This is a genomic window from Streptomyces sp. NPDC020807 (assembly GCF_040641575.1).
Classification (GTDB): Bacteria; Actinomycetota; Actinomycetes; order Streptomycetales; family Streptomycetaceae; genus Streptomyces.
The window spans coordinates 1-113,498 of the sequence record NZ_JBFADU010000017.1 but is presented as its reverse complement, the minus strand read 5'-3'; the positions used below and the strand labels follow the sequence as shown (position 1 = coordinate 113,498).

Here is a 113,498-nt window from a genome sequence, read left to right as displayed (position 1 = left end):
GACGAGCACGATCGCCGCGTCGGACCTGCCGAGGACGGCCATGAGGGCCGCGGCGGGCTCGCCGGAGCCGACCTGCGGCAGCGGGGCGCTCATGTGCTGCTCCAGCGGGTCCTCCAGAGAGGCCTGCTTCGTGAAGAGGTGGTCGAGGAGCTCCTTCTCGACGACCGAGCCGACGACCTCGGCTGCCATGACGTCGGGGTGGCCGGCGCCGGGCTTCACGATGGGCATCTGGGAGACGCCGTACTCGCGCAGGACCTCGATGGCCTGGCCGACGGTCTCGTCCGGGTGCATGTGGACGAGCGAGGGCATGACGCCCTCCTTGTGCCGCAGGACGTCGGCGACGGTGGCGGTGGAGGTGTCCTCCAGGAAGCCGTGGCCTGCCATCCATTCATCACTGAAGATCTTGGACATGTACCCGCGACCCGAGTCCGGCAGCAGGACCACCACGACGTCGTCGGGGCCGAGTTCGCGGGCGACCTCCAGGGCCGCGACGACGGCCATGCCGCAGGAGCCGCCGACGAGGAGGCCCTCCTCCTTGGCGAGGCGGCGGGTCATCTGGAACGAGTCCTTGTCGGAGACGGCCACGATCCGGTCGGTGACGTTCCGGTCGTAGGCGGTCGGCCAGAAGTCCTCGCCGACGCCCTCGACGAGGTACGGGCGGCCGGAGCCGCCGGAGTAGACGGAGCCCTCCGGGTCGGCGCCGATGACCTTGACCTTCCCGCCGCTGGCCTCCTTGAGGTAGTTGCCGGTGCCGGAGATGGTGCCGCCGGTGCCGACGCCCGCCACGAAGTGGGTGATGCGGCCGTCCGTCTGCTCCCAGAGCTCGGGACCGGTGGTCTCGTAGTGGGAGCGCGGGTTGTTCGGGTTGGAGTACTGGTCGGGCTTCCAGGCGCCGGGCGTCTCACGGACCAGGCGGTCCGAGACGTTGTAGTACGAGTCCGGGTGCTCGGGGTCGACCGCCGTCGGGCAGACCACGACCTCGGCGCCGTACGCGCGCAGCACGTTGATCTTGTCGAGCGACACCTTGTCGGGGCAGACGAAGATGCACTTGTAGCCCTTCTGCTGGGCCACGATCGCCAGGCCGACGCCGGTGTTGCCGGACGTGGGCTCGACGATGGTGCCGCCCGGCTTGAGCTCGCCGCTCGCCTCGGCGGCCTCGATCATGCGCACGGCGATGCGGTCCTTGACCGAACCGCCGGGGTTGAAGTACTCGACCTTGGCCAGAACGGTCGCCTGAATGCCCGCTGTGACGTTGTTGAGCTTCACCAGCGGGGTGTTGCCGACGAGGCTGATCATCGAGTCGTGGAATTGCACCGTAATCTCCGGGGTCTCCGTAATGGTGTGGCCAGCGTATGCGTAGTCGGAGCTCCTTACGGGGCAGTTAGACCCTGAACGGCTTGAACGACGCGAAGGAGGTGACGGCCCCATGTCGAGGGCGCGGGTGGCGCGGAGGATCGCCGCGGGTGCGGCGTACGGCGGTGGGAGCATCGGTCTCCTCGGGGTGGCGGCGGTCGGTCTCCTGCTGACCGAGATGCACCTGGCGAAGAGGTCGGTGGGGAACGGGACGGCGCCGCTGCCGCCCGTGGCGGACGGTCTGTACGGCCGTTCCTTCGGTACGGAGAACCCGCTGCGGCTGGCCCTTCTGGGTGATTCCACGGCGGCGGGCCAGGGAGTCCGGCGGACGGGGCAGACGCCGGGGGCGCTGCTCGCCTCGGGGCTGTCCGCCGTGGCGGAGCGGCCGGTGGTGCTGCGGAACGTGGCGCTGTCGGGGGCGCGCTCGGACGACCTGGAGCGGCAGGTGTCGCTGCTGCTCGCGCAGCCCTCGGGTCCCCCGGACGTGTGCGTGATCATGATCGGGGCGAACGACGTGACGCACCGGATGTCGCCGACGGAGTCGGTCCGGCTCCTGGCGGCGGCGGTCCGGCGGCTGCGGACGGCGGGCGCGGAGGTCGTGGTCGGGACCTGCCCGGACCTGGGGACGATCGAGCCGGTCTACCAGCCGCTGCGCTGGCTGGCCCGGCGGGTGTCCCGGCAGCTGGCGGCGGCGCAGACGATCGTGGTGGTGGAGCAGGGCGGGCGGACGGTGTCGCTGGGCGACCTGCTGGGTCCCGAGTTCGCGGAGAACCCGCGCGAGATGTTCGGCGTGGACAACTACCACCCCTCGGCGGAGGGGTACGCGACGGCGGCGATGGCGGTGCTGCCGACGCTGTGCGCGGCGCTCGGCGTCTGGCCGGAGACGGACCGGGTGGAGCCGGCCCGGCGGGAGGGCGTGCTGCCGGTGGCGAAGGCGGCCGCGGCGGCGGCGAAGCGGGCGGGCACGGAGGTCACGGCGGTCCGGGCGCCGTGGGCGCTGCTCAAGCACCGGCGTCGTCGGCACCTGACGGCGGCGGAGGCCCCGGAGTCGGCGGCCCCGGAGTCGGCGGCCCCGGAGTCGGCTGCCGCGGAGTCGCCGGCCGCGGAGTCGGCGGCCCCGGAGCCGCCGGCCGCGGCGCCGGAGGGTCTGCAGACCCGGCCCCAGCCCCGTGGGTAGGTGTCCGCCCGGGCGTCCCCGCGCCCGCCCGGGCGGGCGGGCGGCTGAGCGCCCGACTCAGCGCCCGGCTGAGCGCCCGCTTAGAAAAGAGGCCCGTGTCACACCTTCGCGCCGGTGACCCGTGCGGTACGTACGGGTAACTTCCCTTTCTGTCCGCTCACTCCGCACCCTCATGGAGCCGTGATGCCCGAAGCCGTGATCGTCTCGACCGCCCGTTCGCCCATCGGCCGGGCCTTCAAGGGCTCCCTCAAGGACCTGCGGCCGGACGACCTCACCGCGACCATCGTCCAGGCCGCCCTGGCGAAGGTGCCCGAGCTGGACCCGCGGGACATCGACGACCTGATGCTGGGCTGCGGCCTGCCGGGCGGCGAGCAGGGCAACAACCTGGGCAGGATCGTTTCCGTGCGGATGGGCATGGACCACCTGCCGGGCTGCACGATCACCCGTTACTGCTCCTCCTCGCTCCAGACCTCCCGCATGGCGCTGCACGCCATCAAGGCCGGCGAGGGCGACGTGTTCATCTCGGCCGGTGTCGAGATGGTCTCCCGCTTCACCAAGGGCAACTCGGACTCCCTGCCGGACACGCACAACCCGTTCTTCGCCGAGGCCGAGGCCCGCACCAAGGCCGTCGCCGAGTCCGAGGGCTCGACCTGGCACGACCCGCGCGAGGACGGCGTCGTCCCGGACGCCTACATCGCGATGGGCCAGACCGCGGAGAACCTGGCCCGCCTCAAGGGCATCAGCCGCCGGGAGATGGACGAGTTCGGCGTACGGTCGCAGAACCTCGCCGAGCAGGCCATCAAGAACGGCTTCTGGGAGCGCGAGATCACCCCGGTGACGCTGCCGGACGGCACGGTCGTCTCGACGGACGACGGCCCGCGCGCGGGCGTCACCCTGGAGGGCGTGGAGGGCCTCAAGCCGGTCTTCCGCCCCGACGGCCTGGTCACCGCCGGCAACTGCTGCCCGCTGAACGACGGCGCCGCCGCGCTCGTGATCATGTCGGACACGAAGGCCCGCGAACTCGGCCTGACCCCGCTGGCCCGGATCGTCTCCACCGGCGTCTCCGGCCTCTCCCCCGAGATCATGGGCCTCGGCCCGGTCGAGGCGTCGAAGCAGGCCCTGAAGCGCGCCGGCCTGACGATCGGCGACATCGACCTGGCGGAGCTGAACGAGGCCTTCGCGGCCCAGGTCATCCCCTCGTACCAGGAGCTCGGCCTCGACCTGGACAAGGTGAACGTCAACGGTGGCGCCATCGCCGTCGGCCACCCCTTCGGCATGACGGGCGCCCGCATCACGACCACGCTGATCAACAGCCTCCAGTTCCACGACAAGCAGTTCGGCCTGGAGACGATGTGCGTGGGCGGCGGCCAGGGCATGGCCATGGTGATCGAGCGCCTGTCCTGACCCCGCACCCTCTAACCGTCCCGTGTTAGAGCCGTGACCTAATCTCCCCCAGGATGTGACCTACGTCCCGGGGGAGGTTTGTTTTCGCAGGTCAGAGCCGTTTCGGGACTAAACGCCAGGCAGAAATACCTGTCCAATTCGTGACGTAATGCACTGACAGCTCGTACCGCCTCACGACAAGCTGATGTAGGAAGTCGGGGGATCGACTCGGAATCGGGAGTACGTCAGTGAGCGCCATGTCTCTTGCCCTGCTGCTGACCACGGCCGCTGCCACGGCCGTGGGCGCTGCTGCCCTGCACGCCGTCCACGGTCTCCGCAAGGAGGTCACCGCCCTGCGCGGCGAGCTCGCGACGGGCCACGGCGCCGCGGTCCCCGCGGCCCGCGCCACTCCGGCCGCGGAGATACGGGCCGCGGTCACGGAGGCGCTGGCGGAGGAGCGCGAGCGCGAGCTCGCGGAGGCGCGGGCCTTCTGGGCCGCGCAGGAGGCCCGGGACGCGGCCGACGCCCCGTCCCTCCTCGGCGGGCTCGGCGGCCCGGTCGAGGACGGCCCCTTCTTCGTCCCGCGCCAGGCCGACTTCGCCGGCCTGGAGGCGATGGCCCTGGAGGCGATGGAGGCCGAGGCCGCCGCGCTCGACGGCGCCGACAGCCTGAACGACTTCGCGGACGCCCTGGACGAGTTCCCCGAGGACTCGGCCGAGCTGGCCGCGGCCCGCCGCCGCCACCCCTCGCACCCGGACTTCGTGCCGGTGCAGACCCCGGTCGTCACCGACCACGAGCGGACCGTCGCCCGCCTGGAGGAGCTCGCGGACACGCGGACGGCCCTGACGGACGTGCGCCCCGGCCCGCTCGGCACCCTGGACGTGTACGTCTTCGCCGACGGCACCACGCTCTGCATGACCCCCGGCCACCGCGAGACCGCGGAGCGCCTCGCCGAGGCCCTGCGCTCCGGCCGGACCCCGGTCCTGCTCGGCGGTTCGGGCGTCTCGGGCGCCTTCGCGCTGACCTTCTCGTACGGCGACACGGACGAGGAGAACGTCTACATCCTCGCGGACCGGGTGATCGCCTCCCTCTGAGCCCGGACGGGCTCCGAGGGGCCTCAGAGCCCCGAGCGCCCCTGCGCCTCCCGTACGAGCCGAACGGCCTCGTCCAGCTCCCCCCCGTGGGAGCCGGCCGGGGCCGTTCGCAGGATCTCGGCCAGGTCGTTCCCGGCGACGACGAGCTGGTCGGCGACGGTGAAGACGCCCGCGTCCGGCATCGTCAGGGGCTCGCGGTCCGGGTCCTCGGCGCGCTGGGCGCGCGCCGCGAGCTCCCGGGCGAGGGCGAGCCCCTCGGCCGCCGCCCCGCGCTGGAGCCGGCTCTGCGGGGCGGCCCGCAGCCGGTCGGCGAAGCGCTCGACGGCGACGGTCAGTTCACTCGTATCACTCACGCCGTGACCCTACGGCACGAGGCGCGGTCCTCACTTCGCGTGCCGGCCGAGGAAGTCCCTGACCAGCTCCGCGATCTCCTCGCCGTGGGTCTCCAGGGCGAAGTGGCCCGCGTCGAGGAGGTGGATCTCCGCGTCCGGGAGGTCCCGGGCGAAGGCCTCCGCGCCGGCCGGTCCGAAGATCTCGTCGCCGCGCCCCCAGGCCGCGAGGAGCGGCGGGCGGTGGGTGCGGAAGTACTCCTGGAAGGCCGGGTAGCCGTCCAGGTTGAACTGGTAGTCCCAGAACAGCTGGAGCTGGATCTCCTTGTTGCCGGGCCGGTCGAGGCCGGCCTGGTCGAGGGTCCAGGCCTCGGGCGCGAGCCGGTCGAGCCGGTCGGCGGGGACGCCGTGGGTGTACTGCCAGTGGGTCGCCTCGGCCGTGAGCAGCTCGCGCACGCCCGCCTCGTTGGCCTCGCGGTCCTTGGCGTGGGCGAAGAGGACGTCCCAGAAGGGCGTGAAGCCCTCCAGGTAGGCGTTGCCGCTCTGGGTGACGATCGCGGTGACGCGCTCGGGGTTCCGGGAGGCGATCTTCAGGCCGATCGGGGCCCCGTAGTCCTGGATGTAGAGCGCGAAGCGGTCGACGCCGAGGTGGTCGAGGAGCTTCAGGGTGATCTCGGTCAGCTTCTCGAAGCTGTACGCGAAGTCCGCGACGGCCGGTGCGGCGGAGGCGCCGAAGCCGATGTGGTCGGGGGCGATCAGGTGGTACGAGTCCGCCAGCTCGGCGATCAGGTTCCGGTACATGTGCGAGCTGGACGGGAAGCCGTGCAGCAGGACGAGGGTGGGGTTGGCCGGGTCGCCGGCCTCCCGGTAGAAGACGTCGAGCCCGTCGATGGCGACGGTGTGGGTGCGCTGGGCGAAGGCGGACATGACTGACTCCCCATTTCGGTTTCCCGGTCGAGAGAACGACCGTTCTCCCGATGCCCTGTAGACTACGAGAACGATGGTTCTCCACGCAAGGGGTGGTCGGGAATGGATGCGGAAACCGCCGAGCTGAAGCTGCTCGACACGGCGGAGCGACTCTTCGACGAGCGGGGGGTGCAGTCGGTCGGCATGGACGCGATCCGCACGGCGTCCGGCGTCTCGCTCAAACGGCTCTACCAGGTCTTCCCGTCCAAGGAGCTGCTCGTGGAAGCGGTCCTGAGGCGCCGCGACGAGGCCGTACGGGCCGCCGTGGCCTCCCATGGCTCCCAGGCCGCCGACGGGCCGTACGAGCGCGCCCTGGCCGTCTTCGACTGGCTCGCCGAGTGGTTCGCGGAGCCCGACTTCCGCGGGTGCGCGTTCATCAACACCTTCGGGGAGCTCGGCGGGGTCGCCCCGGCGGTCGCCACGATCGCCCGCGACCACAAGGAGGCCCTGCGGTCCTACTTCGCGGCCCAGACCGACGCCCTCGGCGCCCCGCCCGCCCTCGCCGACCAGCTGGCCCTGCTCGCCAACGGCGCCATGGCCGTCGCCGGGATCACCGGTTCCCCCGAACCGGCCGGCCAGGCCAAGGCCGCGGCCCGGGTCCTCCTCGACGCCGCCACGGCGTAGCGGGTACGCGAAAGGGCCCGCCCGGCACGAAGCCGGACGGGCCCTTCCCCCGAGTCGGGGGCCCCGTTACGGGGTGGGTCAGTCGTCGCCCTGGAGGATCGACAGGAGACGCAGCATCTCCAGGTAGATCCAGACCAGCGTCATGGTCAGACCGAAGGCGGCCAGCCAGGCCTCCTCGCGCGGCGCGCCGTAGGTCACGCCGTCCTCGACCTGCTTGAAGTCGAGGGCGAGGAAGCAGGCGCCCAGGATGACGCCGATGACACCGAAGAGGATGCCGAGGCCACCGCTGCGGAAGCCGAGGCCGTCACCGCCGGCGAAGACCTGGAACAGCAGGTTCACCAGCATGAGCAGCATGAAGCCCATGGCGGCGGCCATCACGAAGCCGTAGAAGCGGCGGTTGACCCGGATCCAGCCCATCTTGTAGGCGATCAGGACGCCGGCGAAGACCGCCATCGTGCCCAGGACCGCCTGGATGACCACGCCGTCGGCGATGTACGTCGAGACGGCGGCCGAGATGACGCCGAGGAAGACGCCCTCGAAGGCCGCGTAGCCCAGGATCAGGGCCGGGGACGGCTTGCGCTTGAAGGACTGCACCATCGCCAGGACGAAGGCGACCAGGGCGGCGCCGATGGCGATGCCGTAGGACTTGCCCAGGTTGGCCTCGTCGACCGGCAGGAGGAACCAGGACAGGACGGCGGTGAGCACGACCGTGCCGAGCGTCATGGCCGTACGGCTCACGACGTCGTCGATCGTCATCACGTTGCCGCGGGCCTGCTGGGGGGCGCCGAGCGCGGCGTCCTGCGGGGCGTACGGGTTGGTCGCGTACGGGTTGGTGGTCGCGCCCTCGGCGTACGGGTTGCCCGTCGCGTACGGGTTGGCTCCGACGGCGGGGCCCCCGGCCTGCGGCTGCTGCGCGGTCACGCCCACGTGGCCGTTGTCGCGGCTGAACCCCCGTCGCGAGAAGACCGGGTTGCTGCTCCTCATCTCACTCCTCCATGGCAGACCGCACGGCGCGGCCTTGCGTCAAGAGTAATGCGTAGGCAAAGGAAACTCCCTAGTGCTCGGGGAGGATCTTTTTCCCGAGCGGGAGCGGAGAGGACGAGGGACGTGCCCGGGCCCCAGGCACTCGCCTGCGGCCCGGTGGTGCCCGGAACCGGATTCGAACCGGTACGACCCGAGGGTCAGCGAGGTTTAAGCTCGCGGTGTCTGCCAAATTCCACCATCCGGGCCCGCCGCGAGACCTCCGCGTTGGCACAGGAGCCTATCGGGGCCCTTCCCCCGTTCAGCGGAACATCGGCCCGATGTTGTCTTATTTTATTGACGTCTGAGGGTGCGTCAGTGCAGGTGGAGGCGTTTTCCCCGAACTGTGACGGGGCTCGCAGGCGCAAAGCCACACCCCTGGGAATGACGAAAACTCGTCGCAGGTCTGTCACCTCCACGGGGAGCCCCGCGACACGGTCGCGTCAGGGGCGGCGTCATACCTCAGGAGGACGGCGAGACCCCCTGGTCCGACTCCAGACTGTCCCGGGAACGGGCACGTGGAGGGACGTCTCGCGGCGGAACGGCCGAGACGATGGAGGAGTTCCCAGCAGCCCGCAGCGACAGGAGTCCTCCTCGTGACCACCACCCCCACCGTGCCCCGCGCCACCGCGGTGGCCGCCCGCGCCACCGACCTCTCCAAGGTCTACGGACAGGGCGAGACGCAGGTGGTCGCGCTCGACCACGTCACCGTCGACTTCCGGCAGGGCGAGTTCACCGCGATCATGGGCCCCTCGGGCTCCGGCAAGTCCACGCTCATGCACTGCGTCGCCGGCCTGGACTCCTTCTCCTCCGGCTCCGTGCGGATCGGCGAGACCGAGCTCTCCACCCTCAAGGACAAGCAGCTCACCCAGCTCCGCCGGGACAAGATCGGCTTCATCTTCCAGGCGTTCAACCTGCTGCCGACCCTGACGGCGCTGGAGAACATCACGCTGCCGATGGACATCGCGGGCCGCAAGCCGGACAAGCAGTGGGTCCAGCAGGTCATCGACATGCTCGGCCTCTCCGGCCGCCTCTCCCACCGCCCCTCCGAGCTCTCCGGCGGCCAGCAGCAGCGCGTGGCCGTGGCCCGCGCCCTCGCCTCCCGCCCCGAGATCATCTTCGGCGACGAGCCCACCGGAAACCTGGACTCCCGCTCCGGCGCCGAGGTCCTCGGATTCCTCCGCAACTCGGTCCGCGAGCTCGGCCAGACCGTCGTCATGGTCACCCACGACGCCGTCGCCGCCTCCTACGCGGACCGCGTCATCTTCCTCGCCGACGGCCGGATCGTCGACGAGATGCTGCGCCCGACGGCGGACGGCGTCCTCGACCGCATGAAGGCCTTCGACGCCAAGGGCCGTACGAGCTGACGCGGACCTGAGGGCACCCCGCCCTCCCCGCTCCCGTACCCCGCCCTTCCCCAGCTCCCAGGACCCAGGACCTCACCCATGTTCCGTACCGCCCTGCGCAACGTGCTCGCGCACAAGGCGAGGCTGCTGATGACCGTCCTCGCCGTCATGCTCGGCGTGGCCTTCGTCTCCGGCACCCTCGTCTTCACCGACACCCTCTCGAACGCCTTCCGCGGCCAGGCGGCGAAGAGCTACGACGACGTCGCCGTCGCCGTCGACATGTCGCCGAACGCCGAGGAGGCCCAGAAGACCCCCGGCCTCTCGCAGGCCGTCGTCGACAAGGTCGCCGCACTCGACGGCGTCGCCTCCGTCTCCCCGCGCGTCTCCGGCTTCGCCGGCGTCCCCGGCAAGGACGGCAAGCTCCTCGGCAGCGGCTGGTCCAACAAGGGCGTCAACTTCGCCCCGGGCACCGACGGCAAGGACCGCGCGTTCGTCTTCACCGCGGGCGACGGTCCGGCGCGCGACTCGCAGATCGCGCTCGACAAGGAGACCGCCGACAAGGGCGGCTACAAGGTCGGCGACACCGTCCGCGTCGCGACCAACGGCCCGGTGAAGGAGTACACCCTCTCCGGCGTCTTCACGACCGAGGACGGCGCCGTCAACGCCGGCGGCAGCCTCGTCGTCTTCGACACCCCCGTCGCCCAGAAGCTCTACCTGAAGCCGGGCTACTTCCAGAACCTCAACGTCACCGCCACCCCCGGCACCGACGCGGACAAGCTGCGCGACGAGGTCCTCACGGTCGTCCCGAAGGCGGCCACCGCCCAGACCGGCGCCGACCTCGCCGCCCAGGAGGCCCGCCAGATCGAGGACGGCCTCGGCGCCCTCAACCAGGTGCTCCTCGCCTTCGCCGGCATCGCCCTCTTCGTCGGCGTCTTCCTGATCTCCAACACCTTCACGATGCTCGTCGCCCAGCGCACCAAGGAACTGGCCCTGATGCGCGCGGTCGGTGCCTCGCGCAAGCAGATCACCCGCTCCGTCCTCGTCGAGGCCGGTGTCGTCGGCCTCGTCGCCGCCGCCGTCGGCTACGTCCTCGGCATCGGCCTCGCGGCCGGCCTCCGCTCCGGCATGAGCGCCTTCGGCATGAAGGTCCCGGACGGCGAGCTCGTCATCGGCGCCACCCCCGCGATCGCCGCCTTCGGCGTCGGCGTCCTCATCACCATGCTCGCCGCCTGGCTGCCCGGCCGCCGGGCCGCGAAGATCCCGCCGGTCGCCGCGATGAGCAGCGTCCACGCCACCGCCAGCACCAAGTCCCTCGTCGTCCGGAACTCCATCGGCGCCGTGTTCACCGCGCTGGGCGCGGTCGGCATCGTCGCCGGTGCGGGCCAGGGCGGCGACGACGGCCGCATGCTGATCGCGGGCGGCGCCTTCCTCACCCTCCTCGGCGTGATCGTCCTGATCCCGTTCCTGTCGCGGCCCGTGATCGCCGTGATCCGCCCCTTCTTCGTGAAGGCCTTCGGGGTCTCCGGCAAGCTCGCCGGGCTCAACGCGGTCCGCAACCCGCGCCGCACCGGCGCCACCGCCTCCGCGCTCGCCATCGGCCTCACCCTGGTCACCGGCCTCTCCGTGCTCGGCTCGACCGTCGGCACCGCCCTGGACAAGATGACCGTCGACCAGATCAAGGCCGACTACATGATCTCCATGGCGAGCGGCACCGGTCTCGGCGAGGACGCCGTCACCGCCCTGGAGAAGGCCCCCGGCGTCGCCGCGGTCTCCCCGCAGCAGGCCGGCTCGCTCGACATCAAGGGGACGTACACCTCCGCCTCCGGCGTCACCCCCGGCGACGTCGAGCAGGTCCTCAAGCTGGACGTCGTGAACGGCTCCCTGGCCTCCCTGGGCAAGGGCCAGATCGCCGTCGAGCGGGGAACCGCCGAGAAGCGCGGCATCAAGGTCGGCGACACCGTCCCGGTCGAGTACCTCGACAAGAAGAAGGACAAGCTGACCGTCGGCGCGACCTTCGAGGGCACCGAGTTCGTCTCGCCCGTCCTGATCGACCGCGCGATCCTGAGCGCCCACGACTCCGAGGTCTACATCCCGCAGGTCTTCGTGAAGATGGACGGCGGCGCGAGCACGGCCGGCGAGCGGGCCCTGTCGAAGGCCATGGGTGACAACCCGGCGATCTCGGTCATGGACCACAAGGAGATCCGCGACACCTTCGGCGGCCAGATCAACATGCTCCTGAACATCGTGTACGGGCTCCTCGCGATGGCCCTGCTCATCGCCGTCCTCGGCGTCGTCAACACCCTGGCGATGTCCGTCTTCGAGCGCCAGCAGGAGATCGGCATGCTCCGCGCGATCGGTCTCGACCGCCGCCGCGTGAAGCGGATGGTCCGCCTGGAGGCCGTCGTCATCTCGGTCTTCGGCGCGGTCGTCGGCATCGGTCTCGGCGCCTTCCTCGGCTGGGCCATCGGCGAGACCTTCAAGAACAGCCTGCCGGGCTACGCGCTGGTCCTGCCCTGGGACCGGATCGGCCTCTTCCTGGTCCTGGCCGCCGTGGTCGGCGTCCTCGCCTCCCTGTGGCCGGCCCGGAGCGCGGCGAAGCTGAACATGCTCTCCGCGATCAAGGCCGAGTAGTACCCCGTACGACGCCGAAGGGCCGTGTTCCCGCGGGAACACGGCCCTTCGCCATGTCTCACACCTTCTCGTTCCACACCCTCGGCCGCAGCGCCGTCCCGCTCGTCCCCGACACCGGGGTCCTCACGGCGAGGAACTGGTTCACGCCGATCCGGTTCCGCTCGAAGGAGACGGCCGAGGCCGCCATGTAGAGCCGCCAGATCCGGGCCCGGCCGGGCGAGGTGAGCCGGACCGCGCGGGCCCAGTCGGCCTCCAGGTTGGCGACCCAGCGGCGGAGCGTGAGCGCGTAGTGCTCGCGGATCGCCTCGACGTCGCGGACCTCGAATCCGGCGGCCTCCAGGGTGGAGAGGGTGCGGCCCATGGGGGCGAGCTCGCCGTCGGGGAACACGTACGCGTCGATGAACGGGTCGATCGCGTAGGCCGACTCGTCGGGCTCGGGGCGGCGCGAGATCTGGTGGTTCAGGAGCCGCCCGCCGGGCTTGAGGAGCCCGTACAGCGTGTCCGCGTACTCCCGGTACTTCGCCTCGCCGACGTGCTCGGCCATGCCGATCGAGGAGATCGCGTCGTACGGGCCGTCGTCGACGTCCCGGTAGTCCTGGACGCGGATCTCGACGAGGTCGGTGAGGCCCTCGTCGGCGACGCGCTTGCGGGCGTAGGCGGCCTGTTCGCGGGAGAGGGTGACGCCGACGACCCGGGCGCCGTGGGCGCGGGCCGCGTGGATCGCCATGGAGCCCCAGCCGCAGCCGACGTCGAGGAGCCGGTCGCCCTCGGAGAGGTTCAGCTTGCGGGCGATGAGGTCGAGCTTGTCGTGCTGGGCCTCCTCCAGGGTCCCGTCCCGCGTCCAGTACGCGCAGCTGTAGACCATGGAGGGGCCGAGGACGATCTCGTAGAAGTCGTTGCCCACGTCGTAGTGGTGACTGATCGCCTGCTTGTCGCGGCGGCGGGTGTGGCGGCTGCCGGTGCGGCCGCGCACCTCCTCGGCGGGCGGCGGCGGGGGCGGCAGGGGTCCGGCGAGCCGGAACAGGGTGCGGACGGCGGTACGGATCCGGGGGTCGGCCAGCGATTCCCGGACGGCCGCGAGGCGGCTCCTGGTCTCCCCCGGGCGCTCCCAGAGGACGCCCGACAGGCGGTCGAGGACCTCGTACAGATCGCCTTCGACGTCGATCTCGCCGGCCACCCAGGCACGGGCGAGGCCGAGTTCGCCGGGCTTCCAGATCAGCCTCCGCAGGGCGCGGCGGTCGCGGACGATCAGGACCGGGGCCCCGGGCGGCCCGGCCTCGCTGCCGTCCCAGGCCCGCAGTCGCACCGGGAGCGGTCCGCCGAGGAGCTCCCCGGCGAGAGTCGTCAGCCGCGACGCGGCGTCGGCCATGATGCACACCTCCGTGATCTCGTGCCCCAGAAATGCTCGTCACCAGGGGAACACCCTCCGTGGAGGATTCCCTTCCCGGCGCAGCGCGACGCGTGGCGGCTCCCGCCGGAAAACACGCGAAGGGCCGTCCGCACCACGGATGGCGGACGGCCCTTTTACGGCCTTGCGTGTACTGCTGGGTACTGCTGGGCACTGCGGGTGTGACGAGGTGTCGCGGGGTGCTACGGCCCGGTGTTCAGGAGGCCTTGGCCTTCTCCTGCGCCGGCGCGGCCGGGGCGGGAGCGGGCTTGGCGGCCTCGTAGAACTCCTCGCGCGGCGTCTCCATGGCGCCGAGCGAGACGACCTCGCGCTTGAGGAACATGCCGAGGGTCCAGTCGGCGAAGACGCGGATCTTGCGGTTGAAGGTCGGCATCGCCATGCCGTGGTAGCCACGGTGCATGTACCAGGCGAGACGGCCCTTGAGCTTGATCTTCATCTTGCCCATGACGATCATGGCGACGCCCTTGTGCAGACCGAGACCGGCCACCGCGCCCTTGTTGGCGTGGCTGTAGTCCTTCTGCGGGAAGCCGCGCATGCCGGCCACGACGTTGTCGCCGAGGACCTTGGCCTGACGCAGGGCGTGCTGGGCGTTCGGCGGGCACCAGGCGCGCTCGGCCGGGACGCCGGCCTTGATCGCGGCCAGGTCCGGGACCTGGGCGTTGTCGCCCGCGGCCCAGACGTAGTCCATGCCGTTGACCTGGAGCTTCTCGTTGCAGTCCACGTGGCCGCGGGGGCCGAGCGGCAGACCGAAGCGGGAGAGCGCCGGGTTCGGCTTCACACCGGCGGTCCAGACGATCGTGTTGGAGTCGACCTCGAGGCCGTTCTTCAGCACGACGTGGCCGTCGACGCAGGAGTCCATGGACGTCTGCAGGTAGATCTCGATCCCGCGGGACTCCAGGTGCTCCTTGCCGTACTGGCCGAGCTTGGGGCCCACCTCGGGGAGGATCTTGTCGGCCGCGTCGACCAGCACGAAGCGCATGTCCTCGCGGGACACGTTCGTGTAGTACTTCGCGGCGTCGCGCGCCATGTCCTCGACCTCGCCGATCGTCTCGGCGCCGGCGAAGCCACCGCCGACGAAGACGAAGGTCAGCGCCTTGCGGCGGACCTCCTCGTCGGTGGTCGAGTCGGCCTTGTCGAGCTGCTCGAGGACGTGGTTGCGCAGGCCGATGGCCTCCTCGATGCCCTTCATGCCGATGCCCTGCTCGGCGAGGCCGGGGATCGGGAAGGTGCGGGAGACCGCGCCCATCGAGATGACCAGGTAGTCGAACGGCAGCTCGTACGCCTCGCCGACGAGCGGCGCGATCGTGGCGACCTTGCGGTCCTGGTCGATGGTGGTGACCCGGCCGGTGAGCACCTCCGCTCCGCGGACGACGCGTCGCAGCGGGACGACGACGTGACGCGGCGAGATGCTGCCGGCGGCGGCTTCGGGCAGGAAGGGCTGGTAGGTCATGTACGACCGCGGGTCGACGACCGTGACGGTCGCTTCCGCGTAGCGCATCTTCTTGAGGATGCGCCGAGCTGCGTACAGGCCTACGTACCCGCCGCCTACTACGAGGATCCTGGGACGCTCCGTGGTGCTCATGAGATCGAGTATCCACCCCGCCCGAGGGGGGTGCTCGTGCGCCCCTTCACAAGGTCTCTGCACACCTCTGCTACACTCCGCCGCCCACGTGATCCAGGTCATGGTCCCGCAAAGGAACCGAGGTGCGGTCGCGAACGTTGTTCACCCCTCGTGGCCTGGTCTGGAGAGCCCTCCGTAACCCCATGAGGCGAGGTGCGTTCACACGATGGAAACAGCGAGCGAAGTGGGCCCGGGACCTGCGAAAGGGCCCCGAGGCACCCCCCGGAGGGCCTAAAGACCCTCCTTGGACGCCATCAGGGCCCTTTTCCTTGTGAAGAACTTCACGAACCTTTCCCGACGGGGTGTCGCCGGAGGGCTCGATAGGTGCCCGCTATGCGACGGATAGGGCGATCCCATCGAGGATGTCGTGCTCGCTGACGACGACCTCGGAGGCGCCGACCCGCTCGACGATCTCGCGCAGGACGAGCGCCCCGGCGATGATCACGTCCACCCGCCCGGGGTGGATGACCGGAATCGCCGCCCGCTCGTCGTGGGTGGAGGCGAGGAGCCGGTCGGCGACCTCGGCGACCTGGGCGGCGGAGATCCGGGCGTGGTGGATCTTCGTGGAGTCGTACGCGGGGAGCCCGAGCGCGATCGCGGCGACCGTGGTGACCGAGCCGGCGAGGCCGACGAGGGTCTCCGCCGAGGTGATCGGCACGGTCTCGGCGGCCAGGTCGAGGGCGGCCCGCACGTCGGCGCGGATCGCCTCGGCCTCCTCGGCGGTCGGCGGGTCGTGGCGGACGTGCCGCTCGGTGAGCCGGACGCAGCCGATGTCGACGGAGCGGGCGGCCTCGACGTGCCGGTTGCCGACGACGAACTCGGTGGAGCCGCCGCCGATGTCCACGACGAGCCGCAGGTCGTCGCCGTGGAGCTCGCCGGTGGCGCCGGTGAAGGAGAACTCGGCCTCCTGGTCGCCGGTGATGACCTCGGGCTCGACGCCCAGGATCTCCACGACCCCGTTCACGAACTCCTCGCGGTTCTCCGCGTCGCGCGAGGCGGAGGTGGCGACGAAGCGGAGCCTGTCGGGGCCGACCCCGAACTCCGTGAGGACCTCGGCGTACGCGCGGCAGGCCGCGAAGGTGCGCTCCAGGGCCTCGGGGGCGAGGCGCCCGGTCTTGTCCACGCCCTGGCCGAGCCGGACGATCGTCATCCGGCGGTCCAGCTCGACGAGGTCGCCCGTCGCCGGGTCGAGGTCCGCCACGAGGAGGCGGATGGAGTTCGTACCGCAGTCGATTCCGGCGACCCGGGTCACTCGCCCTTCTCCTCTTCCTTGGCGGCGTCGCCGCACGGGGTGACGCAGGCGCCCTTCGCCCACCACTCGGGCAGCATCGCGAGCGCCTCGTCGCCGAAGGGGTTCACGCCCGGACCGGCGACCAGCGAGTGGCCGACGAGGACGTGCAGGCACTTCACCCGGTCCGGCATGCCGCCGGCGCTCGGGAAGCCCTCCAGGACCTCGATCGCGTCGCGGCGCGCGATGTAGTCCTCGTGCGCGGCGCGGTAGGCGGCGGCGAGCTCCGGGTCGGTGGCGAGCCGGGCCTGCATCTCCTTCATGACCCCGTTGGCCTCCAGGGTGCCGATGGCCGAGGCCGCCTTGGGGCACGTGAGGTAGTACGTGGTCGGGAAGGGGGTGCCGTCGGGCAGCCGGGGCGCGGTCTCGACGACGTCCGGCTGGCCGCACGGGCAGCGGTGCGCGATGGCGCGCAGGCCGCGCGGCGGACGGCCGAGCTGGAGCTCGAAGGCCTCGATGTCCGTCGCGGTGGGCTCGGTGCGCTCGGTCTGCGGAGGGGGCGTTTCCATGTCTGCTGTCTGCCTTGCTCGGTGTGTCGCGGAGGGGTGTCGCGGAGGGATGTCGCGGACGGGTGTCACCTCGGGCGGCGGGCCTCAGGGCCTGTCGGCCTTGTCGACGCCGTCCCAGAGGTTGTCGTACCAGGGGCGGTCCGCCGCCTCCTGGCCGGCGCGGGGCCGCTGCTCCGCGTCGGGGTCGTTCACGGTGAAGCCGGTCTCGCCGGGGAGCACGTAGTGCAGGTGCTCACGGGCGAGGCGCCGGACGTAGGCCGGGTCCTGGAGGCGGGCCTTCTCGTCCTTCAGCTCCTCGACGCGCCGCGCGGTCTCGGCGGCCCTGCGCTCCTGGTCGGCGATCTCGCCCTGCTGGGAGACGTAGCTCCGCATCGGGTAGGCGAGCGCGACGACCAGGGAGCAGACGACGAGGGCGAGGAAGGCCGCGCGGCCGGTGAGCCGGGAGCGACGGGCCTGCCGTCGGGTCTGCGAGCGGTAGACACGGGCCGCGGTCTGCTCGCCGAGCAGCTTGATCCGGGTCGCGGTCGAGAACCGGTCCCGGTCCTTCACGGCCATGTCGAGTCGCCTCCCCTGTTCATGCGTACGTCCCCGCACACGGTACGGGACCGAGTACGGGGACGTACGTATCCAAGGCGTCAGGCGATGTCCGCCCGGATCAGCCCTTGAAGCGCGGGAAGGCGCTGCGGCCGGCGTAGACCGCGGCGTCGTCGAGGATCTCCTCGATGCGCAGGAGCTGGTTGTACTTGGCGACGCGGTCCGAGCGGGCCGGGGCGCCGGTCTTGATCTGGCCGCAGTTCACGGCGACCGCGAGGTCGGCGATGGTGACGTCCTCGGTCTCGCCGGAGCGGTGGGACATCATGCACTTGAAGCCGTTGCGCTGGGCGAGCTCGACGGCGTCGAGGGTCTCGGTCAGCGAACCGATCTGGTTGACCTTGACCAGGAGGGCGTTCGCGGTGCCCTCCTCGATGCCGCGGGCCAGACGCTCCGGGTTGGTGACGAAGAGGTCGTCGCCGACGATCTGGACCTTGGAGCCCAGCTTGTCGGTGAGGACCTTCCAGCCCGCCCAGTCGTCCTCGAACAGCGGGTCCTCGATGGAGACCATCGGGTACGCGGCGACGAGCTCCTCGTAGTACTCGGTCATCTCGGCGGCCGAGCGGGACTTGCCCTCGAACTCGTACTTGCCGTCCTTGTAGAACTCGGACGCGGCGACGTCGAGCGCGAGCGCGACATCGGTGCCGGGGGCGTAGCCGGCCTCCTTGATGGCCTCGACGATGAGGTCGAGGGCGGCGCGGTTCGACTCCAGGTTCGGGGCGAAGCCGCCCTCGTCGCCGAGGCCGGTGGAGAGGCCCTTGCGCTTCAGCACGCTCTTGAGCGTGTGGTAGATCTCCGCACCCCAGCGAAGGGCCTCGGAGAAGGACTCCGCGCCGATCGGGGCGATCATGAACTCCTGGATGTCGACGTTGGAGTCGGCGTGCGACCCACCGTTGAGGATGTTCATCATCGGAACGGGCAGCAGGTGCGCGTTCGGGCCGCCCAGGTAGCGGAAGAGCGGGAGGTCGGACGCCTCGGAGGCGGCGTGCGCGACGGCGAGCGAGACGCCGAGGATGGCGTTCGCGCCGAGCGAGCCCTTGTTCTCGGTGGCGTCGAGGTCGAACATGGCCTGGTCGATCAGGCGCTGCTCGGTGGCGTCGTAGCCGACGAGCTCCGGGCCGATCTGCTCGATGACGGCGAGGACGGCCTTCTCGACACCCTTGCCCAGGTAACGGTTCGGGTCACCGTCGCGGAGCTCGATGGCCTCGAAGGCACCGGTGGAGGCGCCGGACGGAACAGCAGCACGGCCGGTGCTGCCGTCGTCGAGGCCGACCTCGACCTCGACCGTGGGGTTGCCTCGGGAGTCCAGGATTTCCCGGGCTACGACGACGTCGATGGACGGCACGAGCATCTCCTTCTGGGATGTGACGCTGGATGTGACGCAAGGTCGGTGCAGGGTCGCTTGGCCTTGCGACAAGAGCCTAACCGGCTCCGGGGCTCCGGCCAGCCGTGCGCCCGCACCCTGGGACGAAAAAGGGCCCAAGGGTGGGCATGTCGGGACGAAGGACCCGAGAATTACTGGACAGTAATCAAAGTTCTCCCCGAAAACGGGGAGAACCCCGCTCCGGCGCGCACGGGGGAAGGCGCGCCGGAGCGGGGTGGTCACCGCGGGTTCGTCGTCAGACTCACTTCAGGTGGAGCTGCTGGCCCACGTAGATGAGGTCGGCGTTGTCGACGATGTCCTTGTTCAGGTCGAAGAGCTTGGCCCAGCCGCCCGTGACGCCCTGCGCCTGGGCGATCTTGCTGAGCGTGTCGCCGGCCTTGACCGTGTACTCGCCGTCGCCCTTCTTGACCGTCTTGCCGGTCGGGGTGGTGACGGTCTTCTGCGTGGCGGCCTTCGGCGCGGCGTACTGCTGCGTCGACTGCTTGGGGGCCTGGCGCTGCTCGCTGCGGGTGGTCGGCTGCTCGGCCTTGCGCTGCTGGGTGTAGCCGTTCGAGCTGCTGGAGGAAGAGGAGCTCTTCTTCGAGTACGAGGAGGAGCCCGAGTTCGAGGAGGAGCTGCTCGACGAGGAGCTGCTCGACGAGGAGCCGGAGTCCGAGCCGCCGGAGTACGAGGCGCCGGAGAGGCCCACGCCACAGCTCGGCCACGCGCCCTTGCCCTGGCTCGCCAGGACCTTCTCGGCGACGGCGATCTGCTGGGACTTCGACGCCTGGTCGGCGGTCGGGGCGTAGGCGGTGCCGCCGTACGCGGCCCAGGTGGACGCCGAGAACTGCAGGCCGCCGTAGTAGCCGTTGCCCGTGTTGATGGACCAGTTGCCGGTCGACTCGCACTGGGCGACGCGGTCCCACTCGGAGGCGGTGGCGGCCGAGGCGGTGCCCGCGGTCATCAGCGGGGCGGCGACGGCGACGCCGGTCACGCCGACGAGAGCGGCGACCTGGGTGGCCTTGGAGGGACGACGGTGCTTGCCCTTGGCGGAAAACAGCATGGGGAATCTCCTCACCGACGCCTGTGAGGTGAGCTGTCGGGTTCGGGCCGGAAAGTTGCCCGGCCGCGTGTCCTTGCACGCGGCTTCACCCCAAGCCGTTCTCGGCCGTCTCTCAACGGCCGGGACCGGCACTTACCTTGGGTCCCCCACTCCTGCCTTCGGCGCTTGCGCGACGACTGTTCCCTCGACCGACGGCAGGATTCGGCGTTTCGGTCGACGGGGCCCGCGGTGGCGAGCGGTTACGACCATAGGCACAAGCCCGCCGGAAGCTCAAAGGGCGACATTGCGGAGAATTCGCCCCTACTTGCCCTCCGGCGGGGGGCGTTTGCGCAGGTGGGAGGTGACGGGAGCAAAGTTCGCGGTAGTGACACGCCAGTTGGGACGAAGAGACCCATGTCTCACTTACCCAAATGCGGACATAAGACCGCGAACTACTCCGCCTTGGATTCCGAACCGACCGTCAGATCGAGGCTCTGACCAGGGAGGATGTGGTCCGGATCGGCGCCCACCGTCCCGCGGTTGGCGTCATAGAGGGCGTTCCAGCCGCCGGGGAGTTCGTTCTCCTGTGCAATCTCCGACAGGTTGTCACCCGGCCGCACGGTGTACGCGTCCGAAGCGCCCTGACTGTCCGTTGTGCCCGAATCCTTCACCGCGTCAGTCGTGGAGTCGGTGATGTCGGTTTTACCTGCCTTGTCGGTTTCCTCCGGGGCGGGGGCACCCCGATGCTTGCCCGTGCCGGGCGCGACCGACGAGGCGTCACCCGCCGCCGCATCGGGCGTTTCGGACGTACCGGGCGTTACGGGCGTGGTGGGCGTGCCGGAGCCGTCGGGGGCGACGGGCGTCACCGAGGCGTCGGGCGCGACCGGGGCGGTGGGCGTGTCGGGTGTGGTGGGCGCCGAGGGCTTCCCCGTACCGGGAGCGGTCGGCGTGCCGGGCGTCGTCGGGGTGGCGCCGGTCGCGGGGGCGCTCGGCGTCCCGGGCGTGGCCGGGGTCGCGGGCGTCGCCGGGGTGGCGGGCGTCACGGGGGCGGCGGGGGCGACCGAGCGCTCCGGGGCCTTCGCGTCCTCGGAGGGGGCGCCCGACGGCGTACCCGCGGACGTACCGGCGGAACCGTCGGCGGAGGAGGCGGAGGAGGCGTCAGAAGGTGTCGCCGCGGACGCCGACGGCACCTCGGAGGTCCGGTTCGACTCCGCGACGGGCCCCGTGGACGTCGCCGAGGGCGTGGCCGGGCCCGGGTCGACTCCGGTGGCCTTGCCGTCGTTCCTGAGGCCCGCGATCGGCGCGCAGGTCGCCCAGTCCGTGCCGCCGGCGGCGAACGCCTTGTCGGCCACCGCGATCTGCTGGGCGCGGCTGGCGAGGTCGGGGCTGGGCGCGTACGCGAGGCCGCCGTTCCGCTCCCAGCTGTCCTGGGTGAACTGGAGGCCGCCGTACATCCCGTTGCCGAAGTTCGCGCTCCACTGGCTGCCGGACTCGCACTCGGCGACCCGGTCCCAGGTGGCGGCGTCGGCGGCGGAGGCGGATCCGGTGGCGAGCAGCGGCAGCGCCATGGCGGACCCGGTCACCCCCGCGGCGACGACGAGGGCGGGGGCCTGACGGGGGCGACGGTGTCGTCCGTTCCCGGAGCGCATAGGGAGGCCTTTCGCGTGACGGCTGAGACTGCCGGGAAACGTAGCGGCATTCGAACGCCCGTCACAAGTCGATGGAGCCCCGATCACGCGAAGATCACAGTTCTGACGGATCGTCAACTCACTGAACGCGCCCGGAAGGGGAGAATTCCACCGGAAGCGTGCGCAACCCCCTCATGATGAGCCCGCCGCGCCAGCGCAGTTCGTCCGGATCGGCGGCAAGTCGCAGGTCCGGCAGGCGAGTCAGCAGCGTCGCGAGCGCGGTCTGCCCCTCCAGCCGGGCGAGCGGCGCACCCAGGCAGTAGTGGATCCCGTGCCCGTACCCCAGGTGCTGGCTGTCCCGCCGCGAGAGGTCGAGGACGTCCGGGTCGGCGAAGCGCTCCGGGTCCCGGTTCGCGGCGGCCAGGACGACGAGCACCGGATCGCCCGCCGGGATCTCCTGCCCGCCGATGGTCAGCGCCCGCGTCGCGTACCGCCAGGTCGCCATCTCCACCGGACCGTCGAACCGCAGCAGCTCCTCGACGCCCGTCTCCAGGAGCCCCGTCTCCCCCGCCGCCAGCGAGCCCTGGAGCCGCTCGCGCTCCTCGGGCCGGCGCAGCAGCTGGTAGACGCCGTTGCCGATGAGGTTGACGGTCGTCTCGAAACCGGCGAACAGGATGATGAAGGCCATGGCGGCGGCCTCGTTCTCCGTGAGGTGCTCGCCGTGGTCGGAGGCCTTGATGAGCCCCGAGATCAGGTCGTCGCCGGGCTCCTCGCGCTTGCGGTGGATCAGCTCCGCGAGATAGCCCCGCATCTTCTTCACCGACCGGGCCACCCCGCCGCGCGGCCCTCCGCCGTGCCGGATCATCATCCCGGCCCAGTCCCGGAAGTCGTCCTGGTCCTCCGGCGGCACGCCGAGCAGGTCGCAGATCGCGTAGATGGGGAGCGGGAAGGCGAACTCGTGGATGAGGTCGGCGCTCCCCTTCTCCACGAAGGAGTCGATGAGCCGGTCGGTCAGTTCCTGCACGCGCGGCGCGAACTCCGCCACCCGGCGCGGGGTGAACGCCTTCGACACCAGCCGCCGCAGCCGCGTGTGGTCCGGCGGGTCGATGTTGAGCAGGTGGGTCATCAGCTCGGCCTTGCGCTCGCCGGGGATGCCCGTCTTCCCCTTCGCGTGCGGGGACTCGTCGTGGTGCGCCGGGTTCTTCGAGAGACGCTGGTCCGCCAGGGCCTGCCGCGCGTCCGCGTACCGCGTCACGAGCCAGGCCTCGACCCCGCTCGGCAGCTTCGTCCGGTGCACCGGCGCGTGCTCGCGCAGCCAGGCGTAGGCCGGATACGGGTCGCTCGCGAACTCCCAGGTGAAGAGCTCGGGGGCGGGCGGAGGGACGGGGGCGGCGCCGGGGGTTGTGCTCACCCCACGACCGTACCCGCGATCAGCACCGGTCGGCCGTGCCCTAGATTCTTGTCAGTGGACCCCCAGCTGCTCAGAAGTACGTTCGCGATCGTCGAGAGACGGGCCGAACACGCCGTCACGTTCTTCTACTCGCACCTCTTCTGGCACAACCCGGGGGTGCGCGAGCTCTTCCCCGAGGACATGGTTCCGCAGCGGGACCGGCTCTTCGCCGCCCTCACGCACGTCGTGACCCACCTGGAGGACCCCGCCCTCGCCGCCTACGCGGCCCACCTCGGCCGCGACCACCGCAAGTTCCTCGCCACCCCCGGCCTGTACGCCGCCGTCGGCGAGAGCCTGGTCGCCGCCTTCGCGCACGCGGCCGGTTCCGCCTGGACCGTCGAGGCGGAGAAGGCGTGGGCTGAGGCGTACGCCTTCCTCACCGAGCTGATGCTCGCCGGCGCCGACGAGGCCGCCGCCGAGGGGGAGCCCGCGTGGTGGGACGCGGACGTCGTCCGCCACGAGCGGCACGGCGACAGCCTCGCCGTCCTGACCCTGCGCCCCCGGCAGCCCTTCCCCTACGCCCCCGGGCAGTACGTCAGCGTCAGCTCGCTCCGGGTCCCCCGCGTCTGGCGCACGTACTCCCTCGCCAACGCGCCGCGCGCCGACGGCACGGTCGACCTCCACGTGAGCCGGATCCCCGGCGGCGCGATGAGCACCGCACTCGTCGAGGAGACCGGGCCGGGCGAGGTCCTGCGGCTCAGCTCCGCCGGCGGCGCGGTCACCGCCCGCACGCCACCGGGCGGGCTGCGCACGTATATATGCGCCGGTACGGGCTGGGCGCCGGTGAAGGCCCTCCTGGAGGAGGCGGCCGAGGCCGAGCCGGGGGCCGAGGGCCGGCTGTTCGTCGTGGCCCGCGCCAAGGAGCACCTCTACGCCCGGCCGGACGCCGAGGCCCTGAAGAAGCGTCTGCCCGGCCTCCGGGTCGTCTACATCACGGCGGCCCCGGGCCGCCGCCGCGACCAGGCGACCGAGCGGCTGCTCCAGGCCCTCGAAGCCTGCGAGCAGTGGCCCGCGCACGACGTCTACCTCGCCGGGCCGCCGGGCTTCCTCACCGAGGTCGCCGAGTTCCTCGTAGGACTCGGCGTCGCCCCCGGACGGATCCGCCACGACTCCGTGCCCTCCGTCGGCCGCTTCACCGTCCGCCCGAGCAGCGCCGCCGAACGCCTCCTCGGCCCCCCGCAGCTGCACTGGCACAACCCCGAGGCCCGCGCCCCGCGCAAGGACCCGGCCGACGACTGAACCGGGCACCGCCTCGTCCGCGCACCGCCCGCGAGGCCCGTCAGCGCTCGGTGCCCACCCGGGCTTCCGCCTCCGGCTCCACGACTGCTTCCGGCTCCACGGCCGTTTCGGCTTCCACGGCCGCTTCCGGCCCCACAGCTGCCTCCGGCTCCACAGCCGCTCCCGGCTCCACAGCCGCTCCCGGCTCCGCGGCCGCTTCCGGCCCCACAGCCGCTTCCGCCTCCACAGCCGCTTCGGCCTCCTCCCGCGCCCGCCTCCGCGTCCGTGTCCGCCAGAGCGCGAACCGGGCCAGTTCCGCGGCGGCCCCCACCGCGAGCAGCGCGGACACGATCCGCGCCCACCCCGGGACGCCGCCGCTCAGCGCCGCCCAGCCGAAGGCCGGCACCATCAGCGCCGTCACCCCGGGCGCCTCGGCGAAGGCGGGCTTCCGCCGTTCCTGGCTCATACGCCCTCCGCCGCCCTGATCGCGTCCCGGTACGCCCGGGCCGCCGCCCGCAGCGACGCCTCCGGGTCCTCTCCCGCCGCGTCGGCCCGTGCGGCGAGGGCGAGGAGCTCGTACCCGACGCCGTCCCCGGCCGGCAGCTTCACGTCGAGCCCGGCCGCGCGGACCCGGCCCGCGAGCTTCGCGGCGAGCGCGAGCCCCGGCTGCCCGAGCGGCACGCCGTCGGTGACGGACTCGCGCCGCTTCTCGATCGCCTTCGTGCGCTGCCAGTGCGCGTGGACGTCCTCGGGCGTCTCGGCGACCGCGTCCCCGAAGACGTGCGGGTGCCGGTGGATCAGCTTCTCGACGAGCGTCCCAGCGACGTCGTCCACGGAGAACGGCTCCTCCGGGTGCTCCTCGGCGATCCGGGCGTGGAACACGACCTGGAGCAGGACGTCCCCGAGCTCCTCCCGCAGCTCCTCGCGGTCGCCCTCCTCGATCGCCTCGACGAGCTCGTACGCCTCCTCGATGAGGTACTTGGCGAGCCCCCCGTGGGTCTGCGTCGAGGTCCACGGGCACTCGCGGCGCACCCGGTCCATGACCTGCACGAGGTCGAGGAGCCGGGCGCCGGGCAGGTCGTACGAGCCGGGGAGCAGCTCCAGGTCCGGCATGGCGACCCGGCCCGAGCCCGCGAGCCGGGCGAGGCCGTCGGTGAGGGCCGCGTCGCCCTCGCCGGAGGGCAGCAGGACGACGGTCCGGCCGCCGGCGCAGGCCGCGACGAGCTCCTCGGCGGTCGGCCGCAGGTGCTCGACGGCGACGCCGGCCTCCGTCAGGTACGGCAGCTGCGGGTGGTGCTCGTCGGGGCAGAGCACCCGGTCGGCTCCGTGCAGCGCCTGCCACGCGGGCCAGGACAGCAGTCCGGGCGCCACGCGGTGGCTGGCGGTGAGCAGGACGATGCGGCCGGGGGTCTCGGAAGTCACCCTTCGAACTTACCCGGACTCCCCGCCCCGGCCGAACCCTGTTTCAGGACCCGCCGTCAGGCCCCGCCGTCAGGCCCCGCCGTCAGGCCCCGGCCGGTGCCGCCCCCTGGTCCTGGCTGATCTGCCGCAGCCACGGGCTGGTCGCGGTGGCCAGCTGGACCTGGGAGTCGTCCCAGGCGCCGAAGCGGGGGTTCACGTCGATGTCGAGGGACTTCGACGCGGCGGTGAAGACGTCCGTCAGCTTCTTCTGGCCCTCGGCGGTGTCGGTGATCCCGAGCTTCTCGGCGATCTTGTTCATGAGGACGCTGCGGCGGACGACCGCGTCGATCTGGTCCGGCGCGATGCCCTGCTCCTGGAGCAGCACGGCCGCGAGCCGGTCCTCGCCGCCGCTCTGGCGGACGAAGGCCTCGCGGGTCTGCTGGAGCTCGGCGCGGGTCGCGCTGATCCCGTTCTGCTCGGCGACGGCGGCGACGACCCGGTCGACGATCAGCCCGTTGAGCTTGCGGCGGCTCAGGTCGCCGCTGGTCTGGAGCAGCTGCGCCGCCTGCGGCGAGGCCTGCTGCGCCTCGCGGGCGTCCCTGACCTGCGCCTGGAGCGTGGAGACCTCGATGCGTTCACCGCCGACGACGGCCGCCGCTCCTGGATGGGCGTCGCTCCCGCAGGCGGTGAGCAACGGCGCCGCGGCGAGGAGCGCGGCGGAGACGGAGAGAGCGATGCGGCGTTCGCGGCGGTGCACAGAAGCCTCCCGGGCGGGTCGTGCGTCAGATGAACGACCTTGCGGTGATCGATGGTAGGGAGTCGCCGGGGCCGTAGCCACTACTTCGGAGCGACTGTTTCCCACAACGAGTCACCCGTCGCACGGGTATCGACCTCCCCGCCGCCCGTCTCCGTCTCTCCCACCAGGTAGTGGGGCCGCCGCTTCACCTCGTAGTAGATGCGGCCGACGTACTCGCCGATGAGCCCGACCATCACCATCTGGACGCCGGCGAGGGCGGTGACGGCGACGAGCAGGGTGACGTAGCCGGGCGTGTCGACGCCGTTGACCAGCGCGTCCCCGACGATCCAGGCCGCGTAGCCGGCGGCGAGGGCGACGAGGAGCAGGCCGAGGTAGACGGCGGCCCGCAGGGGCTTGTTGTTGAAGGAGAGGAGGCCGTCGAGCCCGTAGTTGAGGAGCTTGCCGAAGCTCCACTTCGACCGTCCCTGCTCGCGGACGGCGTTCTCGTACGCGAAGGTCGTCGTCCGGAAACCGACCCAGGCGAAGAGGCCCTTGGAGAAGCGGTTGTACTCGCCGAGGCCGAGGAGGGCGTCGACCGTGCGGCGGGAGAGCAGCCGGAAGTCGCCGACGCCGTCGACGAGCTCGACGTCGACGAGCCGGTTGACGGCCCAGTAGTAGAGGCGGGCGGTGAGGGTGCGGGTGACCCGGTCCCCGTCGCGGGTGCGGCGGGCCACGACCTGGTCGTACCCCTCGGCGTGCAGGGCGACCATGCGGTGCACGAGCTCCGGCGGGTGCTGGAGGTCGGCGTCCATGATGACGACGGCGTCGCCGACGGCGTGCCGGAGCCCGGCGAGCATGGCGGCCTCCTTCCCGAAGTTCCGGCTGAAGGAGACGAACCGGACGCGGCCGGGGTCGGCGGCGGCGAGCTCCCGGAGGAGCGGGAGCGTCCGGTCCCGGCTGCCGTCGTCCACGTACACGAGCTCGAACTCGCCGTCGAGACGAGCGAGTTCGTCGCTCACGCGGGAGTGGAAGCGGGTGAGGACGGCGTCCTCGTTGAAGCACGGGACCACGATCGAGAGCAGCACCCGGCCCACGACACCGGGGCGCGGTGACCCGGCAGGTCCGCGGGGGTGGCGGGTAGGCGACCATTCGGTGAACTGGCCCGTGGGCCCGGTCCTTCGCGGGACGTTCGCTGCGATATTCGACCCGTCATGCCGAACACCAAGCGCTCGCACCTCCTGGCTTCCGCCCTGACCGTCGTCGCCGTCTGCGGCGGGGACGCCGTCGCCCGGGTCTTCCCCTTCGGGCCGCGGCGGCGGGCCGTCAACGACCTCGCCAACCAGTTCGTGCCCTTCCACGCGCACCTCTGGGACCTGCTGCGGGGCCGTGCCGACGGCGGGATGCTGCTCGACTGGCGGGCGGGCTGGGGCACGAGCTTCCTGCCCGACTACGGCACCTACCTGTCCAGCCCCTTCGCGCCGCTGGTCGCGCTCTTCCCGCGCGCGGACATCGAGTACGCGGTGTACGCGGTCACCGTCCTGAAGACGGCGGTCGCGGCGGCGGCGATGACGTTCCTGCTGCGGCGGACGGGTCCCGGCGGGGTGTGGTGGTGGGCGTCGGTGCTCGGCGCGGCGTACGCCCTGTGCGGGTGGTCGCTCGCGGAGGGCACGTACAACCCGATGTGGCTGGACGGCCTGATCGCCTTCCCCCTCCTCTGCCTGGTGGGCGAGTGGGTACGGGAGGGGCGGCGCCCGTTCCTGGGGCCGGTGGTGGTCGCCGTCTGCTGGGTGGCGAACTTCTACACGGCGTACATGGCGACGCTCGGCGCGGCGCTCGTGCTCGCGGCGCGGCTGGCCCCGGCCTTCTCGTGGCCGGTCGCCCGGCGGGTCGTGCTGCGCGCGGGGGTGACGACCGGCCTCGGCATCGGCCTCGCGGCCCCCGTCCTCCTCCCCGTCTTCCTCGGCTCGCGGTACGCGCACCCGGGCGTGGTCCGGGACTTCGACCCGGCGGCGGGGACGGACGTCCTGGCCCGGCTGCTCCCGGCGACGTACGGCTTCTCGACCCCGGCGGCGTTCGTGTGCACGGCGGTGCCGCTGCTCGCGGCGACGCTGCTGTTCCGCAGGGACGTGCCGGGGAGGGAGCGGTGGGTGTGGCCCGCCCTGTGCGCGGCGGTGGCGCTCTCGCTCCAGTGGACGCCGACGCACCTGGTGTGGCACGTCTTCGCGACGCCGAACGGCAGCCCGTACCGGCAGACCTTCGTCCTCGCGGGCGTCCTCGTCCTCACGGCGTGGACCGGCCTCGCGCACGGCCTCCCGGACCGGCGGGCGCTGCTCGGCGGGGCGGCGGTCGTGCTGGCGCTGACCGCGGGGGCGCTGCCGAGCGCGCTCCTCACCTCCTGGTCGCTGCTGCTCGCGGGCGCGGGCCTGGCGGCGGTGACGGGGGCGCTGCTGCTGCCGCGCCGGGGCCGGTACGGGCTGCTCGCCGCGCTCCTGGTGTCCGGGACGCTCGTCGGGCAGGCGGCGGCGACGGAGGCGTACGCGGACCGGGAGCGGCTGGTCCGGCTCGACGACTACCCGCCGCTCGGCCCGGCGGAGGAGCGGCGGGCGGCGGCCCTGGCGGCGGCGGACGGCTGGCCGGAGTACCGCACGGACTCCGGGCTGCCGCGCTTCGCGGGCAACGACCCGCTGCTGTTCGGCGGGCAGGGCGCCGCCTACTACAGCAGCCACACCCCGGCGGTCCTGACCGACACCCTGACCGCGCTCGGCGGCGGCTGGACCTCGCGGGGCCGGAACCTGCTGAGCCTGGACAACCCGGTGACGGACGCGCTGTTCGGGGTGGGGGCGCGGTGGCGCGACGGCGCGGTGGTCCGCACCGGCACGTACCTCCCACTGGTGACGGTACGGCCCCCGGGCCCGCTCCCGGCCTACGGCCCGTCCCCCTTCCGCAACCAGGAACTCCTCCTGGGGGCTCGGGTGTACGAGGCTCCGCGCGCGGGCGCGTGCCGGGCGGGCACGGAGGCGTTCGTGTGGGCGCCCGACGCGCGGGAGCTCCAGGGGGGCCGGCCGAGGCGCGGCGCGGCGATGACGTCCCTGGGCGACCGGCGGCCGCCGCCGGGCGCCGAGGTGGCCTGCCTGGACGGCGCACGCCTCCGCGCGGCGGTGGCGGCGCTGCGGTCCGGCGCGGCGACGGAGGTCCGCCCGACGGGGTCCGGCATCGAGGCGAGGGTCCCGGCGCGGACGGGCACGGTGGTCTTCGCGGCGCCGGCGATCGCGGGCTGGGACTGCGGGGAGCGTCCGACGCTCTCGTACGGCGGCCTGCTGGCCGTCCCGGCGGGCGAGGGCCGGGTGAGGTGCGCGTTCCGCCCCCCGGGCCTGACGGCGGGCCTGGCGCTCATGGCGGCGGCGGCCCTGCTCCTGACGGCCCGCCTGTCCGTGCCGCGCCCGCGCCCCGACTCCCGACCGCCGGGGACACGCCCGCGCCCCGACTCCCTTCCGCCGGGGACACGCCCGCGCTCCGAATCCCACCTGCCGGGGACACGCCTGCGCCCCAACTCCCGCCGCTCCGGCTCCCCTTCTCCGTAGACTCCGTCCCATGGCATGCCGCATCAGCGAACTCGTCCTGGACTGCGCCGACCCGGAGCGGCTCGCCGCGTTCTGGAGCGAGGTGCTCGGCTACGTGGAGCTGGAGAGGGAACCCGACGGCAGCATCGCGATCGGCCCCCCGGCCGAGGGCTCCGCCCTCCCGGCCCTGGTCCTCAGCCGGAGCACCGACCCGAAGCCCGCGAAGCTCCCCCTCCACCTCGACGTCAACGCCACCGACCGCGACCAGGAGGCCGAACTGACCCGCCTCCTGTCCCTCGGCGCCCGCAAGGCCGACGTCGGCCAGACGGGCAAGGAATCCTGGCACGTCCTCGCGGACCCGGAGGGCAACGTCTTCTGCCTGCTGCACTCCCGCCTGCGACCGCTGTAGTCACGACCGGCCGATCGCCTCGGTGACGGCCGTGCCGTCGAGGAATCGGAAGACGTAGACGCTGAAGCTCACCCGCGGGCCCCCGCCGCCGGGCCGAAGGTGTCGATGCCGAAGAAGGGTTCCGTGCCCTTCAGGCCCGTCGCCGTCACCGGTGGGTGGGCTTCGGGGGTCCAGTCCTCGTGGGAGAGGCGGAAGCGGAGGGATTCGACGACCTCGCCGTCGAGGACGTCGCGGGTGATGCCGTCGGGGCGGTAGCCGAGTTTGCGGGAGACGGCCACGGGGGCGTGGTTGTCGGCGAAGGACAGTGACGTCGCCGAGACCGTGCCGAGTTCGGCGAAGACCAGGTGGAGCATCGCGACGCGCATCTCGGTGCCGAGGCCCTTGCCGTGGTGGTCGCGGCCGAGCCAGGAGCCGGAGACGATCTCGCGGCGGACGCCGAAGTCCACGGCCCGTACGTCCTGGATGCCGACGGGTCGGCCGTCGTGGAAGGCGACGAGGTTCAGTTCCCAGTTCTGCGGGGTCCAGCGGCCGAGGCGGCTCCAGTGCAACTGGACCACGTGCCGGGCGCGCTCGGCCGGCGGGAGGTCCGTCCACGGCATCAGGAACCGCCGGGCGCCGGGCTCGTGGACGCCGCGCGCGGCGACGTCGGCCACCTCGGCGAGCTCGGCCTCGGTGGGGAGGCGGAGCTCCAGGCGGGGGGAGCGGACGCGGAGGGCCATGAGCGGCCAGTGGTCGGTGATCATGGGGGGAGTCTGGCGCCGCCCCTCCCCCGCCGCACCTCCATTAACCGCGCACGCGCAGCTCCCAGCGGACCTCCCCGTCCTCCACGAGGTCCGTGGGTGCGAGGCCCGCGGCGCGGGCGACGGCGGCGGAGGCCGTGTGGTCGGGGTGGACGTGGGCGAGCACGGTGCGGACGCCACGGGCGGTGAGGAGGTCCACGAGGGCCTTGGCCGCCTCCCGGGCCACTCCGCGGCCCTGCCAGGCCGTGCCGGTCACCCAGGCGACCTCGGCGACGCTTCCGCCCTCGGTGACGGTCGCCTGGACCGTTCCGGCGAGGCGGTCCTCGGCGCGGAGCCGTACGACCCAGTTGGCCCACTCCACGGCCGGGTCGGGCGAGCCGGCCGTCAGGCGTTCGTAGCGGGCGCGGAGTTCCGGCGGGGTGAGCGGGGCGCCGCCGATGAAGGCGTGCAGGGCGGGATCGGCGAGGACCTCCGCCATCTCCTCCGCGTGCGCCACGGCGAGCGGGACGAGGTCGAGGCGGTCGGTGCGGACGGTGGTGGCGATGGTCTCGGGCATCCCCGCACGATACGGGTACGCGAAAGGGCCGGAACTCCGTGGGTTCCGGCCCTCGTTCAGCGCCGCGTCACTTCGCGGGGACCTCTTCGAGGCAGAGGACGAACTTCATCGACTCGAGCTGCTGCGCGAGCGCGGAGACGTCGTCGCCGCACTTGTTCAGGTCGAAGGTGTCCTCGATGACCTTGACGACCTTGAAGGTGTCGGCCTTGCCCGCGCCGCAGTCGACGGTGGCGACGTCGGGGTCGTTGTCCGGGCCCGTGACCGTCACGCACTCGCCGGCCTCGGCGTGCACGGGGGCTTCGCCGGTGAGGTAGGGGACGCCGAACTTCCAGGCGAGGACGGCGACGATCGCGACGAGGACGCCGCCGACCTTCTTGAGGATCGCCGACTTCTTCGAGGGAGCGGCGGGGGCCTCGGTGGGCTGCTGCTCGGGGGTGAAGGGCGCGGGCGGCGTCGTCATTGGGGAGTCCTTGGGAGAGGGCGCGGGAGCGATCAGACGCGAACGTTACATGCACCAAAAGCGACAAAAAGGATCATGAAGATCCACTTCCGGATCAGATGCAGAGTCGTGATCCTGTCGCTCCGTCAGAACCGCTGCCCCAGCTGCCGCTGGTGCTCCAGCGCCCTGCGCAACTCCGCCGGAAGCGGGTGATACGGGCCGTACGCCCGCTCCGCGTCGAAGAGGAGGCGCTGGAGCTCCGCCTGTCCCGTCGCGTGCTCGCCCGTCGCCAGGTGGAGCAGTCCGATCCGGTGCCGGATGTCGAAGGCGCGCGCCGGGTCGGCACCCCGCTCGCAGTACGGCAGGACCGCGAGGAACGCGGCGAGCGCCGCCGCCGTCTCGCCGAGCTGCTCCAGGCAGACCGCCGCGTCGTACCGGAACTGGAGCGACTGCGCGTCCGCGGGGCCCGCCTCCGCCTCGCGGTCCGCCGCGAGGCGGCGCAGCTCCGGCAGCGCGCGCCGGTACTGACCGTCGTTCATCAGCGTCGACGCGAACTGCTTGCGCAGGATGCGGACGACCGGCGACCCCTCGCCGTGCTCGGCCGCCGCCGCGGGCAGGATGCCGCCGAGGACGTCCACCGCCCGGGTGACCGAGCCCTCCGCGAGCAGCCGCTTGACCTCGTCGACCGCGCCGGCGACGTCCGCCCTGGGGACGGAGGCGGCCGGCGCGGAGGGGGACGTGACGGCCGCGGGAGCCGCGGCGGGCGCGGTGGGGGCGGCGTACGCGCGCGGGTCCACCGGGGCGGACGGCTGCTGCGGCACCACCACCGCCTGGACCCGCTCCGGCCACGGCGCGTGCGGCCGCAGGAACGGACGGGTCGGGTCCATCGGGCCCGCCGGCGCGCCGCGCGCGGGGAGCAGCGGCAGCAGGTGCTCGTACACCTCCTGCGCCCCGGAGGGCCGCGCGCGCGGGTCCTTCGCGAGCAGCCACAGGACGAGCGCCTCAAGCGCCTCGGGAACCTCGGGGCGCGTCTGGCGGATCGGTGCGACCTGCTCGTACAGGTGCCGGTGGAGCACGCCGAGCGCGGTCGATCCGGAGAACGGCACGTCCCCGCTGAGGAGTTCGTGGAGCAGGATCCCGAGCGCGTACAGGTCGGTGTACGGGCCGACGGCGCCGCCCATCGCCTGCTCGGGCGCCATGTACGCGGGGCTGCCGATGGGCGAGCCGGTCTGGGTGAGGCGCGTGGTGTCCGTGTCGAGGACGGAGGCGACGCCGAGGTCGAGGACGGTGACCGTGCCGTCGGGGCGGATCATCACGTTCCGCGGCTTGAGGTCGCGGTGGACGATCGGCACGGCGTGGACGGCGGCGAGGACCGCGCAGAGCTGGGCGGCGACGCAGACCGCCCACTCCCAGGGATACGGGTCGTTCTCGGCGAGGTGGTCGGCGAGGTCGGCGCCCTGCACGTACTGCATGACGAGGTAGAGGTCCTCGCCGTCGCTGCCCGCGTCGTGGACGGTCACCAGGCCCGGGTGGTCGACCTGCGCCGTGACCCGGCACTCGCGCACGAACCGGCGGCGCAGCTCGTCGGCGGCGGTCGCGGGCCCGGTCATGGCGGCGGGCCTGAGCAGCTTCACGGCGACCCGGCGGTCGAGCCGTCCGTCGTACGCCGTCCAGACCTGGCCCATGCCGCCCTGGCCGACGAGGGCGGAGAGCTCGTAACGCCCCCCGATGACGCGACCGTTCACCGGCCGTCGCCGCCTTCCCGGCCGTCCTTGCGGAGGAGGTCGCTGAGCTCGTCGAGCTCGGCGCGGACCTGGTCGAGGCGGGGCGCCGCCGCGCCGGGCTGCGGGACGGACTGCGGTACGGGCGGCGGGGCGGACTGATGCGGCGGCGGGCTCAGGTACGGGTTCGGGGTGGCCGCCCCCGCCGACGGGACCGTGACGCCGATGCCGCCCGGCCCGTACGCGTGGGACGGCGGCACGTGCGCGTGGAGTGCGCGGACGCGGTCGAAGTGCCGGATCTCGCCGACCAGGTAGTACGTCACGGAGCCCGCGCCGAGGGCGAGGATCGCGCCGACCCCGAGGAAGCCCTCCAGGTCGCTCACCTCCTCCTTCTCGTTCCCCGTGATCCCGAGGTACACGAAGAGGGCGAGCGAGGCGACGACGGCGGCCCCGAAGAGCCACCAGTCCCGCGCCCTGCGGGTGAGCACGGCGAGGCGCAGCAGCGGCGCCCCCGCGAGGAAGCCGCAGCTGAGCAGCGGAAGCGCGACGAAGAGCACGCGCAGCGCGATCTGGCCGCCGGACGTGCCGGTGGCGGGGGTCGGCGGCGGCGTCTGCGGGGCCTGATGGGGGCCGTACATCTCGGCTGCTCCTGCTCGGACGGATCGACGTGCGCCGGGACGGATCGGCGTGCGTCTGTGCGGAGTCGAGCGTATACACCGTCGCCGACAACGGATCCGGGTTGGACCGAACCGTTACGGCGCCACCGTGCCGTTCGCGAGGCCGTCGTGCAGGCCCTGCACGAGCTGCTCGCCGAGCCGGGAGGCCAGGCGGAGCGTCTCCTCGAACTCGGCGAGGGCCCGGAACCGCTCGCCGAAGCGGCGCTGCTCGCGCAGCGGGAGGCGCGGCAGCTGGAGCCGTCGTACGTCGAGTCGGGTCGCGGTGGAGGCGTAGCTGCTGGCCTGCCGGGTGTTGGCGGTGGCGCGCAGGAACCCGGCGAGGAACCAGGGGTCGAGCGCGGCCGGGTCGGGGCGCAGGAGCTGGAGGTTGCGGCCGAGGGCCGCGCCGGCGGCCGTCGCGTCGACGACGCGGACGGCCGCGCCGCCGCCGAGGACGGGGACGACGACGTCTCCGGGGGCGAGGAGGACGGGCGGCTCGGGCGGGCCGTCGGGGAGGGTGCCGGAGGGCGGCTGGGCGGCGAGGACGTCGTGGTCGGTGAGGACCGGGACCGGGGTGCCGGCGGGGGCCGTGCCCGTACCGCCCGCGTGGAGGGTGAGGGCGCCCGCGCGCGCGAGCTCGCCGACGGTGGTCGTGCCCGCGCTGGCGAGTCCGCCGGTGAACTCGCCGGTGGCGGCGGTGCCGGGGTCGTTCACGGGCGGCGGGGTCAGCGCGCGCGTGCGGTGCAGGGTCTCGGCGAGGCGCTCGCGGACGGCGGCGAGCTGGGTGGCGCCCACGGCGGTGGCGGAGGGCGGGAGGTGGCGGGCGGGGGCGAGGTCGACGTCGTCGTCGAGGAGTTCGACGACGGGGACGGAGCGGCTCCGGCCGGGGGTCGCGGCGAGGGTCCCGTCCCGGTCGAAGGCCGTCCAGGCGTCGAGGGCGGCGGTGTGGACGGCCGGCCAGTCGAGCCGGTCGCGGCCGCCGCGCTCGGGGTGGTCGGGGTGGTCGGCGCGGTCGTACGCGGTGTCGACGAGGAGCAGTTCGGCGGCGGCGCGGTCGCCCGGGACGGGTCGGCGCAGGACCCAGAGGTGGAGCGGGATGCCGTACGGGGGCGCGGCGCCGGCCGGGAGGGCGACGACCGCGCGGAGGGCGCCCCTGCGGAGCAGGTCGGCGCGGATGCGGCGGCCGGAGCGGCGGGAGGCGGCGGCGGGCGGCATGAGGAGGACGGCGGTGCCGCCGGGGCGGAGGCGGGCCAGGGCGTGCTGCACCCAGGCGAGTTCGGACTCCGTGCGGGCCGGGAAGCCGTACTCCCAGCGCGGGTCGTAGGCCAGTTCCTCGTGGCCCCAGTTGCGCTCGTTGAACGGCGGGTGGCAGAGGACGGCGTCGGCGGCGAGGGTGGGGAAGGCGTCGGCGCGCAGGCTGTCGCCGAAGCGGACGCGGATGTCGGCGTCCGTCGCGAGGGCCAGGCGGAGCGCGGTGAGCGCGGCGAGGTCGTGGTCGGCGTCCTGGCCGCAGATCGCGCCGGGCCGCTCGACGGCGCTGAGCAGGCCGCCGGTGCCGGAGGCCGGGTCGAGGACGGTGAGGGGCCCTCCTGCTCCGGTGCCGGTGCCGGTGCCGGTCCCGTCGCCGGGGGCGCCCTGGGCGACGGTCGCGAGCGCGGCCATGAGGGCGGCGGGTCCCGGCGGGGTCAGCGTGTACTGCCGGGGGTTGGCGTCGAGGTGACGGCCGAGGAGGAACTCGAAGGCCGGGCGGGCGCCGCCCATCTCGGCGGCCAGCTCGGCGGCCCCGCGCAGGAGGGGGACGGAGGCGCCCAGTTCGGTGGCGGCGGGGGTGCGGACGGCCCGGACGGGGCCGAGGCGCTGGGTCAGGGTCTCGTCGAGGGCGACCGGCAGGATCTCCTGGAGCCGCGCGTCGGGAAGCGCGGCGAGCGCCGGCCAGGCCGCCGACCTCTCCCGTACGAGGAGGAGGGCGGAGCCCGCGTGGACGAGGGCGGTGACGGCCCCGGCGGGGTGGCCCGCGATCTGCTGCCAGACGCGCTCGCGGAGCGGGACCTCGGCCAGTTTGCCCTGGTCGCGGAGCCACTGCTCGATCTCGGCGAGGGAGAAGGAGGGGCTGGTCTCCGTGCCGCCGACGGGCTTGGGGAAGTCGGGGTGGCGGCGGCGCCAGTTGCTGACGGCGGCACGGCCGACCCCCGCGAGCCGGGCGATCCCGGCGGCGGTCACCTCGGCGGCCGCTCCTGCTGCGCTCTCGCTCTCCGGCACCTGGACTCATCTCCCCTGATCTGACGTGCACTCCCTCGTGTGACACCGATCTTACTGACGAACGCCGATCCCGACACTTCACAGCGTGAGCGCATCCATTTTCCGTGAACCGTGTTGACTCGGTTCACAAGCTCTGCTGTGATTGACCCATCGCTTCAGACGGCTTCTTCGTCCGGGAGGACACACCCATGTCGTACGACACGCAGGTTCCGGCGGCCCCGCAGCGGGTCATGCGCAACGGCCTCGGCACCGCGGCCCTGATCCTCGGCATCATCGGCGCGCTCTCCGGACTCATCCCGCTGCTCTTCTGGCTGGCCGGCACGCTCGGCCTCATCGCCCTGATCCTCGGCCTGGTCGGCAAGGGCCGGGTGAAGCGCGGCGAGGCGAACAACAAGGGCGTGACGCTCACCGGTGCGGTCCTCGGCCTCGTCTCCCTGATCCTCGCGACGGTCGGCCTGGTCATCACGGTCACCGCCGTCAGCGACGCGGTGGAGGAGATCGACAAGGCCGTCCAGAGCGCGGCCCCGAAGGAGCCGTCGGCGAAGGCCGAGGCCCCGGCCTCGGAGGCTCCGGCCTCCGACGCCCCCGCCGCCGACGACAAGGCCAAGGGCAAGGGCCTCGCGGACGGCGACAGCTCGGTCTACGACGACAAGCTGAAGGTCACCGTCTCGGACCCGAAGCCGTACACGGCCGGCGAGTACGCGGTCGGCCACACCAAGGGCAACCAGGCCTACAAGGTCACGGTCGTCATCGAGAACGGCGGCACGGAGAAGTTCGACACCACCCTCACCTCGATGACCGCACGTGCCGGCGCGGAGGGCGTCGAGGCCGAGCAGATCTTCGACGAGGGCGTCGGCTCCGCCTTCGAGGGCGACATCCTCCCCGGCAAGAAGGCCACCCTCACGGTCGCCTTCGACGCCCCCAAGGGCACCAAGGACCTGACGGTCGAGGTCTCCCCGGGTCTGGACTACGACGCCTCGCAGTGGGAGCTGAAGATCGGCTGACACCGGCCGGACACCCGCACATGAGAAGAGGGGCCCTTCGGGGCCCCTCTTCTCGTTCCGCCGTCACCGCCGTACGGCTCAGAGGCGGTGCCGCACCCACACGTTGGGCTCGACGTAGACCGCGTACCCGCGCGAGGCGACGCAGTGGACCGGGACGAGGGCGCTCTCGACCAGGACCGGACCGTCCGTGTCGAACGGCAGCCCCGTCCACTTCCGCCACTGCTCGACGGAGCCGGAGACCGTCATCGACGCCGGGGCGACGGCCTCGACGACACCGCCCGCCCGGACGTGGACGCGCAGCCACGGGTCGACGGGCAGGCCGTCGGACTCGCGGGTGCGGAACGCGTACTCGTGGATGGAGGACTCGGCCTCCAGGTGCTTGCCGTTGGGCCGGACCGGGGCGACGAGCTCCCCGAACCCGCGCGCCTTCGCGTTCTCCCGCATCGCCGCGAGCATGAGGTGCGAGACGCCCTTGCCGAGCGCGCTCGTGTCGACCGTGATCTCGATCGCGCTGACCGTGTCGGTCTCGCGCCCGGCCCGCAGGTCGGAGAAGGCCCACAGGAGCACCTCGTCCCACCCGCGCGGCGGCAGCTCGCGGCGGCCGTCCATGTCGAGCCGGAAGGGGACGCTGAACCCGCGCGCGACGACCTTGCCCTCGGCGTCGGTGGCCACGATCACGTACTCCGGAAGCTCGCCCACGATGCGGCCGATGTTCGCCCAGCCGACGGGGTCGTGGGCCATGAACTCGGGCCAGAGGTCGAGCATGTCCCAGAGCGGCCCCTTCAGCTCGGGTCGCTCGGCGAGGGTGGTGATGCGCAGGTTCAGGTCGTTCGCGTCCATGTCGGGCAGGATAAAGATGATCTTCCGGACGTCCTAACGATTTACGGGAGGACTTGCGGGAGGGCCCGCCGGAGGGCCTACGGGAGGGCCCGCCGGAGGGCCTACGGGAGCTTCTGCTCCGGGCAGCGCTCCAGGACGCGCGTCATCGCGTCCTTCTCGCCCTTGGTCACCCACACCCCGTACTTCTTCTTCACCGCGATCTGCCGGGCCACGTACGTGCAGCGGTAGGACCTGTTCGGCGGCAGCCAGGTCGCCGCGTCGCCGTCGGACTTGCGGCGGTTGGTCGAGGCGTCGACGGCGAGGAGGTTGAGCGGGTCGTTCGCGAAACGGCGCCGGGTGTCGGCGTCCCACTTCTGCGCGCCCTTCTGCCAGGCGTCGGAGAGCGCGACGACGTGGTCGATGTCGACCTTGCTGCGACCGCGGACGTAGTCGACGTCGGTCCCGGTGTACGGGTCGTCGGTGAGCGTGCCGGAGGCGACCTTGCAGCGGCGGTCGTCGGTGAACCGGACGCCGGTGAGGTCCCGCTTGAGTATGTCGTCGCGGGTTATCTGCACGCCCTTCTTCCTTGTGAGAGACGTGAGTGACAGCCGTGTCCTCCCTTTGTGTCTCGCCGTTATCAGTCACGCCAAGAGGCACATGAGCGACATGCTCGGACAAGGGAGGGACTCAGCGATGCTGTGCACGGAGAAGGCTGTCTCACCCACCACGGGAGAGGTCACCTGGTTACTCGTCGACGAGGAGACGTACCGGCCTCATCCCGAGGCGCGGGAGTTCTCGCTCTACCTGCGGGGCGCCGGGCGCTCACCGCAGACGCAGCGCGCCTACATTCCTCGGGTCGGGCGCTTCCTCAACTGGTGTGCCAAGCGGGGCACCGACTGGAAAACCGCCGGCCTCGGGGACATGACGAGATTCAAGTTCCATATCGAGCGAACACCCATCCGGAAGGGGCAGTTGCCCTCGGGAAAGACAGTCAACGCCGTTCTCACCGCTGTCTGCGAGTTCCTACGGTTCTGCGCCGTCCAGGGGCATGTGGAGCATGAAGTCGCCGCACGCCTGAGTGAGCCACGTTTCCTGACCTCGCCGCCGAGCGGCTTCGACCCGGGGGAAGGCGGCCAGCACCTCATGATCAAGGCTCGCGTCCTGAAGGCGCCGGAGATCGAAACAGGACTCGCAATTCTCACCCATCCCCAGGTCAGGGAGGTGCTGGAGACGGCCCGTTCAGCCCGGGATCGGCTGCTCCTGACGGTGCTCGTGGAAGGGGGACTGCGGATCGGCGAGGCTCTCGGACTGCGTCGGGAGGACATGCACCTGCTGCCCGACTCGATGCATCTGGGCTGCCGTACGCGAGGCGCCCATCTCCATGTCCGCCCCAGGCAGGACAACGTGAACGGCGCACGAGCGAAGGCAGGCCGCCATCGGGTGGTGCCACTGGCTGAAGGTGCCGTGCACAGGTACCGCGACCATCTTTCGGAGCGGGAGAACGTGCCCGAAGCCGTCACTTGCGACTACGTGTTCGTCAACCTCGTCGGCGCGTACGCGGGCAGGCCGATGACGTACTCCAACGCCAAGCAGATCGTCGAGCGGATCGGGAAGCGCTGCGGCTTCCTCGCCCGTCCGCACATGATGCGGCACACCGCAGCAACGCGATGGATTCGCAGCGGAGTCTCACCGGACGTCGTCCAGACCCTGCTGGGCCATGCCTCATCCGCGAGCACCGCTGTCTATCTGCACGCCCAGGACGAGGAACTCCGAGCTGCTGTCGAGCGTGTCTCGCCGGAGGTAATCCGATGAGGCAGGGGGCCGACTCGGCTGTCGTCGCACTGCCACTCCAGGCGGACACGTCTTGGGCTTCGTGGCTCGCGGAACGCCTGGTGTCCGGGTGGCGAGCGGCCGAGTGGGACGAGGGCGCACTGCTGTTCACCGCAGCCCCGGGCAACCCCGCGACCAGCGTGTTCATCTGCAGGGTGGCAGCGTGCTCCACACACGTTGCCCACAACGGCGGCCGCTGCAGCGCCTGCCGCAGAGCACGCTGGTCGCGTGGCAACCCGTCCGACTTCGACGTAACCTACGTACCCGATACGGCGCGCCGTCGCCCCAATATCTCGACTGGGTCCCTTCCTGGAGTTTCCCAGTTCTCGCTCAGCGACGTCTCCTCGGCAGTGCGGCGAGAGATCCAGTACGGAATCCAGGAGCGCGACGCCGCGGGGATCAACCTCGTGCCCCAGCGCGTCCGTCGTATGGTCGCCGCTCTTCCCGCCCCATTGCCGACGCTCCTGGATCTCGACGAGTCGTTCGTGCGAGAGCTGCCGGCGGAACTCGCGGGGATGCTGAACGGGATCCTCCAACACGTCCGACGTGCGCGCTTGGAGTACGAGGGCACCGATCCGACATCGGGAGACGTCTGGGAATGCTCCCTTGTGGGACTCGCCGCCGGTCCAGGGCGGAAATATACGGCCATGCACGGTGTCATCGACTTCCGCCCGGTCCGCCAGGCGTGGTTGCGTGAACTGCTGAAGGAGTACGGCCGTGCGGTACGCCCCAATGTCATCGAGTTCCGCCAAACCGTGTACGCCGCGACACTCGCCTCAGCCGCCCTGACCGATCGCCCCCACGGTGATGCACCTGAGCGGTTGTCGATGGCGGACATGAGCGCCGTGGTGGATGCGTTCCGGATCGCCAAGCGTCCGGAGAACGGTCAGGACTACTCGGCGAGCCACCGGCGCGCACTGCTGCGCCTATGGCGAGCGTTCCTCGAGTACGTACGACAGGCCGGGCTGATGGACCACATCCCCGGCGGCTTCGCGCTGAACCCGAAATTCCACACCATCGCTGCGGTCGATGTCTCCGAGGACGAGATCGGCCGTGCCATCCCGGAACATGTCATCTCGCAGCTTGATGCTCACGTCGAACTGCTCGGCACATCGACAGCGTACGAAAGCGGCGGCTGGACTGCCGCGGACTTCGCGCGGATGTACCAGGTTGCCTACAAGGTTATTCGGGACACCGGTCGGCGCCCTGGCGAGGTCACCAGCCTGCGCCGCGACTGTCTGCAATGGATCGACGGCAAACCGACTCTGATCTACGACAACCACAAGCGGCGCCGACACGGCCGCCGCTTGCCCATCACCGAGGCGACCGCCCAGGAGATCGAGTCCTGGCAGAAGGCTCTTCAGGGCCTGCCACCGGTACCTGCGTGCGAGCAATGGCTTTTCCCGTCACCAGGTCAGCGCAACCGGCCCCGGCGTGGTCACCTCACCCCGGCGCAGTTCTGCAACAGGATCTTCCGCGCCTGGGTCGACGAGGTCATTCCCACGCTAGTCGACGAGCGCCTCGGCGACGACGGTGAGCCTCTCCCCTACGACCGCGCCCAGATCGTCCCGTACGGATTCCGGCACGCCTACGCCCAACGCCACGCGGACGCGGGTACTCGACCCGATGTCCTCCGGGAGCTCATGGATCACCGGTCGCTGGACGTCACCATGGGGTACTACAAGGTCTCCCTCAGCCGGAAACAGGAAGCCGTACGCACGGTCGCGGCGCTCGCCGTCGACCGGCACGGGGAATCCCGTGGCTTCAGCGACCCGCTGGCCTACGAGGTGGAGAGCGTCGGGGTTCCGTACGGCGGCTGTACCGAGCCGAGCAATGTCAAGGCCGGGGGAGGGCACTGCCGCATCCGTTTCCAGTGCGCCGGATGCGATTTCTACCGGCCCGATCCCTCCTACTTGCCGGCCCTGGAACAGCAGATCGCGGACCTGCGGGCCGACAAGGAGGCCGCCCTGGCGATGGAGGCCGCGGACTGGGTCGTTCGCAATCTCGACGACCAGATCCGCGCGTACTCGAAGTCGGCCGACGAGATGCGGAGGAAGCTCGACGCGCTGCCCGCCGAGGAGCGCGCGGTTGTCGAATCCGCCTCGCGCGAGCTGCGCAAGGCCCGCTCCGCAGCGGCCTTCGTCCCCTTGCAGGCACTGACGACACGGAGCCCCGAATGAAAAGTCCCGCCGCTTCCGGAAGCAATGACCGGAACTCACGGGTCGAGCGCCTGCGCGCCAGCCGTGCCAAGGACAGCGAGGACAAGACCAAGCGCGCGCTCGATGCAGTGGACGTGCTTCTCCGCTCGGGACGACGCATCACCGTCAGCCAGGTGGCGCGGGACGCGGAGGTGTCCACGTGGTTCGTCTACAACCAGCCCCAGGTGCACCAGGCCGTTCAGGACGGCATCACCGCCCAGCGAGAGCAGGTACGTCACGTCTCCCCCAGCGCGGAAGCACAGCGGGTGTCCCCTGCCGGGCTGCGGACGGATCTCGCCCTGGCACGCGAAGAGATCAAGGACCTCAAGAAGGAACGCGATCGGCTCCGGAACCGGGTCCGGCTGTCTCTCGGTACCGAGCTGGACGGCGTGAACCACAGCGAGCTGATCCAACGGGTGCAGCAGTTGGAGCAGCGGAACACCGATCTGGACAAGGAGCTGTCCGTGGCCAGGGATCGGGTCACCTCCCTTGAGGAGAGGCTGCGTGAGACAGAAGACGATCTAACCGCCGCTCGGGCCGGGCTCCGCCGTGCGATGCGGGCCGTTCCGTCTCCGTAGCCTCCCTGGTGTGCCGCCAAGCTCGTGGCTGTCCGACTCCCGTGCCGTCTGCCGGACAGCGCGAGGGACATCGGCAAGGGAGTCGGGCTTCCGCGTTGGACGGTCCCGATCATGTTCAATCGGTGTCCGTGGCGGCAAGCACCGACAGCCGTCGGTGTTCCGGGGAGACCGCGACCAAGCCGATGTCCCAGGCCACGCGCTCGAACCACTTCGTACCGGCGCTGAAGCCGTACCAGGCGCACTCCCGTACACGTGCCTCGACATCCTCCGCGGTGGCGGCCTCCGCAGCCCCGGTGAGGCCGGCCAGGGACTGCCACACGGCCAGACGGCCGTAGGCCCCGCGGGCGCCGGAGTTGTAGGCCCCGCCCGTGGACGCGGCGGCAAAGAGCACCCGCCAGGCCCGGTCCGGCGGACAGGCCGCGACCGAGAAGGAGGTCTTCCTCCCCGCACCCTTCAGGGACTCCAGCCCCAGCCCCAGCAACGCGCGCGGTACCGACTCAGCTTCCAGAGGACCTGCCAGTTCGAAGACTCGCGCCTCAACCCGGCCGTTCGACTCGTCAACCCAGTTCGCCACAGCTGCCCCGATGCCCTTGGCCGCGGTTTCGGTCGTCGTCTCCTGAGCCGATGGAACGTGCACTTCGGCGACGACTGCCACGTTGCGGTCCTCTGGTGGGCCGAACGGCATCGAGTAGCTGCTGCCCTGTGCGTTGTATCTCGGCAGATCCGGCTGCCCTTCCACCTCGGACAATGCCAACGGCAGCCATCCCAGTGGATGTCGCCTCCAGTGCGCCGATGTCGCCCACCCGGCGATCCCCGGCGTTTCCGTGACGTCGGCGCCCCTGAGCACCAGTTCATGTACCAGACAGGCACGAAGCTCCTCCGAGGCGTGCCCGGTAAACGCATAGGCCAGTTCCTCTGCCGGGTGGCTGGAGGCCAGCAAGGACGCCGCGTAGCGGTCCAGCTTCCTGTCGGCGGTCTGCGCCGACGAGACCAGCCGCAGCGCCTGGGGGACATTCCCAGGGCCGGGCGTGGTGGCCAGCAGCCGGAGCAGGTGATCGAAGACGCTCCCGTACTGCCAGATCGGCCTGGAGTCGGAACCGTACGTCCCGGCGAGCGCGATGCCGAGGTCCGCGAGGAAGGAGGCGTCCCCCTGCGCGAGACGACGTTCGGCCACCTTCCATATGTTGGTGACGCTCTTCAGACCCGGCAGCATCGTCACGATCTTCTGTATGCGATCAACCACGGTTTGGAGGGTACGCGTCCGGCGTCCCCAAGCCGAGCGCGTTTCCCCAGGTCACTGGGGCGCTGTCAGCCTTTGCACTGCTTCAGCATGATCGCCTTGTCCGGCTTCGTCACAGGCAGGTCGTACTTGAGGGCCACTTGCGCGAAGCGGACCACGTAGGCGCACCTGATCTGTTTGCTGGGCGGCAGCCAGGACGCGGGGCCGGAATCGCCCTTGGCCGAGTTGGCTCGCCCCTCCACCGGGATCAGATTCAGCACGTCGTTGGCGAACTGCCTGCGCTTGCTCTCCGACCAGCGTGAGGAGTCCATCTGCCAGCTGTAGGACAACGGCACCACGTGATCTATCTGCACCTTGGCGGCCTGCTGCTTCCGCCACTCGATGGTCGTCCCGGTGTACGGGTCGTCCAGCGTCATGGCGATCACGACGCAGTCGGAGCCGGCTCGGAAACGAAGCTTCTGGCCATCGCGACGAATGAGATCGTTTCGAGTGTCACACCCGTTCCTCGCGAGCGGCACCCCATCGGCCGTGTCCATCCATGCATAGCCGAACTTGTCGCGGTCGTAGCCCGTCTTCGGCCCCCGCCCCTTCGTGGACAGTTCCTCGATGAGCTTGCGGGCCTCGGCCCTGTCCTCCGCGGTCGTCAGGGGCGCGAGCCCTGGCTTCGTACCATCCGGGTTCTTGAGCGGGCTGACCGCCCGCCCACCGGGAGCCGGTCCGGGCCCCGCGGAGGGGCCGTCATCGCCGAGACCCTCGCATCCCGACACGAGAAGCACGCCAGCCGTCGCCACGGTCACCGCACGGAGGAAACGCACGCCACCCACCCTCTTGTGACTCATGTGCCTCTCGTTAAGCACAAATCACCATCCCCTGCATGAGCTGCGCGAATGTCTCAGCTACCCAGCGAAGCATAGAGATAACGCGGGTGCCGCAGCCGTTGCCGTCGACGTCCGCCCAGGCGCGCCCGAACTTCTCCCGGTCGTAACCGGTCTTCGGGGCGCGGCCCTTGACGGTGAGGGTGTCGACGGCGGCGAGCGCGGACCCGCCGGCGGCGGGCCGCCCGCCCGAGCCGCCGCCGGTGGTGGCCGAAGTGTCGTCCCCCGGCAGGCAGCCGGTGGCGAGCAGCAGCGCGGAGGCGGCGAGGGCCGTGGCGGTCAGGGTCTTCTTTCGGTACGTCAGATACGTCAGCACCCGAGGAATCCTAGGGTGTACTGATAAGCACCTTTCGCACCTTTGATCGCTTCTTCCTCAGATCTTGCCGATGCCGAGGGTGTTCTCGCCGGGCAGGAGGCCGGAGCCGATCGCGGCGAGCCAGGGCGCGCCGAGGAGTTCGGCGAGCCGGGCGGTGGCGTCCGAGCCGAGGACGTCCCAGGGCCCGGCGGCGAGCGCGTCGGTCCGCTCCTCGACCTCCGCGCGCAGGGCGCGGCCGGCGTCGGTGGCGGCGAGCGGCCCGGCCGCCTCCACCAGCCCGCGGGCGGCGAGCCGGGCGCGGGCGTCGGCCCACTCCCCCGCCGTCCACCCGCGGCTCTCGAAGACGGCCTCGGGTGCGGCGCCGACCGCGGCGAAGGAGACGAGCGCCTCGACCGGGTCGAGCCCGGCGGCGAGCAGTGCGGCGAGGTGTCCGTCACCCCGGTGCTCGCGCAGGACGGTGGCGGCCTGCCAGAGGGCGAGATGCGGGGCGTCGGGCCAGGGCAGGGCGGCGTTGGCGGCGGCGAGCGGCCGCCCGGCGGCGCCGACCGAGCCGGCCGCTTCGGCGGCGGTACGGGCCAGGCGGGCGGCCTCGGCGAGCTCGGCGCCCTTGACCAGGCCCTCACCGAGGACGGCACGGTAGGTCCGGTCGACGGCACGGAGCCGGGCGGCGAGGACGGCGGCGGGGGCCGCGGCGGGCGCGGGGGCCCCGGGGACGTACCGGCGGACCATCGCCGGGCTGAAGCTGTAGAAGGCCGAGGCCACCCGCTCGGGCCCGGCGGCGCCCAGCGGCGCGGAGCGCCAGGCGAAGTAGGAGGGCCAGCGTTCGGCGGTGTCGCAGCCGAGGGCGGCGGCCTCGTCGAAGGCCTCGGGGGCGTAGTAGAGCAGGGCGTGCAGGGGTTCGAGCAGGTGCCACATCTGACGTACGCGTGCGGATTCCACGGGGTGATCCTCTCGCCACGGCTCACGAACTAGTCACTGACTAGATAGTGCGCCCGGCACGGCAACTTGTCAACGACAAGATGAGGGTTAGGCTCGCCCCATGACCACCCGCCCGAAGCCGTACCACCACGGCGACCTCCGGCAGTCCGTCCTCGCCGCCGCCCTCGACGCGATCGCCGCCGACGGCCCCGCCGCGCTCAGCCTCCGCGACCTGGCCCGCCGGGCCGGCGTCTCGCACGCCGCCCCCGCCCACCACTTCGGCGACCGCACCGGCCTCCTCACCGCGATCGCCGCGCAGGGCTACGACCTCCTGGCCGAGGCCCTCGCCGGGGCGCCGGAGCTGCGCGAGCGCGGGGTGCGGTACGTGCGGTTCGCGGCGGACCACCCGGCCCACTTCCAGGTGATGTTCCAGCCGGACCTGCTCCGCGCGGACGATCCCGACCTCGTGGCGGCGAAGGCCCGCGCGTCGGCGGAACTGCGCGCCGGGGTGGCGGACCTCGCCGGCGTCCCCGACACCCGGGAGGCGGGCATCGCGGCCTGGTCCCTGGCCCACGGCTTCGCGACGCTGCTCCTCACGGGCAACGTCGACGCGGCCCTCGGCGGCCGCGCCCCGGAGGAGTACTTCCGCTCCCTGACGGGCCTGCTGTTCACGCGGTGAACCGGGGCGGTCGACGGCGGCGGCGACCCACGAGCCGACGGATCAGCGCGTCGAGCCGATCGACGCCACCGCTCTCCCCGAGCCCCCCGTCCGGCATGGGCGCGACCCTGCCGGACGGGGACCGCTTCCGGCCCTACGATCCGAGAATCGTCGTGAGGAACTCGCCCGTCCACGCGAGCAGTTCGCGCCCGACCACCGGCTTCCCGCCGATCTTCCCGCTCGTCGGCCGCGGCACCAGGATCTGGTGCGCGCCCGGCTTGATGACCGTCCGCGGGTACAGCCGCTTCAGCCGCAGTTCCTGCGATTCCCTCAACTCGACCGGCGCGAAGCGGATGTTGGAGCCCTGGAGGACGATCTCGCCCACCCCGCACGCCCGCGCCAGCATCCGCAGGCCCGCGACGAGCAGCAGGTTCTCGACCGGTTCGGGCAGCTTGCCGTAGCGGTCGGTGAGTTCCTCGCGTACCGCCCGGATGTCCTCCTCCGAGTTCGCCGAGGCGATCGCCCGGTACGCCTGGAGGCGGAGCCGCTCGCCGGGCGCGTAGTCGTGGGGCATGTGGGCGTCGACGGGCAGCTCGATCTTCACCTCCAGCGGCGCCTCTTCCTCCTCGCCGCCTTCCAGCTGGGCGCGGTAGTCCGCGACCGCCTCGCCGACCATCCGCACGTACAGGTCGAAGCCGACGCCCGCGATGTGGCCGGACTGCTCGCCGCCGAGGAGGTTGCCCGCGCCGCGGATCTCCAGGTCCTTCATGGCGACGTACATGCCCGCACCCATCTCGGTGTGCTGGGCGATCGTCGCGAGCCGCTCGTGCGCGGTCTCGGTCAGCGGCTTCTCCGGCGGGTAGAGGAAGTACGCGTACCCGCGCTCCCGCCCTCGGCCGACGCGGCCGCGCAGCTGGTGGAGCTGCGACAGACCGAAGTTGTCGCCGCGCTCGACGATCAGCGTGTTCGCGTTGGAGATGTCGATGCCGGACTCGACGATCGTCGTCGAGACGAGGACGTCGAACTTCTTCTCCCAGAAGTCGACGACGACCTGTTCGAGCGCCGACTCCGACATCTGGCCGTGGGCGGTCGCGATCCGCGCCTCGGGCACGATCTCGCGGAGCCGGGCGGCCGCCCGGTCGATCGAGTCGACCCGGTTGTGGATGTAGAACACCTGGCCCTCGCGGAGGAGTTCACGCCGCACGGCCGCGCCGATCTGCTTCTCCTCGTACGGCCCGACGAAGGTGAGGACCGGGTGCCGCTCCTCCGGCGGGGTCGTGATCGTCGACATCTCGCGGATGCCGGTGACCGCCATCTCCAGCGTGCGCGGGATCGGGGTGGCAGACATGGTCAGGACGTCGACGTTGGCCCGCAGCTTCTTCAGCTGCTCCTTGTGCTCGACGCCGAAGCGCTGCTCCTCGTCGACGATGACGAGGCCGAGGTCCTTGAACTTCGTCTCGGAGGAGAAGAGGCGGTGGGTGCCGATGACGACGTCGACCGAGCCCTCCTTGAGCCCCTCCAGGGTCGCCTTCGACTCGGTGTCGCTCTGGAAGCGGGACAGCGCCCGGACCTTCACCGGGAACTGCGAGTACCGCTCGCTGAACGTGCCGAAGTGCTGCTGCACGAGCAGCGTCGTCGGGACGAGGACGGCGACCTGCTTGCCGTCCTGGACGGCCTTGAAGGCGGCGCGGACGGCGATCTCCGTCTTGCCGTAGCCGACGTCGCCGCAGATCAGGCGGTCCATGGGAACCGTCTTCTCCATGTCCTCCTTCACCTCGGCGATGGTGGACAGCTGGTCGGGCGTCTCCGCGTACGGGAAGGCGTCCTCCAGCTCGCGCTGCCAGGGGGTGTCCGGGCCGAAGGCGTGGCCGGGCGCGGCCATGCGGGCCGAGTAGAGCTTGATCAGGTCGGCGGCGATCTCCTTGACCGCCTTCTTGGCGCGCTGCTTCGTCTTCGTCCAGTCCGCGCCGCCGAGCCGGTGCAGGGTCGGGGCCTCGCCGCCGACGTACTTGGTGACCTGCTCCAGCTGGTCGGTGGGGATGTAGAGCCGGTCGCCGGGCTGGCCGCGCTTGGCGGGGGCGTACTCGACGAGGAGGTACTCGCGGGTGGCGCCCTGGACGGTCCGCTGGACCATCTCGACGTACCGGCCGACGCCGTGCTGCTCGTGGACGATGTAGTCGCCGACCTCCAGGGTCAGCGGGTCGATCGTCTTGCGGCGCTTGGCCGGCATCCGCTGGCCGTCCTTGCCGGCCGCCTTCTGGCCGGACAGGTCGGTCTCGGTGAGGACGGCCAGCTTGAGGGCGGGGTCGACGAAGCCGTGGTCGATCGAGCCGGTGGAGACGTGGACGACGGCCGGGGAGATCTCGGCGAGGTCCGCGTCGAGGCGGGCGGGGATGCCCTCGCCGCCGAGGACCTCGACGGTGCGGGAGGCGGGGCCGTGGGCCTCGGTGACGTAGACCGTGCGCCAGCCGTCGGCGAGCCAGCCCTTGGTGTCGGCGAGGGCGCGGGCGGTGTCGCCGCGGTAGGACTCGGGGGCGTGCATGCCGAGCACCAGCGTGTCGCCCGACACGGTCTCGTCCGCCGCGAACGGCGACACGGACCACCAGGCGATGTCCAGCTCGCGCGCCCGGTCCCGGACGTCCGCGATCCCCCACAGGGAGGCCGCGCCGACGTCGATCGGGGCCTCGCCGCCGCCGGCGGTGGCGGCCCAGGACGCCTGGAGGAACTCCTGCGAGGTGGCGACGAGGTCGGCGGCCCGGGTCCGCACGCGCTCGGGGTCGCAGACGACGGCCATGGCGCCCTGGGGGAGGACGTCGAGGAGCAGCTCCATGTCGTCGACGAGGACGGGGGCGAGGGACTCCATGCCCTCGACGGCGATGCCCTCGGCGATCTTGTCGAGCAGCTCGCCCAGCTCGGGGTGCTGCTCGGCGAGGGCCGCCGCCCGCTCCCGCACGTCCTGGGTCAGCAGCAGCTCGCGGCAGGGCGGGGCCCACAGCCCGTGCTCGGCGACTTCGAGGGACCGCTGGTCGGCGACCTTGAAGTAACGGATCTCCTCGACGTCGTCGCCCCAGAACTCGATGCGGAGCGGGTGCTCCTCGGTGGGCGGGAAGACGTCGAGGATGCCGCCGCGGACGGCGAACTCGCCGCGCTTCTCGACGAGCTCGACCCGGGAGTACGCGGCTGCCGCGAGCCCCTCGACGACCTCGTCGAGGTCGGCGGTCTGCCCCGACCTCAGGGCGACGGGCTCCAGGTCCCCGAGCCCCTTGACCTGCGGCTGGAGTACGGAGCGGATGGGCGCGACGACGACGCTGACGGGCCCGGCGGCCGGGTCGTCGGCGCGCGGGTGGGCGAGCCGGCGCAGGACGGCGAGGCGGCGGCCGACGGTGTCGGAGCGGGGCGAGAGCCGCTCGTGGGGCAGGGTCTCCCAGGAGGGGTACTCGGCGACCGTGTCCGGGTCGAGGAGCGAGCGGAGCGCGGCGGCCAGGTCCTCGGCCTCCCGCCCGGTCGCGGTCACGGCGAGCACGGGCCGCCCGGAGTCCCGCGCGAGCGCGGCGAGCGCGAAGGGCCGCGCGGCGGCGGGCCCGACGAGGTCCACGTGCGGGCGGTTCCCGTCGGCGGCGGCCTTCACCGCCTCGGCGAGGGCCGTGTCCTTCACGACGACATCGAGGAGACCGTGCAGGCTCATGGACTTCCATCCCGGGTTCGGACTACGTACGGAGCTACGGGGCAACGCGAACGGCCCGACACGTCGAACGGGCCGGGGTGTCCAGCCTACGGCGTGCCACCGTCACTCGCCGGAAGGAAGGGGGCCACTCGGGAGAGTCAGGGGCGCCCCCGGGAACGCGTACGGCCCCGGCGCGCGTGCCCCGGAGCCGTACGACAGCCGTCACAGCGAAGCGCTACTCGCTCGCGATCGCGTTCAGGACGTTCATCCGGCCCGCGCGGAAGGCCGGGACCAGGGCCGCGAAGAGGCCGACGAAGGCGGAGCCGACGAAGACGGTGAGGATCGTCGGCCACGGGATGTCCAGGACGCCGAGGCCCTCCAGGGCCAGGAGCTTCTGGGCGGCCGTGCCCCAGCCCATGCCCAGGGCGAGGCCGAGGAGCGCGCCGAAGAGGGCGATCACCACCGACTCCAGGCGGATCATGCGGCGCAGCTGGCGGCGCGAGAGGCCGATGGCGCGCATGAGGCCGATCTCGCGGGTCCGCTCGACGACCGAGAGGGCCAGGGTGTTCACGACGCCGAGGACGGCGACGACGATCGCGAGGGCGAGGAGCCCGTACACGATGTTGAGGAGCTGGCCGACCTGGTCCTTCAGGGTCTCCTTGTAGTCGGCCTGGTTGCTGGCCTTGTACTGCGGGTAGGGCGCGAGCGCGTCCTTGACCGCCTGGTACGCCTCCGCCTCCTGGCCGTCCTTGGCGCCGGCGAGGATCAGCAGGCTCTGCGGGACCCGGTCGGCGGGCAGGTAGCGGGTGACGGTGGAGACGTTCGTGTACATCGCGCCCTTGTCGACCTGGCCGACGTCCGCCGTGATCGCCGCGACCTTCAGCTTCGCCGTCTCGCCGCCCTTGAAGGCGACGGTCAGGACGTCGCCGACCTTCACGCCGTGCTCGGCGGCGTAGTCGCTGCCGACGGACATCGCGTCCGTGCCGTACGCGTCGGTGAGGGTGCCGGAGGTGACCTCGCGGCGCAGGTCCTTCACGTACGAGGGGTCGGTGGCGGCCAGGTCGGCGGTCGTGGTCTTCCCGCGCGGGTCGGTGATCTTCGCGTCGACCCACTTGTACTCGGTGACGTGGTCCAGGCTCGGGACCTCCTCCAGGGCGGCCTGCGCCTGCGGGACGATCGGCTGGCCCGTACCGGACTGGACGATGAAGTCGGCGCCGACGGACCGGTCGAGCTCGTCCGTGGCGGAGGCGACCATCGAGGAGCCGACGACCGACAGGCAGGCGACGAGCGCGAGGCCGATCATCAGGGCCGCGCCGGTCGCGCCGGTGCGGCGCGGGTTGCGGAGCGCGTTGCGCTCGGCGAGGCGGCCGACGGGGCCGAAGACCCGCAGGACGACGGCGCCGAGGACGCGGACGACTCCGTCGGCGAGGAGCGGGCCGACGACGACGAAGCCGAGGAGGGTGAGGACGACGCCGACGCCGAGCCAGAGGGAGCCGGGGCCGGCCTCGGCGGCGCGGGTCGCGGCCCACAGGGCGGCGGCACCGGCGGCGGTGAGGAGGAGCCCGACGAGGCCCCGGACGCGCCCGGCCCGGCCGTCGGCGGAGGCGGGGGTGCCCGCGTCGCGCAGCGCCGCCATCGGGGAGACCTTCCCGGCCCGGCGGGCGGGGACGTACGCGGCGAGGACGGTGACGACGACGCCGAGGACGATGCCGATGAAGGGGGTCGTCCAGGCGACGGTGAGGTCGCGGGTGGAGAGCTCCATGCCCATGGAGGACATGAGCTCCATGAGCCCGATGGCGAGCCCGACGCCCGCCGCGACGCCGGCGACGGAGCCGACGACGCCGAGGAGCAGCGCCTCGACGAGGACGGAACGGTTCACCTGCCGGCGGCTGGAGCCGATGGCCCGGAGGAGGCCGATCTCGCGGGTGCGCTGGGCGACCAGCATGGAGAAGGTGTTGACGATGAGGAAGATGCCGACGAGGAAGGCGATGCCGGCGAAGCCGAGCATGGCGTACTTCATGACGTCGAGGAATCCGGCGACGTCCTCGCGGCCGGCGTCGGCGGCCTCGGCGGCGGTCTGGAGCTTGTAGTCGCCGGAGCTCGCGCCGAGGGCGGAGGCGATGTTCGCCTTGAGGGCGTCGTTGCCGGTCCCCGGCTCGGCGTCGGCCACGACGTTGGTGAACACGCCGGGCTTGCCGAGGAGTTCGCGCTGCGCGGTCGCGGTGTCGAAGTACACGACGGTGGCGCCCGGGTTGGTGACCTTGAAGTCGACGATGCCGGAGATCCGGGCGGTGAAGTCGCCGTCGACGGCGACCGTGCGCAGCTCGTCGCCGAGCTTCAGGCCGTGCTTCTCGGCGGTGGCGGCGTCCACGACGACGTCGGTGGGGCCGCGCGGCTCGTGGCCGGAGACTATCTCGACGGAGCGGAGCTCGTTGCGGTTCCAGTTCCCGGCGATGGTGGGGGCGCCGCTGGTGGGGCCGATGTTCTCGTTCTTCGCGTCGACGACGGTGACGCTCATGGAGACGACGACGCCGAGCGCGTCCCGCACGCCGTCCGCCGACTTCACCTGCTCGACGAGCGAGGCGGGGAGGGAGGCGGGGCGGCCGTTCTGCGGGATCTCGTCGTTCTCGGCGGCGTCCTTCGAACTGACGGTGACGTCCCCGGCGGTCGACGCGAAGAGCTTGTCGAACGTCGTGTTCATGGTGTCGGTGAAGACGAGGGTGCCGGAGACGAAGGCGACCGACAGGAGCACGGCGATGGCGGAGAGCGCCATTCTCCCCTTGTGGGAGAGGAAGTTGCGCAGGGACGTCTTCAGGACGGTCGACGCGGAGCCGCTCATGACGTCCGCCCGCGCACGTCGAAGTCCTTCATGCGGTCGAGGACGGCCTCGGCGGTCGGCCGCTCCATCTCGTCGACGATCCGGCCGTCGGCGAGGTAGAGGACGCGGTCGGCGTAGGAGGCGGCGACGGGGTCGTGGGTGACCATGACGATGGTCTGGCCGAGCTCGTCGACGGACTGCCGCAGGAAGCCGAGGACTTCGGCGCCGGCGCGGGAGTCCAGGTTGCCGGTCGGCTCGTCACCGAAGATGATCTCGGGCCGGGCAGCGAGGGCGCGGGCGACGGCGACGCGCTGCTGCTGGCCGCCGGAGAGCTCGGTGGGCCGGTGCTTGAGGCGTTCGGAGAGGCCGACGGTGCCGACGACGCGACGGAGCCACTCGGCGTCGGGCCTGCGCCCGGCGATGTCCATGGGGAGCGTGATGTTCTCGATCGCGTTCAGCGTCGGGAGCAGGTTGAACGCCTGGAAGATGAAGCCGATCCGGTCGCGGCGCAGCCGCGTCAGCTTCTTGTCCTTCAGCCCCGTGATCTCGACGTCCCCCAGGTGGATCTGGCCGCTGGTGACGGTGTCGAGGCCGGCGAGGCAGTGCATCAGGGTCGACTTGCCGGAGCCGGAGGGGCCCATGATCGCGGTGAACGCACCGCGCGCGATGTCGACGTCGACGGAGTCCAGCGCGACGACCCGGGTCTCCCCGCCGCCGTAGGCCTTGACGACCTGCCGCGCCCGCGCGGCGACGGCCGTCGTCCCTCCCGTACTCCCGTTCTTGGGGATGGTCACAGCCGAGGTCACGGTCTTCTCCTAGAGGCAGGGTGCGGGGTGTGCGGGGGTGGTGCGGTACGTAAGTCCCAGTTAAGGACCGGCCTCCCGCCTCCCTCGTCCTCCCTCGGGACGAACGACCCCTGGTCTGCCTACGGGGGCAGCCCCTAGGGGACGGATCCGCCGCCGGGGCAGCGCGCCGTCGCACACGCGACCGGCCCCCCTCCGCGCTCTGGCGGAAGGGGGCCGGGGAGGGTGGCGGTACGGCCGGTGCCGCCTCCTCGTGCAGGAGTGCGAACGAACGGACCGTGATGGTCGCCCTGGCGTTACGGGTGGTTGACGACGTTGCCGGCCTGGACCGTGGACTGCCCGCCCTGTCCTCCGAACGAGGACGCGGCGCCGAGCGCCAGGAAGGCGGCGGCGAACGCCACGGCGACGGCCGCGGAGACGCGCTTCTGGATGGTGTTCATGATGGTCCTCCCCCGTGTCGGCTTCCGCCGACTGCCAATGGGTCGACTGATGATCGACTTCGGTCATCGTGGCACACGTGCGGCCCCACGACCGAGGGTTTCGCCGTCCTCGGCCGCAGCCGGCGCAGACGGCCCGCCCAGCCCGAGTCCGGTGCCGTCATGACCGAGCGGCATCCCCTAGGGGTTCCCCCCTCGCCCTCCTGATGAGACCCTGTCGCTCATCATTTAGGTGTACGAAGAAAGGACCCTCCGGTGACCGAGCCGTCGACGACCCCTCCGACGGCCGACCCGGCACCCACACCCCCCGACCCGGCACCGCCCCACCCCGACCACGCCCCGGCCGAGCCGCACCCGCCGACCGCACCCGCCGGCACCGCCCCGGCCCCCGGGCCCGGCCGCCGGGGCGCGGTCTCCGCCGCCCTCATGCTCGGCATGGGCCTCGCCGCGATCGACGGCACCATCGTCTCCACCGCCGTCCCCCAGATCGTCGGCGACCTCGGCGGACTCGCCGTCTTCTCCTGGCTGTTCGCGGGCTACCTGCTCGCCGTGACCGTCACCCTCCCCGTCTACGGCAAGCTCAGCGACACCTTCGGCCGCAAGCCCGTCCTCATCGCCGGCGTCGTCCTCTTCCTCATCGGCTCGCTGCTCTGCGCCGCCGCCTGGAACATGGCCTCGCTCATCGCCTTCCGCGTCGTCCAGGGCCTCGGCGGCGGCGCGCTCCAGGGCACGATCCAGACGATCGCCGCCGACCTGTACCCGCTGAAGGAACGCCCCAAGATCCAGGCGAAGCTGTCCTCCGTCTGGGCCGCGTCCTCCGTCGCGGGACCGGCCGTCGGCGGCCTCCTCGCCGGGTACGCCGACTGGCGCTGGATCTTCCTCATCAACCTGCCCGTCGGCCTCCTCGCGCTCTGGCTGATCGGCCGACACCTCGTGGAACCCGCACGCCCGGAGCCGCGCGCCCGCCCCCGGATCGACTGGGCGGGCGCCTCCGCCGTCTTCGCGACGGGCGCGCTGCTGATCACGGCGCTCGTCCAGGGCGGAGTGGCCTGGCCCTGGCTGTCGGCACCGTCCCTCGCCCTCCTGGGCGGCGCGGCCGCCCTCGGCGTCCTCACCGTCGTCATCGAACGCCGGGCCGCGGAACCGATCATCCCCGGCTGGGTCTGGCGCCGCCGCACCATCGCCGCCGTCAACCTGTCCCTCGGCGCCCTGGGCCTGCTCATGGTCGCCCCGACGGTCTTCCTGCCGACGTACGCGCAGTCGGTCCTGGGCCTCGGCCCGATAGCCGCCGGCTTCGTCCTGTCGACGTGGACGGTCAGCTGGCCGGTGACGGCGGCGCTCTCCAACCGCCTCTACACCCGTATCGGCTTCCGCCTCACGGCCGTCCTCGGCATCTCGATCGCGCTGGTCCTGCTGCTCGCGTTCCCGTTCCTCCCCTACCCCGGGGAGCCCTGGCAGCCGGCCCTGCTCATGTTCGTCCTCGGCGGGGCGCTCGGCATCTTCCAACTCCCGCTGATCGTCGGGGTGCAGTCCACCGTCCCGTACGAGGAGCGCGGGGTCACGACCGCGTCCGTCCTGTTCTGCCGCCAGGTCGGCCAGAGCGTGGGCGCGGCGCTCTTCGGCATGGTCGCGAACATGACCCTGGCGTCCCGCCTGGGCGAGAACACCGACCTGGACACCCTGTCCCGCGCCCTGGACGCCCCCGAGTCCCTCACGGCCGAGACCCTGGACCTCCTGCGACGCGCGGTCGACGCGGCGGTGGACTACGTCTACCTCGGCGCGGCGATCGCGGCGGCGCTGGCCCTCCTGGCCCTGGTGACGCTGGCGCCCCGCCGCTTCCCGGTCCTCAAGGAAGCGGCGGGGGAAGACGCCGACTGAGCGTGTACAGCCGAGGCCTGTACCTACTCCGCCGAGACGGCGGCGAGACCGACGAACCCGGCCCAGGCGTGGGGGCTGACGCGGAGACCGGGGCGGGTGACGTCCTTGGAGTCACGGACGTGCACGGACCCCGCACCCGCTGCAACCTCGATGCACTGGCCGCCCTCGCCGCCGCTGTAGCTGCTCTTGAACCAGGCCAGGGATTCCGTGCTGTTCATAGCTCTCCTCAGGACGTCTCGACGGCTACGCCGGTACTACTTTCCCGAGGCGAGGCCCACGAACCCGGACCAGGCGTCGGGGCTGACGCGGAGACCGGGGCGGGTGACGTCCTTGGAGTCACGAATGTGCACGGTCCCCGTACCCGCCGCGACCTCGACGCACGCGCCACCCTCGGCGTCGCTGTAGCTGCTCTTGAACCATGCGAGAGATTCCGTGCTGTTCATAGCTCTCCTAGCAACTTCTCGATGAACCTGAGCGACTCTCGCGCACTGAGAGCCTGTGACCGGATGATTCCATAGCGGGCACCCGCGACAACGGTCCGCTCGGGCTCGGTCACCAACGAGCTGGTGCCCTGGGCCTCCACGTACAGGAACTTCTTCCCGTCCTTACGCGTGAGGACTATGAACGGGCCACCCAGACCCGCATTGTCCTCGCACTCGGTCGGCATGACCTGGATCTCGACGTTCCGCCGCTGCCCCATCAGCAGCAAGTGCTTCAACTGCCCGCGAAGGACCTCCGTCCCGCCATACCGGTGCCGGAGCACCGCCTCGTCCATGACGAAGCTCAGGAACGGGGTGGGGCGCCGGTCGAAGATGTCCTGCCGGGCCAGTCGGGCCGTCACCCGCTGTTCGACCGTCTCCTCGTCCAGCAGCGGACGTCGCATGGCCAGGAGCGCTCGGGTGTACTCCTCTGTCTGGAGGAGGCCGTTGACGACCAAGGCGTCGTACGCCAGGAGCTCCATCGCCTCCTTCTCCAGCTGCGCCATCCCCCGGAAGAACGCCGGATACTGCGCCTTCTCCAGCGGCTCCTTCCACTCCTTCAGCAGCCCTCCCGCGTCCACCGCGCTGTCCGCGCCGTCGACCGCCTTCGGTGGCGGGATCCGCCGTCCCTGCTCGAAGGAGGCGATCGTCGACGCCGAGTAGCCGAGTCGCTTCCCCAGCGTCTCCCGGTCCATCCCCGCCCGCGTCCGCAGCGTCTTCAGACTTCGCCCGAACGACATCGCCACACTCTGGTCCGACCTGTCCGCCGCCCGGCCCGACTCGTCCTCGGGCTCGTGCCCCACCACCGCGTCGACCTGCTCGTCCGCCATCGCGCCCCGCCTCTCGTACCGGCACCGACACCCGACGTACACCCACATCGTCGTCAGTGCGTCACCACTGGTCACGCTACGCCACCAAGAGGAATCTCGGAGGCATGACGACGAACAACGGGAACCCCGTCCGCACCACCCAACACCCCACCCTCTCCCCTTACTTGATCAGCAAGCTCTTCAGCCTCCGCTTCACGTCCACACCCCGTGGCGCCCGCCTCGCCCGCCGTCTCGTCGCCGTCCGGCTGGACGAGTGGGGGGTCCCGTACGGGACGAGGGCGCACGACGCCGTCACCCTCGTCGCGGCCGAGCTCGCCGCGAACGCGGTGCGGCACGGGCACGTGCCGGGGCGGGACTTCCAGCTGCTGCTGCGGGTGACGGACGGGCCGCCGGCGGTCGCGCGGGTGGAGGTGACCGACACCCGGGCAGAGCGCGTTCCGCCCCGGCCCGGGCGACTCCCCGGGCCGGACCCGGGCGCGGAACCCGCAGAGGGCGGCAGGGGGTTGTTGCTCGTCGACGGGCTGGCGGACCGCTGGGGCTGGTGTCCGAGACTGGGAGCGCCGGGGAAGACGGTGTGGGCGGAGATCACCCTCGCGTAGCGGGATCGACCGGAGCGCCGCCTCGCCGCCGAGCCCGCAGCGCCACGAGCAACAGCGGTATCACCGCGAGGAGTTCCCCCGCCCCGCCCGTCCACAGGGCGGTGCGGACCCCGGCGTACTCGCCGAGCAGGCCGCCCGCCAGGGCGCCCAGGGGCATGCAGCCCCAGACGACGAAGCGGACCGTGGCCGTGACGCGGCCGAGGAGGGGGGCGGGGGTGACGCGCTGGCGGAGGGCTACCGAGGTGATCTTGAAGGTCATGAAGGCGGTCCAGCCGAGGCCCTGGAGCACGCAGGCGAGCGCGTAGCGCCAGTCGGCGTGGAAGAACGGCAGCGCCGCCAGCCACAGGGCGCCGCTGACGACCACCGAGGCGCACATCGCGCGGGTCTGGCCGAGGCGGGCGACGGCGCGGGTGGTGAGGAGGCTGCCGAGGAGGCCGCCGAGGGCCTCCGCCGTGAAGACGAGGCCGCAGAGGAACGGGGACATGCCCAGCTCGCCGGCCAGGAGCACGAGGAGCATGGACGCGCCGATGGTGCCGCAGAGGTTCGAGATCGCGGCCGTGAGGGTGAGCGCGCGCAGGAGGCGGTCGCCGAAGACGAACCGCAGGCCCTCGGCGACCTCGTCGCGGAGGCGCGCGCCGGGTGCGCGGACCGGCTTGGGGTCGGGGCGGCGGATGCGGGAGAGGAAGAGCGCGGAGACGAGGAAACTGACCGCGTCGACGGCGAGCGCGACCGGCGCCGTCACCGCCGCGATCAGCGCGCCCCCGACGCCGGGTCCGGCCGCGGCCGTGACGGTACGGGAGGACTCCAGGGCCACGTTGGCCGCGACCAGGCGGTCCGCGTCCACGAGCCGGGGCAGTTGGCTCTGGTAGGCGATGTCGAAGAAGGCCGTCAGGACGGAGAGGCCGAAGCCGACGGCGTACAGCTGGGGCAGGGTCAGGACGTCGAGCCAGGCCGCGACGGGCAGCGTCGCGAGGAGGGCCGCGCGGCCGAGGTCGCCCGCGATCATGACGCGGCGGCCGCGCATCCGGTCCACCCAGGCCCCGGCGGGCAGGCCGAGGAGCAGGAAGCCGAGGTACTCGCACATCACCAGCAGGCCCGCCTCGAACGGCGAGGCCCCGAGCGGGCCGATCGCGACCAGCGGGAGGGCGAGGACGGTGACGGCGGTGCCGGCCTGGCTGACGGTGTCGCCGATCCAGAGGCGGCGGAAGTCGGGCAGGCGGAGGACGTGGGGCGGACGGGTGCGGTCGGGTGCGAGCGTGGTCATGTCGGGGAACCTCACCAGCCGCCGTCCCCGCCCACCAATGTTTTAGCCTGGGCTAAAAGCTCGTGGGGAGGGGCGGTCGTGGGATCGGTACGGTTCGGGGTCGACGACCTGGCGCAGCTGAGGTTCGCGGTGTCGCCGCTCCTGGAGGCGGTCGCGGCCCTGCGCGCGACGACCGACCCCGGCGGTCACGCTCTCCATCTCCCGTGGATCAAGCGAGCGTTGACCGTCGGCGAGGAGCGTACGACCCTGGTGCCGCACCTGGCGGAGCTCGCTGCCCGCCTGCCTCCCCCGCGCTGCCCGCTCGCCGAGATCGAGGAGGAACTACCGCTGCTCGACGGACCGGCCCCGCTCGACGGGCCGTCGGAGCTCGCGGGGGCGGTGCTGGCGTGGTGGCGGGTCGGGTTGCGGCCGTACTGGGCCCGCGTCAGGGCCGTACTGGAGGCCGATCTCGCCTACCGGACCCGCCAGTTGGCGGAGGACGGCATCCAGGAGGTCTTCGCGCACCTGCACCCCGGCCTGCGGTGGGCGGACGACCGGCTGACGTGGGCCGGGGGCACGGCGGCGGACCGGCTCGTGCTCGACGGGCGGGGGATCACGCTCACGCCGAGCGTGTTCGGCGCACGCCCCGCCCTGGTGCCGGGGCGGGGCGCCACCCCGCCGTGCCTCGTCTATCCGGCGCGCGGGACCGGCACCCTGTGGGAGCGGTCCGCCGAGCCCGGCGACGGGCTCGCCCGGCTGCTCGGGCGCAGCAGGGCCGGGCTCCTGGGCCGTACGAGCACCCCGGCGACGACCACGGCCCTCGCCGAGCAGACCGGCCTGACGCCCGGCGCGGTCTCGCAGCACCTCGCCGTGCTCCGCGAGACGGGCCTCGTCACCGGCCACCGGTACCGGCGCGAGGTCTACTACCGGGCGAGCGAGCTCGGCCTCGCGCTGCTCGGGAAGGGCCCCGCCGAGGGACCCGCCGAGAGGTCTACGGGATCTTCGTCATGACGCAGTGGGGGTCCTGGTTGTCCTCGTCGCCGACGGGGGTCCAGAACTTCAGGACGTCGCCGTCCCGGAGGGCGTTGAGATGGCCCACCACGTCGTCGCCGACGGAGCTCTTGGCGTGGAACTCCAGCCAGAGGGCGGTGCCGCGCTTGCCGTACTCGGCCCGCCACTTGCCCTTCCCCGAACGGGGTTCCGTCCACTCGCCCGCCCCGACGCCCCACCAGTTGCCGCAGATGTCCTCGGCGACGAACGTCCGGTTCGGACCGAGCGTGATGCGGCCGCCCTCGGTGTCCACCCAGGTGCCCGCGACGTCGGCCGGCCTCATGGGGGTGCCCTCGCCCTCCGGCGGCGGCCGGGGCACCATCCAGGCGGCGCAGGACGTGAGCGAGAGCGCCAGGACGACGGCGGCGCAGAGGACCGGGACGGTCCGGCGGGAGTGGGGCACGGGCCGACAGCCTGGCACAGGGGCGCGCTCAACCTTTCCCGGGGTCCCGGAGTCTGAGGGGACGGAAGCAGGCCGGAGAGAGAGGGTCGCCGTGGAAGAGGTCGTCGCCGGTGCCGTGAAGTGGGCGGCTCGCGGAGTGGTGGTCACCGTCCAGTGTCTCGACGTCGTCGTCGAGCTCCTCCTCGCGCGCGGGGACTCCTCCCGGAAGAAACGGCGGCGCCGCTAGGACAGGCCCTGGGCCGGCGGCCGGAGGCCCCCGGTCCCCGGGTCAGCCCCGCGAACTCGCCGTCCGACCTCTCGTGGAGCGGGAGCCCCGTGGCCCGGTGGTAGAACTCCGCCAGGGCCAGGGGATCGGCGCAGTCGAGGGTGACCGCCGTCAGTCGCATCAGCACGGCCCGGAGGCTAGCTGGCGGAGTCCGCGCCGTCCTCCGGCTTTTCCGTGGAGTCCTCGGAGGCCCCGGCCCCGGGCGCGGGCTTCGGCTCCGGTGCCGGCTGCGGGCGGCCCGTCAGAGCCGCCAGGGAGTAGCGGATGTGCTCCATGTGCGCGTGTATCTCCTCGCGCGCCTCCTCGTGCTCCCGCAGGACCCGCTCCGTCTCGCGCTCGATGCGCTCGGCCTTCATGCGGGCCTCGGCGAGGATCTCCTCCGCCTTCGCCTCCGCGTCCTCCTGGCCGTGCCGGGCCTGCTCCTCGGTCTCCGCGAGGGCCCGCTGCGCCTCCGCGCGCTTCTCCTCGGCGTACGCGTCGAGCTCCTCGTGACGGGCGTCGAGCTCGGCGGCCTTCGCCTGGGCCGTGCGCTCGGCCTCCTCCCGTACGGCCGTCTGCTCGGCCTCCTGGTCGGCGACGAGCTTCCGCGCGCGGGCCTCGGTCGCCTCGAAGACCTCCTGCGCCTTGGCGCGCTCCCGCTGCGCGTCGCGGGCCGCCTCCTTCGCCAGGGCCTCGGAGCGTTCGCGGGCGGCCGTCAGGGTCGCGCGGGCCGCCGACTTGGAGGACGTACGGACGCCTTCGGCGTAGGCGCGGGCCGACTCCTTGGCCTCGCGGGCCGCCGCCTCGGCGGCCTCCGCGAGCGCCTGTGCGTCCGCCTCCGCCGCGCGGACGAGGGTCTCGTCCTCCTGCTCGGCCATCTCCAGGATCTTGCGGGCACGGTCGCTGAGGTTCTCGTACCGCTGCGGCGGCAGCGCCTCGACGGCCTCCCGCAGGCGGACCGCCTCGGCGGCCATGTCCTTCGCGAGGACGGTCAGCCGGGCCGCCCGCTCCCACAGCCCGTCCCGTTCCTCGGAGAGCGCGGCGAGGTAGCGGTCGACCTGCTCGGGGCGGTACCCGCGTCCCCGTCCGACTGCGAAATTCGACATCCCTGACGCCCCTTCCCTATGGCCTCAAACGTCAAGGATGCGCCATCAGAACGGACAAAAGGCGCCCAACATGGACCCATGTCGAGCGCCTTTCGTCACATTCCGTCGGTCTGCGCCTACGGAACGATCTCCGGTCTCCCTACAGGAGGCCGTCCCACATCTGCTCCAGCAGGACCGACCACCAGTTCTCCGGCGACGACAGCGCCGCCGGGTCCAGCATCGCCAACTGGGCCTGGAAGTCGACCGTCCAGCGGCCCGCCTGCTCGGGGTTGAGCCCGAACCGCAGCCGCCACATGCGGCCGAGCAGCGCCATCGAGCGCGTGAACTCCGGCAGCCCCGTGTTCACGAACTGCGGCGGCACCGGCTGGCCGCCGGGACCCGCCTCCACCGGCACCGCCACGATGTGCGCCGTGCCGTACTGGACGCAGATCGCCCGCCCGAAGTCCGAACCGAGCACGAGGTACGAGCTCGCGTCCGGCGCCGCCGCGACCTGCCGCTGCGCCGCCAGCTCCGCCAGCGTCGGCACCACCGGCATCGCCGGCTGCGCCCAGAAGAACGGCCCGAAGTCCGCCGGGAGCCCCGCCCAGACCAGCGTCCGCGCGACGATCTCCGGCACGCCCTGACGGGACACCGCGTTCTGGTCGAAGCGCAGCACGCCCGGCCCGAACGCCCCGGCCAGCTCCTGCGCCACCATCTCCGGCGGCACCGGCGGCGCGGGCTGCACCTGCGGCAGCGGAGCCCGTACCGGCGCCGGACGCGCCGGACCGTCCGCGACCTGGTGCAACTCGCCCTGGTGGGTGAGCAGTTGCCGCATGCCCTGCTGTCGGCCCGCGTGATCACGGCCGTACGGGGCGATGCTCGTGATCCGCGCCTGCGGCCACGTCTCGCGGATCATCCGCGCGCAGTAACCACCGGGCAGCTCGCAGGACTCCAGCTCCGTGTGGAGTTCGAGCACCTGCTGCGGCGGCACGTTCAGCGCGCGCAGCTCGTGCAGGATCTGCCACTCCGGGTGCGGCGTGCCCGGCGCCGAACGCCGGATGATCTGCGCCTCCGAACCGTCGGGCGCGCGGTAGCGCAGCACCGCCTGGTAGCCGGGGCCGACCATCGGCTGGCCCACCGGCGCCTGCGGATACCCGTACGCCGGGGGGACCGGGCCGGGCGGCACGGGGCCGGGAGCCGCCGGCGCCCCCGGAGGACCGGGCGGCGGCGGGACCGCCGGACCGCCGGGACCCGGGACCTGACCCGGGTGCGCCAGCATCGTCGCCGCGTGCGCGATCCCGCCCGGAGGCGTACCCGCACCGGGCACGCCCGGCGGCGGGGGCGGCGGCGGAGGCGCGCCGGGACCGGCCGCCTGGCCCGGGTGCGCCAGCATCGTCGCGGCCTGGTGCACCGGCTGCGGCGGGGTCGGCGGACCGGGAGGCGCGGGCGCGCCCGGAGGCTGTACGCCCTCCGGGCCGAGCTGCGACACCAGCTGCGTCGGTACGTACGCGGGCGCGCCGCCCGGCACACCCGGCGCACCGGGCGGCGGAGGCGGCGACACGGGCCCGCGCGCGCCCTTCGGCGGCACCGCGGCCTTGCTCGTCGCGGCGTCCGCGATGTCCCCGGCACCCGGCACGGCGGGCGCGGGCGGCGGGGGCGGGGGCGCGGGAGCGCCGGCGGCGGCAGCGGCCGGAGCCACCGGCGGCGCCTGCGGGACCTGCGCACCCGGCGGCGGGGGCGCGGCCGGGTCGAGGCGCGGGGACACGGCGGTCGGCGGCAGCGCGCTGCCGCCCTTCATGAGCGCGGTCGGCGCGTCGGCCCCGACCAGCGGCGCCGGGGTGTCCTCGTCGTCCGTCCCCGACAGCGGCGGCGCGAAGACCGTCGCGGGCAGCGGAACAGCACCGTCCGCACCACCGGCACTGGCGTTGGCATCGGCCCAGGGGCTCGCGGGAGCGACGGGGGCGGGCGGCGCGGGCTCGGGAGCGGGCTCGGGCGCCGCGACCGGAGCGGGGGCGGGCCCGGGAGCGGCCTCGGCGGCGGGAGCCGGAACCGGAGCCGGCGGGACAGGCGGGGCGGGCGGGGCCGCGGGGGCGGCCGGGGCAGCCGTGGCCTGAGCCGGAACCGGAGCCGGCGGGACAGGCGGGGCGGGCGGGGCGGGCGGGGCGGCCGGGGCAGCCGTGGCCTGAGCCGGAACCGGCGCGGCAGGCGCCCCCGGCGCGGCAACCGGGCCCGACTCCTTCGGCACCCCGTCCATCGCCGTCGGCACGTACGCGTCGGCCACCGCGTCGGCGGGCGCGTCCTCGGCCGACACCCCCGTCGGCGCCGGCGCGGGCGCGGGCGCGGGCGCCACACCCGGCACCGTGTCCGACGCGTCGTCCACCAGGCCGGCCGACGAACTGCCGCCCTCCTGGGAGGCATTGGGGCCCTGCGGCAGGCCGATGCGGTCCGCCGCGTCCTGGAGCCACTCCGGCGGGCTCAGCAGGAACGACGTCTGGTTCAGGTCGACCCGCGCCGGCTGCGCCGCCGCGGGGGCCGGAGCCGCGTCCTGGGAGCCGTACTCCTCCTCGTACCGGCGGATCACCTCACCCACCGGCAGGCCCGGCCACAGCGTCGCCTCGCCGGAGTCCCGCGCGATGACGAGCCGCTGCCGGCCGCCGTCCGAGATCGGGCCGCCCTCGCGGTCCTCCGCCCAGACGACGAAACCCAGCTCGAACTCCCGAACCCGCACCTCGCGGTGCTGGTACGCCGGCAGGTCGCCGTTGATCCATTCCTCGGCGCGCTCCTGCGCCTGCGCGAACGTCACCACAGCCAGTTCACTCCCCTACCGGGACCACGGGCACGGCGCGCGCGAAGCCGCCGTCCACCATCAGGTTCGCCACCGTCTCCAGCTCCGGCGGATTGCCGGCGAGACGCTGGAGGAACGCGTCGAAGTCGGCGCCGCACGGCAGCAGCAGCCGCTCCACGCGCTCGGCCGTCGTCCAGCCGGCCGCCACCTCGCCGGAGTCCCGCGCGTCGTCGTACGCGCAGAACCACACCGTGCCGACCGCCTCACCCCGCACCTTCACCGCGATCAGACCGCCCTGGACGAACGCGACGCCCAGGTAGTCCTTGGTGAGGTGATCGCGCAGACACTTGTTGACGTAGACGAGGTCGTTGACCCCCGCCTCCTCCCGCACCGTGAAGAAGGGCTGGTCGACCAGGATGCCCAGCTCCGCGTCGAGCGCGGCGCCGACCGGCGCGCAGCCGCCCGCCGCCTTCAGGAAGGAGCGGTACGCGCCCGGAAGGCGGTAGCCGAGGTCCTCCTCGACACCCTGGAGCTGGAGCTCGGAGACCGACACGGCCCCCTTCGGCAGACCGAAGTGCGCGGGACGGGTCTCCTGGAGCGGGCGCGTGCCGCGCTTCGCGTGGTCGACGGCGGCCGTCGCCACCCCGCCGTGGTGGCGGAGCAGCGCCTTCACCTCGACCGGGACCAGCTCCATGCGGCGCGAGCGCGCCACGTGGTGCCAGGTCCAGCCGTGCGGGGTCGCCACCGACGGGATCGTGTCCCACAGCTCGTGGCCGGTGGACGCCATCGCCGCGTTCGCGGAGACGTAGTCCGTGAGGCGCAGCTCGTCGACGCCGAAGCCCTCCGGCGGATCGGCGATCTCGGCCGCCGCGCGCGCGTACGGCGAGAAGTCCGGGTGGCCGTGCTCGTCGATCCGCACCCCACGGGGGTGGCGGGCGGCGCGGACCGGGTCCGGGAAGTGCACGACCTGCCCGGCGTAGGCCGCGTTCGGTGGCGCGGTGTCCTGACCGAGCCGACCTGTCGTCATGGCGGTTGCCCCCTGAACTGGCGTCGCTGCCTCTGCTCCTGCGGATCTCGCGGATCCACTCCGCTTCTCGCGGATCCGCCCCAGCCTAAGCGCTGCCACAAGCGGCGGAACGGCCCCGGTCCACGCCCCCGGCAGACGGTGACCAAGTGTCACGACGTCATGACAGTTGCACCATGGTTCCGACACACCGGAGCCGTCCGACACGGCCCCAGCTTCCCCATATGGCTCCCTATTTGGCAGGCTGTCCACGCAACTCGGGGGATTGCAGGAGGGGAAGACCAGCACCATGCACGCAGCACCGACACCCACGCAGGGTGATCCACGCCTCAACTGGAGCAGCACCGAGGCCACCCGCGCGCCCTCACTGCACCACCGCCGCGACGGCATCCTCCCCACCGTCGGAGCCGCGCTCTCCGTCCGCGGCGAGACGCTCACGTGCACGGCGGGCCGCGGCGACCGGCCGCCGCTCCTGCACGCCCTCGTCCAGGACTTCCTGGACACCCTCACCAGCGGACAGCGGGAACGCTTCACCGGGCGGTGCCCCGAGGCGATCCTGCTCTCCCGGCACCTCACCGCCACCGAGAACGGCCGCTCCAAGCGCGCCCAGCGCAAGCCGCTCACCCCCGGCGAGGCCCGCCGCTCCCTCAAGCACGCCAAGCTCACCGCCCGGCGCATCCGCGAGGACGGCGACCCGCTGCACGGCAGCTACGCGGCGCCCTGCCGCTCCTGCGCGGCGATGCTCGCCCACTTCGGTGTCCGCACCGTCGACCCCACGGACTCCGCCGAGAACGGCTGACCGCCCCCGCACGGCCGACCACCCGAGAACGGCAGACCACACCCATGCCCGACCACCTCAGCACCACCCGCTTCCCGGTCAACGTCGACGCCGCCCTCCGCGAGGCCGGCTGGCAGCCCGGACGCTGGGACATCAAGCTCGCCGAAGAATGGGCGGACGCGCTGCGCGCCCACGTCTCCCCCGCCGGACACCGGCACAGCGTCTTCCCCGCCGCCGTCGAGGCGTGGGCCGAGTTCGGCGGCCTGCGGATCACCGCGCCGGGGAACGGCCGGCAGATAGCTCCCGCCACCCTCCGCTTCGACCCGCTCGCCGGACTCCACCTGTCGCGGACGCTCGCGGACCTGGGCCGCGCCCTGGAGACGGAGCTCGCGCCGCTGGGCGAGGAGGGCGAGCACCAGGCGGTCCTCGCGATGGACGTGGAGGGGCGGGTGTACAGCCTGGACCACGCGGGCGACTGGTACCTGGGGAAGGACATCGACACGGCGCTGTCGACCCTGATCACGGGAGTCCAGCCGACCCGCCTGACGGCGGGCTAGTCGCCCTTCGCCACGTCGTCGCCCTTCGGGACGTCATCGCCCTTCGGGACGTCATCGCCCTTCGGCACCTCGTCGCCCCTCGGCACGGGCAGGACGGCGGAGACCCGGAACCCTCCGGCGTCCGTCGGCCCGGACACGAACACGCCGCCCAGCCGGGAGACCCGCTCCCGCATCCCGACGAGCCCGTTCCCGCCGCTCGGCAGACGCGCGTCCGAGGCGGCCGGGTCCGGGTCCGACGGACAGGGACCGTTCTCCACCTGCATGGCGACCTCGGCCTCGCGGTGCGCGAGACGGACGACGACCGAGGCGCCGACGGCGTGCTTGTGGACGTTGGTCAGCGCCTCCTGCACCACCCGGTAGGCGGTCCGCTCGACCTCGGGCGGATACGGGCGCACGTCCCCGACGACGAGCAGCTCGACGACCGCGCCGGCCAGCCGGGACTGCTCGCACAGCGCCTCGACGGCGTCGAGCCGGGGCCCGTCGTCGGCGGCGGCCCCGGCGGCGGTCTCCGCGGCGGCGGCAGCGGCGCGGCCCACGGCGGCCAGCGGGACGGCCGAGGGACCGGCCGGGGCGGCCTCCTCCCGCAGCACCCCGAGCATCTGCCGGAGCTCGGTCAGGGCCTGCCGCCCCATGTCCCCCACCAGGGCGGCGTTCCGCACGGCCTTCTGCGGGTCCTTCAGGGCGACGGCCTGCAAGGCGGCGGCATGGACGACCATCAAGGACACCCGGTGGGCGACGACGTCGTGCATCTCGCGGGCGATCCGCGTCCGCTCCTCCTGTCGGGCCCACTGGGCGCGCTGCTCGGCCCGGTCGGCGAGGAGGGACAGCTCCTGCTCCAGGCTGTCGGCCCGCTCCCGCAGGCTCTCCATGAGGCGGCGGCGGGCCCCTATGTAGAGCCCGAAGAGGACCGGGGGCGCGTTGAGCCCCAGGGTGACGAGGAGGGAGACGACGGGGATGTACCAGCCGCTCGGGTCGATCTCGGGCTGGTCGAGCCCGGCCTCGGCCGCGTCCTGGCGGAGCCGTACGAAGGTGACGACGTACACGGCGACGGTCGACATGGCGGCGAGGACGGCGGTGACGCGCCGGGGCACCTCGGAGGCGGCGAGCGTGTACAGCCCGACGATCCCCATGAGGTAGCCCATCTCGGCGGGCGCGACGGCCATCGAGACGAGGACGACGGCGATGGGCCACCGGCGGCGCACGAGCAGCACGGACCCGACGAGGAACCCGAACAGCGCCCCGAGCCCCGGCGGTGCGGACGCCTTCTCGGCGAAGAGGTACCCCTCGGCGGCGCACTCGACGGCGGACACGGCCGCGAGTCCCGAGTCGAGGACGACACTCCGGAGCCGCCCCCACCACCACCAACCCCTGGCACCCCCGGCGCCCTGCTCTGCCCCCGTCGCGGTCATGCCCTCCACCCTACGGGCGCGCCGCCGGTACCAGGATGCGATGCCCGCGGTCCGGGCATGAGTCCCTCGAACTGGTGAATAGCTCCTGCTTTCGACCCGGACGTCCACATTCCGGACGACGCTGTCCGCATGTCACCTGCCACGGGCAAGTACGCGGACTTCGAGGGCCTCCGTGAGCAGGCCGTCGCGCTCCGCCGCGAGGGCCTCAGCCGCCGCCAGATCCGCGACCGCCTCCACGTCGACAACAACGACCTCCTCAACCGCCTCCTCGAAGGCGAACCGCCCCCGGAGTGGACGAAGCGTCCGAACGCGAAGGACGACCTCCGCGAGCGCGTCGTGTTCGTGAACAGCGACGCGGGAATGATCCGGGTCTTCGTCGCATGGCTCGACCTCCTCGACATCGAGGTCGAGCGCCGCAGGTACCACGTGATGATCCACGAGACGGGGAACGCGCCCGACGCCGAAAGACACTGGGCCGAGGCCGTCGGCGCCTCCCCCTCAGCCTTCGGCAAGACGAGCACCAAGCGCCACAACCCGCGAACCAACCGCCAGAACGTGGGCACCGGATACCACGGCTGCCTCGCGATCAGAATCCTCGGGAGCGCCGATCTTTACCGTCGCATCGAAGGGGCCTGGTGCGGCATAGTAGGGGCGGTCCCGATTCTCCCAACAGGAATTCGGACATAAAGGGCTAACCATCCCGGATCGTCTAAGGGCAGGACAAATGGTTTTGGTCCATTGAATGAGGGTTCGAATCCTTCTCCGGGAGCCCCTGCATGCGGGTCCTGACCACCCTGGTCAGGACCCGCGCTCATGTCCGGAGCCCCGCCCCCCGGTATCCTTCGTGCGTCCACCACCCAAAGCCGAAGGGCATTCCCGTGAGCGCCATCCGCCCGGCCGCCGTCGTCGTCCTCGCAGCGGGTGAGGGCACCCGCATGAAGTCGAAGACCCCCAAGGTCCTGCACGAGATCGCCGGGCGCTCGCTCGTCGGGCATGTCGTGTCCGCCTCCCGGGAGCTGGAGCCCGAGCACCTCGTCGTGGTCGTCGGACACGCCCGGGAGCAGGTCAAGGGACACCTCGACGCCCACTACGCCGGTACCCGTACCGCCGTCCAGGAGGAGCAGAACGGCACCGGGCACGCCGTGCGCATGGCCCTGGAGGAGCTGGGTTCCGCGCCCGAGGGGACCGTCGTGGTGGTGTGCGGTGACACGCCGCTGCTGTCCGGGGAGACCCTGCGCGCGCTGGCGGAGACGCACGCCGCCGACGGCAACGCCGTCACCGTGCTGACCGCCGAGGTCCCCGACTCCACCGGGTACGGCCGGATCGTGCGCGACGCGGACGGCGCCGTGACGGCGATCGTCGAGCACAAGGACGCCTCCGCCGAGCAGCTCGCGATCCGCGAGATCAACTCCGGTGTCTTCGCCTTCGACGGCCGGCTGCTCGCCCAGGCGATCAAGCAGCTCCGCACGGACAACAGCCAGGGCGAGGAGTACCTCACCGACGTGCTGTCGATCCTGCGCGAGGCCGGTCACCGCGTCGGCGCCTCCGTCGCCGGCGACCACCGCGAGATCCTGGGCATCAACAACCGCGTCCAGCTCGCCGAGGCCCGCGCCCTGCTCAACCAGCGCCTCCTGGAGCGCGCCATGCTGGCCGGCGTGACGGTCGTGGACCCGGGCTCCGTGTTCGTCGACGTGACGGTGACCTTCGAGGCCGACGCCACGATCCTGCCGGGCACGCAGCTGCTCGGCGCGACGCACATCGGCGAGGACGCCGTCGTCGGCCCCAACACGCGTCTCACGAACACCACCGTCGCCAAGGGCGCCCGCGTGGACAACGCGGTCGCCGTCGACGCCGTCGTCGGCGAGGGCGCCTCCGTGGGCCCGTACGCGTACCTCCGTCCGGGGACGAAGCTCGGCACGAAGGCCAAGGCCGGTACGTACGTCGAGATGAAGAACGCCACGATCGGCGAGGGCAGCAAGGTCCCCCACCTGTCGTACGTCGGCGACGCGACCATCGGCGAGTACACGAACATCGGCGCCGCGAGCGTCTTCGTGAACTACGACGGCGAGGCGAAGCACCACACCACGATCGGCTCCCACTGCCGTACGGGCTCCGACAACATGTTTGTGGCTCCCATCACGATCGGGGACGGCGTCTACACCGCCGCCGGCTCCGTGATCACGAAGGACGTCCCGGCCGGCGCGCTGGCCGTGGCCCGGGGCCAGCAGCGGAATATCGAGGGTTGGGTGGCCCGCAAGCGGCCGGGCAGCGCCGCCGCGCAGGCCGCCCAGGTGGCGTCGGAGGACGGCTCCGGCGAGAGCTGACGAGAACCGAGCGGAAACGGTTGCGTCGAACTCGGCGTACCGTGATACGTGCACACAAATTCGGCTGGTTCGCACATGCGCTCGCACCCGCGGGGCGTGGGACAGCGGCCAGAGAACACGTCTGAGGAGACAGTGCTGTGACCGGGATCAAGACGACCGGCGAGAAGAAGCTGATGCTCTTCTCCGGCCGCGCCCACCCCGAGCTGGCCGAGGAGGTCGCGCACCAGCTGGGCGTCGGTCTCGTTCCCACCAAGGCCTTCGACTTCGCCAACGGTGAGATCTACGTCCGCTTCCAGGAGTCGGCGCGCGGCGCCGACTGCTTCCTGATCCAGAGCCACACGGCTCCGATCAACAAGTGGATCATGGAGCAGCTGATCATGATCGACGCTCTGAAGCGGGCCTCCGCCCGGAGCATCACCGTGATCATCCCGTCGTACGGCTACGCCCGCCAGGACAAGAAGCACCGCGGTCGCGAGCCGATCTCGGCCCGCCTCGTCGCGGACCTGCTGAAGACCGCCGGTGCGGACCGCATCCTCACCGTCGACCTGCACACGGACCAGATCCAGGGCTTCTTCGACGGCCCCGTGGACCACCTGTCCGCCCTCCCGGTCCTCGCGGACTACGTGGGTGCGAAGGTCGACCGCGAGAAGCTGACGATCGTCTCCCCGGACGCCGGCCGCGTGCGCGTCGCCGACCGCTGGTGCGACCGTCTCGACGCCCCGCTGGCGATCGTGCACAAGCGCCGCGACAAGGACGTCGCCAACCAGGTCACCGTCCACGAGGTCGTCGGTGACGTGAAGGGCCGCGTCTGCGTCCTCGTCGACGACATGGTCGACACCGGTGGCACGATCTGCGCAGCCGCCGACGCCCTGTTCGCGCACGGTGCCGAGGACGTCATCGTGACGGCCACGCACGGCATCCTGTCGGGCCCGGCCGCCGACCGCCTGAAGAACTCCAAGGTCAGCGAGTTCGTCTTCACGGACACGCTGCCGGTCCCGGGCGCCCTGGAGCTCGACAAGATCACGGTCCTGTCGATCGCTCCGACGATCGCGCGCGCGGTGCGCGAGGTCTTCGAGGACGGTTCGGTGACGAGCCTCTTCGAGGAGCACTGAGCCTCACCCGATCAGTTCCACGAGGGCCGTTTCCCCGTTCGGGGGAGCGGCCCTCGGCCGTTTCCGGTCCGTGTGCGGGTGATCGAATTGGGTGGTAGGGCGGTCGCCCGGTAGACTGCCGTAGTTGCTCGGCGAGGGAGGCCGTACCCGTACGCATGGCGTTGCGCCTGACGTGCAGGTCCACGGCGGTCCGTTATCGACGCGCTCTTCGTAGCAGGCCATCGCCAGTCGTGGCCGGGTGACCCTGACATCTTCCGTCACCTTCTACGAGGAGTGCACCATGTCCGAGGTCAAGCTCGCCGGTTCCGTCCGCACCGAGTTCGGCAAGGGCGCCGCCCGCGCCATCCGCCGCGACTCCCTGGTCCCCGCCGTCCTCTACGGCCACGGCTCGGACCCGGTCCACCTGACCCTCCCGGCCCACGAGCTCGGTCTCGCGCTCCGCACGCCGAACGTCCTGCTCTCCCTGGACATCGACGGCACCCACGAGCTCGCGATCCCGAAGGCCGTCCAGCGCGACGCCATCAAGGGCTTCCTGATCCACGTCGACCTGCTCCTCGTCAAGAAGGGCGAGAAGGTCACGGTCGAGGTTCCGGTCCAGGCCGAGGGCGAGCTCGCCGCCGGTGGCAACCTGCTCCAGCACGAGCTCAACACCCTCTCCGTCGAGGCCGAGGCCACCCACCTCCCCGAGGCCGTCACGGTCTCCGTCGAGGGCCTCGAGGCCGGCGCCTCCGTCCTCGCCAAGGACATCGCCCTTCCCTCCGGCGTGACCCTGGTCACCGACGCCGACGCCGTCGTCCTCCAGGTCCTGGCCGCCCAGGCCGAGGAGGCCCCGGCCGAGGCCGAGGCCGAGGGCGCGGAGGCCTGAGCCGTAGGCTCGGACTGACGTGACGGGGTGATGGGCCGTACCGGCCCGTCACCCCGTTTCCTTTTTCGCACACGAGGAGAGCGCACCCCATGACGGACGACGCCAACGCCCCCTGGCTGATCGTCGGCCTCGGCAACCCCGGGCCCGAGTACGCGGCCAACCGCCACAACATCGGCTTCATGGTCGTCGACCTGCTCGCCGAGCGGATCCGCGGCTCCTTCAAGCGGGCGCAGAAGGCGCAGGCGCAGGTCGTCGAGGGCCGGATGGGTCCGCCGGGACCCGAGAACCGCCGGGTGATCCTCGCGAAGCCGATGTCGTACATGAACCTGTCGGGCGGCCCGGTGACGGCGCTGCGCGACTTCTACAAGGTGCCGACGGCGCGGGTGGTGGCGATCCACGACGAGCTGGACATCGACTACGGGGTGCTGCGGCTGAAGCTGGGCGGCGGCGACAACGGGCACAACGGCCTGAAGTCGATGACGAAGTCGATGGGTGCCGACTACCACCGGGTGCGGTGCGGGATCGGGCGTCCGCCGGGCCGGATGCAGGTCGCGGACTTCGTCCTGAAGGACTTCTCGTCGACGGAGCGCAAGGACCTGGACTGGTTCGTGGACCGGTCGGCCGACGCGGTGGAGTGCCTGGTGGCGGAGGGCCTGGAGCGGGCCCAGTCGGCGTACAACTCGTGACTCGGGGCGCCCGTCTCCCGCGAACGTACGACTGTACGATCGCGGGTCATGACGCACGCCCGTAACGCCGCCATGGCCCTGGTCGCCCTGCTCCTCGTCGTCGGGGGCGCGTGGGCGTCGTGGTCGTCCGCCCAGCACGTCCTGCTCTCGCAGGGGCGTGAGCACGGGACGTTGACGGTGACGGGGTGTACGGACGAGACGTGCAGCGGTACGTTCGCCTCCGAGGACCCTTCGTCGAAGCGGAAGTCCCTGACGATTCCGCGTTCGGTCGCGGTGGAGCAGGGGGCGACGATCCCGGTGGTGGTGAAACCGGACACCGACGAGGGCGTGCGGACGGGGTGGGCCGGCGGCCTCCACGCGTGGCTCCCGCTGGGCGGGGCGCTGCTGTTGGCGGCGCCGGTGGTCGGCGGGGGGTTGCGTCTTTCGCGGACGGCGTGGTCGTTGGCGGGAATTGGTGGCGGAATTCTTGTGGCGGCCTTTTACGCACTCTGATTCAAAACGGACCATACCGACGGGTTCGGCCGGATCGTTATGTACCTCTGGGTTAAGGCTGACTTAAAGCGACGGATAGGCTGCCTCAGCCATCTCTCACGGCACCCTCATCTCCCAGATGGACGACTGCTACATGCGACGTACTCTCATATCTTCCGGCGCACTGGTCGCGGCCCTCGCCGGCTCCCTGGTCCTCGCCCCGGTCAGCTCCGCCTCGGAGGCGCCGAAGCCGCTGCCGCTCCACCAGATCGAGGAACTCCCGCTGACCGCCTCCGGGTGGGAAGGCGACAAGGAGGAGGTCTGCGGCGACATCCCGACGAACCAGGACGGCTGGCACTTCGTCCTCCCGGGCAACACGGCTGTCTTCACCAAGCTGACGGTCGAGTTCAAGCCCGGCGGCGTCCAGACCATCACGGTCTTCGGCCCGCCGACCGCCAAGCACGCCTACGTGGGCTCCGAGCCCGGCGCCGAACTGATCTCCGCCACGGCCGAGGTCAACGGCACCGTCTCGCAGGGGTTCTTCAACCTCTCCCACACCTGCCCCACCTCGGAGGAGCCGGAGCCGACCACGACTCCCTCCACCACCCCCCCGGTCACGGAGACCACGCCTCCGGTCACCGAGACCACGCCTCCGGTCACCGAGACCACCCCGCCCGGCACGGAGACCACCCCGCCCGGCACCGAGTCCCCCTCCCCGAGCGAGACCACCCCGGGCTCCACCGAGTCTCCCTCCCCGAGCGAGACCCCGGGCTCCACCGAGACCCCCGGTGGCACCGAGTCCCCCTCCGCCACCACCCCCGGTGAGGAGACCACCGAGGGCACCACCGGTGCCTCCACCGGCGGTTCCGACGAGAAGGGCGGCGAGAACGGCTCGACCGAGGGCGACCTCGCCGAGACCGGCTCCAGCGCCCCCGTCGGCATCATCGCCGCCGTCGCCGTGGCCCTCGCGGGTGCCGGCGCGTTCCTGGTGACCCGTCGCCGCAAGGCCGCGCAGCAGGGCTGACCCTCCGCGTGACGACGACTGTGCCCCCTGCCGGTTCCGGCAGGGGGCACAGTCGTGAAGTGGCCGCGGGTCAGCCGGTGTTGCGCAGACCCGCCGCGACACCGTTCACCGTGAGGAGCAGGGCCCGCGAGAGCAGCGGGTCCGGGTCCTCGCCCGCCGCGACGGCGGCCCGCTGACGGGCGAGCAGGGCGACCTGGAGGTAGGAGATCGGGTCCAGGTAGGCGTCGCGGATGGCGAAGGTCTGCTGGAGGACCGGGTTGGAGTCGAGCAGCCGCTGGCCGCCGGTGACCTTCAGGACCTCGGCGACGGTCAGCTCGTGCTCGGCCTCGATGGCGTCGAAGACGTGCCGGAGTTCCTCGGGGACGAGGGTGTCGACGTAGTGGCGGGCGATCCGCAGGTCCGTCTTCGCGAGCGTCATCTCCACGTTGGAGAGGAAGTTGCGGAAGAAGTGCCAGTGCTCGTGCATCTCGCCGAGGACCTCGTCGAGACCGGCCTCGCGCAGCGCCTTGAGGCCGGAGCCGACGCCGTACCAGCCGGGGACGATCTGGCGGGACTGGGTCCAGCCGAACACCCACGGGATGGCCCGCAGTCCGTCGAGGGAGACGCCCGAGCCGGGGCGGCGGGAAGGCCGCGAGCCCAGGTGCAGGTCGGCGAGCTGGTCGACGGGGGTCGAGGCGAGGAAGTACGTCGGGAGGTCCGGGTCCTCGACGAGCTTGCGGTACGCGGTGTGGGCGGCGTCCGAGACGGTGTCCATGGCCGCGTCCCAGCGGGCCAGGGCCTCTCCGGACTGGCGCGGGGAGGTGTGCAGCGCGGAGGCCTGGAGGGTGGCCGCGACGGTCAGCTCCAGGTTCTCCCGCGCGAGCGACGGGATGAGGTACTTGTCGGAGATGACCTCGCCCTGCTCGGTCACCTTGATCTCGCCCTCCAGGGTTCCCCAGGGCTGGGCGAGGATCGCGTCGTGCGAGGGGCCGCCGCCGCGGCCGACGGTGCCGCCGCGGCCGTGGAACAGCCTCAGCCGGACCCCGTAACGGTGGGCGACGTCCCTCAGCCTCCGCTGGGCGCGGTGGATCTCCCACTGGGAGGTGGTGATGCCGCCGAACTTGGAGGAGTCCGAGTAGCCGAGCATGACCTCCTGGACGTCGCCGCGGAGCGAGACGAGGCGGCGGTAGGAGGGGTCGGCCAGCATGTCGTTGAGGATGACGTCGGCGGCCTTGAGCTCGTCGGTGGTCTCCAGGAGCGGCACGATGCCGATCTTGGCCCAGCCGGCGTGCAGGTCGAGGAGGCCGGCCTCGCGGGCGAGGACGGTGGCGGCGAAGACGTCGTCGGCGCCCTGGCACATCGAGATGATGTAGGACTCGATGACCTCGGGGCCGAAGCGCTCGAAGGCTTCCTTGATGGTGTGGAAGACGCCGAGGGTCTTCTCGCCGGCCGCGTCGAGCGGCGCCGGGGTGGGCGCGAGCGGGCGGCGGGAGCGGAGCTCCTTGGCGAGCAGCTTCTGGCGGTATTCGCGGGGCATGTCCGCGTACCGCCAGGACTCCTCGCCGAGGCGGTCGAAGAGCTGGCCGAGGGCGTGGTGGTGGGCGTCGGCGTGCTCGCGGACGTCCATGGTGGCGAGCTGGAGGCCGAAGGCCGAGAGGGTGCGGATGGTGCGGTCCATCCGGCCGTCGGCGAAGAGGCCGCCGCGGTGCTCGCGCAGCGAGGTCTGGATCAGGGTGAGGTCGTGGATCAGCTCGGCGGTGCCGAGGTAGTCGCGGCCGTCCTGGTGCGGGGTGCCGGAGGCGAGGCGCTCGCGGGTGTTGACGAGCTTCTGGCGGATGCAGGTGGCCTTGAGGCGGTACGGCTCCTCGGCGTTGAGGCGCTTGTACCGGGGGCTGATCTCCGGGAGGAGCTCCAGGTCGCGCTGGAGGGAGTCCAGGAGTTCCTGGGTGGCTCCGGCGTAGCGGATGGAGTTGGAGAGGAGTCCGCGCAGGAAGTCGACCAGTTCGAGGGCGTCGGTGATGCCGTGCTCGTGCTGGAGGATGAGGACGTCCCAGGTCACCTGCGGGGTGACGTTGGGGTTGCCGTCGCGGTCGCCGCCGATCCAGGTTCCGAAGGTCAACGGGCGGGTGCCGGCGGGGAGTTCGACGCCGACGCGCTCCAGTTCGGCGGCGAGGTCCTCCAGGACGTCGCCGACGGCGCCGGCGTGCAGCTCGTCGAGGTAGTAGATCGCGTTGCGCGCCTCGTCGGCGGGCTCGGGGCGGACGACCCGGAGCTCGTCGGTCTGCCAGATGAGGTCGATGTTCTCGGCGAGCCGCAGGTCGTGGCGGCGCCGGTCGGCCTCGATGACCGGGGTCTCCAGGAGGGCGGCGATCCGGCGGAGCTTGTTGAGGACGGAGCGGCGGGCCGCCTCGGTGGGGTGCGCGGTGAAGACGGGGCGGACGTTGAGGTTCTTGACCGTCTCGCGCACGTGGGCGGGGTCGCCGTCCTTGAGCATGTCGGCGGTGCGGGCGAGGAGGCCGCCCTCGGCGGCGCGCTTCTCGCGCATCTCGCGGCCGCGGTGGACCTGCTCGGTGACGTTGGCCAGGTGGAAGTAGGTGGAGAAGGCGCGCACCAGCTTGGCGGCGGTCTCCAGCTCGACTCCGCGGAGCAGCTCGGAGGCGGCGTCGCCGTCCTCGCGGGTGAGGCGGCGGACCTTCTCGACGAGGTCGAGGAGCTCGTGGCCCTCCTGGCGGACGAGGGTCTCGCCGAGGAGATCGCCCAGTCGGCGGATGTCGGCGCGCAGCTCGGTGCTGGCGGTGGGGGTCTGGTCGGCACTGCTCACAGGTGCGGCTCCTTGCAGTGTTTGAGCACGTCTGGAGGGGTACTGGAGGCTTGCGGACCGCGCTGTCCGACGCACCCAGGATAGGTGTCCGCCGGGGTGGCGTGGGCAACGCCCCTCTCGTGCCCTCTTGCCGCGCGTCACGGCGCTGCCATACTTACGACGCCGTAGGTTACGGAGGCGTAGCTTCGGCGTGCTTCCGCACACCCTCTCACCCCCACCCTCACCCCCAAGGGACATCCATGACCACTAGCCCCCAGGTGACCTCGCCGCCCGCGGCCGCGGAGGTGCCGGCCGCGCGCGCCGACGCCGCGGCCCTCCCCTTCGCCACGCTGGGCGGTGACAGCAAGGGCTCGACCGAGCAGATCGCGCTGGGGCTGTTCATCGTCGTCCCGTTCGTGGCGCTGCTCGCGGCGGTGCCGCTGGCCTGGGGCTGGGGGGTGAGCTGGCTGGACCTGGGGCTGATGGTGGCGATGTACTACATCGGCTGCCACGGCATCACGATCGGTTTCCACCGGTACTTCACGCACGGTTCCTTCAAGGCGAAGCGGCCGCTGCGGATCGCGCTGGCGATCATGGGTTCGCTCGCGGTGGAGGGTCCGCTGGTGCGCTGGGTGGCGGACCACCGCAAGCACCACAAGTTCTCGGACGCGGAGGGCGACCCGCACTCGCCGTGGCGCTTCGGCGAGACCGTGCCGGCGCTGATGAAGGGCCTGTGGTGGGCGCACATCGGCTGGATGTTCGACGAGGAGCGGACTCCGCAGCACAAGTACGCCCCCGACCTGATCAAGGACCCGGCGATCCGCGCGATCTCCCGCCAGTTCGTCCTGTGGACGGTGGTGTCGCTGGCGATCCCGCCGCTGGTGGGCGGTCTGGTGACGTGGTCGTGGTGGGGCGCGTTCACCGCGTTCTTCTGGGGCTCCCTGGTCCGGGTGGCGCTGCTGCACCACGTGACGTGGTCGATCAACTCGATCTGCCACGCGGTGGGCAAGCGCCCCTTCAAGTCGCGTGACCGCTCGGGCAACGTGTGGTGGCTGGCGGTGCTGTCCTGCGGAGAGTCCTGGCACAACCTGCACCACGCGGACCCGACCTCGGCCCGGCACGGGGTGCTGCGCGGCCAGGTCGACTCCAGCGCGCGGCTGATCCGCTGGTTCGAGCTGGCGGGCTGGGCGAGCGACGTCCGCTGGCCCGCGGCCTCCCGCATCGAAGCCCGCCGCCAGGCCGCGTCCGCCGACGCGGCATGATGGAAGACGTGGCGAGCGACGGCAGGACGAACGGGACAGTCGGTACCGGCGGCAGCGGCGGTGACGGCAGCGGCGGAGCCGTGAAGCCCCGGCGTACCCGCCGGGTGCGGATGACGGGCGCGGAGCGCCGTGAGCAGCTGCTCGACATCGGCCGGACGCTCTTCGCCGAGAAGGGCTTCGAGGGCACGTCGGTGGAGGAGATCGCGGCGAAGGCCGGGGTCTCCAAGCCGGTGGTGTACGAGCACTTCGGCGGCAAGGAGGGGCTGTACGCGGTCGTCGTCGACCGGGAGATGCGGCAGCTCCTGGACGGGGTGACGGGGGCGCTGACGGCCGGGCACCCGCGGGAGCTCCTGGAGCAGGCGGCGTTCGCGCTGCTCGACTACATCGAGAACTACACGGACGGTTTCCGGATCCTCGTACGGGATTCGCCGGTGGCGCAGTCGACGGGCACGTTCGCCTCGCTGATCAGTGACATCGCCACGCAGGTGGAGGACATCCTCGGGCTGGAGTTCAAGGCCCGGGGCTTCGATCCGAAGCTGGCCCCGCTGTACGCGCAGGCGCTGGTGGGCAGTGTGGCGCTGACCGGACAGTGGTGGCTGGACGTGCGGAAGCCGGAGAAGGCGGAGGTCGCGGCGCACCTGGTGAACCTGGCCTGGCACGGACTGGACGGTCTGGAACAGAAGCCCCGGCTGATGGGTCACCGGAAGAGCTGACCGGCATTTCGGGAGAATCCCTCCCGAAATTCCAGACCGGACGGCCTGCTTTCGAATGCGTTCAGTAAAGATCTGGCGCTGGTTCCCCCTGGTGGGTACATTCCCTTTCAACGTCCAGGGGGGCGTTCCGGCCGTCGGGGCATTCCGTCTCCGCACGTCTGCCCACCGGGCTCCCGGCCCGCACTGACATCCATCGACGCCGTGTCGAGCCCCCCTCAGTTCGGTTCTTCGAACCTCTGAATCCCTGGGGGGGGATTTCTTGCTGTTCCCGCATTCCCGGCGCGCGGGCCGCATCGCCGCCTGCACCGCTCTCGCCCTCTCCGCCGGCATGATCCTGGCGGGCCCGGCCTCGGCCGACGACGGGTGGCCGCACAAGTCCGCCCAGAAGCCGACCGCCGCCCCGGCGGTTCCCTCGCACCGGGTCGTGCCGTCGGCCGACGGCGCCGCGACCGCCGGAATCGCCGGTGCCACGGCGTCCGCGATCGCCCCGCGCTCGGACCTCGACGGCGACGGCCACAGCGACCTGCTCTACCGCACCAACGGCGGAGCCACGTACTCCGTGAACACGACGGCCGACTCGTCCAAGTTCACCGGGAGCTCCGAGTTCTCCGTGGACATCATCCCGATCGGCGACCAGGACAAGAACGGCAGCAGGCCCGAGGTCCTGATGCTGTCGAAGTTCGGCTCGCTGTCCCTCTACGGGAACGCGAGCACGTCGAGCGCGAGCCTCCGCTGGATCGGTGCCGGCTGGCAGACCTACAACAAGGTCTTCTCGCCCGGCGACCTCAGCGGCGACGGCCGTGCCGACGTGCTGGCCCGCACGCGCACCGGCGAGCTGTGGGCGTACCTCTCCACCGGCACGCCCAACGGCCCGTTCCACGCGCCCCGGAAGGTCGGCACCGGCTGGAACGCCTTCGACCAGCTGATCGGCCTCGGCGACAGCGACGGCGACGGCCGGGGCGACTTTCTCGCCCGCACGCCCGCCGGCGCCCTCTTCTACGTCGGGAGCACCACCAACCCGTACGTGCACAAGGCGCCCAAGCAGGTCGGCCACGGCTGGCAGATCTACAACCAGATCGTGGGCATCGACGACGACAACGGCAACGGGGTCCCCGACCTCCTCGCCCGCGGCGTCGACGGCAGGCTGTACGAGTACTTCGGCACCGGCTCCGGCAAGTTCCTCGCCGCCAAGCAGGTCAGCGGTGTCGGCAGCTGGTCCGGCGCGGGGCAGCTGGCCGGTGCCGGCAACGTCCCGGCCCACGGCAAGGAGGGCATGCTGGCCCGCGACACGGCCGGCACCCTCTTCTGGTACGGCTCGCTGAACAACGGCAAGGTGTCCTCCCGCTTCAAGGTCAGCGACACCGGCGGCTGGGCCGGCGCCACGTTCTTCGAGGTCAACTCCCTCGGCCGGGACGGGGTCCCGGACACCCTGGAGATCTACCAGGGCCGTCTCTACAACGGGAGCGCCTACCTCGGCGGCGGCTGGAGCGGCATGAGCGAGCTCGCCGGGCCCGGCGACCTCAACGGCGACGGCACCGGCGACTTCGTGGCCCGGGACCGCGACGGCGTGCTCTGGCTGTACCGGAGCAACTACGACGGCACCGCGCTCCACGCGCGCGTGCGGGTCGGCAGCGGCTGGGGCCAGTACAACCGCGTCTTCGGTTCCAGCGACCTGACCGGCGACGGTCGGGCCGACCTGCTCGCGCGCCACAAGGACGGCCGCCTGTTCCTCTTCGAGGGCACCGGCAAGGCCGACTACGCGTTCAAGGCCCGCGTCCAGATCGGCACCGGGTGGAACACGTACAAGCACCTGGTGGCCCCCGGCGACCTGAACGGCGACGGCAAGGGCGACGTCCTCGGGGTGACCTCCGGCGGCGACCTCTACCCGCACCTGAACACCGCCCCGCGCCAGTTCAAGAAGGCGGCCAGGATCGGCTACGGATACGGCGTCTACAACCGCATCTCCTGACGGCCGACGGCTCACCGAGCGCCCCCGCGCCGCGCACCGGCGCGGGGGCGCTCCCCTTTCCTCACACCCACTCCCCCACCTTTCCCCAGGGAGACTTTTTGCGTTCCGCATTCTTCGGCCGCGTCCGCGGCGTGACCGCCTGCACGGCGCTCGCCCTCTCCGCCGGCATGCTCCTCGCCTCGCCGGCCGTCGCCGAGACCGGGCCGCGGCCCGTCGTGTCGGAGCCCCGGCTCACCGACACCACCGCGCCCAAGCTGGACATGACGCAGCCCGCCGTCGAGTCGGGCGAGGCCCGGATCGCCGGTGCGACGGCCGTCGCGCGGTCCCGCTTCGACATCAGCGGCGACGGCCGGACCGACCTGCTCTACCGCAACCGGAACGGGTACAGCCTGATCGCCCCGTCCAGCGGCAGCGGTTCCGTGTTCAACGAGAGCGAGGGGGTCGTGGCGCACGACCTCGTCCCGCTCGGCGACCAGAACGGCAACGGCAAGCCCGAGCTGCTCCTGCTCACCGAGTACGGCCAGCTCAGGCTGTACACGGACGCGACCGGGACGACCGGTTCGCTCGCGTGGACGGGCAACGGCTGGACCATCTACAACAAGGTCTTCTCGGCCGGCGACCTCAACGGCGACGGCAAGGCCGACGTGCTGGCCCGCAAGCACAACGGCGACCTGTACTACTACCGCTGGACCGGCGGCAGCGCGCCCTTCGCCGCCCCCGTGCGGATCGGCACCGGCTGGGGCGGTTACGACCAGCTCGTGGGCATCGGCGACAACAACGGCGACGGCCTCGGCGACGTCGTCGGCCGGCGCGCGGACGGCCGGCTGTACTTCCACGGATCCAGCACCGACGCGAGCGTGGGCTTCCGGGCCGCCAAGCTCGTCGGCAGCGGCTGGAACATGTACAACCAGCTCGTCGCGGTGGACGACCGGAACGGCGACGGCCGGGCCGACCTGCTCGGCCGCGACAAGGACGGCGCCCTCTGGGCGTACAGCGGCGTCGGCAACGGCACGTACACGGCCAAGGTGAAGCTCAGCGGCGACTGGCGCTACGCCGACCAGTTCGCCCAGTCGGGCGGCGTCCCCTGGACCGGCAAGGCCGCGCTGTACGGCCGGGACAAGGCCGGCGCCCTGTGGTGGCACCGCGGCAGGAACGACGGGCGTCTGGACTCCCGCCTGTCGGGGAGCGACAACGACTGGAGCGACACGACCTTCACGCACGTCGCCGCGCTGGACCAGGGCCCGGTCGGTGACGTCCTGGAGACCTACGACGGCCACCTGTACAACGCGGGCACCGGCCACGACTTCGGCGGCGGCTGGGGCGTCTACAACACCCTCGTCGGCCCCGGCGACCTGACCGGTGACGGCAGGGCCGACCTGCTCGGCCGGGACCGCGACGGCTACCTCTACCTGTACAAGGGCAACGGCCTCGGCACGGGTCTCGGCACCCGCGTCCGCGTCGGCACCGGCTGGGGCGGCTACAACACGATCCTCGGCGGCGGCGACTTCACGGGCGACGGCCGCGCGGACGTGGTGGCCCGGGACAGGTCCGGCAACCTGTGGCTGCACAAGGGCACCGGCAGCGCGACGTCGCCGTTCGCGAGCCGCGTGAAGATCGGCTACGGCTACGGCAGCTACACCAAGCTGGCGGCGCCGGGCGACCTGACCGGTGACGGCAAGGCCGACCTCGTCGCGGTGAACTCGTCGGGCACCCTGTACCGGTACTCCGGCACGGGCACCTCGGCCGCCATCACCGCCCGGGTGCAGATCGGCACCGGCTACCAGGGGTACAACCTCCTGTCGTGACGGCAGCACCGCCGTCCTGACGGCGGACCGCCGTCGTGACAGCCGCACCGCACGCGAAGCGCCCCGCACCGGATCTCCCGGTGCGGGGCGCTTCACCGTCCTGCGGGGGTGCGTCAGCTGATGGCCTTGATGGTGCCCCAGCCGCCGGTGCCGACCACGACGGAGGGGCCGTCGATCGGGCCGTGGATGTCGCTGCCGCCCTTGTAGAACAGCAGGGTGCCCGTGTTGGTGGTGGTCCACATGTCGACGACCCCGTTGCGGTCGGCGTCGCCCGCTCCGGCGATCAGGGGCCGGGTGCTGGGGAAGTAGCCGTGCCCGTACTCGTTGTAGCCGCCGGGGTGGTAGACCGTCGAGCTGCTGGCCCAGTAGTGGTACCGCAGCAGGCCGGTGGAGTCGCGGGACAGGAGGTCGACCTTCCCGTCCTTGTCCCCGTCGCCCATGGCGCTGAGGTTCACCCCGGTGGGCCAGCCGCTGCTCTGCAGCTTCCGCGCGAGGACGGCCGGGGTCGTACCGGTGACGCCGGCGTAGAGGAAGAGCGCCCCGTCGTAGGAGTCGACGCCGTCGTGGATGGCGAGGACGTCGGGCTGTCCGTCACCGGTGACGTCGCCGGGGACGGTGATGCGCGTGGCGGTGTTCAGGGTGGTGAGCTTGATGCGGGCGCCGAGGACGCCGTTGCCCGTGTTCGGGTAGACGTAGAGGTCACCGCCGACGACGGCGACGAGGTCCTCCTTCTTGTCACCGGTCCAGTCGCCGCGGTGCGCGATCGAGGCGCCGGACCAGCCTCCGCTGCCGATCTGGACGCGCGCGCCGAGGGCACCCGTACCCGTGCCGGGGTACAGCCACAGCTTGCCGGTGTCCTCGATCGCGACGAGGTCGGTCTTGCCGTCGCCGGTCATGTCGCCGGGGACGGCGGGCGCGGGCGCCGGGGCCTTGTCGAGCTGGATCCGCGGCGTGGTGGCCTCGGTGTACGTGACGGGGGTGCCGTCGGACTTGAGCTTCGCCTCCAGCTGGTCGACGGTCAGCGTCGGGTTGGCCTGCTTCAGCACGGCGAAGGCCCCGGCGACGTGCGGGGCGGCCATCGAGGTGCCGTTCTTCGAGGCGTAGCCGCCGCCGGGGACCGAGGAGACGATGGTCGTGCCGGGGGCGAGGAGGTCGAGCAGCGGTCCGCGGTTGCTGAACTGGGAGAGCTGGTCGTCGTCGGTGGTCGAGCCGACCGTGACGGCGGAGGAGATGCAGCCGGGGGCGCTGACGGCGTTGGTGGCGCCGCTGTTGCCGGCGGAGACGACCGTGGCCACGCCGGCGGCGCGCAGGGCGTCCACGACCGGCTTGCGGACGTCCTTGTCGCAGGCCGTGCCCCACAGGTCGCTGCCCAGGCTCAGGTTGGCCGCGACGATGTTGATCCCGGAGTTCTTCAGTTCGAGGACCTTCTCCAGCCCCTTGGCGACGGAACTGTCGAAGGCGCCCAGGCACGGGGCCGGCTGGGGGTCACAGTCCGCCTCCGCATCGAACTTGGAGAAGACCTGGATGGCGACGATGTCCGCGCCGGGCGCGACGCCGTGCCGGGGCGCCCCGGCGATGCCCGCTCCGTTGCCCGCGGCGATGCCGGCGACGTGGGTTCCGTGGGAGCAGTTGGCGCCCGAGGTGGCGCAGGGACCGCTCTCGACGTCGGCGCTTCCGGGACCGTCCTGCGCCTGGGTGCCGTTGGGGCAGAGGCTGGTGGCGCCCTTCCCCGCGTCGATGGTGGAGGTGCAGGCCTCGGCCTTCACCCGACCGGAGAGGAAGGGGTGGTGGACGGCGACGCCGGTGTCGAGGATCGCGATCGTGCTGCCCGCGCCCGTCTTGCCGGCGGCGACGGTCTTGTCGGCGCCGATCCTGACGGTGGACTCGTCCAGGGTGGTCCTGTTCACCTTGTCCTCGGTGACGCTGACGACACCCGGCGTGGAGTTCAGTTCCTGGAGGCCCGCCGTGTCCACCCGGAGGGTGGTCATCGGCAGCGTGCCGTACGAGACCAGGGTCTGGCCGGCGTCGGCGACGGAGGCGATCTGGGACTGCTGGGCGGTGACGACGTTGACGCGGACGGTGCCGCCGCTCTGCGCCTCGTCGAACAGCGCGGCGGCGACCGGGCCGTCCGAGCTGACCGACACGGTCCCGGTGAGCGGGCTCGCGTCCACCGGGGTCACGCCGATCATCATGGCCGCTGCCGCCGCGGCGGCGACGACCACGCCGCCTATGGGTCTCTTCACTGGTGCTCTCCATCGCGTCGAGTGGGAATGGCCGCAGCGTAGGAGGGGTCAATCCCGCGATGGATCTTCCGCGTTGGGTCTCAGGGGGAGGACAGGGGGGAGATCAGGGGGGAGGTCAGGGGGAAGGTCAGGGAAGACATTTACCTCGACATAAAGATATTCATTGCCGAAATGCTTCACGCCAAGAGACTTTACGTCAACAGACCCTCTACACTGATCGACATGGAGGACGAGGTCGACCGACTGGTCGCTGCATGGCGCCGCGAGCGCCCCGACCTCGACGTGGAACCGCTCGAGGTGCTCAGCCGCGTCTCGCGGCTCGCCCGGCACCTCGACCGTGCCCGTCGGCTCGCCTTCTCCGAGCACCAGCTGGAGCCCTGGGAGTTCGACGTCCTCACCTCGCTGCGCCGCGCCGGAGCCCCGTACCAGCTCTCCCCCGGCCAGCTCCTCACCCAGACCCTGGTCACCTCGGGCACCATGACCAACCGCATCGACCGGCTCACCAAGAAGGGCCTCGTCGAGCGGCTCCCCGACCCCAGCGACCGGCGCGGGGTCCTCGTGCGGCTCACGCCCGAGGGCCGGGACCGGGCCGACGAGGCGCTCGCCGGGCTGCTCGCGCAGGAGCGCGCGATCCTCGCCCAGCTCTCCCGCGCCCAGCGCGGCGAACTGGCCGCGCTGCTACGCCGGCTGACCGCCCCGTTCGACAACGTCCCCGGGTAGGACGTCGAGCGCCACCGGGCCGACGCCCGCGCGGCGGGCCAGGGCGACCGCGGCGAGGGTCGAGTGGACGCCGAGCTTCCCCAGCACGTTCTGCATGTGCGTACGGACGGTGTGCGGGGAGAGGAAGAGGCGCTCGGCGACCGCCTTGCGGCCCAGGCCCGCGACCATGCAGCGGAGGACCTCGCGCTCGCGCGGGGTGAGGGACTCGACGAGCCGCTCGCTGTCCGTGCGGTGCTTGCGGGCAGCCGTCAGCTCCCGCAGGACGCCCGTCAGCAGGGCGGGCGGCAGGTGGGTCTCGTCGCGCAGGACGCCGCGCACCACCGCCAGGAGGCGCTGCAGCGAGGAGTCCTTCGCGACCCAGCCCGAGGCCCCGGCCTGGAGGGCGTGCGCGGCCCTGCGCGCGTCGTCCTTCTCGGCGAGGACGACCGTGCGGACGGCGGGGTGGAGGCGGCGGACCGCCGCGACGAGGGCGATCCCGTCGACCGTGGGGGACGTGCCCTCCGGGTCGGAGGTCGCCTCGGGCGCCGCCGCGCGCGCCGCGGCCGCCGGGCCCGCGCCCAGTTCGGCGTCGACGAGCAGCACGTCGAACCTGCGGCCCTCCGCCGTGCCCCGCTCCAGGCAGCGCAGCGCGGCCGGGCCGCTGCCCGCCGCGGAGACGTCGACGTCGGGCTCGGCCGTCAGCGCGGCGGCCAGCGACTCGGCGAAGATGCGGTGGTCGTCGACCACCAGGACCCGGATACGTGCCACGGACACTCCCACGTGTCGAGGAACGGGCCGGCGCGGATACGACGCCGGAGGCGGGCCCGTCGGTCGCGCGGCCGCCGCCGTGCGTTGACTTCTACCCCCGCCGCCGACGCCGTATCCGACCGGACTCGACCCCTGAAACGGCACCGGCCCCCACCGGTGCTGCGCCCAGAGTAGGGGCGGGGCGGGCCGGTGGGGGCCGTTTTCGGAACTGTCGGTACGGACAGGGGGCGCGGCCGTACCGACGGTTCCGGCTCAGAGCCGGCGGGCGCCCCGCGAGGGCACGGCCGGGAAGACGCCGGGGGCCGCGTGACCGGCCTCGGCGAAGGCCTTCTCGACGGCGGCGGTGACCGCCTCCGCCCGGTCGGTCTCGACGAGGACGACGGCCGAACCGCCGAAGCCGCCGCCGGTCATGCGGGCGCCCAGCGCGCCCGCCGCGTTCGCCGCCTCGACGACGAGGTCCAGCTCGGGGCAGGAGACCCGCAGGTCGTCGCGGAGCGAGGCGTGCCCCTCGGTGAGGACGGGGCCGACGGCGCGGATCTCGCCCGCGTCGAGGAGCGCGATCACCCGCTCGACGCGCGCGTTGTCGCTGACGACGTGCCGGACGTACCGCCGGATCCGCTCGTCGCCGAGGACCTCGTCCAGACGTGCGAGGGAGTCGGGCAGGGTCGCGGCGTCCACGTCGCGCAGGTGGCTCACTCCGAGCGCCCGCGCGCCCGCTTCGCAACCGGCGCGCCGCTCGGCGTACGCGCCGTCCCCGAGCTCGTGCTTCACGCGGGTGTCGACGACGAGCAGCCGGAGCCCCTCGCGGGCCAGGTCGAAGGGGACCTGACGGTAGGACAGGTCCCGGGTGTCCAGGTGGAGGGCGTGGCCGTCCGCCGCGCAGGCGGAGGCCATCTGGTCCATGACGCCGCAGGGGACGCCGACGAAGTCGTTCTCGGCGCGCTGGGCGGTCCGCGCGAGCTCGGGCCCGGTGAGGCCGAGGCCGAACAGGTCGTTCAGGGCGAGGGCGGTGACGACCTCGAGGGCGGCGGACGAGGAGAGCCCGGCGCCGGTCGGCACGGTCGAGCGGAAGTGCAGGTCGGCGCCGGTCACCCGGTGGCCGGCCTCCCGCAGCGCCCAGACGACGGCGGCCGGGTAGGCGGCCCAGCCGCCGCCGGACAGCGGTTCGAGGGCGTCCACGTCGAGCTGGACGATCCCGCCGTCGATGTCGGCGGAGTGCAGCCGCAGGACGCCGTCCTCGCGGCGGGAGACGGCGGCGACGGTGGTGTGCGGCAGCGCGAGCGGCAGCACGAAGCCCTCGTTGAAGTCGGTGTACTCACCGATGAGGTTGACCCGGCCGGGCGCGGCCCACACCCCGTCGGGGGCGGTTCCGTACAGGGCCTCGAAGTCGGCGGCGACGCTCACGCGCGCACTCCTTCCCGCTGCTGTGCGAAGGTCCAGGCGTCGGCGACGACGTCCGCCAGGTCCGGGCGGGACGGCGTCCAGCCGAGCCGCTCGCGGGCGGCGTCGGCGGAGGCGACGAGGACGGCCGGGTCGCCGGGACGGCGCTCGGCGGTGATCTCGGGGATCGGGTGTCCGGTGACCTTCCGGACGGTCTCGACGACCTCGCGGACGGAGAAGCCGTTGCCGTTGCCGAGGTTGCAGACGAGGTGCTCGCCCGGGGGGACGGATCCGGCCGCCCCGGACCCTCCGGTCATCGCGTCGAGGGCCAGGAGGTGGGCCTCGGCGAGGTCGGCGACGTGGATGTAGTCCCGTACGCAGGTGCCGTCCGGGGTCGGGTAGTCCTCGCCGTACACCGAGATCGCCTCGCGGCGGCCCTGCGCGACCTGGAGGACGAGGGGGATGAGGTGCGACTCGGGGTCGTGGCGCTCGCCCTGCTCCCCGTACGCCCCGGCGACGTTGAAGTACCGCAGCGAGACGGCCGCGAGGCCGTGGGCCGCGCACTCGCCGCCGATCATGTGGTCGACGGCCAGCTTGCTCGCCCCGTACGGGCTGGTCGGCGCGGTCGGCGCGGACTCGGTGATCGGGACGGTCTCCGGCTCGCCGTAGGTGGCGGCGGTGGAGGAGAAGACGAGCTTGCGGACACCGGCCGCGCGCATCGCGGCGAGCAGCGCCATGGTGCCGCCGACGTTGTTCTCCCAGTACTTCTCCGGCTTGGCGACGGACTCGCCGACCTGGGAGAAGGCGGCGAAGTGCAGGACGCCGTCGAAGGAGGGGTCGAGCCACCGGGCCGCGTCCTGGATGCGGCCCTCGACGAACCCGGCGCCGGCCGGGACGCCTTCGCGGAAGCCGGTGGAGAGGTCGTCGAGGACGACGACCTCGTCGCCGCGCTCCAGGAGGTGGGCGGCGACCACGCTGCCCACGTACCCGGCCCCGCCGGTCACCAGGTACTTCTTGGCCCTCGCGTGAGCCGTCGTGTGAGCTGTCGTGTGAGCTGCCGTGTGAGCTGCCGTGTGAGCTGTCGTGGTCACGCGCTCGCCACCTCTCGGATGCGTCGGGCCGCGTCCTCCGGCCGTACGTCGTTCATGAACGCGCCCATGCCGGACTCGGTGCCCGCGAGGAACTTCAGCTTGCCAGAGGCCCGTCGGACGGTGAAAAGCTCCAGGTGGAGTCCGAACTCCTCGCGCCGCTCGTCCGTGAACGGCGCCTGGTGCCAGGCGGCGATGTAGGGCGTCGGCGGCTCGTCCGGGCCGAAGATCCGGTCGAAGCGCCTCAAGAGTTCCAGGTAGACCTGTGCGAACTCTGTGCGGGCGGCCTCGTCGAGGGCGAGCAGGTCGGGCACCCGGCGCCTGGGGTGCAGGTGGATCTCGTACGGCCAGTGGGCGGCGTACGGCACGAAGGCGATCCAGTGCTCGGTCTCCAGGACCACCCGCTCGGCGTCGGCGACCTCGCGGGCGACGACGTCGTCGAAGAGGTTCCGGCCGGTGGCCTCGCGGTGCTCGTCGATCCGGCGCCGCATGAGGGCGGTGCGCGGGGTGACGTACGGGAACGCGTAGATCTGGCCGTGCGAGTGGGGCAGGGTGACGCCGATCTCCTGGCCGCGGTTCTCGAAGCAGTAGACCTGCTCGACGCCGGGCAGGGCGGAGAGCGCGGCGGTCCGGTCGGTCCAGGCGTCGAGGACGAGCCGGGCCTGCGCCTCGGTGAGGTCGGCGAAGGAGGCGGTGTGGTCCTCGGTGAAGCAGACGACCTCGCAGCGGCCGAGGCCGCCGGAGAGCGAGGGGAAGCGGTTCTCGAAGACCACCACCTCGTAGCTCTCGTCCGGGATCTCGCTCTCGCGGCCGCCCTTGGCGGGGCAGAGCGGGCAGGCGTCGGCCGGCGGCTGGTACGTGCGGGCCTGCCGGTGCGAGGCGACGGTGACCGTGTCGCCGGTGAGCGCGTCGCGGCGGAGCTCGGAGCGGGAGGTGACGGCGGTGAGCGGGCGGGGGTCGACGGCGTCGCGGACGACGTCGTCGCGGCTGTCGTAGTAGATCAGCTCGCGGCCGTCGGCGAGTGTGGTGACGGTCTTCTTCACTGGGGCGTGGCCCTCCGGGCAGGATCAAACAGAACCACGCACAAAAAACCACATTCGAACATCGCCGTCAATGCCGAGGACTCCTCCGAGAGAACCCTCGAAGGAGTGACGCCCGTGATCCCTAAAGGGTGAAACCCTCGCGCTGCCGCGGGACAGCCCGGTCGAGCAGACCCGTCCGCGCCGCGAGCGCCGCCGCCTCCAGACGCGAACCGACACCGAGCTTCATCAGGACCCGCTGCACATGTGTCCGCGCCGTGCTCGGCGCGATCCGCATCCCCGCCGCGATCAGCCGCGTGTCCTCCCCCTCCGCGACCCGCACCAGGACCTCCACCTCCCGCTGGGTGAGCAGCCGCAGCAGCCGCATCCCCTCGTCGTCCTGCCGCTCCGCCGGGTTGAGCAGCTCCGCGAAGGCCGACTGGAGCAGCCCCGGGGCCACCGCCGACTCCCCCGCGCGGGCCTTCACGATCGCCCGCTCGACGCCCTCGATCCGCTCGTCGTGCCGGACGTACCCCGAGGCCCCGGCCGCGAAGGCCGCCGCGATCCCGCGCGGCGACGGCACGGGCCCGAGCACCACCACCGCCACCTGGGGCCGCTCCCGCTTGATCCGCGCGACCACGTCGAAGGCGCCGGGTGCGGCCGGGGCGGCCGTGCCGAGCAGGCACACCTCGGGCGCCCGGCCCACGACGAGCTCCGCCGCGCCCGCCACCGGCGCCGCCGCCGCGAGCACCCGGTGCCCGCGCAGCTTCAGCGCCGACGCCAGCGCCTCGGCGTGCAGTCGGTGGTCGTCCACCACCACGAGGCGTACGCCCATCCCGGTCAACCCCCATCCTCCGGGCCGGCCGACCCCGGCCCGCCCGTTCCGATCACGGATTCCTCGCCCACGGGCGAGTCATGCAAACGGCCCGGCGCATCGGGGTGAATCCGATGCGCCGGGCCGCGCGAGTGTCCCACGGACGCCCTTACGGCGTCAGCGGGTTCACCGGGTGGTGAAGGAAATCGCCAGGGGTTCCTTGGCGGAGGAGGACGAGGACGAGCTCGGGGAGGAGAGCATCTGGGCGGACATGAAGACCCGTCCGTCGCGGTAGAGGATCTCCGAGTAGTCCGGCGAGAAGGTCTTCTCGCCGACGCTGCCCGACGGGGTCGCCGGGTTCTCCAGGAGCAGCGTCTCCTTCATCGTCACGCCGTCGATCGAGACGATCCGGCCGCCCTTGTCGTACGGCGGGGACTTGTAGGCGATGATGCTGCCGCCGTCCATGCGGAGCGGGACCAGGCGGTACTTGTCGCCGGCGTCCGCCTTCTCCGGCACCGTCTTCCCGGTGTTCAGGTCGAAGGCGATGATCTCGTTCGTCTCGGCGCCGTACTCGCCGGTGCTGCCCTCGTGCTCCTCGGTCGGCACGTAGAGCCGGTTGTTGCCGACGGCGAGCTTGGTGCAGGACTCGACCTCGGTCGAGCGGCAGCGACCCGCGTACTGGTCCGCGTCCGCCGTGATCTTCGCCTTGAGCTTGCCGGTCTTCTCGTCGATCGAGAAGAAGTCCGAGATGCCGCTGCCGTCACCGGCGCTGTCACCGACGTCGGCCGCGACGACCAGAGGCTTCGAGGAGACGACCGAGGCGTACTCGACGCCGGCCGGCATCTTGTACTGGGAGAGCGGGGCGCCCGTCGTCGGGTTGAGGTTCTGGACGAGGACGTACTGCGCCTCGTACGGGCCGCACTTGCGGACCGCGACGAGGCCCTCGCCGCCGCCGTAGCCGAGGTCGTAGCAGTTCTGGTCGTTCGGCTGCGGCTTCCAGCGCGGGTTGCCGTTGGCGATGTCGAAGGCCGCGCCGCCGTCGGTGCCGCCGGCCGCGACCGTCTTGCCGCTGACCGTGACCTCGCTGAAGCGGGCCTTGTCGTCGCCGGCCGAGCCGCCGGTGACCGAGGTCGACCAGAGCAGCTTGCCGGTGGCGAGGTCGACGACGCCGACCTCGGTGCACTGCTGGTAGTAGCGCGGGGCGACCCGCTTGCTCGCCTCGAAGAGGATGGCGACCTTGTTGTCGGCCGTCACGTGCCGGGAGGCGCCGCAGACCTGGCCGGTCAGCGGCAGCGTCCACGCGGTGGAGCCCTTGGCGAGGTCGTAGGCGGTGATGCCGTTGATGCCGGTCTTCACGTACGCCTTGTCGGTCACCCAGGATCCGGAGACGTCGGTGACGTCCGGGACCTTGGGCTTCGGCACGGTGAAGGCCTGCTTCGCCTGGACGTTCTCGGGGGCCTTCTCCTGGCCCCCGCCGCCGGTGCCGCCGCCCGTGCCCTTGGCCTCGCCGCTGCCGCCGCCACTGGCGGGACCGGCCGAGCTGACCTCCTGCTTGCCCTCGTTCCCCTCGTCACCCGAGGATTTGGCGTACCAGATGCCGACGCCGACGATCAGGACGATCGCGACGGCGGCGGCGATGAGGATCTGGAGCTGCGCGGACAGCTTCTTCCCGCCCGCCGGCGCGGGGGCCGGGGGCTGGGCGTAGCCGTACGGCTGCTGCGGCTGGGTCGGATAGCCGTACGGGGGCTGGACCGGCTGCTGCGGCTGGTAGCCGCCGTACTGCGGGGGCTGCTGGGGCTGGGGCGCCTGCGGTGCCTGGTACGGCTGCTGCGGCTGCTGCGGGGGCGCCTGCGGGTAGCCGTATCCCGGCTGGGGCGGCTGCTGCGGGTAGCCGTAGCCGGGCGCCGGCGGCTGCTGCGGGGGCGTGGGGGCGCCGAAGCCGCCCTGACCCTGGGTGGGGTCCGGGGGCTGGTTCGGCGGGGGCGGCGGGGGCTGCGTCATCGGTTCCAATACCTCACTTGCTGAACGCCATCATCGTCTTGACCAGCTTTTCTTCCTTGTCGTTCGACGCCGAGACACGTCCCGCCGTCACGACGAAGGAGCCGCCGCCGTAGGCGAAGCCGGGGTCGTAGAAGCTGTTCTCGATGTCGGCGGTCGACGCCGGGTGCTGGAGCACGATCTTCGGCGCGCCACCGGTCGGGGCGATGGTCGCGACGGCGCCGCCCTTGTCGTACGACGGGTCGACGTAGACGAGGACCTTCCCGGCGTCCATGCGGAGCGGGATCATCGTCTGCTCGCCGGGCGCCTTCGAGCGCCACTTGGCCTTGCCGGTCTTCAGGTCGAAGGCGATGACCTCGTTGGGCTTGCCGTAGTCGACCTCGGTCGCCATGTAGAACGTGTTGGCGTCGGCGGCGACGCCGGTGCAGCCCTGGAGGTTCTTGCCGAAGACGACGAAGGTGCCGCCGCAGGACGGGGCGAACTTGTCCTTGCCGCCCTGGATCTGCGAGCGGAGCTTGCCCTTGTTGTCGAGGGCGAAGACGGACCACTTCTTCTGCGCGCGCTGGGTGGCGGAGACGACCAGCGGGTCGACGGAGTAGACCTTGTCCACCTCCCAGTCCGCGGCGAGCTTGTACGTGAACTTGGGCTTGCCGGTGCGCGGGTCGACCTCGCCGATGGCCTGGCTCTTCTTCTCGGTGCTGCCCGAGGGGCAGCTCATCGCGGCGATGAGCTTGCTGCCGCCGGCGTAGCCGTAGGGCTTGCAGCCGGTGGTGGCGCCCTTGAAGATCTGCTTGCCGGTCTTGAGGTCGAAGCCGTAGGCGCTGCTGGTACCGGCGGCGGTGACGGTGTTGCCGCTGATGGCGAGGGTGTTGTCGTCGAAGGCGAAGAGGGCCGTGGACTTGGGCACGGACGTCTTCCAGCCGACCTTGCCGGTCTTGAGGTCGATCTTCTGGAGCTCGGTGCACTTGGCGCCGTCCTTGGCGCTGTCGTTGTACCCGAAGACCATCGTGCCGTCGGCGGCCGGCGCGGGCGGGGCCGCGCACAGCTCGAACTTCACGTCGACGTGCCACTTCTTCTTGCCGTCGGCGAGGTTGTAGCCGTCGATGCCCTTGTACATCGCCTTGACGACGGTGTCGCCGACGATCCACGGGCCGAGGACGTCGGCGCCGTTGCGGGGCAGGTCGACGTCGTTCTTGAGCAGCCAGCCCACCTTCGCCTCGCCCGCCTGGCGGCCGGCGTTGAGGTCGTCCTCGCCGCCGCGGCCGTCGCCGGAGCCGTCGCCCTGGTCCACCGACTCGGTGGGCTTGGGGGCGGCCGAGGTCGGCGGAGCCGAGCTCGTGGCGGTCGGCAGGGTGACCGGGTTCTTCTCGTCGTCGCCCCCGCCGACGACCGCCCAGGTCGTGACGGCGGCGACCAGGACGGCCGCGGCGGCGACGCCCGCGACGATGGCGGTGCGCTTCTTGTCCCCGCCGTTGCCGCCGGGCGGCGGGGTGGGCGCGCCGGGGTAACCGCCGTAGGGGTTCGGCTGCTGACCGTACTGCTGCTGGCCGTAGGGGCCCGGCTGCGGCTGCTGCTGCGGGTAGCCGTAGGGCCCCGGCTGCTGCGGCTGCTGCGGGTAGCCGTACGGGCCCGGCTGCTGACCCGGCGTCTGCGGGTATCCGTAACCGGGCTGCTGCCCGTACGGGTTCGGCGCGGCGGCCGGCGGGCCCTGAGGCGGGACGGGCGGTGCCTGCGGCGGGACCGGCGGGACGGGCGGCAGGCCCTGGCCCGGGGTCTGGCCCGGAGCCTGACCAGGGGTCTGGTTCGGGTCCTGAGGGGCTCCGAAGCCCCCCGGCGGCTGGTTGCTGGGCGGCTGGGTCATCAGCGGTTTCCCCCTTGACGTGAACGGGTTTTCTTTCTACCACTCACGCCCCGGCGAGAAGGCGGCCGGTCCTCCCCCGTACCCAAGGGAGAACCGGCCTGTGATGCCCTCGTTATGCGCCTCTTACGCGTCCTCGGCCAGCTCGAGCCAGCGCATCTCCAACTCCTCGCGCTCCCCGGCCAGTTCCCGGAGCTCCGCGTCGAGCTTCGCCACCTTCTCGAAATCGGTGGCGTTGTCGGCGATCTGCGCGTGCAGCTTCGCCTCCTTGTCGGCGAGCTTGTCGAGCTGCCGCTCGACCTTCTGGAGCTCCTTCTTGGCCGCGCGGGCGTCGGCGGCGGAGACCCCCGGCTTCGCCTGCGCGGGCGCGGCGGCCGGCGCCGGGACGGACGCCTCGACCATCTTCTGACGGCGCTCCAGGTACTCGTCGATCCCGCGCGGCAGCATCCGCAGCGTCTTGTCGCCGAGCAGCGCGAGGGTCTTGTCGGTGGTGCGCTCGATGAAGAACCGGTCGTGGGAGATGACGACCATGGAGCCCGGCCAGCCGTCGAGGAGGTCCTCCAGCTGCGTGAGGGTCTCGATGTCGAGGTCGTTGGTGGGCTCGTCGAGGAAGAGGACGTTCGGCTCGTCCATCAGCAGGCGCAGCAGCTGGAGGCGGCGGCGCTCGCCACCGGAGAGGTCGCCGACCGGCGTCCACTGCTTCTCCTTGCTGAAGCCGAACTGCTCGCAGAGCTGACCGGCGGTCATCTCGCGGCCCTTGCCGAGGTCGACGCGGTCGCGGACCTGCTGGACGGCCTCGAGGACGCGGAGCGTGCCGGGCAGCTCGGTGACGTCCTGCGAGAGGTAGGCGAGCCGGACGGTCTTGCCGACGACGATCTTCCCGGCGGCGGGCTGCTCCTCGCCCTGGCTGACGGCGGCGTCGGCGAGCGCGCGGAGCAGCGAGGTCTTGCCGGCGCCGTTGACGCCGACGAGGCCGATGCGGTCGCCGGGGCCGAGCTGCCAGGTCAGGTGCTTGAGGAGCTCCTTGGGCCCGGCGGTGACGGACACGTCCTCCAGGTCGAAGACGGTCTTGCCGAGGCGCGCGTTGGCGAACTTCATCAGCTCGCTGGTGTCGCGCGGCGGCGGCACGTCGGCGATGAGCTCGTTGGCTGCCTCGATGCGGTAGCGCGGCTTGGAGGTACGGGCGGGGGCACCGCGGCGCAGCCAGGCCAGCTCCTTGCGCATGAGGTTCTGCCGCTTGCTCTCCTCGGTGGCGGCGATGCGCTCGCGCTCGGCGCGCGCGAAGACGTAGTCCGAGTAGCCGCCCTCGTACTCGTGGACCGTGCCGCGCTGCACGTCCCACATGCGGGTGCAGACCTGGTCGAGGAACCAGCGGTCGTGGGTGACGCAGACGAGCGCGGAGCGACGCTCCTGGAGGTGCTTGGCCAGCCAGGAGATGCCCTCGACGTCGAGGTGGTTGGTGGGCTCGTCGAGGACGATGAGGTCCTGGTCCTCGATGAGGAGCTTGGCGAGCGCGATGCGGCGGCGCTCGCCGCCGGAGAGCGGGCCGATGACGGTGTCGAGGCCGTTCTCGAAACCGGGCAGGTCGAGCCCGCCGAACAGGCCGGTGAGCACGTCGCGGATCTTGGCGCTGCCCGCCCACTCGTGGTCGGCCATGACGCCGATGACCTCGTGTCGGATGGTCGCCTTCGGGTCGAGCGAGTCGTGCTGCGTGAGGACACCGAGGCGGAGCCCGCCGCTGTGCGTGACGCGGCCGGTGTCGGCCTCCTCGAGGCGGGCGAGCATCCGGATGAGGGTGGTCTTGCCGTCGCCGTTGCGCCCCACGACCCCGATCCGGTCCCCTTCGGAGACGCCGAGCGAGACGCCGTCGAGCAGGGCACGGGTGCCGTACACCTTGCTGACGTTCTCGACATTGACCAGGTTGACGGCCACGTTGACTCCTGTAAGGGCTGATCGATCGACGTCCAGAGTAGACGGTGGGGTGAACGGTCACTCTTCGTGATGACGTGATCGGGATCCGGCGGCTACCGTGGACGGGCAGGCCGAAGAATCCGCCCCATGGGAGGAACCATGACCGCCGAGCCGACGACCAGGCCACAGAGCGAGGCCGGCGCGCAGCGATGGCCGCAGCCCCCGCAGGACGGCTGGACCGTGAACGACCTGCTCACCCTGCCCGACCTCCCGCCGCACACCGAGATGATCGACGGGAGCCTGGTTTTCGTGAGTCCGCAGCGCCGATTCCACAGCGCAATGATCTTCCTGCTCCGGACGGGGCTCCGTGCGGCCGTACCGCCGGAGTGGAAAGTCGACAGCGAGATGGCCGTGGTCATCGACCGCCGTAACTGCCCGGAACCGGACGTCCTCGTCGTACGGGCGGACGCCGTCACCAGTCGGACCCAGACCTCGTACCCCGTCGCCGACGTCCTGCTGGCCATCGAGGTCGTCTCGCCGGACTCCGAATCCCTGGACCGCGACACCAAGCCCCACAAGTACGCGGCGGCCGGGATCGAGCACTTCTGGCTGGTGGAGATGGAGGGCGAGGACGACCACGCGGTGGTGCGGGTCTACGAACTCGACCCCGTCGCCAAGACGTACACCTGCACCGGCATGCACCGCGACCGGCTGGATATCTCCGCCCCCTTCCCCATCGACATCGACCTCACCGCCATCGACGAGATGTAGGCCGTTCCACGAGCAGCCACCCGGCGAGCGTCGCCGCCACCGCCGCCGGGGCGGTGACCGGGACGGCGATCAGGGTGGCCGAGTGGCCCGTGAGAAGTCCCCCCAGGCCCGTCATGGAGAGGCCGAGGACCCCGAAGAGGGCGAGAGTGACGCCCAGGGCTGCGAGGGGCGCGGGGCCCCCGCCTGAGCGCCCCGGCACCGGTGCCTCGAAGCGGCGGAAGACAGCGACCAGCAGCGCCGTGAGCAGCGCCGCCGCCGCGAACCGCAGCGGGACCTGCGCCCACCAGGCGGCCGTCGCCGGGGCCGGCAGCCCCCCGCCGAGCCCGAGCATCGCCCCGTACACCCCGAGCATCGCCGTGAGGTGCCACAGGAACGCGGTCATCGCGATCCCGTTGGCCGCGACCACCGTCCGCCACACCCCTGCCCGTGCGACGAGCCGCGCCCCCGGCCCCTTCAGGAGCTCGACCGCGCCGACCAGCCACAGGCCGTGGCAGAGCAGGGCGAGGGTCGGCGGGGCCATGTTGGAGACCTCCTCGCCGGGCATCCCCACCATCGACAGCGGGTACGGGCCGAGGGCCACGAGCGCCGTCGCGCCGAGCAGCCCGGCGCCCGCGAGGAGCGCGGGGCGGCCGATCCGGCCGTCGGCCCGCAGGAAGCCGAGCTGGTGGACCGCCAGCCACACGAACGCGAAGTTCAGGAACCCGACGAACGGCACGCCCACCGCGAACCGCAGCACGTCGACGAGGACCGCCCCGCCGACGAGCGCACCGAAGGCGCCCCAGCCCCACCGCTCGTGCGCCCGCAGCAGCGGGGGCGTGAACGCGACCATCGCGAGGTAGATCCCGATGAACCAGAGCGGCTGCGTGACGAGCCGCAGCGCCACCCCCGCGAGCCCGCCGTCCGCCCCCGCCAGCTGGAGCACGAGCGCGAGGGCGCCCCAGACGGCGACGAAGACCATCGTCGGCCGCAGCAGCCGCTGGAGCCGGGCCCGCAGGAAGGCGGCGTACCCCGGGCGGGAGCGGTGGGCGAGGGCGTGCGAGAACCCGCCGACGAAGAAGAACACCGGCATGACCTGGAACACCCAGGTCACGATCTGGAGCCCGGGGACGACGGCCAGGATGTTCCCGACCTGCCCGTCGGCGCCGACCGCCGCCATCAGCCAGTGGCCGAGGACGACGACGGCGAGCGAGCCGACCCGGAGCAGGTCGACGTACCGGTCCCGCGAGGCGGGGGTGGCGGCGGCGAGTTCGCGAGCGCTGAATCCCATGGGGGTACGGTCCCGCGCGGGCGGGGGCGGGCGTCAGGGCGCGCGTACTCAGTTCGGCGCGTGAGTACGGGGGCGCGCGTGCGTACGTACGGAGGGCGGCGGTCGGCCGCGCGGGCGACCCGGCGGCCCGGGCTCCCGGCCCCGGGGACGGCCGACCGGTCATGGTCGTCCCCCGTCCCCGCACGCTCCCAGGGAGTCCCGCCCATGTCCCGTACCCGTGCCAGCGCCCTCGCTTCGGCCGCCGCCGCGACCGCCCTCGTCGTCCTCGCCGCCGGCCCCGCCTCGGCCACCGCCGACCCGAAGATCGTCAACCCGAAGGTCGTCGCCCACTTCGCCTTCGCCTCCGGGCAGACGCCGGAGAACATCGCCCTCGAACCCGACGGCTCCGCGAACATCACCTTCGCCCTCGCCCGGCAGGTCGCCCGCGTCACGAAGAAGGGCGCGACGACGGTCCTCGCGACCTTCCCGGCGGTCGCGAACCCACGGACACCGGTCATCGGCGCGGCGGCCACGATGGGCATCGCCCGGGGCGCGGACGGCACGCTGTACGTCACCTACGCGACCGGCACCGCCGCCGAGAACGGCATCTGGCGCGTCCCGGCCGGCGGCGGCACGCCCGTACGCGTCGCCCCGCTCCCGCCGGAAGGTTTCCCCAACGGCCTGGCGCTCGACGAGTCCTGCGACATGCTCTACGCCGCCGACTCGGTGAAGGGCACGGTCTGGCGCGTACCGACGACCGGCGGCACCCCCGTCGCCTGGGCCACGGGCGCGGCGCTCCAGGGGATCGCTCCCCCGGCGGGCGCCGGGGTCGGCGCCAACGGGATCAAGGTCCACGACGGCGCGGTGTGGGTGTCGAACACGGACAAGCAGACGCTGGTCCGCATCCCGGTGCGCGCCGACGCCGGACGTACGGCGGGCCCGGCCGAGACGAAGGCGACGGGCCTGGCCTGGATCGACGACTTCACCTTCACCGGGCACGGCGACACGGTCCTCGCGGCGCTGATCCTGCGCGACGAGCTGGCCCTCGTCCGCCCCGACGGCACCCACAAGGTGGTCCTGACGGCGAAGGACGGCCTCACCAACCCGACGTCGGTCGCGGTCCAGGCACGGACGGTCTACGTGAACAGCTCGGCCTTCTTCGTCCAGCAGAACCAGGCCCCGAACCTGCTCCTGGCCCGAATCTCACGGCACAAGCGCTGATCAGGCGGCCGGCTGCGGTGTTTGGCGCCACTCGCGCCAGGCGAGGGAAGCGCCGCGGTAGCCACCGAGTACCTGGAAGGCCAGGCCGGTCGTCGCCAACCAGTACAGGAAGCCGTCGAACAGTGACTCGTCGGCAAGGAGCCAGTAGACGAGAAGGGCCGCGGAGACGACGGCATGGACCGTGTTGCCCAGCACCTTCAGCAGGGGATGGAACTCCGGCTTGGCCAGTTTCACGCGAAGCCCCCTGGGCCCGTCCGATACGACGGGCCCAGAGTGGCACAGCCGGGTGACGGAAGGGTGCGGGGCGGCCTCAGTCCGTCAGGACGACCGCTCCCGCCGCCGGCGACGTCGCCACCCGCGCCGTCCTGCACGTCCCCGACGCGATCAGCGCCTCGGCGACCGTCTCGGCCGCCTCCGCGTCCTTCACCAGGAACGCCGTCGTCGGGCCCGAGCCCGAGACCAGCGCGGCGAGCGCGCCCGCCTCCGTGCCGGCCGTCAGGGTCGCGGCGAGCGACGGGCGCAGGGAGAGCGCCGGGGCCTGGAGGTCGTTGGCGAGGGTCGCGGCCAGGGCGGTCGTGTCACCGGCCGCCAGGGCCTCCAGGAGGGCCGGGGAGGCCGTCGGCTCCGGGACCTCGAAGCCCTCCGTGAGGCGGTCGAACTCGCGGAACACCGTCGGCGTCGAGAGCCCGCCGTCGGCGAGGGCGAAGACCCAGTGGAAGGCCCCGCCGACCGGCAGCCCGGTCAGCTTCTCGCCCCGGCCGGTGCCGAGCGCCGCGCCGCCGACGAGGCTGAACGGCACGTCGGAGCCGAGCTCGGCGCAGATCTCCAGGAGCACGTCGCGCGGGGTGTCCAGGCCCCAGAGCGCGTCGCAGGCGAGGAGCGCGCCCGCGCCGTCCGCGCTGCCGCCGGCCATGCCGCCGGCGACGGGGATGTCCTTGGCGATGTGCAGGTGCACGTCGGGGGCGATGCCGTGCCGGGCGGCGAGGAGCTCGGCGGCGCGCGCGGCGAGGTTGGTGCGGTCGAGCGGCACCTTGTCCGCGTCGGGGCCCTCGCAGGTGACCGTCAGCGCCTCGGCGGGGGTCGCGGTGACCTCGTCGTACAGGGAGACGGCGAGGAAGACGTTGGCGAGGTCGTGGAAGCCGTCGGGGCGGGCGGCGCCGACCGCCAGCTGGACGTTGACCTTGGCCGGGACGCGGACGGTCACGCTCACGACTGCTTCGCCTCCGCGATCCGCGCGAACTCCTCGACCGTCAGCGACTCGCCGCGCGCCTGCGGCGAGATCCCGGCCTTGACCAGGGCCTCCTCGGCGGCGGCGGGCGAGCCCGCCCAGCCGGCGAGGGCGGCGCGGAGGGTCTTGCGGCGCTGCGCGAAGGCCGCGTCGACGACCGCGAAGACCTCCCGGCGGCTCGCGGTGGTCGCGAGGGGCTCGGCGCGGCGGACGAGGGAGACGAGCCCGGAGTCGACGTTCGGCGCGGGCCAGAAGACGTTGCGGCCGATGGAGCCCGCGCGCTTCACCTCGGCGTACCAGTTCGCCTTGACGGACGGGACGCCGTAGACCTTGTTGCCGGGCTTGGCGGCGAGCCGGTCGGCGACCTCGGCCTGGACCATGACGAGGGTCCGCTCGATGGTCGGGAACCGCTCCAGCATGTGGAGCAGGACCGGGACGGCGACGTTGTACGGGAGGTTGGCGACGAGCGCGGTGGGCGCCGGGCCGGGCAGCTCCTGGACGAGCATCGCGTCGGAGTGGACCAGCGCGAAGTGGTCCTTCTTCTGCGGCATGCGGGCCTCGATCGTCGCGGGCAGCGCGGCGGCGAGGATGTCGTCGATCTCGACGGCGGTGACGCGGTCGGCGGCTTCCAGGAGGGCGAGGGTGAGGGAGCCGAGTCCGGGTCCCACCTCCACGACGACGTCGTCGAACCGGACCTCGGCCGTGCGGACGATCCGCCGGACGGTGTTGGCGTCGATGACGAAGTTCTGGCCCTTCTGCTTCGTGGGGCGCACGCCGAGGGCGGCGGCCAGCTCACGGATGTCTGCGGGGCCGAGGAGGGCGTCGGGGCTTTCGGTGCTCACCGGTACAGCCTAGGCCAGTGCGGGAGGGCCCTCACCGGTAGAGCCTCCGGCCGCAGTGGGGCCACGGGCTCGCGCCCCGGGAGACGTACAGCTTCTTCGCGCGGTACGTCTGCTCGGCCGCGGGCGCGTTCTGGGCGACTCCGCTGCCGCCGAGGGAGCGCCAGGTGCCGGGGTCGAACTGGTAGAGGCCGCCGTACGTCCCCGAGGGGTCGACGGCGTTCGGGCGGCCGCCGGACTCGCAGGCGGCGAGGGCGCCCCAGTCGAGGCCGTCGGCCCCGGAGACGGAGGTCGGGAGGGGGCGGGTGCCGATCCGGACCCTGCGGCTGACGGGCTCGCGGACGATCTCCTCGCCGGTCCTGCGGGGCTTCTGCCGGACGCCGTTGACGGTGCGGACGCTGTATGTCACGCGGCGGACGCCCGCGACGCCCTGCCGTTCGACGGACTCGGTGCCCGCGAAGAGCCCCGGGTCGCGGACCCTCTCGACGGCGTACGGGACGACCTCCTCCCGCACCTGCCTGCTGCCGGTGATGCGGAGCACGGTGACGGTCTGGCCGTCGCGCGGGAAGGTGCCGCCGGGGACGGAGGTGGTGTCCTGCCCGGCCAGGGTGATCCCGGCCTCGGCGAGGGCCTCGCGGACGGTGGCGGCGTTGGTGCGGACGGTCCGCTCGCGGCCGTCGGCGAGGAAGGTGACGGTCCGCTCGGTGCGGACGTCGAGCGCGAGGCCCTGGCGGGAGATCGGCGCGGAGCGGGAGGCGGAGAGGTAGGCGCCCTCCGCGCGGACGCCGAGCTGGCGCAGGGCGCCCTCGACGGTCCTGGCGGTGGTCCACACCTGGCGGCGCTGCCCGTCGAGGGTGAGGGCGACCGGCCGCCCGTACCGGACGACGATCTCGTCGCCGTTGGCGAGTGCCTCGCCGGGGGCGGGCGCGACGATGTCGTGGGCGCCGACGGTGAGGCCCTCGTGGGCGAGGAGCTCCTCGACGTCGTCGGCGAACGTGTGGAGCGTGCGCGGGGTGCCGTCGACGGAGAGGCGGACGGCCTTGTCGTTGGCGACGAACGCGCTGGTGCCGCCGGCGAGGAAGGCGACGACGAGGGCCTGCGGGACGAGCCGCCGCAGGCCGCCGCCGCCGACGGCGGGCCCGGAGGCCTTGCGGCGGCGGGCCGCGCGACGGGCCGTGGCGCGGGAGCCCGTACCGCCCTGCCCTGGGACGACGGGGCCGTCGGCGAAGGCGGGGGCGGCGACGGCAGGGGCGGCGACGGCAGGGGCGGTGGGCGGCGCCTCCGTGCTCGGCCGCTCGTACGCGGGGAGGGTCGCCGCCCGCCGGCCGGCTCGGTGACTGCCCTGGGAAGTGCTCACGAGGCCGGGACCCTAGCCCCGCGCACGGTCACTCGTCCGTGACTGGCCGACTACGACACGTAACCGTTATGGATCGGTGACCAGTCGTCCACGCTCAGTAGTCGAAGGCGCGGGCCGTGTTCGCGGCGATCGCCTCCGCGAGCTCGTTCTCCCCGATCCCCCGCACGGCGGCCATCGCCCGGACGGTGACCGGGATCAGGTACGGGGCGTTGGGGCGGCCCCGGAAGGGCGCCGGGGTCAGGAAGGGCGCGTCGGTCTCGACGAGGACGAGGTCGAGGGGGGCGACGGCGAGCGCGTCGCGCAGCGGCTGGGCGTTCTTGAAGGTGACGTTGCCGGCGAAGGACATGTAGTAGCCCTTCGCGGCGCAGATCTCGGCCATCTCGGCGTCGCCGGAGTAGCAGTGGAAGACGGTCCTGTCGGGGGCGCCCTCCTCGTCGAGGACGCGCAGGACGTCGGCGTGGGCCTCGCGGTCGTGGATGACGAGCGTCTTGCCGTGCCGCTTGGCGATCTCGATGTGGGCGCGGAAGGAACGCTCCTGCGCGGCCATGCCCTCGGGGCCCGTACGGAAGAAGTCGAGGCCGGTCTCGCCGACGCCGAGGACGTGCGGGAGGGCCGCGAGGCGGTCGATCTCGTCGAGCGCCTCGTCGAGGGCCGCGTCGCCGCCGCCGGGGCGGGCGCCCTGCCGGGACCAGCCGTCGGGGTCGCCGAGGACGATCCGGGGGGCCTCGTTGGGGTGGAGGGCGACGGCCGCGTGGACGCGCTCGTGGGCGGCGGCGGTCTCGGCGGCCCACTGGGAGCCCTTCACGTCGCAGCCGACCTGGACGACCGTGGTCACGCCGACGGCGGCGGCCTTCACGAGGGCCTCCTCCACCGTCCCGGACTGCATGTCCAGGTGGGTGTGCGAGTCCGCGACCTCGACGAGGAGCGGCTCGGGCAGCGGCGGCGGGGCGTCCTTGGCAGCACTCATGCCCCCGATCGTACGAGGAGCACGAGCGCCGCCGCCCGGTCGGTTACTTCTGCTGCTTCCTGAACGGGTGCAGGAGGTCGGAGAGGTGCCAGTGGTGCGGAACCGGAGGCCTCTCGCCCTCCGCCCCGTCCTTGGTCAGCTCCTGCCCGATCGGTCCGGCCGGGGAGACCGGGTTGGTCTCCTTCGACCCGCGGTGGTGCTTCTCGGTCGCCGCGATCAGGTCGAGCACCGTCGACACCTGGCCGGCCCGCATGATCCGGACCACGTGGCCGTCGCAGTTCCTGCACGTGGGACGGGACAGCGGGGACGGCACCCGCTCCCCGTCCGCCTTGTAGACGACGAACTGATGGCCCGCCGCGTCGACGTGGTGCTCGATCTCGTACGCCTGCTCCCAGCCGTATCCACAGCGCATGCAGGCGAAGGCGTACGCCTCGTGGGCGACGGATATGCCGGTGCCGGTGATCTCGCTCATGCCAGCTCCTCTCCTCTGCCCAGTGGACGCCTTTTCGGAGCCGAGCGCATCAGGAGACGGAAAACCGAAGGAAAACCATTGCCTTTCAGGATATCCCTTTACGGTTTACGGAGAACCGCCCGTCATTCCTTTACCGACTTCTCCGCGTTCTTTGCCGCGACGACGGCATCGAAGACCTCGCGCTTGGGAAGCCCGGCCTCGGCGGCGACCGCCGCGATCGCCTCCTTGCGCCGCTCCCCCGCCTCCTCGCGGACCCGGACCCGGCGGACCAGCTCCTCCGCGTCGAGCTCGGCCGGGCCGGTCTCCGGGGCGCCCTCGACGACGACGGTGATCTCGCCGCGCACGCCCTCCTTCGCCCAGGCCGCGAGCTCGCCGAGCGGGCCGCGCTTGACCTCCTCGTACGTCTTGGTCAGCTCGCGGCAGACGGCGGCGCGGCGCTCGGTGCCGAAGACCTCGGCCATCGCGTCGAGGGTGTCGTCGAGGCGGTGGGGTGCCTCGAAGTAGACGAGGGTGCGGCGCTCGTCCGCGACCTCGCGGAGCCGCCCGAGGCGCTCGCCGGCCTTCCTCGGCAGGAAGCCCTCGAAGCAGAAGCGGTCGACGGGCAGTCCGGAGAGGGCGAGCGCGGTGAGCACGGCGGACGGTCCGGGGACGGCCGTGACCTTGATGTCCTGCTCGACGGCGGCGGCGACGAGCCGGTAGCCGGGGTCCGAGACGGACGGCATGCCCGCGTCGGTGACGAGCAGCACGCGGGCGCCGCCGACGAGCGCCTCGACGAGTTCGGGCGTACGGGCGGACTCGTTGCCCTCGAAGTACGAGACGACCCGTCCCGAGGTGTGGATGCCGAGGGCCCGGGTCAGGCCGCGCAGCCTCCGGGTGTCCTCGGCGGCCACGATGTCCGCGTTCTCCAGTTCGGTGGCGAGTCGGGGCGGAGCGTCCGCGATGTCACCGATGGGGGTCCCTGCGAGTACCAGCGTTCCTGTCACACAGGACATCCTCCCAGCCCGGACAGGCGACGCGCACAGGCGCGTTCCCTACGATGGCGCGGTGACCAGTACCGCACCCGAGGCCCAGGAGGGCCAGCACCCCGTGTCGGAGCCCGTGACCGGGCCCGCGGCCGGGCCCGTGGCAGAGCCCTCTCCGTGGCAGCGGAGGCTGCGGCGCTTCGGCTACGCGCCCCGCGCCGACGACCCCGCCCCCATCGGCCTGCGGGACCGGCTCGACCCGCCGTACGCCCGGCCTTCGGAGCGGGTGTGGTCACTGCTCGGCATCGGCCCCGTCCTCGCCGAGCGGCTGTGGCGGCTGTCGGCGTGGGGCGGTCCGCTGCTGGTCGCGGCGGTCGCGGGGGTCCTGAGGTTCTGGAACCTCGGCAAGCCGCACGCGGTGATATTCGACGAGACGTACTACGCCAAGGACTCCTGGGCCCTGATCAACCAGGGGTACGAGGGGGCGTGGCCGAAGGACATCGACAAGACGGTCCTGCGGGACCCCGGCTCGGTCCTGATCCCGACCGACCCCGGCTACGTGGTCCACCCGCCGATGGGCAAGTGGGTCATCGGCCTCGGCGAGAAGATCTTCGGCTTCGAGCCGTTCGGCTGGCGCTTCATGGTGGCCCTGCTCGGCACGCTGTCGGTCCTGATGCTGTGCCGGATCGGCCGCCGCCTCTTCCGCTCGACGTTCCTCGGCTGCCTGGCGGGCCTCCTCCTCGCGGTCGACGGCCTGCACTTCGTGATGAGCCGCACGGCCCTGCTCGACCAGGTCCTGATGTTCTTCGTCCTGGCCGCCTTCGGCTGCCTGGTCGTCGACCGCGACAAGGCGAGGAAACGGTTCGCGGGGGCGCTCCCCGTCGACGAGGAAGGGGTCCTGCGCCCCGACGCGGAGATCGCCGAGACCCTCCGCATGGGCTGGCGGCCGTGGCGGATCGCGGCCGGCGTCATGCTCGGCCTCGCGGCGGCGACGAAGTGGAACGGCCTCTACGTGATGGCCGCGTTCGGCCTGATGACGGTCCTGTGGGACGTCGCGGGCCGCCGCACGGCCGGCGCGGTCCGCCCGCGCGTCGCGGTCCTGCGCCGCGACCTGGTCCCGGCCTTCGTCTCGGTGGTGCCGGTGGCGATCGTCACGTACCTGGCGACCTGGACGGGCTGGATCGTACGGAACGAGCCGGGCCACCGGGGCTACTTCCGCGACTGGGCCGAGAAGCAGGACGCGCTGCCGGGCGGCGGCGGCACCTGGAGCTGGCTGCCGGACTGGCTGCGGAGCCTGTGGCACTACGAGACCGAGGTGTACTCGTTCCACGTGGGCCTGACGTCCCCGCACACGTACGAGTCGAACCCCTGGTCCTGGATCGTCCTCGGCCGCCCGGTCTCGTACTTCTACGAGTCCCCCGCCCCCGGCACCGCCGGCTGCCCCTCCACGGCGAAGGAGAAGTGCGCCCAGGAGGTCCTGGCCCTCGGCACCCCGCTCCTGTGGTGGGCCGCCTGCTTCGCCGTCCTCTACGTCCTGTGGCGCTGGGCCTTCCGCCGCGACTGGCGCGCGGGCGCCATCGCCTGCGGCATCGCCGCCGGCTGGCTCCCCTGGTTCATGTACCAGGAACGCACCATCTTCCTTTTCTACGCGGTCGTCTTCGTGCCTTTCCTGTGCCTGGCGGTGGCGATGATGCTGGGCGCGATCATCGGCCCCAGGGGTTCATCGGAAAGGCGCCGGACTTTCGGCGCGGTGACGGCGGGATGCCTCGTCCTGCTGATCGTCTGGAATTTCATCTACTTCTGGCCCATCTACACGGGAACTCCCATCCCGATAGACCAGTGGCGCAACAGGATGTGGCTGGACACCTGGATCTAGGCGGGGATTTGAGGCAAGAGGGCGCGACCGACGGTCGCGCCCTCTCGGTCGTTGTTGGTGGTTGCGGGTGGCTGTCGGCGGCCCTCCGACGGCCCACAGACGGCCCGAGGTCGGCCCGAACGTCCTCTGCCGATAGCGCCACGGCCCGCTAACGTTAGCGGGCCCGCTAGCGCCTCAAGCGGGCCGTGAGCAGCCGGTTAGCGGTTAGCGCCGCGTCTGACTAGCAGGCCCCATCGGGGGCCAAGACGAGGGCTGGCGACCGGCCGGCGGGCCGCTATCTCAGCCGTCGGGGGAAGAGCAAGAAGGACCGCCCTTCGGGCGGACGACTCTCGGGCGCCTTCTCCCGTCCCTGGCATCGTCGGAGTGCGACTGCGGCCAGGTTCTGATCGAAGAGACCACCGGTCTGCCCGCGTGGCGTGGGCTCTTCCCTGAGCGCCGGACTCGCGGCCGGGGCCGCTCCTGAGGGCTTCGGGCGCGTGCTGGTGCGTGGAGCGTCTGGGGGCTTTTCACGGGGAGCGGGACGGCGGGGCGGACCCTCGGCCGTCCCGCTCCTGAAAAGCCTCTTCTCTCCTCATCCTAGAGAGTTGAAGGAAAACAGCGTCCGCAGCGTCCGCAGCCCTTCTCGCACCGGCCTTGACCTGCGGTTTCCGTGTGGACGCTAAACAAAATGTATAGCGTCCGGTAGCGTCCGCAGCGTCCGCAAGATCCATCCCCTTCTAAGAGCATCACCCCAGGTCAGAGCGCTCTTAGTGAGAAGAGGTCGTTGGACGCTGCGGACGCTGCCCTCACGCGATGGCCTGTCGCACCGCATGAACAAGAGGAGCACCGGCCCGGGCGGGGGCTGCTCCTCTTGTGTGTAGGCCAGCACCCATCAGGGCGTCACGCCGGGTGAGCGTCGGCCGGTTACCGGTTACCAGTTACAGGCCGCAGACACCGGTTCGCCCACCCTGAACGGCCCGAACCAGCGCTCCCTGGACCTGTAACCGGTAACCGGTAACCCTCGGCAGCTACGCAGCGCTACGACAAGGAGGGTCACGGAGTGAGCTACCGCAGGCACCCTCCCAGGGTGATTGCTCCGGTCGCTCCTGCTCCCCTGACAGTGGCCTGACACCGTGACACCTCACGGGAGGCAACGCAGAGACCCCGGTCTCAGCGTGAGACCGGGGTCCGGAGAAGAAACAACGCTGGCTAGTTGGGGAGGAAGCCGGGCTTCTCCTGTCCCAGCGCGCGCAGGTGCGCGAGGTAGTCCTGAGCCGCAGGCTCGTCGCTGTACCGCCGCCGGACCTCCGCCGCGAGTTCACGGCTCGTCATGATGAGCGAGGGCACAGACTGCCTGTCACCTTGGAGGGCACGCTCCCCCATGATGAGCGCCTGTTCCAGGTCTCCCTCTCGGGCCGCCGTCACCCCCAGCGTGACCCGAGCTTCGGCATTGCGCATCGGGGATCGCTCCGTGCCGTCGAAGTCGGTGCCCGCACGAAGCACTTCCTCGGCGAGGTTCCGTGCGAGCTTGTCCTCGCCCACCAGCCGGTAGCAGTCCATCGAGTAGAAGTCGAACTTCGCCGGGTCGACGACGAAGTGATTGTCCAGGTTCTCCGGGTGCGGCATCCCTTCGAGCAGCCGCCGTCCCCGGTCGAGGGCTACCTCAACCTGCCGGCGGTCGCCGAGTCGCGCCCACGCCTTTGCCTCCTGCCCCGCGAGCTGGACGGCGACGCCGTGGTGAGCGGCTACCTCTGCCCCGGCCTGAGCTGCTGCGATAACGCCCCGGTAGTCGCCCGTGGTGAGGGCGAACCAGGCACGCATCTCGTGTGCCCACCCCGCCACTTCGGCATGGTCCGCCTCGGCCGCGATGGAGAGAGCCGCTCGGCGCGTCGACTCGGCCGCGTGACGGTCGCCGGAGTCGTACTCGACGCAGCCGACGAGCAGGGCCAGCCACCCGGAGAGGGCCAAGACCTCGCGGTGCTGCGCGAGCGTGAGGCTCTTGGAGTGCAGCTCCACAACCCGCCTCAGCCACTGACGCCCTTCAATCAGAAGCTGCTCACTCGGCATGAACGGGTACTCGGAGCAGAGTCGATCGGTCGTGATCCGGAGTGCGTCGAGCGTCGCGTTGTCGACGTCGGACCGGTTCAGGCGACTCACGATCTCCAGCGTCTCCATGCCGCTCGCGACCAGGATCTCCTGGTCCCCGTCGCGTCGGGCCGCCGCCGGGAAGAGGGCGTTGGTCACCGTGCCGAAGACGGCTGCGATGACGGGTCGGTAGAAGTCGTTCGGAAGGGCGCCGGACTCCCAGCGCTTCCACTGCCGGATCATGCTGTCGTCAGACGGGAGTTCCGTGGGCGCGTGGGCACGAAGAGCCCGAACCGCATCCCGTTGTGACCAGTCGCGTGCCGCTCGCTCCGCCGCGATACGCCGTGCCCATGCGGGCCTGTCGTCGCCCATGTGCCCTCTCTTCCGAGTGCTTACCGCGAGTCTGGCCGATCACCCAGGGGGACACGCAAGGGACAGTGTGGGGACAGGGGACTGTCCCCACGGCCCACGGCGATGCCCCCAACGTGTCACTTACTGCACGCGTTCCCTTCGGGGCATGGTGGGGGACAGATCACGCACGGCCCGACTCGCAGCGCTCCTCCAGCGCTGCGAGTCGTTCAGTCAACGCCTGGATCTGGGAGCGGATTTCCTTGAGTTCGTCGTCCTTATCGCCCTGCGGCACGCCGCCCACGAAGTTGCCCATGTTCCCGGCCGAGACGATCGCCCCCTCGGCCCTGAGGATCGCCAGACCGTTCTGGACCGTCTGGCCGGCGAACCCGAAGCGCTCGACCAACTCGCGCTGGGTAGGCATCCGCTCTCCGGGCTGCATCTTCTTGATCTCCTCACGGAGCGCGTCCGCGACCTGATCGGCCTTCGACCTCGGTACCCCGCTGGCAGTCATACCCCGAGAGTACCCACTAGAGCGAACTAGCGCACGCCATCTCGCAGCACTTGACGACTAGTGCAGACTAGTGCACGCTGGTTATCGAAGGCAGACGGGGAACCGGAGCCTTCTCCGTACGAAAGCCCTGGTCAGAAGACCAGGGCTCTCACAGGGAGCGACTCCCTACCGCCAAGCAGATCGTCGCTCCCCGACCCCTGAGGGGTACGTCCATGATGCACGGAACGCTCAACCTTTGCCCTGCCGCCAGCCGCGTCGACGTGTTCGGCGACGCCGACCCGTGCGAGCCGGTGCGGATCGCCATCCCGCTGCAGGTGCACGTCTCGTTCGCCGAGCTGCTGACGCTGCTGCTGTTCACGCCGGGGGCGACCCTGACGTACGCGGACCTCCAGGACGACAATCTGATCCGCGAGACCGTGCGGTTCGCGCTCGTCTCGACGGACCTGCTCTCCCTGGAAGACCTCACCAACCGCACCATGGCGATGTACCGGGGCGAGACCCCGGTCGGGCAGATCCCCCCGGCCGACTACGTCGCCGACGCCGCCGCCGCGATCACCCGCGTTTTCGGGGTGACCGCATGAGCATCACGCCCCTGCTGAACTTGCCCGTGGTGGCGCCCGAGGGCGAGGCGCAGCCGACCTACGCCGAGCTGTTGGGCATGCTGACCTACAGCCCGTCGCTGGTGTTGCTCGGGGATGACGTGGACGACCCGGCCGTCCTGCGGGAGTCCGCCGCCATTGCGCTAGCCGACTCCCAGGACTGGGAGCGGGAGGCGTGGGCCAACATGGCGCTGGACGTCCTGAACGGCCGCACGCCGAGCGTCCTGAACTCGTTTGTCCGTCGCCTGGCCGCTGCCGTCGCCCTGGCCTTCGGAGTCGAGGGCGGCATCGCATGAGTCTGCACTCCGTTCCCCGGCTCAACTCCGCCCGCCGTCGCGCCCGCAAGGCACAACTCGCGGCCCGCGACGGCTGGCGGTGCGCCTACTGCCGCCGCCGGTTCAAGGATCTGCGGGAGGCGACGATGGACCACGTCGTCCCGTACTCGCTCTACCGGACCTGGTCGGCGAACGCGCTCGTCCTCGCCTGCCAGCCCTGCAACCACGTCAAAGCCGACCGACTGTTCCTGTCGCTCGCGCTGCTGCTGGTCTGGTCGACCGATCCGGCGTTCACAAGCGTTCAGCCGACCAGCGACCCGACCGGTTCGAGGTCCACGGACACCGACGGATTGGTCGACTCCGGGGCGATCCGCCTGGGGCCGGACCAGGTCGACTGGCTGATGCTCGCGCGGCTTGTTCACGCCCGTTCGATCGAGCACCGGTCCACCCCTGACCAGGCACAGAACCGCACACCGGTCGAGCGTCGTGCGCGGATCGGTCGGGTCGAGCACCGGCGGCGCCGTGCCCGCATGAACGCCTGTGAGCAGTCGACCGATCGAGAGGTGAGCGCGTGAACAGCACCACCCGGCAGGTGAACGGCCAGCCCCGACCGATCGACCCCGACCGCCCGATCGAAGTAGCGGCCGTGAACGCCGACCGGTCGCCCGTGAACACCGGGCAGTCGGCCGTGAACGCCGGGCGGGGGTCGGTGAACAAGCGCCCGCCGGTCGACGACGGGGGCAAGAAGCCGTCGGCCGCCGTGCGGCTCGTGCAGCTCGCGCGGGAGCGGTACACGTTCGTCGTCTCGACCGACGGGCGCCCCTATGCGGTCGCGGTCGACGGCCCGAACATCGCCCTGCCCCTGCGCGGCCGGTCCGGCGTCCGCCAGCGGCTCGCCCGCCTGTACGCGGAGACGTTCGACGGGGACGTG

General features: G+C 72.1%; 98 protein-coding genes, 2 tRNA genes, 4 pseudogenes and 1 riboswitch (1 of these 105 running past the window's edge). Of the genes and pseudogenes, 40 read left to right on the top strand and 64 right to left on the bottom strand.

Annotation, left to right across the window (positions count from 1 at the left end; all coding sequences use genetic code 11):
* On the bottom strand, positions 1-1,314 hold the 5' portion of the coding sequence (locus tag AB0G79_RS23475; protein WP_360809462.1) for a cystathionine beta-synthase. The gene continues 69 nt to the left of window position 1, outside the view; the window shows 1,314 of its 1,383 coding nt (coding positions 1-1,314); its start codon is at positions 1,312-1,314; its stop codon lies off the left edge, out of view.
* Positions 1,315-1,426: 112 nt separating this feature from the next.
* Here AB0G79_RS23475 and AB0G79_RS23470 point away from each other — a divergent pair, with 112 nt between their 5' ends.
* The 3 genes from AB0G79_RS23470 (at position 1,427) to AB0G79_RS23460 (ending at position 5,007) form a co-directional block, all read left to right on the top strand.
* Positions 1,427-2,530: an SGNH/GDSL hydrolase family protein gene (locus tag AB0G79_RS23470; protein WP_360809460.1), complete on the top strand. Its 1,104-nt coding sequence runs from the start codon at positions 1,427-1,429 to the stop codon at positions 2,528-2,530.
* 183 nt (positions 2,531-2,713) lie between these two features.
* Entirely contained in the window at positions 2,714-3,934 is a 1,221-nt protein-coding gene (locus AB0G79_RS23465; RefSeq protein WP_360809458.1) for an acetyl-CoA C-acetyltransferase, read from the top strand.
* A 236-nt stretch (positions 3,935-4,170) separates the two neighbouring features.
* Positions 4,171-5,007 (top strand): hypothetical protein, encoded by an 837-nt coding sequence (locus AB0G79_RS23460; protein ID WP_360809456.1) that lies wholly within the window; start codon positions 4,171-4,173, stop codon positions 5,005-5,007.
* A gap of 23 nt (positions 5,008-5,030) precedes the next feature.
* Here the strand turns inward: AB0G79_RS23460 and AB0G79_RS23455 are convergent, their stop codons facing one another.
* The gene (locus tag AB0G79_RS23455) at positions 5,031-5,360 is read right to left on the bottom strand and encodes a hypothetical protein (protein WP_360809454.1); all 330 of its coding nucleotides are present in this window, start codon (positions 5,358-5,360) and stop codon (positions 5,031-5,033) included.
* Between the two features lie 30 nt (positions 5,361-5,390).
* Entirely contained in the window at positions 5,391-6,263 is an 873-nt protein-coding gene (locus tag AB0G79_RS23450; RefSeq protein WP_360809452.1) for an alpha/beta hydrolase, read from the bottom strand.
* A 102-nt stretch (positions 6,264-6,365) separates the two neighbouring features.
* On the opposite strand from AB0G79_RS23450, the gene AB0G79_RS23445 reads away from it, so the two are divergent.
* Positions 6,366-6,926: a TetR/AcrR family transcriptional regulator gene (locus tag AB0G79_RS23445; protein WP_360809450.1), complete on the top strand. Its 561-nt coding sequence runs from the start codon at positions 6,366-6,368 to the stop codon at positions 6,924-6,926.
* Positions 6,927-7,004: 78 nt separating this feature from the next.
* Here AB0G79_RS23445 and AB0G79_RS23440 read toward each other — a convergent pair whose 3' ends face one another.
* Both AB0G79_RS23440 and AB0G79_RS23435 read right to left on the bottom strand, forming a co-directional pair.
* The gene (locus tag AB0G79_RS23440) at positions 7,005-7,910 is read right to left on the bottom strand and encodes a Bax inhibitor-1/YccA family protein (RefSeq protein ID WP_360809448.1); all 906 of its coding nucleotides are present in this window, start codon (positions 7,908-7,910) and stop codon (positions 7,005-7,007) included.
* 157 nt (positions 7,911-8,067) lie between these two features.
* Positions 8,068-8,155: transfer RNA gene (locus AB0G79_RS23435), tRNA-Leu, on the bottom strand.
* Between the two features lie 387 nt (positions 8,156-8,542).
* Between AB0G79_RS23435 and AB0G79_RS23430 the strand changes: the two genes are divergently transcribed.
* Together AB0G79_RS23430 and AB0G79_RS23425 are read left to right on the top strand one after the other, a co-directional pair.
* Complete coding sequence (locus AB0G79_RS23430; RefSeq protein WP_360809446.1) at positions 8,543-9,313, top strand: ABC transporter ATP-binding protein; 771 nt, start codon at positions 8,543-8,545, stop codon at positions 9,311-9,313.
* 78 nt (positions 9,314-9,391) lie between these two features.
* Complete coding sequence (locus AB0G79_RS23425; RefSeq protein ID WP_360809444.1) at positions 9,392-11,923, top strand: FtsX-like permease family protein; 2,532 nt, start codon at positions 9,392-9,394, stop codon at positions 11,921-11,923.
* A gap of 58 nt (positions 11,924-11,981) precedes the next feature.
* Here the strand turns inward: AB0G79_RS23425 and AB0G79_RS23420 are convergent, their stop codons facing one another.
* The 9 genes from AB0G79_RS23420 to AB0G79_RS23380 all read right to left on the bottom strand — a co-directional run bounded on the left by AB0G79_RS23420 (position 11,982) and on the right by AB0G79_RS23380 (position 22,784).
* Positions 11,982-13,292 (bottom strand): cyclopropane-fatty-acyl-phospholipid synthase family protein, encoded by a 1,311-nt coding sequence (locus AB0G79_RS23420; protein WP_360809442.1) that lies wholly within the window; start codon positions 13,290-13,292, stop codon positions 11,982-11,984.
* A 235-nt stretch (positions 13,293-13,527) separates the two neighbouring features.
* Complete coding sequence (locus tag AB0G79_RS23415; protein WP_360809440.1) at positions 13,528-14,913, bottom strand: NAD(P)/FAD-dependent oxidoreductase; 1,386 nt, start codon at positions 14,911-14,913, stop codon at positions 13,528-13,530.
* A gap of 370 nt (positions 14,914-15,283) precedes the next feature.
* Positions 15,284-16,204: a Ppx/GppA phosphatase family protein gene (locus tag AB0G79_RS23410; RefSeq protein ID WP_360809438.1), complete on the bottom strand. Its 921-nt coding sequence runs from the start codon at positions 16,202-16,204 to the stop codon at positions 15,284-15,286.
* Positions 16,201-16,749, bottom strand: a complete 549-nt coding sequence (locus AB0G79_RS23405) for a DUF501 domain-containing protein (protein ID WP_360809436.1) — start codon at positions 16,747-16,749, stop codon at positions 16,201-16,203. The genes AB0G79_RS23410 and AB0G79_RS23405 overlap by 4 nt, the downstream gene beginning before the upstream one ends.
* A gap of 84 nt (positions 16,750-16,833) precedes the next feature.
* The gene (locus tag AB0G79_RS23400; protein ID WP_360809434.1) at positions 16,834-17,304 is read right to left on the bottom strand and encodes a septum formation initiator family protein; all 471 of its coding nucleotides are present in this window, start codon (positions 17,302-17,304) and stop codon (positions 16,834-16,836) included.
* Between the two features lie 100 nt (positions 17,305-17,404).
* Positions 17,405-18,691, bottom strand: a complete 1,287-nt coding sequence (gene eno / locus AB0G79_RS23395) for a phosphopyruvate hydratase (RefSeq protein ID WP_360809432.1) — start codon at positions 18,689-18,691, stop codon at positions 17,405-17,407.
* A 274-nt stretch (positions 18,692-18,965) separates the two neighbouring features.
* Positions 18,966-19,766 (bottom strand): transglycosylase family protein, encoded by an 801-nt coding sequence (locus tag AB0G79_RS23390; RefSeq protein WP_360809430.1) that lies wholly within the window; start codon positions 19,764-19,766, stop codon positions 18,966-18,968.
* Positions 19,767-19,769: 3 nt separating this feature from the next.
* Positions 19,770-19,940, bottom strand: a riboswitch (cyclic di-AMP (ydaO/yuaA leader).
* A 257-nt stretch (positions 19,941-20,197) separates the two neighbouring features.
* A complete protein-coding gene (locus AB0G79_RS23385) occupies positions 20,198-21,394 on the bottom strand; it encodes a transglycosylase family protein (protein ID WP_360809428.1) in 1,197 nt (398 codons plus the stop codon).
* Between the two features lie 118 nt (positions 21,395-21,512).
* Entirely contained in the window at positions 21,513-22,784 is a 1,272-nt protein-coding gene (locus tag AB0G79_RS23380; RefSeq protein WP_360809426.1) for a cytochrome P450, read from the bottom strand.
* A 54-nt stretch (positions 22,785-22,838) separates the two neighbouring features.
* On the opposite strand from AB0G79_RS23380, the gene AB0G79_RS23375 reads away from it, so the two are divergent.
* Entirely contained in the window at positions 22,839-24,062 is a 1,224-nt protein-coding gene (locus AB0G79_RS23375; protein WP_360809424.1) for a globin domain-containing protein, read from the top strand.
* A 40-nt stretch (positions 24,063-24,102) separates the two neighbouring features.
* On the opposite strand, the gene AB0G79_RS23370 is transcribed toward AB0G79_RS23375, so the two are convergent.
* From AB0G79_RS23370 to AB0G79_RS23355, 4 genes are all read right to left on the bottom strand, one after another.
* A complete protein-coding gene (locus tag AB0G79_RS23370) occupies positions 24,103-24,507 on the bottom strand; it encodes a hypothetical protein (RefSeq protein ID WP_360809422.1) in 405 nt (134 codons plus the stop codon).
* Positions 24,504-25,463, bottom strand: coding sequence for a nucleoside triphosphate pyrophosphohydrolase (locus AB0G79_RS23365; protein WP_360809420.1), 960 nt, complete (start codon positions 25,461-25,463; stop codon positions 24,504-24,506). Before AB0G79_RS23365 ends, AB0G79_RS23370 begins: the two co-directional genes overlap by 4 nt.
* An 82-nt stretch (positions 25,464-25,545) precedes the next feature.
* A complete protein-coding gene (locus AB0G79_RS23360; RefSeq protein WP_360809418.1) occupies positions 25,546-26,199 on the bottom strand; it encodes a SurA N-terminal domain-containing protein in 654 nt (217 codons plus the stop codon).
* Positions 26,200-26,279: 80 nt separating this feature from the next.
* Complete coding sequence (locus AB0G79_RS23355; protein WP_360809416.1) at positions 26,280-27,263, bottom strand: glycosyltransferase family 2 protein; 984 nt, start codon at positions 27,261-27,263, stop codon at positions 26,280-26,282.
* Positions 27,264-27,389: 126 nt separating this feature from the next.
* Here AB0G79_RS23355 and AB0G79_RS23350 point away from each other — a divergent pair, with 126 nt between their 5' ends.
* Both AB0G79_RS23350 and AB0G79_RS23345 read left to right on the top strand, forming a co-directional pair.
* Complete coding sequence (locus AB0G79_RS23350) at positions 27,390-29,759, top strand: YfhO family protein (RefSeq protein ID WP_360809414.1); 2,370 nt, start codon at positions 27,390-27,392, stop codon at positions 29,757-29,759.
* A 10-nt stretch (positions 29,760-29,769) separates the two neighbouring features.
* Positions 29,770-30,147, top strand: coding sequence for a VOC family protein (locus AB0G79_RS23345; protein WP_360809412.1), 378 nt, complete (start codon positions 29,770-29,772; stop codon positions 30,145-30,147).
* 68 nt (positions 30,148-30,215) lie between these two features.
* Here AB0G79_RS23345 and AB0G79_RS23340 read toward each other — a convergent pair whose 3' ends face one another.
* From AB0G79_RS23340 to AB0G79_RS23315, 6 genes are all read right to left on the bottom strand, one after another.
* Positions 30,216-30,890, bottom strand: coding sequence for a GNAT family N-acetyltransferase (locus AB0G79_RS23340; protein WP_360809410.1), 675 nt, complete (start codon positions 30,888-30,890; stop codon positions 30,216-30,218).
* A gap of 40 nt (positions 30,891-30,930) precedes the next feature.
* Positions 30,931-31,443 (bottom strand): GNAT family N-acetyltransferase, encoded by a 513-nt coding sequence (locus tag AB0G79_RS23335; protein ID WP_360809408.1) that lies wholly within the window; start codon positions 31,441-31,443, stop codon positions 30,931-30,933.
* 67 nt (positions 31,444-31,510) lie between these two features.
* Positions 31,511-31,903, bottom strand: a complete 393-nt coding sequence (locus AB0G79_RS23330; RefSeq protein ID WP_360809406.1) for a hypothetical protein — start codon at positions 31,901-31,903, stop codon at positions 31,511-31,513.
* A 125-nt stretch (positions 31,904-32,028) separates the two neighbouring features.
* Entirely contained in the window at positions 32,029-33,627 is a 1,599-nt protein-coding gene (locus tag AB0G79_RS23325; RefSeq protein WP_360809403.1) for a serine/threonine-protein kinase, read from the bottom strand.
* Positions 33,624-34,241: a hypothetical protein gene (locus AB0G79_RS23320; protein ID WP_360809401.1), complete on the bottom strand. Its 618-nt coding sequence runs from the start codon at positions 34,239-34,241 to the stop codon at positions 33,624-33,626. Before AB0G79_RS23320 ends, AB0G79_RS23325 begins: the two co-directional genes overlap by 4 nt.
* Positions 34,242-34,355: 114 nt before the next feature.
* Positions 34,356-36,479, bottom strand: coding sequence for an N-6 DNA methylase (locus AB0G79_RS23315; protein ID WP_360809548.1), 2,124 nt, complete (start codon positions 36,477-36,479; stop codon positions 34,356-34,358).
* A 227-nt stretch (positions 36,480-36,706) separates the two neighbouring features.
* Between AB0G79_RS23315 and AB0G79_RS23310 the strand changes: the two genes are divergently transcribed.
* Complete coding sequence (locus AB0G79_RS23310; protein ID WP_360809399.1) at positions 36,707-37,522, top strand: DUF4352 domain-containing protein; 816 nt, start codon at positions 36,707-36,709, stop codon at positions 37,520-37,522.
* Between the two features lie 78 nt (positions 37,523-37,600).
* Here the strand turns inward: AB0G79_RS23310 and AB0G79_RS23305 are convergent, their stop codons facing one another.
* On the bottom strand, positions 37,601-38,347 hold the full coding sequence (locus AB0G79_RS23305) for an N-acetyltransferase (protein WP_360809546.1): 747 nt from the start codon (positions 38,345-38,347) through the stop codon (positions 37,601-37,603).
* 116 nt (positions 38,348-38,463) lie between these two features.
* A pseudogene (locus AB0G79_RS23300) lies at positions 38,464-38,907 on the bottom strand (HNH endonuclease family protein); the annotation flags it as partial.
* Between the two features lie 91 nt (positions 38,908-38,998).
* Between AB0G79_RS23300 and AB0G79_RS23295 the strand changes: the two are divergent.
* The 3 genes from AB0G79_RS23295 (at position 38,999) to AB0G79_RS23285 (ending at position 42,947) form a co-directional block, all read left to right on the top strand.
* Positions 38,999-40,153, top strand: coding sequence for a tyrosine-type recombinase/integrase (locus AB0G79_RS23295; RefSeq protein ID WP_360809397.1), 1,155 nt, complete (start codon positions 38,999-39,001; stop codon positions 40,151-40,153).
* A 368-nt stretch (positions 40,154-40,521) separates the two neighbouring features.
* On the top strand, positions 40,522-42,351 hold the full coding sequence (locus tag AB0G79_RS23290) for a site-specific integrase (protein ID WP_360809395.1): 1,830 nt from the start codon (positions 40,522-40,524) through the stop codon (positions 42,349-42,351).
* Entirely contained in the window at positions 42,348-42,947 is a 600-nt protein-coding gene (locus AB0G79_RS23285; protein WP_360809393.1) for a DUF6262 family protein, read from the top strand. Before AB0G79_RS23290 ends, AB0G79_RS23285 begins: the two co-directional genes overlap by 4 nt.
* A 115-nt stretch (positions 42,948-43,062) precedes the next feature.
* On the opposite strand, the gene AB0G79_RS23280 is transcribed toward AB0G79_RS23285, so the two are convergent.
* The 4 genes and pseudogenes from AB0G79_RS23280 to AB0G79_RS23265 form a co-directional block, all read right to left on the bottom strand.
* A complete protein-coding gene (locus AB0G79_RS23280; protein ID WP_360809391.1) occupies positions 43,063-44,190 on the bottom strand; it encodes a DUF6183 family protein in 1,128 nt (375 codons plus the stop codon).
* A 65-nt stretch (positions 44,191-44,255) separates the two neighbouring features.
* Positions 44,256-44,978, bottom strand: a complete 723-nt coding sequence (locus tag AB0G79_RS23275; RefSeq protein ID WP_360809544.1) for an HNH endonuclease family protein — start codon at positions 44,976-44,978, stop codon at positions 44,256-44,258.
* Between the two features lie 130 nt (positions 44,979-45,108).
* Positions 45,109-45,294 (bottom strand): annotated as a pseudogene (locus AB0G79_RS23270) (hypothetical protein); the annotation flags it as partial.
* Positions 45,295-45,435: 141 nt separating this feature from the next.
* Positions 45,436-46,293 (bottom strand): hypothetical protein, encoded by an 858-nt coding sequence (locus tag AB0G79_RS23265; protein ID WP_360809542.1) that lies wholly within the window; start codon positions 46,291-46,293, stop codon positions 45,436-45,438.
* Positions 46,294-46,417: 124 nt separating this feature from the next.
* Here AB0G79_RS23265 and AB0G79_RS23260 point away from each other — a divergent pair, with 124 nt between their 5' ends.
* Positions 46,418-46,975 (top strand): TetR/AcrR family transcriptional regulator, encoded by a 558-nt coding sequence (locus tag AB0G79_RS23260; RefSeq protein WP_360809389.1) that lies wholly within the window; start codon positions 46,418-46,420, stop codon positions 46,973-46,975.
* 133 nt (positions 46,976-47,108) lie between these two features.
* On the opposite strand, the gene mfd is transcribed toward AB0G79_RS23260, so the two are convergent.
* From mfd to AB0G79_RS23240, 4 genes are all read right to left on the bottom strand, one after another.
* Entirely contained in the window at positions 47,109-50,639 is a 3,531-nt protein-coding gene (mfd, locus tag AB0G79_RS23255; RefSeq protein WP_360809387.1) for a transcription-repair coupling factor, read from the bottom strand.
* Between the two features lie 214 nt (positions 50,640-50,853).
* Positions 50,854-53,457 (bottom strand): FtsX-like permease family protein, encoded by a 2,604-nt coding sequence (locus AB0G79_RS23250; protein ID WP_360809385.1) that lies wholly within the window; start codon positions 53,455-53,457, stop codon positions 50,854-50,856.
* Positions 53,454-54,242, bottom strand: a complete 789-nt coding sequence (locus tag AB0G79_RS23245) for an ABC transporter ATP-binding protein (protein ID WP_360809384.1) — start codon at positions 54,240-54,242, stop codon at positions 53,454-53,456. Before AB0G79_RS23245 ends, AB0G79_RS23250 begins: the two co-directional genes overlap by 4 nt.
* 293 nt (positions 54,243-54,535) lie before the next feature.
* Complete coding sequence (locus AB0G79_RS23240; protein ID WP_360809382.1) at positions 54,536-54,679, bottom strand: hypothetical protein; 144 nt, start codon at positions 54,677-54,679, stop codon at positions 54,536-54,538.
* 423 nt (positions 54,680-55,102) lie between these two features.
* Here AB0G79_RS23240 and AB0G79_RS23235 point away from each other — a divergent pair, with 423 nt between their 5' ends.
* A complete protein-coding gene (locus AB0G79_RS23235) occupies positions 55,103-56,554 on the top strand; it encodes an MFS transporter (protein WP_360809540.1) in 1,452 nt (483 codons plus the stop codon).
* A gap of 23 nt (positions 56,555-56,577) precedes the next feature.
* Here the strand turns inward: AB0G79_RS23235 and AB0G79_RS23230 are convergent, their stop codons facing one another.
* From AB0G79_RS23230 to AB0G79_RS23220, 3 genes are read right to left on the bottom strand one after another with little or no spacing between them, the layout of a single operon-like run.
* Positions 56,578-56,772, bottom strand: a complete 195-nt coding sequence (locus tag AB0G79_RS23230) for a DUF397 domain-containing protein (protein WP_360809380.1) — start codon at positions 56,770-56,772, stop codon at positions 56,578-56,580.
* 36 nt (positions 56,773-56,808) lie between these two features.
* Positions 56,809-56,997, bottom strand: coding sequence for a DUF397 domain-containing protein (locus AB0G79_RS23225; protein ID WP_360809378.1), 189 nt, complete (start codon positions 56,995-56,997; stop codon positions 56,809-56,811).
* A complete protein-coding gene (locus AB0G79_RS23220) occupies positions 56,994-57,773 on the bottom strand; it encodes a helix-turn-helix transcriptional regulator (protein ID WP_360809538.1) in 780 nt (259 codons plus the stop codon). The genes AB0G79_RS23225 and AB0G79_RS23220 overlap by 4 nt, the downstream gene beginning before the upstream one ends.
* 194 nt (positions 57,774-57,967) lie before the next feature.
* Between AB0G79_RS23220 and AB0G79_RS23215 the strand changes: the two genes are divergently transcribed.
* Entirely contained in the window at positions 57,968-58,462 is a 495-nt protein-coding gene (locus AB0G79_RS23215) for an ATP-binding protein (protein ID WP_360809376.1), read from the top strand.
* Here AB0G79_RS23215 and AB0G79_RS23210 read toward each other — a convergent pair.
* A complete protein-coding gene (locus tag AB0G79_RS23210; protein WP_360809374.1) occupies positions 58,449-59,726 on the bottom strand; it encodes an MFS transporter in 1,278 nt (425 codons plus the stop codon). The genes AB0G79_RS23215 and AB0G79_RS23210 overlap by 14 nt on opposite strands.
* Positions 59,727-59,804: 78 nt before the next feature.
* On the opposite strand from AB0G79_RS23210, the gene AB0G79_RS23205 reads away from it, so the two are divergent.
* The gene (locus AB0G79_RS23205) at positions 59,805-60,716 is read left to right on the top strand and encodes an ArsR family transcriptional regulator (RefSeq protein WP_360809372.1); all 912 of its coding nucleotides are present in this window, start codon (positions 59,805-59,807) and stop codon (positions 60,714-60,716) included.
* Here AB0G79_RS23205 and AB0G79_RS23200 read toward each other — a convergent pair.
* On the bottom strand, positions 60,697-61,158 hold the full coding sequence (locus AB0G79_RS23200; protein ID WP_360809370.1) for a hypothetical protein: 462 nt from the start codon (positions 61,156-61,158) through the stop codon (positions 60,697-60,699). The genes AB0G79_RS23205 and AB0G79_RS23200 overlap by 20 nt on opposite strands.
* A gap of 91 nt (positions 61,159-61,249) precedes the next feature.
* Here AB0G79_RS23200 and AB0G79_RS23195 point away from each other — a divergent pair, with 91 nt between their 5' ends.
* Complete coding sequence (locus AB0G79_RS23195; RefSeq protein WP_360809562.1) at positions 61,250-61,384, top strand: hypothetical protein; 135 nt, start codon at positions 61,250-61,252, stop codon at positions 61,382-61,384.
* Positions 61,385-61,421: 37 nt separating this feature from the next.
* Here the strand turns inward: AB0G79_RS23195 and AB0G79_RS23190 are convergent.
* From AB0G79_RS23190 to AB0G79_RS23175, 4 genes and pseudogenes are all read right to left on the bottom strand, one after another.
* Positions 61,422-61,544 (bottom strand): annotated as a pseudogene (locus AB0G79_RS23190) (VOC family protein); the annotation flags it as partial.
* Positions 61,545-61,560: 16 nt separating this feature from the next.
* The gene (locus AB0G79_RS23185; protein ID WP_360809368.1) at positions 61,561-62,508 is read right to left on the bottom strand and encodes a cellulose-binding protein; all 948 of its coding nucleotides are present in this window, start codon (positions 62,506-62,508) and stop codon (positions 61,561-61,563) included.
* 139 nt (positions 62,509-62,647) lie between these two features.
* Complete coding sequence (locus AB0G79_RS23180) at positions 62,648-65,293, bottom strand: SUKH-4 family immunity protein (protein ID WP_360809366.1); 2,646 nt, start codon at positions 65,291-65,293, stop codon at positions 62,648-62,650.
* 7 nt (positions 65,294-65,300) lie between these two features.
* The gene (locus AB0G79_RS23175; protein WP_360809364.1) at positions 65,301-66,299 is read right to left on the bottom strand and encodes an SMI1/KNR4 family protein; all 999 of its coding nucleotides are present in this window, start codon (positions 66,297-66,299) and stop codon (positions 65,301-65,303) included.
* Between the two features lie 286 nt (positions 66,300-66,585).
* Here AB0G79_RS23175 and AB0G79_RS23170 point away from each other — a divergent pair, with 286 nt between their 5' ends.
* The gene (locus AB0G79_RS23170; protein WP_360809362.1) at positions 66,586-67,095 is read left to right on the top strand and encodes a YwqJ-related putative deaminase; all 510 of its coding nucleotides are present in this window, start codon (positions 66,586-66,588) and stop codon (positions 67,093-67,095) included.
* Positions 67,096-67,139: 44 nt separating this feature from the next.
* Positions 67,140-67,631 carry an SUKH-3 domain-containing protein gene (locus AB0G79_RS23165; protein ID WP_360809360.1) on the top strand — a complete coding sequence of 164 codons (492 nt, stop codon included), beginning with the start codon at positions 67,140-67,142 and terminating at the stop codon, positions 67,629-67,631.
* Here the strand turns inward: AB0G79_RS23165 and AB0G79_RS23160 are convergent.
* A complete protein-coding gene (locus AB0G79_RS23160; RefSeq protein WP_360809358.1) occupies positions 67,628-69,040 on the bottom strand; it encodes a histidine kinase in 1,413 nt (470 codons plus the stop codon). The genes AB0G79_RS23165 and AB0G79_RS23160 overlap by 4 nt on opposite strands.
* 129 nt (positions 69,041-69,169) lie before the next feature.
* Between AB0G79_RS23160 and AB0G79_RS23155 the strand changes: the two genes are divergently transcribed.
* From AB0G79_RS23155 to AB0G79_RS23120, 8 genes are all read left to right on the top strand, one after another.
* Entirely contained in the window at positions 69,170-69,727 is a 558-nt protein-coding gene (locus tag AB0G79_RS23155) for a hypothetical protein (protein ID WP_360809356.1), read from the top strand.
* A gap of 11 nt (positions 69,728-69,738) precedes the next feature.
* Positions 69,739-69,809: transfer RNA gene (locus tag AB0G79_RS23150), tRNA-Gln, on the top strand.
* 109 nt (positions 69,810-69,918) lie between these two features.
* Positions 69,919-71,364, top strand: a complete 1,446-nt coding sequence (gene glmU, locus AB0G79_RS23145) for a bifunctional UDP-N-acetylglucosamine diphosphorylase/glucosamine-1-phosphate N-acetyltransferase GlmU (protein WP_360809354.1) — start codon at positions 69,919-69,921, stop codon at positions 71,362-71,364.
* A 137-nt stretch (positions 71,365-71,501) separates the two neighbouring features.
* Positions 71,502-72,476: a ribose-phosphate diphosphokinase gene (locus AB0G79_RS23140; protein ID WP_030690291.1), complete on the top strand. Its 975-nt coding sequence runs from the start codon at positions 71,502-71,504 to the stop codon at positions 72,474-72,476.
* 280 nt (positions 72,477-72,756) lie between these two features.
* Positions 72,757-73,341, top strand: a complete 585-nt coding sequence (locus AB0G79_RS23135) for a 50S ribosomal protein L25/general stress protein Ctc (RefSeq protein ID WP_360809352.1) — start codon at positions 72,757-72,759, stop codon at positions 73,339-73,341.
* A gap of 89 nt (positions 73,342-73,430) precedes the next feature.
* Positions 73,431-74,027 (top strand): aminoacyl-tRNA hydrolase, encoded by a 597-nt coding sequence (pth, locus tag AB0G79_RS23130; RefSeq protein WP_360809349.1) that lies wholly within the window; start codon positions 73,431-73,433, stop codon positions 74,025-74,027.
* A 48-nt stretch (positions 74,028-74,075) separates the two neighbouring features.
* Complete coding sequence (locus AB0G79_RS23125) at positions 74,076-74,519, top strand: hypothetical protein (protein WP_360809348.1); 444 nt, start codon at positions 74,076-74,078, stop codon at positions 74,517-74,519.
* A gap of 133 nt (positions 74,520-74,652) precedes the next feature.
* Positions 74,653-75,522 carry an LPXTG cell wall anchor domain-containing protein gene (locus tag AB0G79_RS23120; protein WP_360809346.1) on the top strand — a complete coding sequence of 290 codons (870 nt, stop codon included), beginning with the start codon at positions 74,653-74,655 and terminating at the stop codon, positions 75,520-75,522.
* Between the two features lie 70 nt (positions 75,523-75,592).
* On the opposite strand, the gene ppc is transcribed toward AB0G79_RS23120, so the two are convergent.
* The gene (gene ppc / locus AB0G79_RS23115) at positions 75,593-78,322 is read right to left on the bottom strand and encodes a phosphoenolpyruvate carboxylase (protein ID WP_360809344.1); all 2,730 of its coding nucleotides are present in this window, start codon (positions 78,320-78,322) and stop codon (positions 75,593-75,595) included.
* Positions 78,323-78,561: 239 nt separating this feature from the next.
* On the opposite strand from ppc, the gene AB0G79_RS23110 reads away from it, so the two are divergent.
* The 4 genes from AB0G79_RS23110 to AB0G79_RS23095 all read left to right on the top strand — a co-directional run bounded on the left by AB0G79_RS23110 (position 78,562) and on the right by AB0G79_RS23095 (position 84,050).
* On the top strand, positions 78,562-79,563 hold the full coding sequence (locus AB0G79_RS23110; protein ID WP_360809342.1) for a fatty acid desaturase: 1,002 nt from the start codon (positions 78,562-78,564) through the stop codon (positions 79,561-79,563).
* Complete coding sequence (locus AB0G79_RS23105; RefSeq protein WP_360809536.1) at positions 79,563-80,276, top strand: TetR/AcrR family transcriptional regulator; 714 nt, start codon at positions 79,563-79,565, stop codon at positions 80,274-80,276. Before AB0G79_RS23110 ends, AB0G79_RS23105 begins: the two co-directional genes overlap by 1 nt.
* A gap of 259 nt (positions 80,277-80,535) precedes the next feature.
* Entirely contained in the window at positions 80,536-82,245 is a 1,710-nt protein-coding gene (locus AB0G79_RS23100; RefSeq protein ID WP_360809340.1) for a VCBS repeat-containing protein, read from the top strand.
* Between the two features lie 98 nt (positions 82,246-82,343).
* Positions 82,344-84,050, top strand: coding sequence for an FG-GAP-like repeat-containing protein (locus AB0G79_RS23095; protein ID WP_360809338.1), 1,707 nt, complete (start codon positions 82,344-82,346; stop codon positions 84,048-84,050).
* A 113-nt stretch (positions 84,051-84,163) separates the two neighbouring features.
* Here AB0G79_RS23095 and AB0G79_RS23090 read toward each other — a convergent pair whose 3' ends face one another.
* A complete protein-coding gene (locus AB0G79_RS23090) occupies positions 84,164-86,293 on the bottom strand; it encodes a S8 family serine peptidase (protein ID WP_360809336.1) in 2,130 nt (709 codons plus the stop codon).
* Positions 86,294-86,515: 222 nt separating this feature from the next.
* Between AB0G79_RS23090 and AB0G79_RS23085 the strand changes: the two genes are divergently transcribed.
* On the top strand, positions 86,516-87,013 hold the full coding sequence (locus AB0G79_RS23085; RefSeq protein ID WP_024754861.1) for a MarR family transcriptional regulator: 498 nt from the start codon (positions 86,516-86,518) through the stop codon (positions 87,011-87,013).
* Here the strand turns inward: AB0G79_RS23085 and AB0G79_RS23080 are convergent.
* From AB0G79_RS23080 to AB0G79_RS23045, 8 genes are all read right to left on the bottom strand, one after another.
* The gene (locus AB0G79_RS23080; RefSeq protein ID WP_360809333.1) at positions 86,972-87,760 is read right to left on the bottom strand and encodes a response regulator transcription factor; all 789 of its coding nucleotides are present in this window, start codon (positions 87,758-87,760) and stop codon (positions 86,972-86,974) included. The genes AB0G79_RS23085 and AB0G79_RS23080 overlap by 42 nt on opposite strands.
* A gap of 252 nt (positions 87,761-88,012) precedes the next feature.
* A complete protein-coding gene (gene galK / locus AB0G79_RS23075) occupies positions 88,013-89,164 on the bottom strand; it encodes a galactokinase (protein WP_360809331.1) in 1,152 nt (383 codons plus the stop codon).
* On the bottom strand, positions 89,161-90,147 hold the full coding sequence (gene galE / locus AB0G79_RS23070) for a UDP-glucose 4-epimerase GalE (RefSeq protein ID WP_360809534.1): 987 nt from the start codon (positions 90,145-90,147) through the stop codon (positions 89,161-89,163). The genes galK and galE overlap by 4 nt, the downstream gene beginning before the upstream one ends.
* Before the next feature lie 80 nt (positions 90,148-90,227).
* Positions 90,228-91,271, bottom strand: a complete 1,044-nt coding sequence (gene galT / locus AB0G79_RS23065) for a galactose-1-phosphate uridylyltransferase (RefSeq protein WP_360809329.1) — start codon at positions 91,269-91,271, stop codon at positions 90,228-90,230.
* A gap of 121 nt (positions 91,272-91,392) precedes the next feature.
* A complete protein-coding gene (locus AB0G79_RS23060; protein WP_360809327.1) occupies positions 91,393-92,082 on the bottom strand; it encodes a response regulator transcription factor in 690 nt (229 codons plus the stop codon).
* A 165-nt stretch (positions 92,083-92,247) separates the two neighbouring features.
* The gene (locus AB0G79_RS23055) at positions 92,248-94,062 is read right to left on the bottom strand and encodes a PQQ-binding-like beta-propeller repeat protein (RefSeq protein WP_360809325.1); all 1,815 of its coding nucleotides are present in this window, start codon (positions 94,060-94,062) and stop codon (positions 92,248-92,250) included.
* A 13-nt stretch (positions 94,063-94,075) separates the two neighbouring features.
* Positions 94,076-95,920, bottom strand: a complete 1,845-nt coding sequence (locus AB0G79_RS23050) for a PQQ-binding-like beta-propeller repeat protein (RefSeq protein WP_360809323.1) — start codon at positions 95,918-95,920, stop codon at positions 94,076-94,078.
* A gap of 123 nt (positions 95,921-96,043) precedes the next feature.
* Positions 96,044-97,849 (bottom strand): ABC-F family ATP-binding cassette domain-containing protein, encoded by a 1,806-nt coding sequence (locus tag AB0G79_RS23045; RefSeq protein ID WP_360809321.1) that lies wholly within the window; start codon positions 97,847-97,849, stop codon positions 96,044-96,046.
* A 138-nt stretch (positions 97,850-97,987) separates the two neighbouring features.
* Here AB0G79_RS23045 and AB0G79_RS23040 point away from each other — a divergent pair, with 138 nt between their 5' ends.
* Positions 97,988-98,599 (top strand): Uma2 family endonuclease, encoded by a 612-nt coding sequence (locus AB0G79_RS23040; protein WP_360809532.1) that lies wholly within the window; start codon positions 97,988-97,990, stop codon positions 98,597-98,599.
* On the opposite strand, the gene AB0G79_RS23035 is transcribed toward AB0G79_RS23040, so the two are convergent.
* Complete coding sequence (locus AB0G79_RS23035) at positions 98,577-99,866, bottom strand: acyltransferase (RefSeq protein ID WP_360809319.1); 1,290 nt, start codon at positions 99,864-99,866, stop codon at positions 98,577-98,579. The two genes, AB0G79_RS23040 and AB0G79_RS23035, sit on opposite strands and share 23 nt — an antisense overlap.
* A gap of 204 nt (positions 99,867-100,070) precedes the next feature.
* Here AB0G79_RS23035 and AB0G79_RS23030 point away from each other — a divergent pair, with 204 nt between their 5' ends.
* Positions 100,071-101,066, top strand: a complete 996-nt coding sequence (locus AB0G79_RS23030) for a hypothetical protein (protein WP_360809317.1) — start codon at positions 100,071-100,073, stop codon at positions 101,064-101,066.
* Here the strand turns inward: AB0G79_RS23030 and AB0G79_RS23025 are convergent, their stop codons facing one another.
* The 7 genes from AB0G79_RS23025 to rsmI all read right to left on the bottom strand — a co-directional run bounded on the left by AB0G79_RS23025 (position 101,067) and on the right by rsmI (position 106,921).
* A complete protein-coding gene (locus AB0G79_RS23025) occupies positions 101,067-101,300 on the bottom strand; it encodes a hypothetical protein (RefSeq protein ID WP_360809315.1) in 234 nt (77 codons plus the stop codon).
* A 76-nt stretch (positions 101,301-101,376) separates the two neighbouring features.
* Positions 101,377-102,276: a 4-(cytidine 5'-diphospho)-2-C-methyl-D-erythritol kinase gene (locus AB0G79_RS23020; protein WP_360809313.1), complete on the bottom strand. Its 900-nt coding sequence runs from the start codon at positions 102,274-102,276 to the stop codon at positions 101,377-101,379.
* Positions 102,273-103,136: a 16S rRNA (adenine(1518)-N(6)/adenine(1519)-N(6))-dimethyltransferase RsmA gene (gene rsmA, locus AB0G79_RS23015; RefSeq protein ID WP_360809311.1), complete on the bottom strand. Its 864-nt coding sequence runs from the start codon at positions 103,134-103,136 to the stop codon at positions 102,273-102,275. The genes AB0G79_RS23020 and rsmA overlap by 4 nt, the downstream gene beginning before the upstream one ends.
* 31 nt (positions 103,137-103,167) lie before the next feature.
* A complete protein-coding gene (locus tag AB0G79_RS23010; protein ID WP_360809309.1) occupies positions 103,168-104,490 on the bottom strand; it encodes a ubiquitin-like domain-containing protein in 1,323 nt (440 codons plus the stop codon).
* A gap of 94 nt (positions 104,491-104,584) precedes the next feature.
* A complete protein-coding gene (locus AB0G79_RS23005; RefSeq protein WP_360809308.1) occupies positions 104,585-105,457 on the bottom strand; it encodes a TatD family hydrolase in 873 nt (290 codons plus the stop codon).
* Between the two features lie 43 nt (positions 105,458-105,500).
* A complete protein-coding gene (locus tag AB0G79_RS23000; RefSeq protein ID WP_360809306.1) occupies positions 105,501-105,929 on the bottom strand; it encodes a hypothetical protein in 429 nt (142 codons plus the stop codon).
* A 122-nt stretch (positions 105,930-106,051) separates the two neighbouring features.
* Positions 106,052-106,921, bottom strand: a complete 870-nt coding sequence (rsmI, locus tag AB0G79_RS22995; RefSeq protein WP_360809304.1) for a 16S rRNA (cytidine(1402)-2'-O)-methyltransferase — start codon at positions 106,919-106,921, stop codon at positions 106,052-106,054.
* A gap of 94 nt (positions 106,922-107,015) precedes the next feature.
* Here rsmI and AB0G79_RS22990 point away from each other — a divergent pair, with 94 nt between their 5' ends.
* Positions 107,016-108,767: a phospholipid carrier-dependent glycosyltransferase gene (locus AB0G79_RS22990; protein WP_360809530.1), complete on the top strand. Its 1,752-nt coding sequence runs from the start codon at positions 107,016-107,018 to the stop codon at positions 108,765-108,767.
* 1,188 nt (positions 108,768-109,955) lie between these two features.
* Here the strand turns inward: AB0G79_RS22990 and AB0G79_RS22985 are convergent.
* Together AB0G79_RS22985 and AB0G79_RS22980 are read right to left on the bottom strand one after the other, a co-directional pair.
* Positions 109,956-111,203, bottom strand: a complete 1,248-nt coding sequence (locus tag AB0G79_RS22985) for an XRE family transcriptional regulator (RefSeq protein ID WP_360809302.1) — start codon at positions 111,201-111,203, stop codon at positions 109,956-109,958.
* Positions 111,204-111,363: 160 nt separating this feature from the next.
* Positions 111,364-111,693, bottom strand: coding sequence for a GntR family transcriptional regulator (locus AB0G79_RS22980; RefSeq protein WP_360809300.1), 330 nt, complete (start codon positions 111,691-111,693; stop codon positions 111,364-111,366).
* A 212-nt stretch (positions 111,694-111,905) separates the two neighbouring features.
* Between AB0G79_RS22980 and AB0G79_RS22975 the strand changes: the two genes are divergently transcribed.
* The 4 genes and pseudogenes from AB0G79_RS22975 to AB0G79_RS22960 all read left to right on the top strand — a co-directional run.
* The gene (locus AB0G79_RS22975) at positions 111,906-112,274 is read left to right on the top strand and encodes a hypothetical protein (RefSeq protein ID WP_360809298.1); all 369 of its coding nucleotides are present in this window, start codon (positions 111,906-111,908) and stop codon (positions 112,272-112,274) included.
* Positions 112,271-112,588 carry a hypothetical protein gene (locus tag AB0G79_RS22970; RefSeq protein WP_360809296.1) on the top strand — a complete coding sequence of 106 codons (318 nt, stop codon included), beginning with the start codon at positions 112,271-112,273 and terminating at the stop codon, positions 112,586-112,588. The genes AB0G79_RS22975 and AB0G79_RS22970 overlap by 4 nt, the downstream gene beginning before the upstream one ends.
* On the top strand, positions 112,585-113,142 hold the full coding sequence (locus AB0G79_RS22965) for an HNH endonuclease (protein WP_360809294.1): 558 nt from the start codon (positions 112,585-112,587) through the stop codon (positions 113,140-113,142). The genes AB0G79_RS22970 and AB0G79_RS22965 overlap by 4 nt, the downstream gene beginning before the upstream one ends.
* Positions 113,139-113,498 (top strand): annotated as a pseudogene (locus AB0G79_RS22960) (ATP-binding protein); the annotation flags it as partial. The gene AB0G79_RS22965 and the pseudogene AB0G79_RS22960, both read left to right, overlap by 4 nt.

Coding starts and splice junctions, on each gene's coding strand:
- AB0G79_RS23470 (WP_360809460.1), top strand. CDS start 1,427: ATGTCGAGGGCGCGGGTGGCGCGGAGGATCGCCGCGGGTGCGGCGTAC.
- AB0G79_RS23465 (WP_360809458.1), top strand. CDS start 2,714: ATGCCCGAAGCCGTGATCGTCTCGACCGCCCGTTCGCCCATCGGCCGG.
- AB0G79_RS23460 (WP_360809456.1), top strand. CDS start 4,171: ATGTCTCTTGCCCTGCTGCTGACCACGGCCGCTGCCACGGCCGTGGGC.
- AB0G79_RS23450 (WP_360809452.1), bottom strand. CDS start 6,263: ATGTCCGCCTTCGCCCAGCGCACCCACACCGTCGCCATCGACGGGCTC.
- AB0G79_RS23445 (WP_360809450.1), top strand. CDS start 6,366: ATGGATGCGGAAACCGCCGAGCTGAAGCTGCTCGACACGGCGGAGCGA.
- AB0G79_RS23440 (WP_360809448.1), bottom strand. CDS start 7,910: ATGAGGAGCAGCAACCCGGTCTTCTCGCGACGGGGGTTCAGCCGCGAC.
- AB0G79_RS23425 (WP_360809444.1), top strand. CDS start 9,392: ATGTTCCGTACCGCCCTGCGCAACGTGCTCGCGCACAAGGCGAGGCTG.
- AB0G79_RS23420 (WP_360809442.1), bottom strand. CDS start 13,292: ATGGCCGACGCCGCGTCGCGGCTGACGACTCTCGCCGGGGAGCTCCTC.
- AB0G79_RS23415 (WP_360809440.1), bottom strand. CDS start 14,913: ATGAGCACCACGGAGCGTCCCAGGATCCTCGTAGTAGGCGGCGGGTAC.
- AB0G79_RS23405 (WP_360809436.1), bottom strand. CDS start 16,749: ATGGAAACGCCCCCTCCGCAGACCGAGCGCACCGAGCCCACCGCGACG.
- AB0G79_RS23400 (WP_360809434.1), bottom strand. CDS start 17,304: ATGGCCGTGAAGGACCGGGACCGGTTCTCGACCGCGACCCGGATCAAG.
- eno (WP_360809432.1), bottom strand. CDS start 18,691: ATGCTCGTGCCGTCCATCGACGTCGTCGTAGCCCGGGAAATCCTGGAC.
- AB0G79_RS23390 (WP_360809430.1), bottom strand. CDS start 19,766: ATGCTGTTTTCCGCCAAGGGCAAGCACCGTCGTCCCTCCAAGGCCACC.
- AB0G79_RS23385 (WP_360809428.1), bottom strand. CDS start 21,394: ATGCGCTCCGGGAACGGACGACACCGTCGCCCCCGTCAGGCCCCCGCC.
- AB0G79_RS23370 (WP_360809422.1), bottom strand. CDS start 24,507: ATGAGCCAGGAACGGCGGAAGCCCGCCTTCGCCGAGGCGCCCGGGGTG.
- AB0G79_RS23350 (WP_360809414.1), top strand. CDS start 27,390: ATGCCGAACACCAAGCGCTCGCACCTCCTGGCTTCCGCCCTGACCGTC.
- AB0G79_RS23345 (WP_360809412.1), top strand. CDS start 29,770: ATGGCATGCCGCATCAGCGAACTCGTCCTGGACTGCGCCGACCCGGAG.
- AB0G79_RS23340 (WP_360809410.1), bottom strand. CDS start 30,890: ATGATCACCGACCACTGGCCGCTCATGGCCCTCCGCGTCCGCTCCCCC.
- AB0G79_RS23335 (WP_360809408.1), bottom strand. CDS start 31,443: ATGCCCGAGACCATCGCCACCACCGTCCGCACCGACCGCCTCGACCTC.
- AB0G79_RS23330 (WP_360809406.1), bottom strand. CDS start 31,903: ATGACGACGCCGCCCGCGCCCTTCACCCCCGAGCAGCAGCCCACCGAG.
- AB0G79_RS23320 (WP_360809401.1), bottom strand. CDS start 34,241: ATGTACGGCCCCCATCAGGCCCCGCAGACGCCGCCGCCGACCCCCGCC.
- AB0G79_RS23310 (WP_360809399.1), top strand. CDS start 36,707: ATGTCGTACGACACGCAGGTTCCGGCGGCCCCGCAGCGGGTCATGCGC.
- AB0G79_RS23295 (WP_360809397.1), top strand. CDS start 38,999: ATGAGCGACATGCTCGGACAAGGGAGGGACTCAGCGATGCTGTGCACG.
- AB0G79_RS23285 (WP_360809393.1), top strand. CDS start 42,348: ATGAAAAGTCCCGCCGCTTCCGGAAGCAATGACCGGAACTCACGGGTC.
- AB0G79_RS23265 (WP_360809542.1), bottom strand. CDS start 46,293: ATGTGGCACCTGCTCGAACCCCTGCACGCCCTGCTCTACTACGCCCCC.
- AB0G79_RS23260 (WP_360809389.1), top strand. CDS start 46,418: ATGACCACCCGCCCGAAGCCGTACCACCACGGCGACCTCCGGCAGTCC.
- mfd (WP_360809387.1), bottom strand. CDS start 50,639: ATGAGCCTGCACGGTCTCCTCGATGTCGTCGTGAAGGACACGGCCCTC.
- AB0G79_RS23250 (WP_360809385.1), bottom strand. CDS start 53,457: ATGAGCGGCTCCGCGTCGACCGTCCTGAAGACGTCCCTGCGCAACTTC.
- AB0G79_RS23240 (WP_360809382.1), bottom strand. CDS start 54,679: ATGAACACCATCCAGAAGCGCGTCTCCGCGGCCGTCGCCGTGGCGTTC.
- AB0G79_RS23235 (WP_360809540.1), top strand. CDS start 55,103: ATGCTCGGCATGGGCCTCGCCGCGATCGACGGCACCATCGTCTCCACC.
- AB0G79_RS23230 (WP_360809380.1), bottom strand. CDS start 56,772: ATGAACAGCACGGAATCCCTGGCCTGGTTCAAGAGCAGCTACAGCGGC.
- AB0G79_RS23225 (WP_360809378.1), bottom strand. CDS start 56,997: ATGAACAGCACGGAATCTCTCGCATGGTTCAAGAGCAGCTACAGCGAC.
- AB0G79_RS23220 (WP_360809538.1), bottom strand. CDS start 57,773: ATGTCGTTCGGGCGAAGTCTGAAGACGCTGCGGACGCGGGCGGGGATG.
- AB0G79_RS23215 (WP_360809376.1), top strand. CDS start 57,968: ATGACGACGAACAACGGGAACCCCGTCCGCACCACCCAACACCCCACC.
- AB0G79_RS23210 (WP_360809374.1), bottom strand. CDS start 59,726: ATGACCACGCTCGCACCCGACCGCACCCGTCCGCCCCACGTCCTCCGC.
- AB0G79_RS23185 (WP_360809368.1), bottom strand. CDS start 62,508: ATGTCGAATTTCGCAGTCGGACGGGGACGCGGGTACCGCCCCGAGCAG.
- AB0G79_RS23175 (WP_360809364.1), bottom strand. CDS start 66,299: ATGACGACAGGTCGGCTCGGTCAGGACACCGCGCCACCGAACGCGGCC.
- AB0G79_RS23170 (WP_360809362.1), top strand. CDS start 66,586: ATGCACGCAGCACCGACACCCACGCAGGGTGATCCACGCCTCAACTGG.
- AB0G79_RS23165 (WP_360809360.1), top strand. CDS start 67,140: ATGCCCGACCACCTCAGCACCACCCGCTTCCCGGTCAACGTCGACGCC.
- AB0G79_RS23160 (WP_360809358.1), bottom strand. CDS start 69,040: ATGACCGCGACGGGGGCAGAGCAGGGCGCCGGGGGTGCCAGGGGTTGG.
- AB0G79_RS23155 (WP_360809356.1), top strand. CDS start 69,170: ATGTCACCTGCCACGGGCAAGTACGCGGACTTCGAGGGCCTCCGTGAG.
- AB0G79_RS23135 (WP_360809352.1), top strand. CDS start 72,757: ATGTCCGAGGTCAAGCTCGCCGGTTCCGTCCGCACCGAGTTCGGCAAG.
- pth (WP_360809349.1), top strand. CDS start 73,431: ATGACGGACGACGCCAACGCCCCCTGGCTGATCGTCGGCCTCGGCAAC.
- AB0G79_RS23125 (WP_360809348.1), top strand. CDS start 74,076: ATGACGCACGCCCGTAACGCCGCCATGGCCCTGGTCGCCCTGCTCCTC.
- AB0G79_RS23120 (WP_360809346.1), top strand. CDS start 74,653: ATGCGACGTACTCTCATATCTTCCGGCGCACTGGTCGCGGCCCTCGCC.
- AB0G79_RS23110 (WP_360809342.1), top strand. CDS start 78,562: ATGACCACTAGCCCCCAGGTGACCTCGCCGCCCGCGGCCGCGGAGGTG.
- AB0G79_RS23105 (WP_360809536.1), top strand. CDS start 79,563: ATGGAAGACGTGGCGAGCGACGGCAGGACGAACGGGACAGTCGGTACC.
- AB0G79_RS23085 (WP_024754861.1), top strand. CDS start 86,516: ATGGAGGACGAGGTCGACCGACTGGTCGCTGCATGGCGCCGCGAGCGC.
- AB0G79_RS23060 (WP_360809327.1), bottom strand. CDS start 92,082: ATGGGCGTACGCCTCGTGGTGGTGGACGACCACCGACTGCACGCCGAG.
- AB0G79_RS23055 (WP_360809325.1), bottom strand. CDS start 94,062: ATGACGCAGCCCCCGCCGCCCCCGCCGAACCAGCCCCCGGACCCCACC.
- AB0G79_RS23050 (WP_360809323.1), bottom strand. CDS start 95,920: ATGACCCAGCCGCCCAGCAACCAGCCGCCGGGGGGCTTCGGAGCCCCT.
- AB0G79_RS23040 (WP_360809532.1), top strand. CDS start 97,988: ATGACCGCCGAGCCGACGACCAGGCCACAGAGCGAGGCCGGCGCGCAG.
- AB0G79_RS23035 (WP_360809319.1), bottom strand. CDS start 99,866: ATGGGATTCAGCGCTCGCGAACTCGCCGCCGCCACCCCCGCCTCGCGG.
- AB0G79_RS23030 (WP_360809317.1), top strand. CDS start 100,071: ATGTCCCGTACCCGTGCCAGCGCCCTCGCTTCGGCCGCCGCCGCGACC.
- AB0G79_RS23005 (WP_360809308.1), bottom strand. CDS start 105,457: ATGAGTGCTGCCAAGGACGCCCCGCCGCCGCTGCCCGAGCCGCTCCTC.
- AB0G79_RS23000 (WP_360809306.1), bottom strand. CDS start 105,929: ATGAGCGAGATCACCGGCACCGGCATATCCGTCGCCCACGAGGCGTAC.
- rsmI (WP_360809304.1), bottom strand. CDS start 106,921: ATGTCCTGTGTGACAGGAACGCTGGTACTCGCAGGGACCCCCATCGGT.
- AB0G79_RS22985 (WP_360809302.1), bottom strand. CDS start 111,203: ATGGGCGACGACAGGCCCGCATGGGCACGGCGTATCGCGGCGGAGCGA.
- AB0G79_RS22980 (WP_360809300.1), bottom strand. CDS start 111,693: ATGACTGCCAGCGGGGTACCGAGGTCGAAGGCCGATCAGGTCGCGGAC.
- AB0G79_RS22975 (WP_360809298.1), top strand. CDS start 111,906: ATGATGCACGGAACGCTCAACCTTTGCCCTGCCGCCAGCCGCGTCGAC.
- AB0G79_RS22970 (WP_360809296.1), top strand. CDS start 112,271: ATGAGCATCACGCCCCTGCTGAACTTGCCCGTGGTGGCGCCCGAGGGC.
- AB0G79_RS22965 (WP_360809294.1), top strand. CDS start 112,585: ATGAGTCTGCACTCCGTTCCCCGGCTCAACTCCGCCCGCCGTCGCGCC.